The 113,810-nt window shown below is 71.5% G+C and carries 107 protein-coding genes and 5 pseudogenes (1 of these 112 running past the window's edge); 78 read left to right on the forward strand and 34 right to left on the reverse strand.

Annotated features, from left to right (window positions below):
- Positions 1-168 precede the first annotated feature (168 nt).
- The 4 genes from AB0R04_RS05430 to AB0R04_RS05445 all read right to left on the reverse strand — a co-directional run bounded on the left by AB0R04_RS05430 (position 169) and on the right by AB0R04_RS05445 (position 5,797).
- Positions 169-2,622 (reverse strand): DUF3488 and transglutaminase-like domain-containing protein, encoded by a 2,454-nt coding sequence (locus AB0R04_RS05430; protein ID WP_363368393.1) that lies wholly within the window; start codon positions 2,620-2,622, stop codon positions 169-171.
- Positions 2,619-3,935, reverse strand: coding sequence for a DUF58 domain-containing protein (locus tag AB0R04_RS05435; protein ID WP_363368395.1), 1,317 nt, complete (start codon positions 3,933-3,935; stop codon positions 2,619-2,621). The genes AB0R04_RS05430 and AB0R04_RS05435 overlap by 4 nt, the downstream gene beginning before the upstream one ends.
- Position 3,936: 1 nt before the next feature.
- Positions 3,937-4,881, reverse strand: a complete 945-nt coding sequence (locus tag AB0R04_RS05440) for a MoxR family ATPase (protein WP_244293604.1) — start codon at positions 4,879-4,881, stop codon at positions 3,937-3,939.
- A gap of 373 nt (positions 4,882-5,254) precedes the next feature.
- A complete protein-coding gene (locus AB0R04_RS05445; RefSeq protein ID WP_063347243.1) occupies positions 5,255-5,797 on the reverse strand; it encodes a carbonic anhydrase in 543 nt (180 codons plus the stop codon).
- Positions 5,798-6,360: 563 nt separating this feature from the next.
- Between AB0R04_RS05445 and rsmH the strand changes: the two genes are divergently transcribed.
- The 16 genes from rsmH to AB0R04_RS05525 all read left to right on the forward strand — a co-directional run bounded on the left by rsmH (position 6,361) and on the right by AB0R04_RS05525 (position 24,846).
- The gene (rsmH, locus tag AB0R04_RS05450) at positions 6,361-7,335 is read left to right on the forward strand and encodes a 16S rRNA (cytosine(1402)-N(4))-methyltransferase RsmH (protein ID WP_063347242.1); all 975 of its coding nucleotides are present in this window, start codon (positions 6,361-6,363) and stop codon (positions 7,333-7,335) included.
- 133 nt (positions 7,336-7,468) lie between these two features.
- Positions 7,469-7,969: a hypothetical protein gene (locus tag AB0R04_RS05455; RefSeq protein WP_363368398.1), complete on the forward strand. Its 501-nt coding sequence runs from the start codon at positions 7,469-7,471 to the stop codon at positions 7,967-7,969.
- Positions 7,966-10,158 carry a penicillin-binding protein 2 gene (locus AB0R04_RS05460; RefSeq protein WP_363368400.1) on the forward strand — a complete coding sequence of 731 codons (2,193 nt, stop codon included), beginning with the start codon at positions 7,966-7,968 and terminating at the stop codon, positions 10,156-10,158. Before AB0R04_RS05455 ends, AB0R04_RS05460 begins: the two co-directional genes overlap by 4 nt.
- 93 nt (positions 10,159-10,251) lie before the next feature.
- A complete protein-coding gene (locus AB0R04_RS05465; protein ID WP_363368402.1) occupies positions 10,252-11,817 on the forward strand; it encodes a UDP-N-acetylmuramoyl-L-alanyl-D-glutamate--2,6-diaminopimelate ligase in 1,566 nt (521 codons plus the stop codon).
- A complete protein-coding gene (gene murF, locus AB0R04_RS05470; RefSeq protein WP_363368404.1) occupies positions 11,814-13,217 on the forward strand; it encodes a UDP-N-acetylmuramoyl-tripeptide--D-alanyl-D-alanine ligase in 1,404 nt (467 codons plus the stop codon). Before AB0R04_RS05465 ends, murF begins: the two co-directional genes overlap by 4 nt.
- Positions 13,217-14,278 carry a phospho-N-acetylmuramoyl-pentapeptide-transferase gene (gene mraY, locus AB0R04_RS05475; protein ID WP_063347238.1) on the forward strand — a complete coding sequence of 354 codons (1,062 nt, stop codon included), beginning with the start codon at positions 13,217-13,219 and terminating at the stop codon, positions 14,276-14,278. Before murF ends, mraY begins: the two co-directional genes overlap by 1 nt.
- Positions 14,275-15,729: a UDP-N-acetylmuramoyl-L-alanine--D-glutamate ligase gene (murD, locus tag AB0R04_RS05480; RefSeq protein ID WP_363368406.1), complete on the forward strand. Its 1,455-nt coding sequence runs from the start codon at positions 14,275-14,277 to the stop codon at positions 15,727-15,729. The genes mraY and murD overlap by 4 nt, the downstream gene beginning before the upstream one ends.
- Positions 15,730-15,902: 173 nt before the next feature.
- The gene (gene ftsW / locus AB0R04_RS05485; protein WP_244293603.1) at positions 15,903-17,168 is read left to right on the forward strand and encodes a putative lipid II flippase FtsW; all 1,266 of its coding nucleotides are present in this window, start codon (positions 15,903-15,905) and stop codon (positions 17,166-17,168) included.
- A 6-nt stretch (positions 17,169-17,174) separates the two neighbouring features.
- Positions 17,175-18,281 carry an undecaprenyldiphospho-muramoylpentapeptide beta-N-acetylglucosaminyltransferase gene (gene murG, locus AB0R04_RS05490; RefSeq protein ID WP_363368408.1) on the forward strand — a complete coding sequence of 369 codons (1,107 nt, stop codon included), beginning with the start codon at positions 17,175-17,177 and terminating at the stop codon, positions 18,279-18,281.
- Entirely contained in the window at positions 18,274-19,050 is a 777-nt protein-coding gene (locus tag AB0R04_RS05495; RefSeq protein WP_363368409.1) for an FtsQ-type POTRA domain-containing protein, read from the forward strand. Before murG ends, AB0R04_RS05495 begins: the two co-directional genes overlap by 8 nt.
- A 363-nt stretch (positions 19,051-19,413) precedes the next feature.
- Positions 19,414-20,622: a cell division protein FtsZ gene (gene ftsZ / locus AB0R04_RS05500; protein WP_363368411.1), complete on the forward strand. Its 1,209-nt coding sequence runs from the start codon at positions 19,414-19,416 to the stop codon at positions 20,620-20,622.
- Positions 20,619-21,350 (forward strand): peptidoglycan editing factor PgeF, encoded by a 732-nt coding sequence (pgeF, locus tag AB0R04_RS05505; RefSeq protein ID WP_363368413.1) that lies wholly within the window; start codon positions 20,619-20,621, stop codon positions 21,348-21,350. The genes ftsZ and pgeF overlap by 4 nt, the downstream gene beginning before the upstream one ends.
- A 71-nt stretch (positions 21,351-21,421) precedes the next feature.
- Entirely contained in the window at positions 21,422-22,156 is a 735-nt protein-coding gene (locus AB0R04_RS05510) for a YggS family pyridoxal phosphate-dependent enzyme (RefSeq protein ID WP_063351048.1), read from the forward strand.
- Between the two features lie 303 nt (positions 22,157-22,459).
- On the forward strand, positions 22,460-23,062 hold the full coding sequence (gene sepF, locus AB0R04_RS05515) for a cell division protein SepF (RefSeq protein WP_031071810.1): 603 nt from the start codon (positions 22,460-22,462) through the stop codon (positions 23,060-23,062).
- A 99-nt stretch (positions 23,063-23,161) separates the two neighbouring features.
- Positions 23,162-23,443 (forward strand): YggT family protein, encoded by a 282-nt coding sequence (locus AB0R04_RS05520; protein WP_063347232.1) that lies wholly within the window; start codon positions 23,162-23,164, stop codon positions 23,441-23,443.
- 59 nt (positions 23,444-23,502) lie between these two features.
- The gene (locus AB0R04_RS05525; protein WP_363368415.1) at positions 23,503-24,846 is read left to right on the forward strand and encodes a DivIVA domain-containing protein; all 1,344 of its coding nucleotides are present in this window, start codon (positions 23,503-23,505) and stop codon (positions 24,844-24,846) included.
- Positions 24,847-25,031: 185 nt separating this feature from the next.
- Here the strand turns inward: AB0R04_RS05525 and ileS are convergent, their stop codons facing one another.
- Entirely contained in the window at positions 25,032-28,160 is a 3,129-nt protein-coding gene (gene ileS / locus AB0R04_RS05530) for an isoleucine--tRNA ligase (RefSeq protein WP_363368417.1), read from the reverse strand.
- A 641-nt stretch (positions 28,161-28,801) separates the two neighbouring features.
- On the opposite strand from ileS, the gene AB0R04_RS05535 reads away from it, so the two are divergent.
- The 6 genes from AB0R04_RS05535 (at position 28,802) to AB0R04_RS05560 (ending at position 35,468) form a co-directional block, all read left to right on the forward strand.
- Positions 28,802-29,269 carry a TraR/DksA family transcriptional regulator gene (locus AB0R04_RS05535; protein WP_244293330.1) on the forward strand — a complete coding sequence of 156 codons (468 nt, stop codon included), beginning with the start codon at positions 28,802-28,804 and terminating at the stop codon, positions 29,267-29,269.
- A gap of 239 nt (positions 29,270-29,508) precedes the next feature.
- Positions 29,509-30,087, forward strand: coding sequence for a signal peptidase II (gene lspA, locus AB0R04_RS05540; RefSeq protein WP_363368420.1), 579 nt, complete (start codon positions 29,509-29,511; stop codon positions 30,085-30,087).
- Between the two features lie 60 nt (positions 30,088-30,147).
- Positions 30,148-31,086 carry an RluA family pseudouridine synthase gene (locus AB0R04_RS05545; protein ID WP_063347228.1) on the forward strand — a complete coding sequence of 313 codons (939 nt, stop codon included), beginning with the start codon at positions 30,148-30,150 and terminating at the stop codon, positions 31,084-31,086.
- A 1-nt stretch (position 31,087) separates the two neighbouring features.
- A complete protein-coding gene (locus AB0R04_RS05550; RefSeq protein ID WP_363368422.1) occupies positions 31,088-31,549 on the forward strand; it encodes a GNAT family N-acetyltransferase in 462 nt (153 codons plus the stop codon).
- Between the two features lie 164 nt (positions 31,550-31,713).
- Positions 31,714-34,554 carry an alpha/beta fold hydrolase gene (locus AB0R04_RS05555; protein ID WP_363368423.1) on the forward strand — a complete coding sequence of 947 codons (2,841 nt, stop codon included), beginning with the start codon at positions 31,714-31,716 and terminating at the stop codon, positions 34,552-34,554.
- Between the two features lie 56 nt (positions 34,555-34,610).
- Positions 34,611-35,468, forward strand: a complete 858-nt coding sequence (locus AB0R04_RS05560) for an ABC transporter permease subunit (protein WP_363368425.1) — start codon at positions 34,611-34,613, stop codon at positions 35,466-35,468.
- Positions 35,469-35,570: 102 nt separating this feature from the next.
- Here the strand turns inward: AB0R04_RS05560 and AB0R04_RS05565 are convergent, their stop codons facing one another.
- The gene (locus tag AB0R04_RS05565; RefSeq protein WP_363368761.1) at positions 35,571-37,301 is read right to left on the reverse strand and encodes an alkaline phosphatase D family protein; all 1,731 of its coding nucleotides are present in this window, start codon (positions 37,299-37,301) and stop codon (positions 35,571-35,573) included.
- A gap of 172 nt (positions 37,302-37,473) precedes the next feature.
- Here AB0R04_RS05565 and AB0R04_RS05570 point away from each other — a divergent pair, with 172 nt between their 5' ends.
- Positions 37,474-38,103: a dienelactone hydrolase family protein gene (locus AB0R04_RS05570; RefSeq protein ID WP_363368427.1), complete on the forward strand. Its 630-nt coding sequence runs from the start codon at positions 37,474-37,476 to the stop codon at positions 38,101-38,103.
- Positions 38,104-38,131: 28 nt separating this feature from the next.
- Here the strand turns inward: AB0R04_RS05570 and AB0R04_RS05575 are convergent, their stop codons facing one another.
- From AB0R04_RS05575 to AB0R04_RS05585, 3 genes are all read right to left on the reverse strand, one after another.
- A complete protein-coding gene (locus tag AB0R04_RS05575) occupies positions 38,132-38,848 on the reverse strand; it encodes a response regulator transcription factor (protein ID WP_363368429.1) in 717 nt (238 codons plus the stop codon).
- A complete protein-coding gene (locus AB0R04_RS05580) occupies positions 38,845-40,080 on the reverse strand; it encodes a histidine kinase (protein ID WP_363368430.1) in 1,236 nt (411 codons plus the stop codon). Before AB0R04_RS05580 ends, AB0R04_RS05575 begins: the two co-directional genes overlap by 4 nt.
- 128 nt (positions 40,081-40,208) lie before the next feature.
- Positions 40,209-40,736 carry a GNAT family N-acetyltransferase gene (locus tag AB0R04_RS05585; protein ID WP_363368433.1) on the reverse strand — a complete coding sequence of 176 codons (528 nt, stop codon included), beginning with the start codon at positions 40,734-40,736 and terminating at the stop codon, positions 40,209-40,211.
- Positions 40,737-40,800: 64 nt separating this feature from the next.
- Between AB0R04_RS05585 and AB0R04_RS05590 the strand changes: the two genes are divergently transcribed.
- The 6 genes from AB0R04_RS05590 to AB0R04_RS05615 all read left to right on the forward strand — a co-directional run bounded on the left by AB0R04_RS05590 (position 40,801) and on the right by AB0R04_RS05615 (position 46,023).
- Complete coding sequence (locus AB0R04_RS05590; protein WP_363368435.1) at positions 40,801-41,655, forward strand: HAD family hydrolase; 855 nt, start codon at positions 40,801-40,803, stop codon at positions 41,653-41,655.
- Between the two features lie 154 nt (positions 41,656-41,809).
- Positions 41,810-42,370 carry an RNA polymerase sigma factor gene (locus tag AB0R04_RS05595; protein WP_063347220.1) on the forward strand — a complete coding sequence of 187 codons (561 nt, stop codon included), beginning with the start codon at positions 41,810-41,812 and terminating at the stop codon, positions 42,368-42,370.
- Positions 42,367-43,194 (forward strand): zf-HC2 domain-containing protein, encoded by an 828-nt coding sequence (locus tag AB0R04_RS05600; protein WP_363368437.1) that lies wholly within the window; start codon positions 42,367-42,369, stop codon positions 43,192-43,194. The genes AB0R04_RS05595 and AB0R04_RS05600 overlap by 4 nt, the downstream gene beginning before the upstream one ends.
- 32 nt (positions 43,195-43,226) lie before the next feature.
- Positions 43,227-44,039: an ABC transporter ATP-binding protein gene (locus tag AB0R04_RS05605; RefSeq protein ID WP_208869062.1), complete on the forward strand. Its 813-nt coding sequence runs from the start codon at positions 43,227-43,229 to the stop codon at positions 44,037-44,039.
- The gene (locus tag AB0R04_RS05610; RefSeq protein ID WP_363368439.1) at positions 44,036-45,436 is read left to right on the forward strand and encodes a hypothetical protein; all 1,401 of its coding nucleotides are present in this window, start codon (positions 44,036-44,038) and stop codon (positions 45,434-45,436) included. The genes AB0R04_RS05605 and AB0R04_RS05610 overlap by 4 nt, the downstream gene beginning before the upstream one ends.
- Positions 45,433-46,023 (forward strand): hypothetical protein, encoded by a 591-nt coding sequence (locus AB0R04_RS05615; RefSeq protein WP_363368441.1) that lies wholly within the window; start codon positions 45,433-45,435, stop codon positions 46,021-46,023. The genes AB0R04_RS05610 and AB0R04_RS05615 overlap by 4 nt, the downstream gene beginning before the upstream one ends.
- Before the next feature lie 65 nt (positions 46,024-46,088).
- Here AB0R04_RS05615 and AB0R04_RS05620 read toward each other — a convergent pair whose 3' ends face one another.
- Positions 46,089-47,045: an SDR family NAD(P)-dependent oxidoreductase gene (locus tag AB0R04_RS05620; RefSeq protein ID WP_363368443.1), complete on the reverse strand. Its 957-nt coding sequence runs from the start codon at positions 47,043-47,045 to the stop codon at positions 46,089-46,091.
- A 138-nt stretch (positions 47,046-47,183) separates the two neighbouring features.
- Here AB0R04_RS05620 and AB0R04_RS05625 point away from each other — a divergent pair, with 138 nt between their 5' ends.
- Entirely contained in the window at positions 47,184-47,777 is a 594-nt protein-coding gene (locus tag AB0R04_RS05625) for a TetR family transcriptional regulator (protein ID WP_363368445.1), read from the forward strand.
- 109 nt (positions 47,778-47,886) lie between these two features.
- Here the strand turns inward: AB0R04_RS05625 and AB0R04_RS05630 are convergent, their stop codons facing one another.
- The gene (locus AB0R04_RS05630; RefSeq protein WP_363368447.1) at positions 47,887-49,896 is read right to left on the reverse strand and encodes a ricin-type beta-trefoil lectin domain protein; all 2,010 of its coding nucleotides are present in this window, start codon (positions 49,894-49,896) and stop codon (positions 47,887-47,889) included.
- Positions 49,897-50,238: 342 nt separating this feature from the next.
- Between AB0R04_RS05630 and AB0R04_RS05635 the strand changes: the two genes are divergently transcribed.
- Entirely contained in the window at positions 50,239-51,420 is a 1,182-nt protein-coding gene (locus AB0R04_RS05635) for a histidine kinase (protein WP_363368449.1), read from the forward strand.
- A gap of 141 nt (positions 51,421-51,561) precedes the next feature.
- Positions 51,562-51,810: a hypothetical protein gene (locus AB0R04_RS05640; protein ID WP_363368451.1), complete on the forward strand. Its 249-nt coding sequence runs from the start codon at positions 51,562-51,564 to the stop codon at positions 51,808-51,810.
- A gap of 1 nt (position 51,811) precedes the next feature.
- On the opposite strand, the gene AB0R04_RS05645 is transcribed toward AB0R04_RS05640, so the two are convergent.
- Positions 51,812-52,864 (reverse strand): HEAT repeat domain-containing protein, encoded by a 1,053-nt coding sequence (locus AB0R04_RS05645; protein ID WP_363368453.1) that lies wholly within the window; start codon positions 52,862-52,864, stop codon positions 51,812-51,814.
- Between the two features lie 70 nt (positions 52,865-52,934).
- Entirely contained in the window at positions 52,935-53,687 is a 753-nt protein-coding gene (locus tag AB0R04_RS05650; RefSeq protein ID WP_363368455.1) for a hypothetical protein, read from the reverse strand.
- A 1,122-nt stretch (positions 53,688-54,809) separates the two neighbouring features.
- Here AB0R04_RS05650 and AB0R04_RS05655 point away from each other — a divergent pair.
- Both AB0R04_RS05655 and AB0R04_RS05660 read left to right on the forward strand, forming a co-directional pair.
- Positions 54,810-55,541, forward strand: coding sequence for a hypothetical protein (locus AB0R04_RS05655; protein WP_363368457.1), 732 nt, complete (start codon positions 54,810-54,812; stop codon positions 55,539-55,541).
- A gap of 65 nt (positions 55,542-55,606) precedes the next feature.
- Positions 55,607-56,596 (forward strand): sterol desaturase family protein, encoded by a 990-nt coding sequence (locus tag AB0R04_RS05660; RefSeq protein WP_363368459.1) that lies wholly within the window; start codon positions 55,607-55,609, stop codon positions 56,594-56,596.
- Between the two features lie 147 nt (positions 56,597-56,743).
- Here the strand turns inward: AB0R04_RS05660 and AB0R04_RS05665 are convergent, their stop codons facing one another.
- Entirely contained in the window at positions 56,744-57,268 is a 525-nt protein-coding gene (locus AB0R04_RS05665) for an ATP-binding protein (RefSeq protein WP_363368461.1), read from the reverse strand.
- A 56-nt stretch (positions 57,269-57,324) separates the two neighbouring features.
- On the opposite strand from AB0R04_RS05665, the pseudogene AB0R04_RS05670 reads away from it, so the two are divergent.
- From AB0R04_RS05670 to AB0R04_RS05680, 3 genes and pseudogenes are all read left to right on the forward strand, one after another.
- Positions 57,325-57,414: pseudogene (locus AB0R04_RS05670) on the forward strand (dienelactone hydrolase); the annotation flags it as partial.
- A 185-nt stretch (positions 57,415-57,599) separates the two neighbouring features.
- Positions 57,600-58,157, forward strand: coding sequence for a DUF3291 domain-containing protein (locus AB0R04_RS05675; protein ID WP_363368462.1), 558 nt, complete (start codon positions 57,600-57,602; stop codon positions 58,155-58,157).
- A 216-nt stretch (positions 58,158-58,373) separates the two neighbouring features.
- A complete protein-coding gene (locus tag AB0R04_RS05680; protein WP_363368464.1) occupies positions 58,374-59,522 on the forward strand; it encodes a serine hydrolase domain-containing protein in 1,149 nt (382 codons plus the stop codon).
- A gap of 259 nt (positions 59,523-59,781) precedes the next feature.
- On the opposite strand, the gene AB0R04_RS05685 is transcribed toward AB0R04_RS05680, so the two are convergent.
- On the reverse strand, positions 59,782-60,531 hold the full coding sequence (locus AB0R04_RS05685; RefSeq protein WP_363368466.1) for an SDR family oxidoreductase: 750 nt from the start codon (positions 60,529-60,531) through the stop codon (positions 59,782-59,784).
- Positions 60,532-60,623: 92 nt separating this feature from the next.
- Here AB0R04_RS05685 and AB0R04_RS05690 point away from each other — a divergent pair, with 92 nt between their 5' ends.
- The gene (locus AB0R04_RS05690) at positions 60,624-61,031 is read left to right on the forward strand and encodes a helix-turn-helix domain-containing protein (protein ID WP_363368468.1); all 408 of its coding nucleotides are present in this window, start codon (positions 60,624-60,626) and stop codon (positions 61,029-61,031) included.
- A gap of 324 nt (positions 61,032-61,355) precedes the next feature.
- On the opposite strand, the gene AB0R04_RS05695 is transcribed toward AB0R04_RS05690, so the two are convergent.
- A complete protein-coding gene (locus tag AB0R04_RS05695; RefSeq protein WP_363368470.1) occupies positions 61,356-62,564 on the reverse strand; it encodes an alpha/beta hydrolase in 1,209 nt (402 codons plus the stop codon).
- Positions 62,565-62,832: 268 nt separating this feature from the next.
- Here AB0R04_RS05695 and AB0R04_RS05700 point away from each other — a divergent pair.
- A pseudogene (locus tag AB0R04_RS05700) lies at positions 62,833-63,344 on the forward strand (IS5 family transposase); the annotation flags it as partial.
- Positions 63,345-63,540: 196 nt separating this feature from the next.
- On the opposite strand, the gene AB0R04_RS05705 reads toward AB0R04_RS05700, so the two are convergent.
- On the reverse strand, positions 63,541-64,770 hold the full coding sequence (locus AB0R04_RS05705) for an RICIN domain-containing protein (RefSeq protein WP_363368472.1): 1,230 nt from the start codon (positions 64,768-64,770) through the stop codon (positions 63,541-63,543).
- Positions 64,771-65,445: 675 nt separating this feature from the next.
- Between AB0R04_RS05705 and AB0R04_RS05710 the strand changes: the two genes are divergently transcribed.
- A complete protein-coding gene (locus AB0R04_RS05710) occupies positions 65,446-65,877 on the forward strand; it encodes a VOC family protein (RefSeq protein ID WP_363368474.1) in 432 nt (143 codons plus the stop codon).
- Positions 65,878-65,946: 69 nt separating this feature from the next.
- On the opposite strand, the gene AB0R04_RS05715 is transcribed toward AB0R04_RS05710, so the two are convergent.
- The 4 genes and pseudogenes from AB0R04_RS05715 to AB0R04_RS05730 all read right to left on the reverse strand — a co-directional run.
- Positions 65,947-66,714, reverse strand: coding sequence for a transposase (locus AB0R04_RS05715; RefSeq protein WP_363368476.1), 768 nt, complete (start codon positions 66,712-66,714; stop codon positions 65,947-65,949).
- Positions 66,715-66,756: 42 nt separating this feature from the next.
- Positions 66,757-66,948, reverse strand: coding sequence for a DUF397 domain-containing protein (locus AB0R04_RS05720; protein WP_363368478.1), 192 nt, complete (start codon positions 66,946-66,948; stop codon positions 66,757-66,759).
- A gap of 222 nt (positions 66,949-67,170) precedes the next feature.
- Positions 67,171-67,533 carry a hypothetical protein gene (locus AB0R04_RS05725; RefSeq protein ID WP_363368479.1) on the reverse strand — a complete coding sequence of 121 codons (363 nt, stop codon included), beginning with the start codon at positions 67,531-67,533 and terminating at the stop codon, positions 67,171-67,173.
- Between the two features lie 145 nt (positions 67,534-67,678).
- A pseudogene (locus AB0R04_RS05730) lies at positions 67,679-67,936 on the reverse strand (transposase); the annotation flags it as partial.
- Between the two features lie 348 nt (positions 67,937-68,284).
- On the opposite strand from AB0R04_RS05730, the gene AB0R04_RS05735 reads away from it, so the two are divergent.
- Both AB0R04_RS05735 and AB0R04_RS05740 read left to right on the forward strand, forming a co-directional pair.
- On the forward strand, positions 68,285-68,854 hold the full coding sequence (locus AB0R04_RS05735) for a hypothetical protein (RefSeq protein WP_363368481.1): 570 nt from the start codon (positions 68,285-68,287) through the stop codon (positions 68,852-68,854).
- A gap of 139 nt (positions 68,855-68,993) precedes the next feature.
- Positions 68,994-69,566: an Imm1 family immunity protein gene (locus AB0R04_RS05740; RefSeq protein ID WP_363368483.1), complete on the forward strand. Its 573-nt coding sequence runs from the start codon at positions 68,994-68,996 to the stop codon at positions 69,564-69,566.
- Between the two features lie 258 nt (positions 69,567-69,824).
- Here the strand turns inward: AB0R04_RS05740 and AB0R04_RS05745 are convergent.
- The 5 genes and pseudogenes from AB0R04_RS05745 to AB0R04_RS05765 all read right to left on the reverse strand — a co-directional run bounded on the left by AB0R04_RS05745 (position 69,825) and on the right by AB0R04_RS05765 (position 72,785).
- Positions 69,825-70,634: pseudogene (locus AB0R04_RS05745) on the reverse strand (IS5 family transposase).
- A 67-nt stretch (positions 70,635-70,701) separates the two neighbouring features.
- A complete protein-coding gene (locus tag AB0R04_RS05750) occupies positions 70,702-71,271 on the reverse strand; it encodes a DUF4240 domain-containing protein (RefSeq protein ID WP_363368763.1) in 570 nt (189 codons plus the stop codon).
- A gap of 188 nt (positions 71,272-71,459) precedes the next feature.
- Positions 71,460-71,672 (reverse strand): DUF397 domain-containing protein, encoded by a 213-nt coding sequence (locus AB0R04_RS05755; RefSeq protein ID WP_363368484.1) that lies wholly within the window; start codon positions 71,670-71,672, stop codon positions 71,460-71,462.
- 65 nt (positions 71,673-71,737) lie between these two features.
- Positions 71,738-71,929, reverse strand: a complete 192-nt coding sequence (locus AB0R04_RS05760; RefSeq protein WP_363368486.1) for a DUF397 domain-containing protein — start codon at positions 71,927-71,929, stop codon at positions 71,738-71,740.
- The gene (locus tag AB0R04_RS05765) at positions 71,922-72,785 is read right to left on the reverse strand and encodes a helix-turn-helix transcriptional regulator (RefSeq protein WP_363368488.1); all 864 of its coding nucleotides are present in this window, start codon (positions 72,783-72,785) and stop codon (positions 71,922-71,924) included. The genes AB0R04_RS05760 and AB0R04_RS05765 overlap by 8 nt, the downstream gene beginning before the upstream one ends.
- Positions 72,786-72,993: 208 nt before the next feature.
- Between AB0R04_RS05765 and AB0R04_RS05770 the strand changes: the two genes are divergently transcribed.
- The 4 genes from AB0R04_RS05770 to dnaE all read left to right on the forward strand — a co-directional run bounded on the left by AB0R04_RS05770 (position 72,994) and on the right by dnaE (position 78,358).
- Positions 72,994-73,353 (forward strand): ATP-binding protein, encoded by a 360-nt coding sequence (locus tag AB0R04_RS05770; RefSeq protein WP_063347198.1) that lies wholly within the window; start codon positions 72,994-72,996, stop codon positions 73,351-73,353.
- A complete protein-coding gene (locus AB0R04_RS05775) occupies positions 73,353-73,619 on the forward strand; it encodes a hypothetical protein (protein WP_159398403.1) in 267 nt (88 codons plus the stop codon). The genes AB0R04_RS05770 and AB0R04_RS05775 overlap by 1 nt, the downstream gene beginning before the upstream one ends.
- Positions 73,620-73,785: 166 nt before the next feature.
- Positions 73,786-74,685: a hypothetical protein gene (locus AB0R04_RS05780; RefSeq protein ID WP_363368491.1), complete on the forward strand. Its 900-nt coding sequence runs from the start codon at positions 73,786-73,788 to the stop codon at positions 74,683-74,685.
- A 139-nt stretch (positions 74,686-74,824) separates the two neighbouring features.
- The gene (gene dnaE, locus AB0R04_RS05785; RefSeq protein WP_363368493.1) at positions 74,825-78,358 is read left to right on the forward strand and encodes a DNA polymerase III subunit alpha; all 3,534 of its coding nucleotides are present in this window, start codon (positions 74,825-74,827) and stop codon (positions 78,356-78,358) included.
- Positions 78,359-78,401: 43 nt separating this feature from the next.
- On the opposite strand, the gene AB0R04_RS05790 is transcribed toward dnaE, so the two are convergent.
- Positions 78,402-79,289 (reverse strand): LysR family transcriptional regulator, encoded by an 888-nt coding sequence (locus AB0R04_RS05790; protein WP_363368495.1) that lies wholly within the window; start codon positions 79,287-79,289, stop codon positions 78,402-78,404.
- 72 nt (positions 79,290-79,361) lie between these two features.
- Here AB0R04_RS05790 and AB0R04_RS05795 point away from each other — a divergent pair, with 72 nt between their 5' ends.
- From AB0R04_RS05795 to AB0R04_RS05820, 6 genes are all read left to right on the forward strand, one after another.
- Complete coding sequence (locus tag AB0R04_RS05795; protein WP_363368497.1) at positions 79,362-80,252, forward strand: dihydrodipicolinate synthase family protein; 891 nt, start codon at positions 79,362-79,364, stop codon at positions 80,250-80,252.
- A 101-nt stretch (positions 80,253-80,353) separates the two neighbouring features.
- Complete coding sequence (locus tag AB0R04_RS05800; protein WP_363368499.1) at positions 80,354-81,382, forward strand: aspartate-semialdehyde dehydrogenase; 1,029 nt, start codon at positions 80,354-80,356, stop codon at positions 81,380-81,382.
- A gap of 295 nt (positions 81,383-81,677) precedes the next feature.
- Positions 81,678-83,075, forward strand: coding sequence for an NYN domain-containing protein (locus AB0R04_RS05805; RefSeq protein WP_363368501.1), 1,398 nt, complete (start codon positions 81,678-81,680; stop codon positions 83,073-83,075).
- A gap of 102 nt (positions 83,076-83,177) precedes the next feature.
- Complete coding sequence (locus tag AB0R04_RS05810) at positions 83,178-84,176, forward strand: ABC transporter ATP-binding protein (RefSeq protein ID WP_363368503.1); 999 nt, start codon at positions 83,178-83,180, stop codon at positions 84,174-84,176.
- Complete coding sequence (locus tag AB0R04_RS05815; RefSeq protein WP_063347189.1) at positions 84,173-84,988, forward strand: ABC transporter permease; 816 nt, start codon at positions 84,173-84,175, stop codon at positions 84,986-84,988. Before AB0R04_RS05810 ends, AB0R04_RS05815 begins: the two co-directional genes overlap by 4 nt.
- Before the next feature lie 87 nt (positions 84,989-85,075).
- A complete protein-coding gene (locus AB0R04_RS05820) occupies positions 85,076-85,882 on the forward strand; it encodes a hypothetical protein (protein ID WP_363368505.1) in 807 nt (268 codons plus the stop codon).
- Positions 85,883-85,926: 44 nt separating this feature from the next.
- On the opposite strand, the gene ybaK is transcribed toward AB0R04_RS05820, so the two are convergent.
- The 3 genes from ybaK to AB0R04_RS05835 all read right to left on the reverse strand — a co-directional run bounded on the left by ybaK (position 85,927) and on the right by AB0R04_RS05835 (position 88,909).
- Positions 85,927-86,421 (reverse strand): Cys-tRNA(Pro) deacylase, encoded by a 495-nt coding sequence (gene ybaK / locus AB0R04_RS05825; protein ID WP_063347187.1) that lies wholly within the window; start codon positions 86,419-86,421, stop codon positions 85,927-85,929.
- A 98-nt stretch (positions 86,422-86,519) separates the two neighbouring features.
- On the reverse strand, positions 86,520-87,248 hold the full coding sequence (locus AB0R04_RS05830) for an LON peptidase substrate-binding domain-containing protein (RefSeq protein ID WP_363368507.1): 729 nt from the start codon (positions 87,246-87,248) through the stop codon (positions 86,520-86,522).
- A gap of 83 nt (positions 87,249-87,331) precedes the next feature.
- Positions 87,332-88,909 (reverse strand): oxidoreductase, encoded by a 1,578-nt coding sequence (locus AB0R04_RS05835; protein WP_363368509.1) that lies wholly within the window; start codon positions 88,907-88,909, stop codon positions 87,332-87,334.
- Between the two features lie 91 nt (positions 88,910-89,000).
- Between AB0R04_RS05835 and hisD the strand changes: the two genes are divergently transcribed.
- From hisD to hisF, 8 genes are all read left to right on the forward strand, one after another.
- A complete protein-coding gene (gene hisD, locus AB0R04_RS05840; RefSeq protein ID WP_363368511.1) occupies positions 89,001-90,308 on the forward strand; it encodes a histidinol dehydrogenase in 1,308 nt (435 codons plus the stop codon).
- 71 nt (positions 90,309-90,379) lie between these two features.
- A complete protein-coding gene (locus AB0R04_RS05845; protein WP_363368513.1) occupies positions 90,380-91,480 on the forward strand; it encodes a histidinol-phosphate transaminase in 1,101 nt (366 codons plus the stop codon).
- Positions 91,481-91,485: 5 nt separating this feature from the next.
- Complete coding sequence (gene hisB, locus AB0R04_RS05850) at positions 91,486-92,079, forward strand: imidazoleglycerol-phosphate dehydratase HisB (RefSeq protein WP_030239805.1); 594 nt, start codon at positions 91,486-91,488, stop codon at positions 92,077-92,079.
- Positions 92,076-92,228, forward strand: coding sequence for a hypothetical protein (locus AB0R04_RS05855; protein ID WP_167745856.1), 153 nt, complete (start codon positions 92,076-92,078; stop codon positions 92,226-92,228). The genes hisB and AB0R04_RS05855 overlap by 4 nt, the downstream gene beginning before the upstream one ends.
- Before the next feature lie 72 nt (positions 92,229-92,300).
- Positions 92,301-92,936, forward strand: coding sequence for an imidazole glycerol phosphate synthase subunit HisH (hisH, locus tag AB0R04_RS05860; RefSeq protein WP_063347181.1), 636 nt, complete (start codon positions 92,301-92,303; stop codon positions 92,934-92,936).
- 19 nt (positions 92,937-92,955) lie between these two features.
- On the forward strand, positions 92,956-93,681 hold the full coding sequence (gene priA / locus AB0R04_RS05865; RefSeq protein ID WP_363368516.1) for a bifunctional 1-(5-phosphoribosyl)-5-((5-phosphoribosylamino)methylideneamino)imidazole-4-carboxamide isomerase/phosphoribosylanthranilate isomerase PriA: 726 nt from the start codon (positions 92,956-92,958) through the stop codon (positions 93,679-93,681).
- The gene (locus tag AB0R04_RS05870) at positions 93,678-94,109 is read left to right on the forward strand and encodes a RidA family protein (RefSeq protein WP_363368518.1); all 432 of its coding nucleotides are present in this window, start codon (positions 93,678-93,680) and stop codon (positions 94,107-94,109) included. The genes priA and AB0R04_RS05870 overlap by 4 nt, the downstream gene beginning before the upstream one ends.
- Positions 94,106-94,876, forward strand: a complete 771-nt coding sequence (gene hisF, locus AB0R04_RS05875) for an imidazole glycerol phosphate synthase subunit HisF (RefSeq protein WP_063347178.1) — start codon at positions 94,106-94,108, stop codon at positions 94,874-94,876. Before AB0R04_RS05870 ends, hisF begins: the two co-directional genes overlap by 4 nt.
- Positions 94,877-94,933: 57 nt before the next feature.
- Here the strand turns inward: hisF and AB0R04_RS05880 are convergent, their stop codons facing one another.
- Positions 94,934-95,719 carry a VOC family protein gene (locus tag AB0R04_RS05880; RefSeq protein ID WP_363368520.1) on the reverse strand — a complete coding sequence of 262 codons (786 nt, stop codon included), beginning with the start codon at positions 95,717-95,719 and terminating at the stop codon, positions 94,934-94,936.
- A 131-nt stretch (positions 95,720-95,850) separates the two neighbouring features.
- Positions 95,851-96,660 carry an aminoglycoside phosphotransferase gene (locus tag AB0R04_RS05885; protein WP_363368522.1) on the reverse strand — a complete coding sequence of 270 codons (810 nt, stop codon included), beginning with the start codon at positions 96,658-96,660 and terminating at the stop codon, positions 95,851-95,853.
- A 728-nt stretch (positions 96,661-97,388) separates the two neighbouring features.
- Between AB0R04_RS05885 and AB0R04_RS05890 the strand changes: the two are divergent.
- From AB0R04_RS05890 to AB0R04_RS05905, 4 genes and pseudogenes are all read left to right on the forward strand, one after another.
- Positions 97,389-97,562 (forward strand): annotated as a pseudogene (locus tag AB0R04_RS05890) (transposase); the annotation flags it as partial.
- 12 nt (positions 97,563-97,574) lie between these two features.
- Positions 97,575-98,006, forward strand: a complete 432-nt coding sequence (locus AB0R04_RS05895; RefSeq protein ID WP_363368524.1) for a hypothetical protein — start codon at positions 97,575-97,577, stop codon at positions 98,004-98,006.
- A 396-nt stretch (positions 98,007-98,402) separates the two neighbouring features.
- Positions 98,403-98,816, forward strand: coding sequence for a hypothetical protein (locus tag AB0R04_RS05900; RefSeq protein ID WP_363368526.1), 414 nt, complete (start codon positions 98,403-98,405; stop codon positions 98,814-98,816).
- Between the two features lie 38 nt (positions 98,817-98,854).
- On the forward strand, positions 98,855-101,572 hold the full coding sequence (locus AB0R04_RS05905; protein WP_363368528.1) for an AAA family ATPase: 2,718 nt from the start codon (positions 98,855-98,857) through the stop codon (positions 101,570-101,572).
- 201 nt (positions 101,573-101,773) lie between these two features.
- Here the strand turns inward: AB0R04_RS05905 and AB0R04_RS05910 are convergent, their stop codons facing one another.
- Together AB0R04_RS05910 and AB0R04_RS05915 are read right to left on the reverse strand one after the other, a co-directional pair.
- A complete protein-coding gene (locus AB0R04_RS05910) occupies positions 101,774-102,412 on the reverse strand; it encodes a TIGR03085 family metal-binding protein (RefSeq protein WP_363368530.1) in 639 nt (212 codons plus the stop codon).
- 19 nt (positions 102,413-102,431) lie between these two features.
- A complete protein-coding gene (locus AB0R04_RS05915; RefSeq protein ID WP_363368532.1) occupies positions 102,432-103,007 on the reverse strand; it encodes a hypothetical protein in 576 nt (191 codons plus the stop codon).
- A 229-nt stretch (positions 103,008-103,236) separates the two neighbouring features.
- On the opposite strand from AB0R04_RS05915, the gene hisI reads away from it, so the two are divergent.
- The 14 genes from hisI to lgt form a co-directional block, all read left to right on the forward strand.
- The gene (hisI, locus tag AB0R04_RS05920; RefSeq protein WP_063347172.1) at positions 103,237-103,608 is read left to right on the forward strand and encodes a phosphoribosyl-AMP cyclohydrolase; all 372 of its coding nucleotides are present in this window, start codon (positions 103,237-103,239) and stop codon (positions 103,606-103,608) included.
- A gap of 48 nt (positions 103,609-103,656) precedes the next feature.
- A complete protein-coding gene (locus AB0R04_RS05925) occupies positions 103,657-105,180 on the forward strand; it encodes an anthranilate synthase component I (RefSeq protein WP_063351042.1) in 1,524 nt (507 codons plus the stop codon).
- A 50-nt stretch (positions 105,181-105,230) separates the two neighbouring features.
- A complete protein-coding gene (locus AB0R04_RS05930) occupies positions 105,231-105,719 on the forward strand; it encodes a Uma2 family endonuclease (protein ID WP_363368534.1) in 489 nt (162 codons plus the stop codon).
- The gene (locus AB0R04_RS05935; protein WP_363368536.1) at positions 105,716-106,318 is read left to right on the forward strand and encodes a TIGR02234 family membrane protein; all 603 of its coding nucleotides are present in this window, start codon (positions 105,716-105,718) and stop codon (positions 106,316-106,318) included. The genes AB0R04_RS05930 and AB0R04_RS05935 overlap by 4 nt, the downstream gene beginning before the upstream one ends.
- 221 nt (positions 106,319-106,539) lie before the next feature.
- A complete protein-coding gene (locus AB0R04_RS05940) occupies positions 106,540-106,794 on the forward strand; it encodes an HGxxPAAW family protein (RefSeq protein WP_363368538.1) in 255 nt (84 codons plus the stop codon).
- A 137-nt stretch (positions 106,795-106,931) separates the two neighbouring features.
- Positions 106,932-107,375, forward strand: coding sequence for a DUF2752 domain-containing protein (locus tag AB0R04_RS05945; RefSeq protein WP_063347168.1), 444 nt, complete (start codon positions 106,932-106,934; stop codon positions 107,373-107,375).
- 347 nt (positions 107,376-107,722) lie between these two features.
- Positions 107,723-108,529, forward strand: coding sequence for an indole-3-glycerol phosphate synthase TrpC (gene trpC, locus AB0R04_RS05950; RefSeq protein ID WP_063347167.1), 807 nt, complete (start codon positions 107,723-107,725; stop codon positions 108,527-108,529).
- Positions 108,530-108,538: 9 nt separating this feature from the next.
- The gene (locus tag AB0R04_RS05955; RefSeq protein WP_167745855.1) at positions 108,539-108,688 is read left to right on the forward strand and encodes a hypothetical protein; all 150 of its coding nucleotides are present in this window, start codon (positions 108,539-108,541) and stop codon (positions 108,686-108,688) included.
- A 47-nt stretch (positions 108,689-108,735) separates the two neighbouring features.
- A complete protein-coding gene (gene trpB / locus AB0R04_RS05960; RefSeq protein WP_363368541.1) occupies positions 108,736-110,007 on the forward strand; it encodes a tryptophan synthase subunit beta in 1,272 nt (423 codons plus the stop codon).
- Positions 110,008-110,009: 2 nt separating this feature from the next.
- Positions 110,010-110,819, forward strand: coding sequence for a tryptophan synthase subunit alpha (trpA, locus tag AB0R04_RS05965; RefSeq protein WP_063347165.1), 810 nt, complete (start codon positions 110,010-110,012; stop codon positions 110,817-110,819).
- Between the two features lie 212 nt (positions 110,820-111,031).
- Positions 111,032-111,280 (forward strand): hypothetical protein, encoded by a 249-nt coding sequence (locus tag AB0R04_RS05970; RefSeq protein WP_063347164.1) that lies wholly within the window; start codon positions 111,032-111,034, stop codon positions 111,278-111,280.
- Between the two features lie 188 nt (positions 111,281-111,468).
- Positions 111,469-111,987, forward strand: a complete 519-nt coding sequence (locus tag AB0R04_RS05975) for a MauE/DoxX family redox-associated membrane protein (protein WP_363368544.1) — start codon at positions 111,469-111,471, stop codon at positions 111,985-111,987.
- A gap of 67 nt (positions 111,988-112,054) precedes the next feature.
- A complete protein-coding gene (locus AB0R04_RS05980) occupies positions 112,055-112,918 on the forward strand; it encodes a thioredoxin domain-containing protein (RefSeq protein WP_363368546.1) in 864 nt (287 codons plus the stop codon).
- A gap of 143 nt (positions 112,919-113,061) precedes the next feature.
- Positions 113,062-113,810, forward strand: partial view of a prolipoprotein diacylglyceryl transferase gene (gene lgt / locus AB0R04_RS05985; RefSeq protein WP_363368548.1) — the 5' portion only. Its footprint extends 343 nt past the window's final position; the window shows 749 of its 1,092 coding nt (coding positions 1-749); it begins with the start codon at positions 113,062-113,064; its stop codon lies off the right edge, out of view.

Raw genomic sequence — 113,810 nt, forward strand, 5'->3', positions numbered from 1 at the left:
CGGCGGGGCCGGGGTCGGGGGCCCGCGCTCCGGGGCGGTTGCTGCGCGCCCGCCCCCCCCGGGCGCGGGGGCCCCCCCCCCGTGCCGCCCGGCGGGGGCGGGCAGTCGATCGACTGCCCGCCCCGGCGTTCTCGTATCCGCGCGACGGCCCGTTCGCTCGGGCCCCGCTCAGGACTCCCTGGGGTCCTGCTCGGACTCCGGCTTGCGCTTGCGCCGGGAGACCACCCGCCGCACCGGGCCGGTGACCGCGGTGGACACCCGGCCGACCCTGGTGCCGACCGCCTCCCGGGCCGCCCGCAGGGCGTCGGAGATCCGCCACCACAGCTGGGCCGAGGACGGCGGCAGCAGCACCGCCCTGGTCCGCCCGGCCCGGCTGGCGGTGGCCCGCAGGCCCTGCCGGGCGGTCCGGACGTCGGCCGACAGCGGGGCGGTGGTGACCTGGCCGGCCGGGGCGTAGAGCACCCGTTCGGTGGCCAGCGCCAGCCGACCGGCCGCCGCCGCCGAGTCCGCGTCCAGCTCAGCCTTCTCGGTGATCCGCCGGGCGGCCGAGCGCGGGGTGTGTGACTCGTCCGGGGGAATTCCGAGGTCCCAGGCGGAGTCGATCAGCTCGTCCCAGGCGGCCAGCACCTGGGCGTCGGTGAGTTCGGCCGGGCCGCCGCCGGGCCCGCGTCGGCCGCCGGAGCCGAGCCGGCGCCGGCGCAGCGCCGACCGCCAGAGCATCGGCACCAGCAGCAGCGCGATCACCAGCACCACCACGGCGGCGCTGCCCAGGACCTGCCCGGACAGCAGCCAGGAGTCCTCGGCGGCACTGCTGACGGCCTTGCTCCTGTCGCCGCACTCACCCAGCTGGCGCTGCTTCGCGTCGCAGCCCTTGCTGTCGGTCGGCGCCGGGACCGGCGCCGAGCTCTGCGCGGAGGCGGTCGGCTGCTGGGACGGCGCGGTGGTCGCGGTGGTGGACTGCTCGGTGTAGCGCGGCTGGTTGCCGCGGCTCGGGGTGGGCTCGAAGCGCAGCCAGCCGTAGCCCGAGAAGTACAGCTCGGGCCAGGCGTGGTACATCCGGCCGGTCACCGAGTAGACGTTGCCGCCCTTGGCGTCGCCGGGGGTGAAGCCGACGGCCACCCGGGACGGGATCTTCAGGGTGCGGGCCATCGCCGCCATGGTGGAGGCGAAGTGGACGCAGAAGCCCTTGCGGTCGCGCAGGAAGACCGCGATCGCGTTGCTGCCGGTGCCGCCGTTGACCGCGGTGTCGTACTGGAACTGCGGGCCGGTGAACCAGTTCACCAGCGCCATCGCCCGGTCGTAGTCGTTCGTCGCCTTGGCGGTGACCTCGTGGGCCTGCTGCGCGACGACCGGCGGGAGGTCCTGGGGGAGGCTGGTGTAGTGGTCCCGGATGTCCTGCGGCGCGGTCGACGCGGTGCGCAGCTCGTTCGCGGTGGGCCGCAGGTCCAGGGCGCTGACGTGGTAGCGCAGGCCGCGGATCGCCCGGTCGTTGGTCGGCAGGACGGTGCGGGTGAGCGGGTCGAGCTTCCAGTCGGAGCGGTTGGGGACCTGGACGGAGGCGGCCGGGTAGGGCATCGGCAGCCAGCTCTTCTCCAGCCGGTCGCTGATCTGGAAGTCGCCCTCGATCCGGGGGAGGTTGGCGTCCCGCAGGCCCTCGGGGGCGGGGAAGGAGGACGGGAGGTCGTTGACCGTGGTGCTGCCGAGCCGCCAGTTGGTGCCGTCGAACTGGTCCAGTGCCCCGGTGCGCAGGTAGACCTGGTCGGCGATTTCGCTGTCCAGGGTGTAGCTGAGCAGTTCGTTGTTGGTGGGCTTGGTGACCGCCGACTCCAGGCTGACCAGCGGGTCGAGGCTGGTGGCCGACCCGATGGAGCTCCTGCCCGAGGACCCGCCGGAGTCGGGGCTCAGCAGGCCGGAGTCCCAGTGCGGCAGGACGACCGGCAGCAGCAGCGCCGCGACCAGCGCGAGGACGCCGACCTGCTGGCCGCCCGGGCTGACCCGGCCGGAGCTCGTCCAGTCGCGCGAGCCGCCGTGGAAGACCCGGCCCCAGCGGGAGACCCGGTCCTGCCCCTCGGCGAACAGCAGCACCAGGTAGCCGGCCGACGCCAGGGCGAACCAGAGCCAGCTGCCGTGGTCCCCGGAGAGCCCGTTGCCGACCGAGTACAGCGCCAGCAGCGGCAGCCCGGCCAGCGCCGAGCGCCGGTACGTCACCGCGACGGTGTCCACCACGACGGCGACCAGGCCGACCGCGGCGACCAGGACCAGCCGCAGGCCCGGGTTGGGCGGCGCCGGGATGGCGTACACCTGGATGTCGTCCAGGCCGGAGCTGACGACGTGGTCGAGGGCGCGCAGCGAGGACGGCCCGGGCAGCACGCCGCCCAGCAGCGAGCCGGAGCCGGCGAAGCCGATCAGGATCAGCAGGAACAGCACCAGCAGCTGGCCGACCGGCACCGTCCAGCGGTACAGCGGGGCCCGCCGCAGGCCCGCGCCGACCGCCGCGATCACCGCGATCACCAGGAAGGCGTGGGTGACCCAGCTCCTGGTGGTGAGCAGCGGGGTCAGGCAGAGCGACGCGAGGGCGGTGGCCAGCGCCGAGTAGACGGTCAGTTTGGCCCGGGTGGTCACGCGCCGGTCTCTTCTCGGTAGGGGGAGGTCGTCTTGGCGCCGTCGGCGGCCTGCCAGAGGTCCGGGACGGAGTCCCCGGAGCTGGCCGGCAGGACGGTCCAGCCGGCCTCGCGCAGCTGCCGGACCCGGTTGCGGAACTCGTCGCCGCCGGTGTTGGGGGCGAGCATCCGCAGGCCCGCCCAGGTGCCGGTGTCGAGGAGGAACGCGACGGCCCCGCCGGTGCGGTTGCGCAGCCGGGCCAGCCGGGCGGTCTGCGCCTCGTCGAGTTCGCCGAGTACGGCGACCAGCAGCCCCTCGCCGCCGGCGCGAAGCGGCTCCTCGGCGCGGGAGAGGCCGCCGCCGTCGGACAGGTCGGCCACCGCGAGCGCGTCCAGGATCAGCCCGGAGGCGTCGGCCGCGGTGTTGCCGCCGCCGGGGCCGGGCACCCACTGGCCGGTGTCGGTGAGCAGTTGGGTCTGGTAGCCGCGTTCCAGCAGGTGCGCGGCGACCGAGGCGGCGCAGCTCACGGCCCACTCGAAGGAGGAGGCGGGGCCGCTGCCCCGGTGGCCGATCTCCCGGGTGTCCAGCAGGACGGTCGCCCGGGCCCGCTGCGGCTGCTCCTCGCGGCGCACCATCAGCTCGCCGTACCGGGCGGTGGACTTCCAGTGCACCCGGCGCAGGTCGTCGCCGGGCCGGTACTCGCGCAGGATCACGTCGTCGTCGCCGGCCAGCGCCAGGGTGCGGGCACGGCTCTCGCCCTGGCCGCCCCACTCGCCGCTCAGCCGCACGTGCGGCAGGGCCTGGACCTGGGGGACGACGGTGAGGACGTCGGAGGCGGAGAAGGAACGGTTCACCTCGCACATCCCGAACGGGTCGGACAGCCGCAGCTGGAGCGGCCCGAGCGGGTAGCGGCCGCGCAGGTCGGAGCGGACCCGGTAGGAGACCTCGCGGTGGCCGCGCGGCTCGACCCGGTCCAGCACGAAGCGCGGGCGCGGCCCGAGCACGTACGGGACCTTGTCCTCCAGGAGCAGCAGCCCGGTGGGCACCCGGGAGACGTTGTCGACCCGCAGGTGGACCCGGGCCTCCTGGCCGGCCACCGCGCGACGCGGGCTCAGCCGGCGGCCGCTGGCCACCCGGTAGCGGGTGTTGGCGACCATCAGCGCGGCGGCCAGCGGCAGTGCGGCGAGCAGCACACCGACGCGCAGCAGCGCGTCCTGGTCGAGCAGGTAGGCGCAGCCGACCGCGGTGACGCCGGCGGCGAGGAAGGAGCGCCCCCGGGTGGTGAGGCCGCGCAGCCCGGCCCGCAGTCCTGACGTCGGGTCGGACGGGGCCACCTCAGCCCCTCCGGACGGCCGGGCCGCCCTGCGGGCGCGGCAGCGGCAGCCGGGCGACCAGGTCGGTCACGATCTGCTCGGCGGTGCGGCGGCTGAGCTGGGTCTCGGCGGTCGGCATCAGACGGTGCGCGAGGACGGGCACGGCCAGGCGCTGGATGTCGTCCGGGGTGACGTAGTCGCGCCCGTCGAGCGCGGCGGCGGCGCGGGCGGCCCGGACCAGGTGCAGGGTGGCGCGCGGCGAGGCGCCCAGACGCAGTTCGTGGCTGGTGCGGGTGGCGCCGACCAGGTCGACGGCGTAGCGGCGGACCGGGTCGGCGATGTGCACGCTGCGCACCAGGTCGACCAGCTTGAGGATGTCGGAGGCGTGCGCCACCGGCTGGAGGTCCTCCAGCGGGCTGGCGCCGGAGTGCACGTCGAGCATCGCGAACTCGGCCTCGGGGCTGGGGTAGCCGATCGAGATCCGGGCCATGAAGCGGTCCCGCTGGGCCTCCGGCAGGGGGTAGGTGCCCTCCATCTCGACCGGGTTCTGGGTGGCCACGACCATGAACGGCGAGGGCAGCTCGTAGCTGGTGCCGTCGATGGTGACCTGGCGCTCCTCCATCGACTCCAGCAGTGCGGACTGGGTCTTGGGCGAGGCGCGGTTGATCTCGTCGCCGACCACGATCTGCGCGAAGATCGCGCCCGGGCGGAACTCGAAGTCGCGCTGGTGCTGGTCGTAGATGTTGGTGCCGGTGACGTCCGAGGGCAGCAGGTCGGGCGTGAACTGGATGCGGCGGACGGTGCAGTCGACCGAGCGGGCGAGTGCCTTGGCCAGCATGGTCTTGCCGACGCCGGGCACGTCCTCCAGCAGCAGGTGGCCCTCGGCGAGCAGGACGGTCAGGGCGATCCGGACGGCCTCCGGCTTGCCCTCGATCACGCTCTCGATGTTGGCGCGGATCCGGTCCACGACCGCGGCGAGCTCGGGAAGTCCGGCCCGGTGGTACCCGTCCGTCCCCTGGTCGCCCCCCGCAGAACTGCCGAGACCGGCCTGATCGCTGTAGCTCGTCACCCGTATACGCTCCCTGGCACCCTGTGCCCGCCTCACCCCGAGGCCGGACCCCACCCCATGCTTGACGCGGCCTTCCCGGGGGCGGTTCCGTCGGGGATCCGGCGCCGGGACAGCGGCCTGCGGCCTGGCCGCCCCAGGTGGTTCGGGGTCTGACCGGCAGGCGCATTCTCCCCTGACCGGTGACCAGAAGTCACCCTCGGGAGGGTCCCGGATGCCCGGACGCCGTTGGCCGGGCGGTGCACGGTGCGGGGGCGGTGGTGCGGTACGGGGTTCAGTGGATTTCGCGCAGGAGCCCGGTGTGGACGTCGAAGACGAAGCCGCGGACGTCGTCGGTGTGCAGCAGGAAGGGCGAGGTGCGGACCCGCTGCATGGACTGGCGGACGTCGCCGTCGAGGTCGACGAAGGCCTCCACCGCCCACTGCGGGCGCTGGCCGACCTCCAGTTCCAGCTCGCGGCGGAAGTCCTCGGTCAGCCCGAGCAGGCCGCAGCCGGTGTGGTGGATCAGCGCGACCGAGCGGGTGCCGAGGGCGCGCTGACTGATGGTGAGGGAGCGGATGGTGTCGTCGGTGACGACGCCGCCCGCGTTGCGGATGACGTGGGCGTCGCCCAGTTCGAGGCCGAGTGCCGCGAAGAGGTCGAGGCGGGCGTCCATGCACGCCACCACGGCGATCTTCTGGACCGGGCGGGCGTCCATCCCGCCGTCCCGGAAGGTCACGGCGTACTCGCGGTTGTCCGTGACGAAGCGGTCGATGATGGCGGGTCGCGGGGAGTCGGCAGCGTCGGTCGGCGTCGGCCGGTCGGGGGTCACTGTCATGGTGGCGACGTTAGTGCGATTCGGGCGTCCGCGGTGGGGAGGAGAGCTACAGATCGGGCCGCTGTGATCGAGCGCATAGCCACAACGGGCCGACCGTTCCACGCGTTCGGGAGGGTTTGTCCGGGCTGGTCCCGGAGCGCCCGCGGGGCGGGTGCGCGGGTGGGGCGCGCGGCCGCTCCCGCAGGCCCCCGGTCGGCACCTCCGCGGGGCCAGTCACACGGCTGCGACCTGCGGTGATCCGTACCGCCGCCCGGGTGGTGCGCCGGAGCGGACCATTGACTGGCGGGGTCCGCGCGATAGAGTTTGCGGCGCAGTGGAGCACACCCGTCGGATCCCGTCAACCGGGCTTTTCCGGCCTGGGTGGCCCGGTCGATGCGGCCCGTGGCCTCCACCCGCTCCGTGCCCACCTGGCGCACCTTCCCCGGCGCCGGGCGGTGACGATCTTCCCCTTGGAGCGGGCGGGGACCACGGGCCGCGTCGTCGCGTCGTGCAGTGGTGGGCGAGAATGGTCGAAGCTCCCGGTCGTCGGGCTGCTCCGCACCTGAGGAAGGGCGCCACCGCGCATGACCACCAACGATCCGGGCCCCAAGCACGTTCCGGTCATGCTGCAGCGGTGCATGGACGCCCTGGCTCCGGCGATCTCGCGCCCCGGGGCGGTGGTGGTGGACGCCACCCTCGGCCTCGGCGGGCACAGCGAGGCGCTGCTCACCCAGTTCCCCGAGGTGCGGCTGGTCGCGGTGGACCGCGACCCGCAGGCGCTGAAGCTCTCCGGCGAGCGGCTGGCGCCCTTCGGCGACCGGGCCACCCTGGTGCACGCCGTCTATGACGAGATCCCCGAGGTGCTGGAGCGCCTGGACATCGACCGGGTGGACGGCGTCCTGTTCGACCTCGGCGTCTCCTCGATGCAGCTGGACGAGGCCGATCGCGGTTTCGCGTACGCGCAGGACGCGCCGCTGGACATGCGGATGGACCAGACCCGGGGGATCAGCGCGGCGGAGGTGCTGAACACCTACAGCCACGGCGCCCTGGCCCGGATCCTCAAGGTCTACGGCGAGGAGCGGTTCGCCGGGAAGATCGCCTCGGTGATCCTCCGGGAGCGGGAGAAGGAACCGTTCACCAACAGCGCGCGTCTGGTCGAGTTGGTGCGGAACGCCATTCCGGCGGCGACCCGCCGGACCGGCGGGAACCCGGCCAAGCGGACGTTCCAGGCGCTGCGGATCGAGGTCAACGGCGAGCTGGAGGTCCTGGACCGGGCGATCCCCGGAGCGCTGGAGGCCCTGGCGATCGGCGGTCGGATGGTCGTGATGTCCTATCAGTCGCTGGAAGACCGGCTGGTGAAGCAGTACTTCGCCGCCGGGTCGACCAACACCGCGCCGCCGGGGCTGCCGTTCATCCCGGAGGAGCACCAGCCCTGGCTCAAGCTGATCACCCGTGGTGCCGAGCAGGCCACGGAGGAGGAGATCGAGGAGAACCGGCGCGCCGCGCCCGTACGGCTGCGGGTGGCGGAGAGGATCAGGGACCGTAGCAAGCGGGGCTGAAACGTTGGCCCCGGCGGGGTCCGAAGGGCGGAGGAGAGCAGTGGGGCCGGTGGCCGGTGAGGTCCGGGCGGGGCGGGGATCGTTCCCCGGACAGGGCAGGGCGCGGATCACGGTCCGGCCGGGGCGGCGTCCGGTGCGGGGCCGCACGCCGTTCGCGGTGCTCGTGGTGGTGCTGCTCGCGGCGGGGCTGCTCGGGCTGCTGGCGCTGAACACGGCGCTCAACGAGGGCTCCTTCGAGCTGTCCCGGCTGCAGAAGCAGACCACCGTGGCGACCGACGAGAAGCAGGGCCTCCAGCACCAGATCGACCAGAGCTCGGCGCCGGACGCGCTGGCCCGGCGGGCCGCCGAGCTGGGCATGGTCCCGGCCGGCGGGATGGCCTTCCTGGACGTCCCGAACGGCGGCAAGGTGATCGGCACGCCCGGACCGGCGCAGGACAGCCCGCCGGTCAAGCGTTCGACGGTCGACCCGTGGCCGATGAAGCAGCCGGCGCCGAGCGCCCCGACGGGTGCGCCCCCGGCGAGCGCGCCCCCGGGCGCACCGAGTCCGGCGGCGACGGCCGGCGACTCCGTGGTCCAGATCAACCCGGCCTCCCCGGCCGCGCCCGTGCCGTCGACCGGAGGTGCGGGCCGATGAGCACGCCACGTCAGTCGTCCGGAGGCTCCGGCAACGGCCGCCGCCAGCCGCCCAAGGGCGCCGCACCCCGCGCGGCCGCGCCGCGCGGCCAGTCCGCCGGCAAGGCCCAGCCCGCGAAGGGGCAGCCTGTGAAGGGACAGCCCGTCAGGGGTCAGTCCGCGAAGGGGCAGCCGGCCAAGGGCCAGCCCGCCAAGGCCGCCGCCGCCCGTACGCCCCGGGCACCGCAGCAGCGCCGCCCCGAGGGCCGCCCGCCCGCCCGGAGCCAGGCCGCCGTCCGGCCGCGCCGCCCGCAGCGCCCCAAGGCGCTCCGGCTGGCCGAGCCCAAGCGCCGCCTGCGGGTGATCACCGTGGTGATGTCGCTGGTGTTCTCGGTGTTCGCCGGCCGTCTGGTGCAGCTCCAGCTGCTGGACTCCGACGCGCTGGCCGCCGACGCCAACACCAACCGCTACCTGAACATCCCGATCACCGCCGAGCGCGGCTCGATAACGTCCTCCGACGGGGTGGCGCTGGCCGCCACCGTCGACGCGTACGACATCACCGCCGACCCGGCGATGTTCACCCCGGCGGCGACCGGCATCCCGGACGCCCCGGAGCAGGCGGCCGCCCTGCTGTCGCCGATCCTCGGCGTGCCCAAGGACAAGATCGCCGCCGACCTGCACACCCCCAAGACCCGCTACAAGCGGCTCGCCGCCCAGCAGACCCCGGCCACCAAGAGCCAGATCAGCGACCTCAAGGCGGGCCTGGAGAAGCAGGCCGGCTCGCGGACCTGCCAGGCCCAGAAGCGGCAGCTGACCAAGGCCGCCGACCAGGGCGGACGCACCCGGGTCGACAACGAGTGCGCCAACCCGCTGGCCGGGGTGTTCAACCGGGAGACCCAGAAGCGGATCTACCCCGCCGACGGCCTGGCCGCCAACCTGGTCGGCTTCGTCAACGGCGAGGGCGAGGGCGCCGGCGGCCTGGAGCTCCAGTACCAGAAGCAGCTGGCCGGCAAGGACGGGCACAGCAGCTACGCCCAGGCGGGCGGCCGGCTGGTGCCCACCGCCGGGGGCTCGATGGACCCGGCCGTGCCCGGCACCGACGTGAAACTGACCATCAACCGGGACATCCAGTGGGCCGCCCAGCGGGCGCTCACCGACCAGGTCGCCAACTCCGGGGCGGAGAAGGGCTACGTCGTCGTCCAGGACGTGAAGACCGGTCAGGTCCTCGCGATGGCCACCGCGCCCGGCTTCAACCCGAACGACCTCAGCACCGCCAAGCAGTCCCAGATGGGCAACGCCGCGCTGGTCGACGCGTACGAGCCGGGCAGCACCGCCAAGCTGATGACCCTGGGAGCCGTCCTGGACACCGGCAAGGCCACCTGGGACACCAAGGTCACGGTGCCCTACCCGCTGGTCCGGGCTGGCCAGCAGTTCAAGGACGACATCGAGCACAAAACCTGGTACCTGACCCTGGCCGGGGTGCTGGCCAAGTCCTCCAACATCGGCACCATCGAGGCCATGGAGACGCTCGGCGACGGCGACCAGCTGAAGGCCAACCAGGTCCTGGACAGCTACATGCGCAAGTTCGGCGTCGCCCAGCCGACCGGCCTGAACTTCCCCGGCGAGACCGCCGGGAAGCTCAAGAAGCCGGAGGACCTGGTCGCCTCGGAGAAGTACAACACCTCCTTCGGCCAGGGCCCAATGCAGATGAACGCACTGCAGGCCACCTCGGTCTACTCGACCATCGCCAACGGCGGCGTCCGGGTCGCGCCCAGCATCGTCCAGGGCACCACCAGCCCGGACGGCAAGTACACCGCGACCCCGCCGGGCGAGCAGACCAGGGTGGTCGGCGAAGAGACCGCCAAGACCCTCACCTCGATGCTGGAGTCGGTCGTCGACGACGAGCAGGGCACCGGCGGCAAGGCCGCCATCCCCGGCTACCGGGTCGCCGGCAAGACCGGCACCGCCAACCGGGGGGCCGCCAACGGCGTCGGCTACGACGGCTACACCGCCTCCTTCATCGGCTTCGCCCCCGCCGACGCCCCCCGGTACACCGTCTCCTGCACCCTCCAGGGGCCGGTCAACGGCCACTTCGGCGGCCAGCTGTGCGGACCGGTGTTCAAGCAGGTGATGGAGTTCACCCTGAAGACCATGCAGGTCCCGCCCAGCGGCAGCGAGGCGCCCAACCTGCCCGTCGAGTGGAAGCCGTGAGCGAGCATGAGCAACGAGCGGGTCGGGCTGGACGGCGGCGCGGCGAAGGGCCGGTTTGGCCCTGGACACCCTTCGGCGGATAGCCTTCCCGCCGTGCCGAAACCCGATCAAATCACCGTGAGTCCGCCCCGCCCGGCCGGGACCGCCGCCCTGCCGCTCGCCGAACTGGCCCGCCAGCTGGGCCTCGACCCCGTCGAGGGGGGCCTCGTCACCGGCGTCACCCACGACTCCCGGGCGGTGCGCCCCGGCGACGTGTACGTGGCCTTCCCCGGCGCCAACCACCACGGCGCGGCCTTCGCGGCCCAGGCCGCGGCGGCGGGCGCGGCGGCGCTGCTCACCGACCCGGCCGGCGCCGAGCTGGCGGCCGGCACCGGCCTGCCGCTGCTGGTCGTCGACCGGCCGCGGGCCCGGATGGGCGAGCTCGCGGCCGCCGTCTACGGCCGCCCCTCCGAGCGGCTGCTGATGATCGGGCTGACCGGAACCAACGGCAAGACCACCACCTCCTACCTGGTCGAGGGCGGCCTGCTCGGCGCCGGGCGCGCCCCCGGGGTGATCGGCACCGTCGAGATGCGGGTCGGCGACGAGCGGATCAAGAGCGAGCGCACCACCCCCGAGGCCACCGACCTGCACGCGATCCTCGGTGTGATGGCCGAGCGCGGCGCGGACGCGGTGACCATGGAGGTCTCCAGCCACGCGCTGGTCTACGGCCGCACCGACGGGGTGACGTACGACGTCTCCCTGTTCAACAACCTCACCCCCGAGCACCTCGACTTCCACCCGGACATGGAGGACTACTTCCAGGCGAAGGCCCGGCTCTTCCAGCCCGGCAAGTCCCGCCACGGCGTGGTCAACGTGGACGACGAGTACGGCCGCCGACTGGCCGCCGAGGCCAAGATCCCGGTGACCACCTTCTCCGCCACCGGCGCCGTCGAGGCCGACTGGCGGGCCGTGGACGTCCAGCTCGGCCCGGTCGGCTCCACCTTCCGGGTGCTCGGCCCGGACGGCGCCGAGGCCGACGCGGCCGTGCCGCTGCCCGGCCCGTTCAACGTGGCCAACGCGCTCGCCGCGATCACCCTGCTGGTCGCCGCCGGCCTGCCGCTGGAGCGGGCCGTGGCCGGCGTCGCCGCGGTGCCCGGCGTGCCGGGCCGGCTGGAGCGGGTGGACGCCGGACAGGCGTTCGTCGCCGTGGTCGACTACGCGCACAAGCCGGACGCCCTCCAGGCCGTCCTCGGCTCGCTGCGCGAGGTCACCAAGGGCCGGCTGCACGTCGTCGTCGGCTGCGGCGGAGACCGCGACCCGCACAAGCGCGGCCCGATGGGCGCCATCGCCGCCCGGCTCGCCGACACCGCCCTGCTGACCAGCGACAACCCGCGCAGCGAGGACCCGCTGGCGATCCTCGCCAGCATGCTGACCGGCGCCGCCGCGGTGCCCGAGGCCGAGCGCGGGACCGTCCTGGTCGTCCCCGACCGGGCCGAGGCGATCCGGATCGCCGTCGCCCGCGCCCACGCCGGGGACACCGTGCTGGTGGCCGGCAAGGGCCACGAACTTGGCCAGTACGTACGAGACGAGATCCGCCCCTTCGACGACCGGGAGGTGCTGCGCGAATCCATCACGCAGACCACGGCCGCCCGGGGCGACCGAGGAGTAGAGCAGCAGTGATCGCACTGACCCTCGCCGAGGTGGCCGCCGCAGTCGGGGGCACCCTGGACGGCGCCGACCCCGGCGCCCTGGTGACCGGCCCGGTCGAGGTCGACTCGCGGAAGGTGCGCCCCGGCGGCCTGTTCGCGGCCTTCGTCGGCGAGCACGTGGACGGCCACGACTACGCCGCCGTCGCGGTCGGGGCCGGCGCCGTCGCGGTGCTGGCCGACCACCCGGTCGGCGTGCCCGCCGTCCTGGTCGACAGTGTGGTGGACGCGCTCGGCAAGCTGGCCCGGACCGTGGTCGCCCGCGCCGAGGGCACCGCCGTCGTCGCGCTGACCGGCTCGGCCGGCAAGACCAGCACCAAGGACCTGATCGCGCAGCTGTTGCAGCGCATCGGCGACACGGTCTACCCGCCCGGCTCGCTCAACAACGAGATCGGCCACCCGATGACCGCGCTGCGGGTCGAGGCCGGCACCCGGCACCTGGTCATGGAGATGGGCGCCCGGCACAAGGGCGACATCGAATACCTCACCTCGATCACCCCGCCCCGGATCGGCCTGGTGCTGAACGTCGGCACCGCGCACGTCGGCGAGTTCGGCTCGCAGGAGGCGATCGCCGAGGCGAAGGGCGAACTCGTCGAGGCGCTGCCCGCCGACGGCGCCGCGATCCTCAACGCGGACGACCGGCTGGTGCGCGCGATGGCCAGCCGTACCAGGGCGAAGGTGGTCCTGTTCGGGGAATCCCCGGACGCCCACGTCCGGGCGACGAACGTTCAGCTGGACGCCGCCGGACGGCCGTCCTTCACGCTCACCACCCCGGCCGGTTCCGCGCCCGTGCAGCTGCGCCTGTACGGTGAGCACCACGTCTCGAACGCCCTCGCCGCCGCTGCGGTGGCGGTGGAGCTCGGGATGTCCGTCGATGACACCGCGACCGCCCTGGGCGAAGCGGGTGCGCTGTCCCGCTGGCGCATGGAGGTCGTCGACCGGGCCGATGGTGTCACCGTCGTCAACGACGCCTACAACGCGAACCCCGACTCGATGCGGGCCGCGCTGCGGGCGCTGGTCTCGATGGGGGGACGCGGCCCGGAGCGCCGCCGCACCTGGGCGGTGCTCGGCGAGATGCGGGAGCTCGGCGAGGAGAGCCTGGCCGAGCACGACGCCATCGGGCGGCTCGCCGTCCGACTGGACGTCACCAAGCTGGTGGCGGTCGGTGGACGCGAGGCGGCCTGCATGGAACTCGGCGCGAGGAACGAAGGTTCGTGGGGTGAGGAGTCGGTGCTGGTGTCCGACGCGGACGCGGCGGTCGAGCTGCTGCGCAGTCAACTTCGGCCGGGGGATGTGGTCCTGGTGAAGGCGTCCCGTTCGGTGGGGCTGGAGAAGGTGGCCGAGGCCCTCCTCTCGGACGGTGTGGCCGCGTAATGAAGCAGATCCTCTTCTCCGGCATGATCGGCCTGATCCTGTCGCTGGCCGGCACCCCCGCCCTGATCAAGCTGCTCGCCCGGCAGGGCTACGGCCAGTACATCCGCGACGACGGGCCGAAGGCGCACCACAGCAAGAAGGGCACGCCCACCATGGGCGGCATCGCCTTCATCCTGGCGACCCTGATCGCCTACTTCGGGACCAAGGCGATAACGGGCGAGAGCCCGACCGCCTCCGGCCTGCTGGTGCTCTTCCTGACGGCGGGTCTGGGCCTGGTCGGCTTCCTGGACGACTACATCAAGGTGGTCAAGCGCCGCTCGCTCGGTCTGCGGGCCAAGGCGAAGCTGGCCGGCCAGTCCATCGTCGGCCTGGCCTTCGCCGTGCTGGCGCTGCAGTTCCACGACGACCGCGGGCTCACCCCGGCGTCCCAGCACCTGTCCTTCGTGCGGGACTACGGCTGGTCGATCGGCCCCGTGCTGTTCGTCATCTTCGCCTACTTCATGATCGCCGCGACCTCCAACGGCGTGAACCTGACGGACGGTCTGGACGGCCTCGCCACCGGTGCCTCGGTGATGGCCTTCGGCGCCTACACCTTCATCGGCGTCTGGGAGTACGGGCAGAGCTGTGCCTACTCCGTCACCGCGACCGTCAGCTGCTACGACGTCCGCGACCCGCTGGACCTCGCGGTGGTCGCCGCCGCCCTGATGGGCTCCTGCTTCGGCTTCCTCTGGTGGAACACCTCGCCCGCCAAGATCTTCATGGGCGACACCGGCTCGCTCGCCCTCGGCGGCGCCCTGGCCGGCCTGGCGATCTGCTCGCGCACCGAGCTGCTGCTGATCCTGCTCGGCGGCCTCTTCATGATCATCACCCTGTCGGTGATCATCCAGGTCGGCTCGTTCCGGATGACCGGCAAGCGCGTCTTCAAGATGGCGCCACTGCAGCACCACTTCGAACTCAAGGGCTGGAGCGAAGTCCTGGTCGTGGTCCGGTTCTGGATCATCCAGGGACTCTGCGTGGCCGTCGGCCTCGGCCTCTTCTACGCGGGATACCGGACCGGATGACGAACCCCCAGTTGATCAATTCGCAGTTTGCGAAGCTGCCCGTCGTCGTCGCCGGGCTCGGCGTCTCCGGCATCAGCGCCGCGCGCGTCCTGCACGGCCTCGGCGCCCACGTCACCGTGGTGGACGGCGGCAGCGGCGCGGGCCTGACCGCCCGGGCCGCCGAGCTGGAGGCGCTCGGTGTCACCGTCCGCCTCGGCGACGGCGACAGCCTGCCCGAGGGCACCCGGCTGGTCGTCACCTCGCCCGGCTGGGCGCCCGACCGCCCGCTGTTCGCCGCCGCCGCGGCGGCCGGCATCGAGGTCTGGGGCGACGTCGAACTCGCCTGGCGCCTGCGCCGGCCACTGCCCGCCACCGGCGAGCCCGCCCCCTGGCTGGCCGTCACCGGCACCAACGGCAAGACCACCACCGTCCAGATGCTCGCCTCGATCCTCACCGCCGCCGGCAGGCGCACCGCCGCCGTCGGCAACGTCGGGGTGTCGGTGCTGGACGCGGTCCTCGCCGAGGAGCCCTACGACGTGCTCGCCGTCGAGCTCTCCAGCTACCAGCTGCACTGGGCGCCCTCGCTGCGCCCGCACTCGGCGGTCGTGCTCAACCTGGCCCCCGACCACCTCGACTGGCACGGCTCGATGGAGGCGTACGCAGCCGACAAGGGCCGGATCTACCAGGGCAACACCGTCGCCTGCGTGTACAACCTGGCCGACCCGGCCACCGAGGCGCTGGTCCGCGAGGCCGACGTCGAGGAGGGCTGCCGGGCGATCGGCTTCGGCCTCGGCGCGCCCGCCCTGTCGAACCTCGGCGTGGTCGACGGGCTGCTGGTGGACCGCGCGTTCGTGGCCGACCGGGCCAAGAACGCGGCCGAGCTGGGCGCCGTCGAGGACGTCAACCCGCCGGCCCCGCACAACATCGCCAACGCGCTCGCCGCGGCGGCGCTGGCCCGGGCGTACGGCGTCGAGCCGAAGGCCGTCCGGGAGGGCCTGCGGGCCTTCCGCCCGGACGCCCACCGGATCGCCGAGGTCGGCGTGGTCGGCGAGGTCACCTACATCGACGACTCCAAGGCCACCAACACCCACGCCGCCGCCGCCTCGCTGGCCTCCTACCGGCCGGTCGTCTGGATCGCCGGCGGCCTGGCCAAGGGCGCGACCTTCGACGACCTGGTCCAGGGCGCTGCCGGGCGGCTGCGCGCGGCCGTGCTGATCGGCGAGGACCGCGCGCTGATCCGGGAGGCGCTGGAGCGACACGCTCCGGATGTCCCGGTGATCGAGGCGGCCGAGGGCCAGACTGGCGCGGTGGCGATGGCGGAGGTCGTCCGGACGGCCGCCTCGCTCGCCCGGTCGGGTGACACGGTGCTGTTGGCACCGGCCTGCGCCTCGATGGACATGTTCACCAACTACGGCGAGCGCGGCGACCTCTTCGCCGCCGCGGTCCGGCAGCTGGCGGACCGCGGGGAGTGAGCCGAAGGGCCGTGCCGGGCCGGAGCGGCCCGGCGGCGGGTGAGCCGTGAAGAGAGAGTGAGCGGGGAGTGGCAGGGCAGGGCAGGGCGGGTTCCGGAGCACCGGAGCGGGAGGCCGCCGAGCCGTGGCGCGTGATCTCGGCCACCACGACCAAGTACAAGTCGGCCGGACCGCTGGCCCGGGTCCGGGCCTTCCGGTACCGGGTGCGGTACTGGCTGGACCGGCCGCTCACGCCCTACCTGCTCGTCATCGGCACGACACTGCTGCTGGTGGTGCTCGGCCTGATGATGGTCTTCTCGGCCTCGCAGATCCTCGCCCTGGGCCAGCACCACTCGGCGCAGTACTACTTCCTCAAGCAGCTGATCGCGGCCATCCTCGGCCTGGTCCTGCTGATCGGCTTCGCCTCCGTGCCGCTGGCGGTGCTGCGGGTGATCGTCTACCCGGTGATGTTCGGGGTGATCGGCGCGCTCGCGCTGGTCGCCGTGCCCGGCATCGGGGTGCGGATCAACGGCAACCAGAACTGGCTGGACTTCGGGTTCTTCCAGTTCCAGCCCTCGGAGTTCGCCAAGCTCGCGCTGGTGCTCTGGGGCGCCGACCTGCTCGCCCGCAAGCAGAAGGCCGGCACCCTCACCACCTGGAAGCACCTGCTCGTCCCGCTGGTGCCGGGCGCCCTGCTGCTGCTCGCGCTGATCATGCTCGGCGGCGACATGGGCACCTCGATGATCCTGGTGGCGATGCTGTTCGCGATGCTCTGGATGGTCGGCGCGCCGCTGCGGCTGTTCGTGGCCACCGTCGGGGTGGCCGTGGTCGTCTGCACCGCGCTGGTGATCAGCGTCCCGCACCGGGCGGAGCGCCTGGGCTGCATCGGCGTCACCAAGCCCGACCCCGACGGGGCCTGCTTCCAGGCGCTGCACGGCGTCTACTCGTTCGCGCTCGGCGGAGGCTTCGGCACCGGCCTCGGTGCCGGCGTGGAGAAATGGGGCCAGCTGCCCGAGGCGCACACCGACTTCATCTTCGCCGCGACCGGCGAGGAACTGGGCCTGGTGGGGACGCTGTCGGTGATCGGTCTCTTCGCGGCACTAGGCTACGCGGGTATCCGTGTGGCCATCGGTACGAAGGACCCCTTCGTCAGGTACGCCGCGGGAGCCGCCACCACCTGGATCATGGCGCAGGCCATGATCAACCTGGGGTCGGCGCTGGGACTGCTGCCCATCGCGGGCGTCCCGCTCCCGCTGTTCTCCTACGGCGGTTCCGCCATGCTGTCGGCCATGTCCGCGATCGGAGTGCTGCTGTGCCTGGCGCGCAGCACCTCGGGCGCGAAGGCGGCGCTGGCCGCCCGGAGCAAGAACTCCCGGATCAGGAGACGACTGGCCCGGGTGCTGCCACGACGACGAACCACAGCGCGCCCGGCCCCGGGGCCGGCACGCAGGGAGCGGTGAATTTCGGTGCATGTCGTACTCGCCGGCGGGGGGACCGCCGGTCACATCGAGCCGGCGCTGGCCCTCGCGGACGCCCTCCGCAGGCACGACCCGTCCATCGGGATCACCGCCCTGGGAACCGAGCGCGGACTGGAGACCCGGCTGGTGCCGGAACGCGGCTACCAACTGGAGCTGATTCCGGCCGTCCCGCTGCCCCGCAAGCCCACCCCCGAGCTGATCACCGTCCCCGGCCGGCTGCGCGGCACCGTCCGGGCCGCCCAGGAGATCATCGAGCGGGTCAACGCGGACGCCGTGGTCGGCTTCGGCGGCTACGTCGCGATGCCCGCCTACCTGGCCGCCAAGCGGGCCGGCGTGCCGATCGTGGTGCACGAGGCGAACGCCCGTCCGGGCCTGGCCAACAAGATCGGCGCCCGCTACACGGACTTCGTCGCGGTCTCCACGCCGGACAGCAAGCTGCGCGACTCCCGGTACATCGGCATCCCGCTGCGCCGGACCATCGCCACCCTGGACCGGGGCGCCGCCAGGCCGGAGGCCCGGCACTACTTCGGCCTCGACCAGCGGCTGCCCACCCTGCTGGTCTCCGGCGGCTCCCAGGGCGCGCGCCGGCTCAACGAGGTGGTCACCGCGATCGCCCCGCGGCTCCAGCAGTACGGCGTGCAGATCCTGCACGCCGTCGGCCCGAAGAACGAGCTGCCGCAGGTCGAGGACATCCCCGGGATGCCGCCGTACCGCGCGGTGCCGTACGTCGACCGGATGGACCTCGCCTACGCGGCGGCGGACCTGATGCTCTGCCGGGCCGGCGCCATGACCGTCGCCGAGCTGGCCGCCGTCGGGCTGCCCGCCGCGTTCGTCCCGCTGCCGATCGGCAACGGCGAGCAGCGGCTGAACGCCCAGCCGATGGTCAAGGCCGGCGGCGGCCTGCTGGTGGACGACGCCGAGCTGACCCCGGACTGGGTGCTGCAGAACGTGCTGCCGGTGCTCACCGACCCGCAGCGGCTGTGGGACATGAGCCGGGCCGCCGCCGAGTTCGGCCGCCGGGACGCCGACGACCTGCTGGTCGGCATGGTCTACGAGGCGATCCAGGCCTCCCGCGGCGGTCGCCGCCGTGGCTGACGGCCGGCTCGCCGACCCGTTGGAGGAAGAGCTGGAGGCCGAGGAGTCCGCTCCTCGGCTCCGGCTCTCCCGGCGGGGCATCGTGGTGCTGAGCGTGCTCGGCGCCGCGGTGCTGGGCGTGCTGGCCTGGGTGGTGTTCTTCTCCTCGGTGCTGGACGTGCGCGAGGTCGCGGTCCAGGGGCCGAAGGACGAGAAGCTGACGGCGGACCAGGTCCGCGAGGCGATCGGCAGGATCGGTGACGGCCCGCTGGCCAGAGTGGACCTGGACGCCGTCCAGCACCGGGTGGAGGCGATCCCCCGGGTGGCGAAGGCCGAGGTGTGGCGGGGCTGGCCGCACACCCTGCGGGTGAAGGTCGTCCAGCGCACGGCGGTGGCGGCCGTCAAGGGGGAGGACGGTCAGTTCACCCAGGTGGACGCCGTCGGCGTGAGCTTCGCCACCGAGGCGGCCCCGCCGGAGGGGGTGCCGGTGGTGGAACTGCGGCTCAGTCAGCAGGCGAAGGACGCGGACGGGGTGATCTCCCGTGCGCAGCTGGTGCAGGGCGCGGTGTCGGTGGCCGCCGGACTGCCGCCCGAGGTGGCGAAGCGGGCCGGAGCGGTGCTGGTGCACTCGTACGACGATATTCAGCTGCAGCTCAGCGGGGGTGCGACGGTGCGCTGGGGGAGTCCGGAGCAGACCGATCGCAAGGCCCGGACACTGGTCGCGTTGATGGCTCAGAAGGGCTCGAACTTCGACGTGAGTGCGCCGGAGGCGCCGGCGGTGTCGGGATGATCCGGTAGGTTCTGTGCCTGAGGGAGGGGTTGACGCTGTGAAGTGTCGGCCCGACCCTTGGTGGTCACCCCGGTTTCATATGCCGGCCGATGATCACATAGGCTCAAAAGAAAAGGGGAAGCTCGGCGTGTTCGTTGAAACACGTGCCTGGAGCCACCTAGTGTCCTGTGTCACCAGACTGTGCCCCCTGGTGATGTGACGGAGGCACAGGACTAACCCTAAAGGTCAAGTTTAGGGTTGGGGTCGGCGGTCGGCATTTCGGACATTCAGTCAGAAACCAGGCTCCCTACCCATCGACATCCGTCGGTACGATCCCCCGTCGGGTCGGACCGACCCGGAAATTCGAGGCGAGAGGCCTTCGACGTGGCAGCACCGCAGAACTACCTCGCAGTCATCAAGGTCGTCGGAATCGGCGGCGGTGGTGTCAACGCCATCAACCGGATGATCGAGGTCGGTCTCAAGGGCGTCGAGTTCATCGCGATCAACACCGATGCGCAGGCCCTCCTGATGAGCGACGCCGACGTCAAGCTCGATGTGGGCCGTGAACTCACCCGGGGCCTCGGCGCCGGCGCCAACCCCGAGGTCGGCCGCAAGGCCGCCGAGGACCACCGCGAGGAGATCGAGGAGGTCCTCAAGGGGGCCGACATGGTCTTCGTCACCGCGGGTGAGGGTGGTGGCACGGGCACGGGCGGCGCGCCCGTGGTCGCCAACATCGCCCGTTCGCTCGGCGCTCTGACCATCGGCGTGGTCACCCGCCCCTTCACCTTCGAGGGCCGCCGCCGCGCCAACCAGGCCGAGGACGGCATCGCGAGCCTGCGCGAAGAGGTCGACACCCTCATCGTGATCCCCAACGACCGGCTGCTGTCCATTTCGGACCGCCAGGTCAGCGTGCTCGACGCGTTCCGCTCGGCCGACCAGGTCCTGCTCTCCGGTGTCCAGGGCATCACCGACCTGATCACCACCCCCGGCCTGATCAACCTCGACTTCGCCGACGTCAAGTCCGTCATGTCGGAGGCCGGTTCGGCGCTCATGGGCATCGGCTCGGCCCGCGGCGAGGACCGCGCCAAGGCGGCCGCCGTGATGGCGATCTCCTCGCCGCTGCTGGAGGCCTCGATCGACGGCGCCCGCGGCGTGCTGCTCTCCATCTCGGGCGGCTCCGACCTCGGCCTGTTCGAGATCAACGAGTCGGCCCAGCTGGTCAGCGAGGCCGCGCACCCCGAGGCCAACATCATCTTCGGCGCGGTCATCGACGACGCGCTCGGCGACGAGGTCCGGGTCACCGTCATTGCGGCCGGCTTCGACGGCGGGCAGCCGCCGGCGATCGTCCGCGACCCGGTGGTCAAGGCCACCCCCGCGGCCACGCCGCCGGCCGCCCCGGAGCGCCCGGCCACCCGGCCGTCCTACGGGAGCATCGGCTCGGTGACGTCCCGTTCGGAGGGGGAGACCCACTCCTCGCCGCGCGCCACCGAGACCGTGACCACCGCCCCGGTGCCGCCGCAGGTGCAGCCGGTCCGGCAGCCGTACGTCGAGAGCCCGGCGGAGGAGCTCGACGTCCCGGATTTCCTTAAGTGATCGATCACGCCGTACGCGCGGGTGCTCACTTCGCCTTCACCGACAGGTGGGGCGGGGTGAGCACTTCGCCGTACGGGGAGCTCAACCTCGGCGGGGCGGTGGGGGACGACCCGGAGACCGTCCGGGAGAACCGGGCGATCGCCGCCGGGGAGCTCGGGCTCGACCCGGCCGACGTGGTCTGGATGAACCAGGTGCACGGTGCGCAGGTCGCCGTGGTGACGCAGCGCCAGTCGCCGGGGGACGCTCCCACGGTGGACGCGGTGGTCACCGACCGGCCGCTCGCGCTCGCCGTCCTGACCGCCGACTGCACCCCGGTGCTGCTGGCCGATCCGGTGGCGGGCGTGGTGGGCGCGGCCCACGCGGGCCGGCCCGGGCTGGCGGCCGGGGTGGTGCCCGCGGTCGTGCGGGCGATGGTCGAACTGGGGGCCGAACCCGGCCGGATCGCCGCGGCCACCGGCCCGGCGGTCTGCGGCCGGTGCTACGAGGTGCCGGCCGGCCTGCGGGCGGAGGTCGCCGCGGTGGTGCCCGCCGCGTTCGCCGAGACCTCCTGGGGAACGCCGGCGCTGGACGTGGCCGAGGGGGTCGCGGCCCAGCTGGCCGCCGCCGGGGTCACCGAGTTGGTGCGGTCACCGGTCTGCACCCTCGAATCCGCGGACCACTACTCCTATCGCCGCGAGCAGCGCACCGGCCGGCTCGCGAGCTACGTCTGGTTGGGCTCTGATCATTGATGACGAACGACATCTACGGACCGTTCCCGGGGAGTCGCGGCGGCCTTCCCGACCAGAGCTGGCTGGGGACCCTGACGGAGGGGCAGCGGGCCCGGTACGAGGAGCTGGGGACCAACCTCGACGTGGTCGAGCGGCGGATCGCCGACGCCTGTGCGGCTGCCGGACGGCCGCGCGACGAGGTCACCCTGGTCGTCGTCACCAAGACCTACCCCGCCGAGGACACCGCGCTGTTGGCCGGACTGGGTGTGACGGATGTCGCGGAGAACCGCGACCAGGACGCCGCGCCCAAGGCAGAGCAGTGCAGAAACCTTCCTCTTGACTGGCACTTCGTCGGACAGCTGCAGACCAACAAGGTCCGCTCGGTCGTCCGGTACGCGAACCACGTGCACTCGGTGGACCGGCTGCGGCTGGTCGGGTCGCTCTCCGCGGCGGTGCTCAAGTCCGAGCGCCCGGAGCTGGGTTGCCTGGTGCAGGTGGCCCTGGACAAGGAGCACGGCGAGGGGGCCCACCGGGCCGGGGTCGCCCCGGAGGATGTCGCGGAACTCACGGACGCGATCGCCGACACGCCCGGCCTGCGGCTGGACGGTGTGATGACCGTCGCTCCGCTGGCCGGTCCGCTCGCCGGGGACCCGCTCCGCGCCTTCGAGCGGCTGACGGAAATCGCAACCGCAGTACGCACGACCCATCCTGCTGCCACCATGGTCTCCGCAGGGATGAGCGGTGACCTTGAGCAGGCGATTGCCGCCGGGGCGACACATGTGCGCGTCGGAACGGCGGTACTCGGAGTGAGGTCACCCCTCAGGTAACGTCACCGGGTAGTAGATCAGACTGCAGGACAAAATAGGACAGAATCTAGCAGCTCCTCGGAGCGCTAGCGAACCGTGGATCGCAGCTCCGCGGCCCCCACCCCACGAACTCTGACCGGCCGTCGGCCTGACGGGCCGTCGTGGGTGGACCGCGGAATCCGCAGGCAGGGCCGCACGGCCTGGCCGCCGGGACGGAGCCGGTCCGCACGGAGCGAGCAGAGCGAGCGACCATCGGAAGGTGCGCGTTTCGCGAAGCCGCCACCGAGCGCCAGCGAGGTGGCTATGAGCGGAGGAGACAGGAGCATGGCCGGCGCAATGCGCAAGATGGCGGTCTACCTCGGCCTCGTGGAGGACGAGACGTACGACGGTCAGGGGTACGACCCTGACGACGACTACGACGCGGACCCCGAGCCGATTCGAACGGGACAGCGGACCGAGGACATCCCCCGGCCGGCCGCCGCGCCCGCCCCGGTCTCCTCGATCACCCCGCAGCCGGTTCCGGCCGCGGTGCCGATCCGGCAGGAGACCCCGAGGATGGCCCCCGTGTCGTCCATCACACCCGAACGCCGCCACAACCTGGAGAAGAGCGCCCCGGTGATCATGCCCAAGGTAGTGAACGAACGAGAGCCCTACCGCATCACCACGCTGCACCCGCGAACCTACAACGAGGCCCGTACCATCGGGGAACAGTTCCGTGGCGGGACCCCCGTGATCATGAATCTGACCGAGATGGACGACACCGACGCGAAGCGACTCGTAGACTTCGCCGCTGGACTCGTCTTCGGTCTGCACGGCAGTATCGAGCGCGTGACACAGAAGGTGTTCCTGCTGTCGCCTGCTAACGTCGATGTCACGGCGGAGGACAAGGCACGGATCGCCGAGGGTGGGTTCTTCAACCAGAGCTGACCCGGCCACGACTTTACGTGTGGATCTGATCAACAGTGGATTAGCGACAGGTGACGAGCGGCGGGCCCAAGGGTCCGGAACCGGGGAGAGGGAAACGCGATGGACATCGTGTGGGCGGTGCTCTACTACGCCCTGACCGTCTTCCTGGTGTTCCTGCTTGTGCGACTGGTCATGGACTGGGTCTTCCAGTTCGCGCGTTCGTGGCGGCCCGGCAAGGCCATGGTCCTGGTCCTGGAGGCCACGTACACTGTCACGGATCCGCCGCTCAAGCTTCTTCGGCGGTTCATTCCGCCGTTGCGTTTCGGGGGCGTGGCGCTCGACCTGTCCTTCTTCGTACTGATGATCATTGTGTATGTCCTGATCTCGCTTGTGCGGCCCTAGTCGTAGGTGAGCGATGCGACAGGATGCCGGTGTGCCGACGATCACGTTGAGGTGAAGAGATGCCATTGACCCCCGAGGACGTTCGGAACAAGCAGTTCACGACCGTCCGCCTGCGCGAAGGCTATGACGAGGACGAGGTCGATGCCTTCCTCGACGAGGTCGAAGGAGAGCTGACCCGCCTGCTTCGCGAGAACGAGGACCTGCGCGCCAAGCTGGCCGCCGCGACTCGCGCCGCCGCGCAGAACCAGGCGAACATGCGGAAGGAGCCGCCGCAGGACGCCCGTTCCGGCGCCCCCGTCCCGGCCGCCATATCCGGCCCGCCGGTTCCCGGCCAGCAGGGCCCCGGTCCGCAGCAGCAGCAGATGGGCCCCGGTGGTCCGCAGCAGCAGCAGATGGGCGGCCCGCCGCAGCAGCAGATGGGCAACCAGCCGCTCGGCCTGCCCTCCGGCGCCCCGCAGCTCCCCGCCGGCCCCCAGCAGATGGGCGGCCCGCAGCAGCAGATGAACCAGACCATGGGCGGCCAGCAGCAGCTGGTGCAGCCGATGGGCGGTCAGATGCTCCAGCCCATGGGCGGCCCCGGTGGTCCGCAGCAGATGGGCAACCCGATGGGCCAGGGCATGGGCCAGCAGCAGCAGATGCAGCCGATGGGTGGCCCCATGGGCGGCCCGCAGCAGCAGCAGCAGCAGATGGGCGGCCCGCTCGGCGCCCCCATGCAGCAGCAGAGCCCCGGTGGCGACAGTGCCGCCCGCGTCCTGGCGCTCGCTCAGCAGACCGCCGACCAGGCGATCTCGGAGGCCCGTTCCGAGGCCAACAAGATCGTCGGCGAGGCCCGCAGCCGCGCCGAGGGCCTGGAGCGCGACGCCCGTGCCAAGGCCGACGCCCTGGAGCGGGACGCGCAGGAGAAGCACCGCGTCGCGATGGGCTCGCTGGAGTCCGCGCGCGCCACGCTGGAGCGCAAGGTCGAGGACCTGCGGGCGTTCGAGCGCGAGTACCGGACGCGCCTCAAGTCGTACCTGGAGACCCAGCTGCGCCAGCTGGAGTCGCAGGCCGACGACTCGCTCGCCCCGCCGCGGATCCCCGCCACCGCGTCGCTGCCGCCGGCGGCCTCGTCGATGGCTCCGGCCGGTGCCGGTGCGATGAGCGGTGCCCCGGCCTTCGGTGGCAACCAGCCGGCCTTCGGTGGCAACGCGCCGTCGTTCGGTGGGCAGAGCTCCTTCGGCGGCAACCTGCCGGCGCCGAGCTTCGGCGGCCAGGCGTCCGGTGGCAACACCGGCGCGCCGCAGATGCAGCCGGCCGGGATGACGCAGCCGATGGCGGCCGTCCGCCCGCAGCCTCCGCAGCCGATGCAGCAGGCGCCGGCGCCGATGCGGGGCTTCCTGATCGACGAGGACGGCGACAACTGAGGTTGTAGCACGGCCTTTTGAGAGCGCCCCCTGTTCGACCCACGGGTCGAACAGGGGGCGCTCTGCTGTGCTGCGGACGGGGGCGGGGGATGGGCGCGCGCGGGGTGGTGACGCCACTTCAGGGGCGCGCGGGTACGGCGAAGCCGCCGTCGCCCCGGGCGGGGTGACGGCGGCTTCGGAGCGGGTCAGGCCTTGCGGAGCTGGAAGGCGAGGCCGAGGGCTTCGTCGGCGAAGGTCTCGGAGTCCCAGTCGGCCGTGCCGGCGGCGAAGTCGGTGGCCAGGACCTCCTCGGCGACGAGGGGGCCGTGCTCGGCGATGGCCTCGGCGGTCTCCTCGGTGGTGGCCCGCCAGCGCAGGACGATCCGGTCGGCGACGTCGAGGCCGGAGTTCTTGCGGGCCTCCTGGATCTGGCGGATGGCGTCGCGGGCGACGCCGAGCCGCTTGAGCTCCGGGGTGATGGCCAGGTCGAGGGCGACGGTGGCGCCGGACTCGTTGGCGACGGCCCAGCCCTCGCGCGGGGTCTCGGTGATGATCACCTCGTCCGGGGAGAGGGTGACCGGCTCGCCGTTCAGCTCGACCGAGGTCTCGCCGTCGGCGCGCAGTTCGGCGGCCAGGCGGGCGGCGTCGGTGGCGGCGACCGCCTTGGCGACGTCCTGCACGCCCTTGCCGAACCGCTTGCCCAGGGCGCGGAAGTTGGCCTTGGCGCTGGTGTCGACGAGCGAGCCGCCGACCTCGGCGAGCGACTCCAGGGTGGAGACGTTGAGCTCCTCGGCGATCTGCGCGCGCAGGTCGGCGGGCAGCTCGTCCCAGCCCTGGGCGGCGATCAGCGCGCGGGACAGCGGCTGACGGGTCTTCACGCCGGACTCGGCGCGGGTGGCTCGGCCGAGCTCCACCAGGCGGCGGACCAGCGCCATGTGCCGGGAGAGGTCGGTGTCGATGAGCGACTCGTCCGCCTGCGGCCAGGTGGCCAGGTGGACCGAGGCCGGGGCGTCCGCGGCGACCGGGACGACCAGGTCCTGCCAGACCTGCTCGGTGATGAACGGGGTCATCGGGGCCATCAGGCGGGTGACCGTCTCCAGCGCCTCGTGCAGGGTGGCGAGCGCGGCCGCGTCGCCCTGCCAGAAGCGGCGGCGGCCGCGGCGGACGTACCAGTTGGACAGGTCGTCGACGAAGCCGGACAGCAGCTTGCCGGCGCGCTGGGTGTCGTACGCCTCGAAGGCGGCGTCGACCTCGCGGACCAGGGTGTTCAGCTCGGAGAGCACCCAGCGGTCCAGCTGCGGGCGGTCGGCCGGGGCCGGATCGGCCGCCGAGGGGGACCAGCCGGCGGTGCGGGCGTACAGGGCCTGGAAGGCGACGGTGTTCCAGTAGGTGAGGAGGGTCTTGCGGACCACCTCCTGGATGGTGCCGTGGCCGACCCGGCGGGCCGACCAGGGCGAACCGCCGGCGGCCATGAACCAGCGGACGGCGTCGGCGCCGTGCTGGTCCATCAGCGGGATCGGCTGCAGGATGTTGCCCAGGTGCTTGGACATCTTGCGGCCGTCCTCGGCCAGGATGTGGCCCAGGCAGACGACGTTCTCGTAGCTGTTCTTGTCGAACACCAGGGTGCCGACCGCCATCAGCGTGTAGAACCAGCCACGGGTCTGGTCGATCGCCTCGGAGATGAACTGCGCCGGGTAGCGCTTCTCGAACAGCTCCTTGTTCTGGTACGGGTAGCCGTACTGGGCGAAGGGCATCGAGCCCGAGTCGTACCAGGCGTCGATGACCTCGGGGACCCGAGTCGAGGCGCCGCCGCACTCGCGGCAGGCGAAGGTCACGTCGTCGATGTACGGGCGGTGCGGGTCGAGCTCGCTCTGGTCGGTGCCGGTGAGCTCGGAGAGCTCGGCCAGCGAGCCGACGCAGGTGAGGTGGCCCTCCTCGCAGCGCCAGATCGGCAGCGGGGTGCCCCAGTAGCGGTTACGGCTGAGCGCCCAGTCGATGTTGTTGTTCAGCCAGTCGCCGAAGCGGCCGTGCTTGACGGTCTCCGGGTACCAGTTGGTGGCCTCGTTCTCCCGGATCAGGGCGTCCTTGACCGCGGTGGTGCGGATGTACCAGGACGGCTGCGCGTAGTAGAGCAGGGCGGTGTGGCAGCGCCAGCAGTGCGGGTAGCTGTGCTCGTACGGGAGGTGGCGGAAGAGTAGGCCGCGCTCCTTGAGGTCCGCGACCAGGGCCTCGTCGGCCTTCTTGAAGAACTGGCCGCCGACCAGCGGGACCTCGGGGGCGAAGGTGCCGTCGGCGAGGACCGGGTTGACCACCGGCAGGCCGTACTTGCGGCAGGTCGCGAGGTCGTCCGCGCCGAAGGCGGGCGACTGGTGGACGATGCCGGTGCCGTCCTCGGTGGTGACGTAGTCGGCGTTGAGGACGTAGTGCGCGTTCTCGATCTCGACCAGGTCGAACGGGCGGCGGTAGGCCCAGCGCTCCATCTCGGCGCCGGTGAAGGAATCGCCGGTGGCCTCCCAGCCCTCGCCGAGGGCCTTGGCGAGCAGCGGCTCGGCGACGACCAGCTTCTCCTCGCCGTCGGTGGCCACCACGTAGGTGACCTCCGGGTGGACGGCGGCGGCGGTGTTGGAGACCAGGGTCCACGGGGTGGTGGTCCAGACCAGCAGCGCGGCCTGGCCGGCCAGCGGGCCGCTGGTCAGCGGGAAGCGGACGAAGACCGAGGGGTCGACGACGGTCTCGTAGCCCTGGGCCAGCTCGTGGTCGGACAGGCCGGTGCCGCAGCGCGGGCACCAGGGGGCGACCCGGTGGTCCTGGACCAGCAGGCCCTTGTCGAAGATCTGCTTGAGCGACCACCAGACGGACTGGACGTACGACGGGTCCATCGTCCGGTAGGCCTCGTCGAGGTCGACCCAGTACCCCATGCGGGTGGTCAGCTCGGTGAAGGCGTCGGTGTGGCGGGTCACCGACTCGCGGCACTTGGCGTTGAACTCGGCGATGCCGTACGCCTCGATGTCCTGCTTGCCGGAGAAGCCCAGCTCCTTCTCGACGGCGAGCTCGACCGGGAGGCCGTGGCAGTCCCAGCCGGCCTTGCGGGCGACGTGGTAGCCCTTCATCGTCCGGAAGCGCGGGAAGACGTCCTTGAAGACGCGGGCCTCGATGTGGTGGGCGCCGGGCATGCCGTTGGCGGTCGGCGGGCCCTCGTAGAAGACCCACTCGGGGCGGCCCTCGGACTGCTCCAGGCTGCGCTGGAAGATCTTGTTGTCCTGCCAGAACGACAGGATCTGGTGTTCGAGGGCGGGCAGGTCCACCTGTGCGGGGACGGAGTTGTAGGTGCTCATCGCGGGCGTCATACCTCCGGCGGATGTGAACGGGATCCGACGGAGGGACGAGACGGCGAGCCGCCCCGCGGTACCACCCTCCTTGGCCGCGGTGCTGCTGCGGCCCTCTTGTTTGGGCTTGCTGCCGGGTCTAGTGGGCCGGCCCGCGCGGTGGCGGGCGGCCGTTCTTCCGGCGGCTCCGGGGTGATCTTCCCGCCGTGCACACCCCCGGGCTCGCACCGTCCCCGGGTCGCTGGTGGCTGCGTACGTCGGTACTCGTCCCATCTGCGCCTTGCAGGGCCAGTGTATCGGCCGGGTGAGTCGGTTTGTCCAAATCGTTTTTCCCCGCGGTGGACGGCCGGGGCGCTCCGGGGCCGGCGGCGGTGGTGGTTAGGCGGGGGTGATCTGGGCACAAGTCTGGTCAGCGCGCGGGGCGTGGCGGCTGGGGCGACTGCCTGGGTGGGATCATCATGGGGCGTCGGAATGTCATGTTGTGACCGGTTTTGATCGGGATTATCGTTCCGGCACTGGAGGCCGCCGGGAACCGGCGGCTCGATTCGTTCGTAGATGGGGTCGAAGCCATGGCTGAGAAGGCAACCGGCGCGGGTACCGCCACCAAGCGGGCACGCAAGGCCGTGGCGGCCGATCCAGGGGAGGGGACCGTGACCACTACCGCACGGCAGAAGAGCAGCACCGACACCGTCACCGTGCCGCGCGGCGCCGAGTCGGTGGACCCGGCCACGCTGCCGGTCCGGCCCGGCGAGGACCCGTGGACCACCGACGAGGTCCACGAGCTGCACACCGAGCTCATCAGCGAGCTGGAGCGGCTGCAGAACGAGATCGACGCCGCCGAGGCGGCCATCTCCGGCCTGATGCGTGACTCCAACGACGGAGCCGGTGACGACCAGGTGGACGCCGGTACGAAGAACATCTCGCGGGAGAGCGAACTCGCGCTCGCCAACAACGCCCGGGACAGCCTCGCCCAGACCGAGCGGGCCCTGACCAGGTTGGAGGGCGTCGGCTTCGGCACCTGCGAGTCCTGCGGGCAGGCCATCGGAAAGGCCCGGATGCAGGCCTTCCCCCGGGCCACGCTCTGCGTGCAGTGCAAGGCCAAGCAGGAACGCCGCTGACGCGGCCGACCGGGGCGGCGCAGGGGGTCGGGCTTGCCGTACGCTCGACCCCGTAACGTCGCCTGAATCCTGGGACACGTCCGGTTCGGAGGTGTCCGGTACGGCGACCATGGGCCCACCCTCCCCCACCTCCAACCGGGGGAGCTCCACCGGCAGCGGAGCGGATCATCAGTACGCAAGGTTCCCCCCAGACGCGGGACGACGCCGTCCCGACCCCCGCCGAAGCCGTGGAGGTGGCCGTGGCCGAGCCCACCGAGCCCGCGGAGCCTGCCGAGCCCGCCGAGGCGACCGTCCCGGCCGAGGCGGAGGCGCCGAAGGGCCGTCGGCGGATCGGTGTGCTGATGGTCGTCGCGCTGCTCGCCTTCCTGATCGACTTCGGCAGCAAGCTGCTGGTCGTGGCCCGGCTGGAGAACCACGCGGCGATCAAGGTGATCGGGGACGTCGTCACCTTCCAGGTCATCCGCAACTCCGGCGCCGCCTTCGGCATGGGGCAGGCGCTGACCGTCGTCTTCACGATGATCGCCTCGGCCGTCATCGTGGTGATCTGGCGGATCGCCCGCCGGCTGTACAGCCTGCCCTGGGCGATCGCGCTCGGGCTGCTGCTCGGCGGGGCCCTGGGCAACCTCACCGACCGGCTGTTCCGCTCGCCGGGCGTCTTCCGCGGGCACGTCGTCGACTTCATCTCCGTCCAGCACTTCGCGGTCTTCAACCTCGCCGACTCGGCGATCGTCTGCGGCGGAATCCTCGTCGTGCTGCTCTCCTTCCGGGGCAGCAACCCGGACGGCACCGTCCACCAGCAGGGCGGCAAGACCGAGTAGCAGGGGCCCCGGGCGGTCGGGCGGGCGGCGGAGGGCCGCGGTTCCGGCATACTCGTACGGGTGAGTACCGCAGCGCAGATCCGCAGCCTCCCCGTACCCGACGGCCTGGAGGGCGAGCGCCTCGACGCCGCCCTCGCCCGGATGTTCGGTTTCTCCCGGACGAAGGCCGCCGAGTTGGCCGCCGACGGCAAGGTGACGCTCGACGGCGCCGTGGCCGGAAAGTCGGACCGGGTGACCGCCGGTTCCTGGCTGGAGGTCGAGATCCCCGCCCCCGCCGCCCCCGTGCGGATCATCGCCGAGCCGGTCGAGGGCATGCGGATCGTCCACGACGACGAGGACATCGTGCTCGTCGACAAGCCGGTCGGCGTCGCCGCGCACCCCAGCCCCGGCTGGACCGGCACCACCGTCATCGGCGGGCTCGCCGCGGCCGGCTACCGGATCTCCACCTCCGGCGCCGCCGAGCGCCAGGGCGTCGTGCACCGGCTTGACGTCGGCACCTCCGGGCTGATGGTCGTCGCCAAGTCCGAGCGCGCGTACACCGACCTCAAGCGGCAGTTCCACGACCGGATCACCGAGAAGCGCTACCACGCCCTCGTGCAGGGGCACCCGGACCCGCTGAGTGGCACCGTGGACGCGCCGATCGGACGGCACCCCAGCTCGGACTGGAAGTGGGCCGTGACCAAGGACGGCAAGCCGTCCGTCACCCACTACGACCTGGTCGAGGCCTACCGCTCGGCCTCGCTGCTCGACATCAAGCTGGAGACCGGGCGCACCCACCAGATCCGGGTCCACATGTCCGCGCTGCGCCACCCCTGCGTGGGCGACCTGACCTACGGCGCCGACCCGACGCTGGCCAAGCGGCTCGGGCTGACCCGGCAGTGGCTGCACGCCGTGTCGCTCGGCTTCGAGCACCCGGCGGACGGGCAGTGGGTCGAGTTCTCCAGCGAGTACTCGCCCGACCTGCGCAAGGCGCTCGACATCATCTCGTCGGAGAGCTGAGATGACGGGGGCCATCCGGACCGCGGAGGGCGCCGCGGACCTGGCACTGGTGTGGGACGTGCGGCGCGAGGTGTTCATCGTCGAGCAGCACGTGCCGGAGGAGCTGGAGTACGACGAGTACGACGCGACCTCGGTGCACCTGCTGGCCGTGGCGGCGGACGGGACCGCGCTCGGGACCGCACGGCTGATCTTCGGGGAGCAGGCGCTGAAGCTCACCGGGGGTGTCGAGGGCCGGGTGCTGCTCGGACGCCTCGCGGTGGTGTCGGCGGCCCGGGGGACCGGGCTCGGGGCCCAGCTGGTGCGGGCGATCGAGGCGGCCGGGCTCGACCGCGGGGCCGTCGAGGTGGAACTGCACGCGCAGGTGGGGGCGCTGGGGTTCTACGAGCGGCTGGGGTACACGGCCGAGGGCCCGGTGTACGAGTCCGCGGGGATACCGCATCGGACGATGACGCGGGTGCTGTAGGGCTTCGGGCCCGGCCGTGCGGATCCCCGTGCCCCTGGTGGGGTGCGGGGATCTCCGTTTTCCCGTCCGGTACCCGGACGCAACGGGGTGAACGGGGCGGGAGCGGCGGCTTCGGCGGTGGCCTTATCGGACGCCTACCCGGGGGGCGGATACGATCAGCCCCCATGGAGTTCGGTGGGGCGTGGCGCCGGTGGCGCAGCCGGGGTACGACGGTGCGGCGCAGGGTGGTGGCCGGTGCGGTGGCCCTGGTGGTGGTGGCCGGGGCGGGTACGGCGACGGTGGCGTCCGGCGGTGAGCCGGCGGTCCATCAGGAGGACCGTTTCCTCGCCATGCCGGAGACCCCCGGCAGTGACCAGCAGGTCCAGGTGGACACCTCCTTCTTCACCACCGGCACCACCCCGCGCCCGGCGATCCTGCTCGCGCACGGCTTCGGCGGGTCCAAGGACGGCGAGCGCGAACGCGCCCAGCAACTGGCCCGGCAGGGCTACGCGGTGCTGACCTGGTCGGCGCGCGGCTTCGGGCACTCGGGCGGGAAGATCGGCCTCAACGCGCCCGACCGCGAGGTCGAGGACGTCAAGCACCTGGTGGACTGGCTGGCCCAGCGGCCCGAGGTGCAGCTCGACGGGCCCGGCGACCCCCGGGTCGGCATCACCGGTGCCTCGTACGGCGGCGCCGTCTCGCTGCTGGCCTCCGCGTACGACCACCGCATCGACGCGGTGGCCACCCAGATCACCTGGTGGAACCTGGCCGACGCGCTGTTCCCGCAGGGCGTGCAGGGCTCGGGCGCCGTCGACGGCGTGTTCAAGAAGCTCTGGGCCGGGATCTTCTTCACCACCGGCGCGGCCGGCGACCTCGGCCCCTCCGGCGGCGCGCCGCGCGGCGGCGGGGCCGGGCCGGGGCAGGGCGGTCCCGGGCAGGGCGGTTCCGGGCAGGGCGGTTCCGGGCAGGGCGGCGACGCCGCGGGCGGGCCGGTCGGCTGCGGGCGGTTCCTGGAGTCGCTCTGCCAGATGTACGACCGGGTCGCCACCGCCGGGCACGCCGACCCGGAGGCCGTCGCACTGCTGGACCGCTCCAGCCCGTCCTCGGTGGCCGCGCAGCTCAAGGCGCCCACCCTGGTCGTGCAGGGCCAGCAGGACTCGCTGTTCCCGCTCGACCAGGGCGACCGGATCGCCCGGGCCGTCGCGGCCAACGGCGCGCCCGTCTCGGTGGACTGGTTCGCCGGCGGGCACGACGGCGGCACCGACACCAGCGCCCGGGTCGACGACCGGGTGACCGCCTGGTTCGACCACTACCTGAAGGGGCAGGGCGACGACACCGGCCCCGCGTTCCGGGTCACCCGCACCGGGGGCGTCGACTCCACCGGCTTCCAGGCCGTGCTGCGCGGCGCCTCCGCCGACCGCTACCCGGGCCTGGGCGGAACCGGCTCCCACGGCGTCGAACTGGCCGGCGGTGAGCAGACCATCGCCAACCCGCCCGGCGGCGCCCCGCCCGGGATCTCGACGCTGCCCGGGATCGGGGCGCTCAGCCAGGCCGCCTCGCTCGGCGCCGGGCTGTCGCTCGACTTCCCCGGCCAGCACGCCGCCTTCGACTCCGCGCCGCTGGGCCAGCCGCTGCACCTGACCGGGCAGCCCACCGTGCCCGTCCAGGTGCACGCCGACCGGCCGGACGCGGTGCTCTTCGCCAAGCTGTACGACGTGGGCCCGGACGGCAAGTCCGTGCTCCCGCAGCAGCTCGCCGCCCCGCTGCGGGTCACCGGCGCCGACGCGGGCCGCACCGTCACGGTCGAGCTGCCCGCCGTCGACCACACCTTCGCCGCCGGGCACCGGCTGCGGCTCGCCCTGGCCGCCACCGACCTCGCGTACGCCTCGCCCGTCGAGCCCGCCACCTACCGGGTCGCGCCGGCCGGGGCGCTCACCGTGCCGACCGACGACGAACTCGTCACCGAGGCCACGCCGCTGCCCGCGCGCACCTGGCTGCTGCCGCTGGCGGCCGTCGTGGTGGCGCTGGGCCTGGTGCTGTCGCCCCGGCTGCTGCGCCGCCGTCGGCGGGGGGCGGGCGACGGGCCGGCGTACGACCCGGCGCTGGCCGGGGTGCCATTGCAGATCACCGGCCTGAGCAAGCGCTACAAGGGCGCCCAGGACCGTTACGCCGTACGGGAGTTGGGCTTCCGGGTGGAGCAGGGGCAGGTGCTCGGCCTGCTCGGGCCCAACGGCGCAGGCAAGACCACCACGCTGCGGATGCTGATGGGCCTGATCCGGCCCGACGCGGGCGAGATCCGGATCTTCGGCCACCTGGTGCGCCCCGGCGCACCGGTGCTCTCCCGGGTCGGCGCCTTCGTCGAGGGCGCGGGCTTCCTGCCGCACCTCACCGGCCGGGCCAACCTGCGGCTGTACTGGCAGGCCACCGGCCGGCCGGAGGAGGACGCCCGCTTCGACGAGGCGCTGGCCATCGCCGGTCTCGGCGAGGCGCTCGACCGCGCCGTGCGGACCTACTCGCAGGGCATGCGGCAGCGGCTCGCCATCGCCCAGGCCATGCTCGGGATGCCGGACCTGCTGATCCTCGACGAGCCGACCAACGGGCTCGACCCGCCGCAGATCCGCGAGATGCGCGAGGTGATGATCCGGTACGCCGCCGCCGGCCGTACCGTCATCGTCTCCAGCCACCTGCTCGCCGAGGTCGAGCAGAGCTGCACGGACCTGGTGGTGATGGACCGCGGGCGGCTGATCACCACCGGCGCCGTCGGCGAGATCGTCGGCGCGGGCGAGCTGCTGTTCCTCGGCGTGCCCGCCGGGTACGAGCCCGGGTCGGTCGTCGAGAAGGTCGGCGCGCTGGCCGGGGTCGGCTCGGCGGAGGCCGTCGAGGGCGGGCTGCTGGTGCGCCTGGACGGGCTGGCGGCGCACGAACTGCTGGCCGAACTGGTGCGCCTCGGTGTGCCGGTGGAGAGCGCCGGGCCGCAGCGGCGGCTGGAGGACGCGTTCCTGTCGTTGATCGGAGGTGCGGCGTGAGTAGGGGTGCGAACGGTGGCGTGAGCAGTGAGGTGAGCAGCGAGGTGGGTGATGGCGTGAGCGGCGTCGTGTCGGCGGACCACGCCGAGGGGTACCGGGCGGGCCGGACACTGCCGCTGCGGGTGGAGGCGATGCGCCAACTGCGGCGGCGCCGCACCCTGGTGATCGGCGCGGTGCTGGCCGCCCTGCCGTTCGTGATGCTGGCCGCGTTCCAGATCGGCGGCACCCCGAGCCGCCCCGACCGGACCACCTTCATCGACCTGGCCACCGCGTCCGGGCCCAACTTCGCCGCCACCATGCTGTTCGTGGGCACCGGCTTCCTGCTGGTCATCCCGGTGGCGCTGTTCTGCGGCGACACGGTCGCCTCCGAGGCGAGCTGGTCCTCGCTGCGCTACCTGCTGGCCGCGCCGGTGCCCCGGGCCCGGCTGCTGGCCCGCAAGTTCGCGGTCGGGCTGGCGTTCTCGGCGGTGGCGGTGGCGATGCTGCCGCTGATCGGGCTGGTCGTCGGCACCGCCGCGTACGGCTGGGGGGACCTCAAACTGCCCACCGGGGCCAGCCTTTCGGCCGGGGAGGCGCTGCCCCGGCTGGCCGTCGCGGCGGCGTACGTGTTCCTCGCCGAGATCGTGATCGCCGCGCTGGCGTTCTGGCTCTCCACGGCGACGGACGCGCCGCTGGGCGCCGTCGGCGGGGCGGTGTTCGCGTCGATCATCACCGGGGTGCTGGACGCCGTCACGGCGCTGGGGGGCCTGCGGGAGTGGCTGCCCGCGCACTGGCAGTACGCCTGGGCGGACGCCCTGCAGCCGCAGTTGGAGTGGGGCGGCATGGTGCAGGGCGTCTCGCTGTCGCTGTCGTACGCGGCGGTGCTGCTCGCGCTGGCGTTCCGGGGGTTCGCGCGCAAGGACGTGGTGTCGTAGGGCCGTTGTGCTGCGGGCCCGCCGCGGGGGTGCGGCGGGACCGGGGCGGGTGACGGGGGTGGGTGACCGGGGTGGGGCGCAGGGCGGGGGTCAGGGCTGGGGTCAGGCGATCGGGGCGTTCGCGCGCTCGATCCGCTGGGTGCCGGTGCGGGTGCGGTAGGAGCGGGTCCAGCTGCTGGTCGCGTCCTTGCGGGTGCGGTCGGAGAGGACGTAGTAGTCCATCTGGGTCTGCTCGGGGGTGATGTCCAGGACCCCGTAGCCGTGCGAGTCCAGGTCGACCCACTTGACGTGCGAGTTGGCCGCCTTGATCGCGGTGCCGGCCGCCAGTGAGACGGTCTGCGGGGCGACCTTCAGCAGGTCGTCGACGTTGTCGGAGGTCACCGAGGTGACCACGAACTCGGTGGCGACACTGCCGGACAGCGGGTAGGTGGCGGCCTCGTTCGGGACGTCGGCGGCCCAGGCGGAGTGGATGTCGCCGGTCAGGAAGACGGTGTTGGTGATGCCATTCGTCTTGAGGTGGCCGAGCAGCTCGCGGCGGTCGTGGGTGTAGCCGTCCCACTGGTCGGGGTTGACCGCCACGCCCTCGCCGGGCAGGCCGAGCAGCTTGGCCAGCGGGCGCAGCAGGTAGTCGGGCAGCGAGAGGAAGGCGACCGGGGAGATCATCACCTCGTTGCCGATCAGTCGCCAGGTGGTGTCGGAGGAGGACAACCCGGCCTTGAGCCAGTCCAGTTGGGCGCGGCCGGTGAGGGTGCGGTCGGCCGAGTCGACGGCGCCGCTGCCCGTCTTCGCCTGCTGGGAGCGGAACGAGCGCTGGTCCATCAGGTGCAGGTCGGCGAGCTTGCCGTAGCGCAGGCGGCGGTAGGTGGTGCCGGCGATCGAGGGCCGGACCGGCATCCACTCGAAGTAGGCCTGCTTGGCGGCGGCCATCCGGTCGGCCCAGGCGCCCTCGGTGCCCGGGGTGTGGTTCTCGGCGCCGCCGGACCAGGCGTCGTTGGCGAACTCGTGGTCGTCCCAGATCGCGATGGTCGGGAGCTTGGCGTGCAGGGCCTGGAGGTCGTCGTCGGTCTTGTACTGGCCGTGCCGGGTGCGGTAGTCGGCGAGGGTGAGGATCTCGTGGGTGGGGGCGTGCGGGCGCACGACCGTGCCGCGGGCGCAGAACTCGCCGGTCTTGTACTCGTAGATGTAGTCGCCGAGGAAGAGGAAGGCGTCCAGGTCGCCGCGGGCGGCGAGGTGGCGGTAGGCGGAGAAGTAGCCGCCCTCCCAGTTGGCGCAGGAGGCGACGCCGAACCGCAGCCGGGAGAGGGCGGCGTCGGTGGCGGGGGTGGTGCGGGTGCGGCCGGTGGGGGAGACGGCGCTGCCGGTACCGGTGGCGGTGGTGGTGATGGTGGCGGTGAAGCGGTACCAGTAGGGGGTGTCCGGGGTCAGGCCGCGGACGTCGGCCTTGACGGTGTGGTCGGTGGCGGCGGTGGCGGTCACCGTGCCGCTCGCGACGACGCGGGTGAAGGCCTGGTCGGCGGCCAGCTCCCAGCGGACCTCGGTGTCGGGGCCGAGGCCCGAGCCGGGGAGGGACTCGGGGCGGGGCGTCACCCTGGTCCAGAGCAGGACGCCGTCGGGGAGGGGGTCGCCGGAGGCTATGCCGTGCAGGAAGCGGGGGGCGGCTTCGGGGGCCTGCGCGGTTTGGGCGGCTCCGGCGGCCTGGGCGGTCTGGGTGGCCTGGGCCGGCTCGGCGGCTTCGGCGGGGGTGGGGAGGGCGATCGGGAGGGCGGCGGTCGCGCCGGCGGCCAGCGCGCCGGCCTTCAGGACCTGGCGGCGGCGCGGGTGGGCAGGGGTCATGTCATGGACAAGATCGTTCACGTCCGGAAGGTTACCCGCTAGTAAAGCGTAGGTAAATCAGGTGACCTGACGACCCGTCGTGGAGCGGGCGGGCGTGGTTGCCCGGGGCGGGCGAGCGGGGGAGGCCGGGGAGGCCGGGGCGGGCGGGCCGGGGAAGTCGGGTCGCCGGATCATGCGGGATCATGGGGGAGTACCCGCCCTCAGCTGCCGAAGGACCCCGACCGTGGCCCAGATCGTCCTCTTCCACTCCGCCCTCGGGCTGCGCCCCGCCGTCCACGCCGCCGCCGACCGGCTGCGCGCCGCCGGGCACGCCGTGCACACCCCGGACCTGTACGACGGGCGGACCTTCGACGACATCGAGGCCGGACTGGCGTACCAGGAGGAGGTCGGCGGCAGCGAGGAACTGCTGCGCCGGGCCGTCACCGCCGCCGCTCCGCTGTCCGACGGCGGCCTGGTCTACGCGGGCTTCTCGCTCGGCGGCTCGCTCGCGCAGAACCTCGCCCTCGCCGACGACAAGGCCCGCGGCCTGCTGCTCCTGCACGGCACCTCCGACCTGCGCGAGGACGCGGCCACCGAGATCCCGGTGCAGCTGCACGTCGCCGAGCCGGACCCGTTCGAGACCGAGGACTGGCTGAACGCCTGGTACCTGGGGATGCGGCGGGCCGGGGCCGACGTCGAGGTGCACCGCTACCGGGGCGCCGGGCACCTGTTCACCGACACCGAGCTGGCCGACTACGACACCGAGGCGGCGGAGCGGGCCTGGGCCATCGCGCTGGACTTCCTCGGCGAGCTGGATTCCTGACCGAGGACGGGTGCTGGGGCGGGCCGGGTCAGCCGGCGAGCCCCGGCACCACCAGGCCGGACTCGTACGCGATCACCACGGCGTGGGTCCGGTTCTGCGCGCCGAGCTTGGTCAGCACGTTCCCGACGTGCGTCTTCACCGTCTCCAGACTCACCCTGAGCGACTCCGCGATCTCCGGGTTGGACTGGCCCGTGGCCATCGACCGCAGCACCTCCTCCTCCCGCACCGTCAACGCCGCCCGGGGCAACGCCTCGGCGGAGTCCAGCGGGCGGGCGGAGACCATCCGGCGCAGCGCCGCCGGGAAGAGGATCGCCTCCCCGGCCGCCGCCACCCGCACCGCCTCCGCGATCTGCCGCACCGGAAGCCGCTTCAGCACGAACCCGCTCGCCCCCGCGCTGAGCGCGGCGGTGACGTAGCCGTCGTTCTCGAAGGTGGTGATCACCACGACCTTCGGCGGCGCGGCCGACTCGGCCAGCAGCTGCCGGGTGGCCTCGATCCCGTTGCGGCGCGGCATCCGTACGTCCATCAGGACCACGTCCGGCCGCAGCCGCTGCGCCTGCTCGACCGCGTCGACGCCGTCGGCCGCCTCCCCGACCACCGTGATCCCCGGCTGCGCCGCGAGCAGGGTGCGCAGGCCGCTGCGGGTCACCTCGTCGTCGTCCGCGATCAGGAGGGTGACGGGGGCGTTGCTCGGGGCGTTGCTCAGGGAGTCGGGCGCGGCGTCGGTGGGATCTGGGCCGGTCATGCCGACAACCGTACGGGCAGCCGGACGGCCAGCCGCCAGGCCTGGGGCCCGTCCGGCCCGGCCTCGATCTCGCCGTGCAGTAGCCGGACCCGCTCGGCCAGGCCCGGGAGGCCGTGGCCGGACGTCGGGAAGGCGCCCTGGCGCGGTCCCGTCCCGGTCCGGTTGGCCACGCTGAGCTCCAGGGTGTCCGGCCCGGCTGCCACCCGGACCTCGATCGGGCCGCCCGCTCCGTGCCGCAGCGCGTTCGTCAGCCCCTCCTGGAGGATCCGGTACGCCGCCCGGGAGAGCGTCCCCTGCACCTGCGCCAGCTCGCCGGACAGCTCCGGCTCCACCACCGCCCCGGCGTGCCGCAACCGGTCCAGCAGCTCGGGCAGGTCGGCCAAGGTCCGGGTCGGGGCCGCCCCCGACTCCTCCTCGCGCAGCGCGCCCAGCACGTAGTCCAGGTCCTCCAGGGCGGCCCGGGTCGACTCCTCGATGCTGCGCATGGCGGCCCGCGCCGCCACCGGGTCGGCGGAGAGCACCTCACCCGCCACCGCCGCCTGGATCGTGGCCGCCGTCAGGGTGTGCCCGATCGAGTCGTGCAACTCGTGGGCCAGCCGGTTGCGTTCGGCCAGCCGGCGCTCCCGCTCCGCCGCCAGCGCCAGCCGCTCGGCCGCCGACGGACCCAGCAGCTTCGGGGCCAGCCCGCGCAGCGCGCCCGCCACCGCCGCGCACACCACCGGCACCAGCAGCAGGCAGGCCGCCGCCACCACCCAGCTCCAGACGCCCGTCAGCTGCACCGACCGGCCGGGCCAGCTCAGCCGGGCGTCACCGGAGACCCAGCCGCCCGGCAGGGCCACGGCCGCGCCGAGCAGCACGAGGCTCACCAAGCCGCCCGCCCAGCCCAGCGCCACGTGCAGCAGCAGCCACAGCGGGGTGCGCCAACGGTCGGTGCCGGGGGTGTCCGCCGCCTGGGCGGCGGACACCGGATCCGGCAGCGGCACCCTCAGCAGTCGGCGGACGCCGCTGATCAGCACCCGCCGGGTGGTGCGGGCCAGCCCGACCACGGCGAGCAGCGCCGCCCAGGCCAGCAGGGTGAGCACCGCCCGTGCGAGGTAGGGGCCGGACGGCCAGGCCATCATCGGCAGCATCGCGAACGGCAGTAGCGGCAGGCTCGCCAGCGCGCCGAGGAAGGCGAACAGCACACCCGAGTACGTGGAGCCGCGCAGCAGCGGCCGGATTCCCCTGATCATGATCACCAGTATTGCGGCGCAGCTCATGGGGGGCCTCCCCCGATCGGGGGAGCGTTCGTTCCTGCGTTCCCGCTCCGGCGTTCCCGTTCCTGCGTACCTGCTCCGGCCTTCCTGCTCCGGCGGGACGGCTACGGCGAGGCGGCCCCGGCGGCATCGGCGCGGCCCCGGGTGAGCAGGCGGGTCATGCTGCCGTCGTCCTCCGTGATGTCGCGGACGTGCCGGAAGCCGATCCTGCCCAGCAACGCCAGCGAAGCGAGGTTGGCGTCGGCGACCGTCGCGTGCACCTCGGTCAGCCCCAGGGCGGTGAAGCCGTAGTCGACGATCGCGGCCGCCAGTTCGGTGCCCAGGCCGCGGCCCCACGCCTCCGGGGCCAGCGCGTAGACGATCTCGAAGCCCTCGGACACGGTGGTGGGCTTGATCTCGGCGTGCCCGACGAGGCGGCCGCCCTGCCGGACGGCCCAGACGTCGAACCGGTTCGAGGCGTACACCTGGGTGAAGATGCGGCCGAACAGGGCCCGGTCCTCGGCCTCGGGCTGCGGGCCGTCGCCCATCCACCGGGACACCTCCCGGTCCTGGAACAGCGTCACGAAGTCCTCTTCGTCCGCGAGGACGTACGGGTCGAGCAGCAGGCGCTCGGTACGCAGGGTCGGGGTCACGCCGGGCGACGGTACGGGGGCCGTCGTCCGCCCGGCAAGCGGTTTTCGGGAGGCTGGAGCGCCGGTGGCGATCGTCGTCGAACGGGTGTCGGGGGCGGCGTCGCGGGGATCACATCACGGTCTCCAAACGGGCGGATATCATCCGGGAATGGTCAACCTTCGCACCCGCACGGTGGTTTTCGATCTCGACGGCACGCTCTGCTTCGACGGGCGGACGATCGACGGCCGGATCCTGGCGGCGATCGGTGAGTGCGAGCGGGCCGGGTACCAGGTGGTCTTCGCGTCGGCCAGGCCGGTTCGGGACATGCTGCCGGTGCTCGACGGCGCCTTCCCGGCCGCGATGCTGATCGGCGGGAACGGGAGCCTGGTGTCGGTCGACGGGCAGGTGCGGGCCCGGGCCGTGTTCGAACCGGCGGTGCTGGGCGGGCTGATGGCGGCGGTCGCGCGCCACGAAGCGGGCTATCTCGCTGACGGGCCCTGGGACTACGCGTACACCGGGCCGGTGGATCACCCGATCCGGGGCCGCGTCGACCAGGGCGGCCTGGCGAGCCGGGTGGAGCTGGCCGAGCTGCCCGAGGTGGTGAAGTTCCTGGTCGTCGAGGCGTCGGACATGGCGGAGCTCGCCGAGGCCGGCCGGGGGCTCGGGCTGATGGTGAACCACCACCTCGACGAGGCGATCATCGACTTCGCGCCCGGTTCCACGACGAAGTGGGAGGCCCTGACGTCGATGGGCATCGGCGCGTACGCGGCGTTCGGCAACGACATCAACGACTTCGACCTGCTGCGCAACGCCGAGCGGGCGGTGCGCGTCGGTACGCATCCCGGGCTGGACGGCGTCGCCCACATCACCGTCGCGGCCGAGCCGGAGGCGGTGGCGGCCGAGATCGCGCTGCTGGCGCGGACGGCCGAGGACCGGTAGGGCGGCGGGGTGCTCGCCACCGCAGGTGCCTGATCCGGGCGTCGAGGTCGCCGCAGCGCAGGAAGTCGGGTAGGCCGACTTCCTGCGCTGCTTTCATGTGACGCAGGTCACGTCGAATGCAGAACCTGCGCGCGGTCGCCGGCGTCTGGCTGGTGTGAGATCACGCAGGAGAGCACTGGACGAGCTGGACGAGGAACGCCTCGTCCGGCTGATCGCCAGAAGTGACCGCGCGGCGTTCGACGAGCTGTACCGGCGCACGTCGCCGTGGCTGGCGGTGCGGTTGCGCCGTCGCTGCGCGGACGAGCAGATCGTCGCCGAGGTCATGCAGGAGACCTATCTGGCGGTGTGGCGCGCGGCCGGCGCGTTCGCCGGGAGCGCCGTCGGCGGGACGGCCGTCGGGTGGCTGTGGACGATCGCGGCGCGCCGCCTCGTCGACGCCTTCCGGCGCCGTGCCCACCACGCCGAACCGCCGGTCGCCGCCGCCGAGCGGGCCGTGGTGCCCGCGGCGGAGGAGGAGGCGCTCGCCGGGACCGTCGGCGGCGACGTGGGTGACGCGCTGCGGCGGCTGGCGCCGGAACTCCGAGACGTACTGCAGGCGACGGTGCTCGACGGGCTCTCCGTCCGGGAGACCGCCGTCCTGCTCAGACTGCCCGAAGGCACGGTCAAGACCCGTGCCCGCCGGGCCCGGATCGCGATGCGGGAGGCGCTGGCATGAACGCGGAACACGCGTCGAGGCGGCTGATCGACGACTACGCGCGTGGTGACACGGCGATGGCCGCGGACACGGTGTGGGCACTGGAGGCCCACCTGGAGACGTGCGCGCCGTGCCGGAGCCTGCTGGCGGCCTCCGTGGCCACCGAGGCGCCCGGCGTCGCCGCGCTCGTCGACACCGTCCGGGCCGGTCTGGACGCGCAGTTGGACGCGGCCGTCGGGGCGCCCCGGCGGCGGCACCGCCCGACCTGGGTGTCGGCCTGGCTGACACCGGCCATGACCCCGTGGCTGGCGATGACCGCCGTCGTCACCCTGATGGCGATGCTGCTGGACGTGGCCGCGCCGGCGAAGGTCTTCGGCGGCTCCTCGATGGTGGCGCTGATCGCGCCCGTGCTGCCGCTGTGCGGTGTCGCCGCATCGTGGTCGCGCGGCCTGGACCCGGCGCACGAACTGACGGCCTCGACCGCCCGGGCCGGCCTGGCCCTGCTGCTCAGGCGCACCACCGCGGTCCTCGTGGTGGTCGTGCCCGGGCTCCTGCTGGGGGGATGGCTGACCGGGAACACGACGGCCGCGCAGTGGCTGCTGCCCTCCCTGGCCTTCACCTCCACCGCCCTGGCGCTGGGCACCGTGATCGGCGTGACCCGCGCCGCCGTGGGGCTGGTGACCGCGTGGGGCGCTGCCGTCGTGGTGCCCACGTTCGTCACCGGCCGCATCCCCGCAGTCCTCGAACTCGCCCTGCACCGCGACCAGTTGCCCGTGTGGGGGCTGCTCCTCGCGCTCGGCGTCTGCGCCGTGATCGCCCGCAGGGACGCGTACTCAACGCTGTGAAACCCATGTCCACCCTGGAAAGGCACCATCGCATGACGTATACGGCGAGCGCGGCCGACACCGCGCCGAAGACCTACGCCTGGGAGATCCGGGCCAGCGGCCTGAGGGTGCGCGTCGGACGGAGCAAGATGGCCGTCGACGGGCTCGACCTCTCCCTGGGCATCGGCGCCCACGGGCTCCTCGGGCCCAACGGAGCGGGCAAGACCACCCTGATCCGGACGCTGGCCACCGTGCTGCGCCCCACCGAGGGCGAACTGGAGATGCTCGGCACCTCCCTGGGGGGCCGGGTGGTCGACCACCGGGCCCTGCGCCGCCAGATCGGCTACCTGCCGCAGGACTTCGGCTACTACAAGCGCTTCACGGTGCGCGAGTTCGTCGAGTACATGGCCTGGCTGAAGGAGGTGCCGAAGGCGGACATCCCCGGGGCCGTCCAGCGGGCCGTGGAACGGGTGGGTCTGGCGGACCGCGCCGACCACCGGATGAAGACCCTGTCCGGCGGCATGGTGCGGCGGGCCGGCATCGCCCAGGCCATCGTCAACTCCCCCGCGGTGCTGCTGCTGGACGAGCCGACGGCCGGCCTGGACCCGGCGCAGCGGCTGCGCTTCCGCGAGTTGCTGCAGGACCTGGGCCGCGACACCTGTGTGGTCGTCTCCACCCACCTGGTCGAGGACGTCGCGGCCGCCTGCTCCGACGTGGTGCTCTTCGCCGACGGCCGCCTCGTCTTCCAGGGCACGCCGGACGAACTGGGTGCGGCGGGCAGCACCGACCACCCGGGCGACAGCCCCCTGGAGCGCGGCTACTCGGCGCTGCTCAGCAACTCCGGCCAGCAGGGGAGCGCCTGGTGAACGGACGTGTGCTGCGGACGGAGCTGAGGCGCTCCGCCGCCCCGTGGGCCGGCATCGTCGTGCTGGCCGGCAGCCTGGCGGTCTTCTTCCCGTTCGACGCGCTCTGGTGGCACGGCACCGCGGGGTGGACGGCCCAGTGGACCACCATGGCCATGTGGACCCGGTCCCTGCTGGCCTTCTGGTGGCCGTTCGTGATCGGCATCGGGGCGGTGTACGGGCTGCGCGAATCCCGCTCGCGGATGACCGAGCTGCTGACGACCACGCCACTGCCGGCCTGGCGCCGTGCGGCGCTGCCGGCCGGTGCGATCGGGCTCGCGCTGGCGGTGGGCTTCGGTCTGCTGGTTCTGGTGGGCGGAGTCCAGGTGGCGGCCGGTCCGACCACCTACGCATCCCTCGGCTGGCTGCCGATCTCGCTGGTGGCGGCACTGGCCCTGGTCGCGGGCGCCGTGTTCGGCATGGGCGTCGCGCGGGCGCTGCCTTCCGTCCTCACCCCGCCGGCCCTGGTGGTGATCGTCTTCGTGGGGACGGGCCTGTTCCTGCGCGTGAACAACGAAGGGCTGGTGCCGACGGGCAGGGTGGAGAACCGGTTCGCCCAGCTGTCCCCGGCGACCGTGGAGCCGCGGCAGATGCTGCTGACCCTGTCCGGTTCCGCCCACCTCGGCCAGGCGCTCTGGCTGCTCGGCCTGCTCGCCACCGGCTTCGCGCTGCTGGCGGCCGCGACCCGCCGGGCCCGGTTGCTCGCGGTGACTCCCGTCCTGGCCGGCCTGGGCCTGGCGCTGCTGGTCCTCCCGGCCGCCGCGCGCGACACCTACGTCGTCGACAAGGCCGCCGCGGCGCTGGTGTGCGACGGGCCGGTGTGCGTGACGCAGGCGAGCCGTTCACACCTGGCCGAGCTCACGCAGCGCAGCAAGGACGCGATGCGCGTGCTGCACGACGTCCTGGGCGACAAGGCGCCGACCTCGGTGCGGGAGGACACCGCGCTGCACGAGCTCGCCGCGCCACGCGAACTCTCCGCAGACGTGCTGCTGGTCGACTTCAACGACCGGATGCTCGCCGACGCGAAGGGTGACAAGCTGACCCGCGCGCTGATCGCCAGGGGCCTGGCGCCGAGCTGCTACCCGGACAACGACAAGGAGGGCGGGGGGAGCCACGACATCCCCGCCCAGAGCATCGCCGTGAGCTGGGCCCTCCACGACTCCCAGCTCCAACCGCTCCAGGAGAAGGGCACCAGCCGGTACGCGCTGGAGACCTGGGCGGAGGCCGACGTCGCGTGGCAGAAGCTGATGGCGCTGCCGCCGGCCGAGCAGCGCTCGCGGATCGTCGAACTGCACGCCGCCGCGCTCTCCTGCGAGGGGTACAAGCAGGTTCCGAAGCTGGCCGGGGGAACGTCGCGATGAGGTGGCTGATGCTGTACGCGCGCTCACGGCAGGTGTCCACGTCGGCCGCCGCGGTCGCGCTCACCGCGCTGGTGGTGTGGGCCTTCAACCGGGGCGGCGGCACGGGGGCGATGGACGCGGACGCGATCAACCCGATCGTGTACTTCGTGCTCGCCGCGGGCGTGGCGGCCGGCTCCGTCGGACTCGGCGGGCAGGACGCCGCACTGGACAGGACGGCCGCGATCCGGTGGGCGCCCCGCCGGGCGGCGCACGCGCTGCTGATCGGCGTGGTCGCGGGTGCGGCGCTGCTGGCGGTCCAGGCGGTGGGGCCGAGGTTCGCCCCCACCGAGGTCGTCGTCCGGGACACCGCGGGCCTGGCCGGCCTGGCCGCGTTCGGGGCGGTGGTGTGCGGGGCGCACCTCGCCTGGACCCTGCCGACCGCTTGGCTCGCGTTCGCCGTCATCTCCCCGCCGCTGCCGCCCAACACCGTGGGGAAGGCGTTCGGTTGGATGTCCTACCCCGCTGGCACGGAGGCGTCCACCTGGACCGCGGTGGCCCTGCTGGTGACCGGCGCCGGGGTCTACGCCCTGGCAGGGCCGCGCAGGTAACGGGCCCGCCCCGCGCTCCGCGCCCCCAGGTTCGCTGGGGGAGCGGGGCGTTCTGCTGGGGGCTGTCAGTCGCGGCTGCCCAGGGTGTCGCGCGAGACCTGCCAGAGCAGGGCGGCCGCCTCGGGGTCGAGGGCGTACTCGGCGACGCCGGTGCGTGCGCTGAGCTCGCCGCGGACGGCTTCGTTGCAGTCCTCGAAGTAGCGGCCGCTGACGCCCGCCAGCAGCGGTGAGGCCGCGAGCAGGACGGACGTCGCCGCGCCCTGCTCGGTGCTCTTCCACAGCAGCTCGGTGCCGTTGGCGGCCTGGGCGCGCAGCCGGTCGAGCTCCTCCTCGGAGACGTAGCGCTGGAGGGCGGTGCGGATGCCGCCGGGCATCAGGGCGTTGACGGTGATGCCGTCCGCCGCCCAGCGCTTGGCGGCCTCGACCGCGAACAGGACGTTGGCGGTCTTGGACTGGCCGTAGGCGGACCAGGGCTCGTAGGCGCGCTCGCGGAAGTGGATGTCCTCGAAGACGACCGGGGAGCGGTGGTGGGCGCTGGAGCTGACGGCCACGACGCGGGCGCCGCCGTCCCGGGCCAGGGCCGCGTGCAGGCCGGTGGCCAGCGCGAAGTGCCCGAGGTGGTTGGTGGCGAACTGGAGCTCCCAGCCCTCTGGCGTGCGGACCTCGGGCGAGGCCATCACGCCGGCGTTGTTGACCAGGATGTGCAGGGGCCCGTCCCAGGCGGCGACGAACGCGGCGACGGAGGCCTGGTCGGCCAGGTCCAGCGGCGCGACCCGGAGGTCCTTGTTGCCGGTGGTCGCGGTGATGTCCTCGGCGGTGCGGGCGCCGGCGTCGAGGTTGCGGACCGCGAGGGTGACCTGCGCGCCCGCCGAGGCGAGGGCGCGTGCGGTCTCGACGCCGATGCCGGAGGCGCCGCCGGTGACGACGGCGCGGCGGCCGGTCAGGTCGACGCCGGAGATGACCTCGGCGGCGGTGGACTCGGCGCCGAAGGGGGTGGTGAGGCGCGGGGTGCTGGCGTTCATGATCGTTCCCGTCTGGCTGGGTGACCGGAGCTGGGGTGCGCGGGAGGGGGCGGCCGGTAGAGTGGAAACCGGAGGGCCCTCCGCATGTCTCCAGGTTAAGCGGAGGATCCTCCGCTTGCAACCCGAGGAGGACCAGCCGTGACCACCGCCGACCCCCGGCCGCTGCGCGCCGACGCGCGCCGCAACCGCGACCGACTGATCGAAGTGGCCGCACGGGCCTTCGCCCAGGACGGGCCGGAGGCGACGCTCGGGGCGATCGCCAAGGAGGCCGGCGTGGGCATCGGCACCCTCTACCGGCACTTCGCCACCCGTGAGGAACTCGTCGAGGCGGTCTACCGCAGCGAACTCGCCAAGCTGTGCGACTCCGCCGCGGAACTCCTGGACGACAGGGGGCCCGACGCCGCGCTGCGCGCCTGGATGGACGGCTTCGTCCGCTACATGACCACCAAGCGCGGGATGTCCGACGCGCTGCGCGCGCTCATAGCCTCCGGCGGCGACCCCTTCTCGCACAGCCGCGCGATGCTGACCGGCGCGATCACCCGACTCCTGCGGGCCGGGGCCGAGTCGGGCGTGCTGCGCGCCGACGTCGAGCCGGAGGACGTGCTGTTCAGCCTCAGCGGCCTGTCCATGGCCGCGACCACCCCCGAGCACCACGTCCGGATGGAACGCCTCCTCGACCTCCTGATGGACGGCCTGCGCTACCACGCCGCCTCCGGGCGGGACGTCGGCTGAGAAGAACGACCGAAGGGCGCCAACCGTACGGCTGGCGCCCTTCGTTGTGACTGCGGCCTGGCAGGGCCTGGCGCGGCCTTGTGCGGCCTTGTGCGGCCGGCCCGGCCGGTCAGAGGAGCTGGAAGGTCCACTCCTGCTTCCAGCCGCCCTCGCAGCTCCACACCCCGAGCTGCTTGAAGTCGGAGTCGTGGGTGAGGCAGTTGTCGTCGTCGATCTGGACCCGGTACTTGCCGTTGCCGAGGCCGACGAACTGCCACTTCTGGTTGGAGGTGCCGCCCCACGCCTGCTGCTCGGCGACGTAGGTGTCAGGGTTCTCGGTGAGGTTGTACCCGAGGTCGTTGACGATCCGGTAGCGGTCCCCGCCCAGCGGCTTGATCGTCCAGGTGGACCCCTTGTACCCCAGGATCCCGCCCACGATCGGCGCACCCCAGGTCGAGGTCTCGGTGGGGGCCGACGCGCCCAGGCCGTTGGAGAGCTTCAGGAACAGCGGCCGCTCGGTCGGGACGGTCGGCTTGGTGTCCGGCTTCGGGTCCGGCTTCGGCTTGGGGTCCGGCTTGGGCTTCGGGTCCGGCTTCGTCGGGGTGGTCGGGTCGGTCGGGGTGATCACGCCGCCGGAGGTGGACTCCAGCACCCACGCCTGCTGCCAGCCCGACTTGCACGTCCACACGCCGAGCTGCTTGAAGTCGGCGTCGTGGGCGAGGCAGTCGTCGTCGGAGATCCGGATCTGGTACTTGCCGTTGCCGACTCCGACGAGCTCCCACTTCTGCTGGGAGGAGTTGCTCCACGGCTGGAGTTCGGCCATGTAGTTGCTGTTCTCGGTGAGTTCCAGCCCGTACGAGCTGGTGATCCGGTAGCGACCGCCGCCGACCGAGGTGAGCTTCCACTTGGACTCGTTGCCACCCCGGAGGCCGGGGACGACCGACGCGCCGGCGGAGCCGCTGACCGGGACGGCGCCCAGGCCGTTGTCGAGCTTCAGGTACACGTCGGCGCCGTTGTTGCCGCCGCCTCCGCCGGGCGTGGGCGGGTTGGTGGTCGGCGGGGTGCCGCCCCAGGCCCAGTTCTGGTTGGGCGCGTCACGCCGGTCCTCGGAGCCGCAGGCCCAGGCCGCCACGGTGCTGCCGTTGGCGGTCTGGCCGTTGAAGTCGTCGATGCAGACGTCCTTGGACCGGTCTTCCATGTCCGTCATGTGCCGGAAGCCGCCGCTGGCCGACATGTTCCAGCGCTGGCCGGGGATCTCCAGGCAGTCCCAGACCTGGAGCTTGGTCCCGTTCGCGGTCTTGTTGGCCTCCAGGTCGAGGCACTTGCCGTTGGCCGCCTGGAGCTTGTACCCGTTGTAGGTCCACTTCTGGGCGTCGCTGCCGTTGCACTCCCACATCTGCACGGGGGTGCCGTTCGCGTTGCCGTTGCCGTTGACGTCCAGGCAGGCGTGGTAGCCGGGGCTGGAGTCGGGGGTCAGGCTGCCGGTCCTGGTGCCGTAGCCGGACCGCGCGGGGAAGTGGATGCTGCGCACGTCGCCGTCGCACTTGTAGGGCCGCGCGGTGCCCGCCCGGCAGGTCCACGGCTCCTTCTTGACGGTGTCGCCGTCATTGCCGATGAACGCCCAGTTCATGTACCCGCCGTCGCCGCGGTTGCGGAGGGTCGAGTCCCCCTGGAAAACCCAGATCCGGAATATGTCGTAGCCGGAGGGCTCCTTCTTCTCCTTGTCCATGAAATGGTTGAGCTTGTAGGTGGTGTCGATCAACACCCCCTTCATGTCGGACTTGTACTCGTTCTTGAACCACTCGGTGTCGTACAGGTCGGTGCCCACGGTCTTGAACACCATGACGTTGAACCCGGGAAACTTCGCGCTCAACTTCGACGCGGTGCTCTGGGTGAACTCCGCGTTGTCCAGCTTGTTGAGGTTGGCGGCGTTGCGCATGAGCCTGATCGTGTCGAAGGCGGAGCTGATCAGCGCGGTCATGCAGTTGCCGCCGCCCGGCGAGGCCGGGGTTCCACAGGTCTTGTCCGCGTGGAGGGGCGGCTCCGGCGCGGCCTGGGCCTGTGCGGTCAGGCCGGAGACCATGGCGACTGCGGCGATCCCGCAGGCCAGGGCGCGTTTGAGGCGGGAGAGGGGTTTCATATCGGATTCATCTTTCTAGTCGGCAAAGCTGGATCGTAGGTTCTGGAATCCTCCGTCTCGCGACTCCATACGGAATCCATATGACGATCCGGGAGGTCTTGACGCCTTTTTACGCGCCGCCCCGGAACGGTGGACCCTGCGGGCCGAACAATGTCGGTGGCTGACCGTGGAAAGGTCAAGGACCCGCCCTGGGCCGGTCAAGTCGGTGCCCCGTGCGGCTCTTCGGGGAGTCGATCGACCAGTGCTGCTCTGCCGAACGGCAGATGCTTGACGATCTGTCATGTGCTGGGGGGCGCACCGTTCCTCCGTCGTGCGTAGGCTCGGCCCGTGCAGACCGAACTGATGCCTGACACGCGTCGCCGCCGCGCGGTGTGCGCGGCGGCGACGGCAGTGGTCGCGGCCCCGGCGGCGATCGCCCCGCCGAGTGCGTGGATCGGGGCCGTCGTCGCCGTCGCGGCGATGGCGACCGCGATCCTGCGCCGGCCGCTGGGCCCGGTCACCCCCGTCCTGGCGGCCGGCCTGGTCGCGGGGCTCTCGCTCGTCGCGGACGCCGTCCATCCCGGACCGCAGGGGTTGGTGCTGTCGTGGCTCCCGGTCGAGTTCGCGGCCATGCTGGTGCTGGCCGGGAGGGTGATCCGGCGGGCGCCGGTCCGCCAAGCCACCCTGGTCGGTTCGGCGTTGGCGCTCGCGCTGATGGCGCTCCCGCTGCGTTTCACGCTCCGGCGGCCGCAGGCGGTCCTCGAACCGTCGGTGGTCGCCGTCGCCATGGCGATGTTCCCGGTGGCCTGCGCCGTCGGCGTCGGGCTCTACCTGCGGGGCCAGGACAACCAACGGGCCCGCGCCGTCCAGCGGGCCCGCCGGGAGCAGCGGCTCGACGTGGGCAGGGACCTCCACGACTTCGTCGCCCACGAGTTGACGGGGATCCTGCTGGAGGTCCAGGCCGCCCAGGTCAGCGCCTACGACGAAGAGGAGAACAGGGAGCTCCTGTCCCGCCTGGAGGCGGCCGGCCTGCGGGCGCTGGACTCGATGGACCACACCCTGCAGACGCTGCGCGACCCGGAGGCGCCCGCGCTCGCCGAACCGCCGCCGACCAAGGTCCACGGCCTCGCCGACCTCCCGGAGATGGTCGACCGCTTCCTGGCGTCCGGCACGGCCAGCGGCTCCCTCGAGCTGGAGCCGGGCCTGACGGGGACCGCCCCGCACGCGATCCAGGACGCGGCCTACCGCGTCGTCCTGGAGGCGCTGACCAACGTCCGTCGGCACGCCCCGAGTGCGGGCCGGCTGGAGGTGGAGGTGGTTCGCGTCCCGGGCCCCGCCCTGCGGGTCACCGTCACCGACAGCGGGCGGCAGGGCGGCCCCGGCGGTCTGCCGGCCCGCCGCCCCGGCGGTGGGGGCACCGGCCTGGCCGGCTTGTCCGAGCGGATCGGCGCCCTCGGCGGGGACCTGTCCGCCGGCCCGCACGCCCACGGCTGGCGCGTCCGCGGGGTGCTGCCGCTGCGACCCGACCGGAGGGGGCGGGGCTGACGGGGCGGGGCTGACGGGTTCCGGCGGTCCGGAGACTGCCCGCCGCCTGTCGGTGGGTGGGGTCTAGGGTGTGAGCTGCGGCCACGCCGGTGGGCACCGGTGGGCACCGGTGGCCGCACCGGCGTTTCCCTCGCCAGTGCCATGGCGATGGACGTGGACACAGAAGGTGGGAGGGCCTGCGAAGTGTCAACAACGTCAGAGTTCCGTGGCTTCGACCTGGTGCGGCGTGGCTACGAGCGTCAGCAAGTCGATCGCTACCTCAGCGCCCTGTCCGAAGCCGGTTCACCGCCGCCCCCGCCGGCGTTCGAGATCGTGCGGCGGGGCTACGACCGCGAGCAGGTCGACGCGCGCATCGCGGACCTCCTGCGCGGCAGGGGCACCAAGGGCTAGATCAGGCGGGCTGGATTCTCGGCAGGTCGGTCGAGACCAGTTCGGCAGCGCGTATGGGGTCGCCGTCCGCGCGGGTGAGCAGCGCCTCGATGTCGTAGCCCGTTGACTCCGAGGTGGCGTGGATGTCGAGGAAACGGCCCCAGCCGCAGCGTTCCATCGAGACGGCGGCGTCCAGGTCGGGGCGGAGCCGGTGGAGCGTGCAGACCAGTTCCCAGGCGAAGGCGTCCAGGCGGGCCCGCCGCACCGGGTTGCAGGCGTTCACGGCGTCGGTGGTCCAGTCGTCGCCGGGCTCGTACTCCGGGAGGGGCGGCAGGAGTTCGGGGTCGCCCGTGATCGGCTCCGCGCTGAAGGTGAGGGCGTGTGCGCCCTCGGGGTTGCCGATCAGTTCGGCGAGGAGTGGTACGACACGGGGGTCGTGCCGACTGGCCAGCCCGTGGATCGCTTCCATGCGGGTCTCGTCGTGCTCGTCGGCCGTCCGCTCCCAGAGCGCGGCCCGGATCGCGGGGCTGTCCGCCCCGGACTGGACGCCGAGGGTGAACGTCGCCCAGTCGCGGACGTGCGGGTTCTGATCCTGGGTCAGCCCGATGAGGGTGTGGATGTCCGGCCCGTCCGGCAGGCCGGTGAGGACCTCCGCGAACGAGCGGGCCACCCCCTCTCGGACCTCGGCGTCAGGGTGCCCGGCGAGGGTGACGAGGACGGGGACGGCGCGCGGGTCGTGCGTCTTCTCGATCGCGCGTGCCAGGGCGCGCAGCACGTGCTCGTCGGTCTCCCGCTGGGCGAGGGCGACGAGCGCGGTGGCCGTTTCGGTGCGGACTGCCTCGTGGTGGTAGTTGGTGTCACGCAGCAGGTCGCAGCCGGTCGCGCGCTCGATCGGATCGGCGGAGCCGATGAGCTCCAGACCGAGCGGCAGCGCCGCCTCGTCGGCGGACGCCCGCCACAGCAGCGGTGCGTACTCGTCCCAGCCGTCGTGGTCGTCCGGGTCGTCCGAAGCGGTGATGGCGCGCATTGCCGACAGTGCCCGCGTGACCAGCTCCGCCACGGTGTCCGTTTCCATGCGGGCATTGTGGTGCACGAAGCCGCGAGTGCGCGCGGGAATTGTCGGCCCGACCGCGCTTCCGGGCCACTCACCACTGGATGAGCACGGCCCCGGCTTTGCCGGCGGCTCCGCCGAGACCGTTGTCGCCGTTCATGCCGGGGCTGCCGCTCTGCGGCTTGCCGCCGTTGACACTGAACGTGCCGCCCGTGCCGCCGGTACCGCCCCTGTTGCCGTACCCGCCCGCGCCTCCCGCGCCGCCGGCGCCGAACGCGTAGCCGCCGAAAGCGGTGGCCACGCCGCCCGCCCCGCCCGGTCCGGAGGCGCCGCCGCTTCCCCCTCTGCCACCAGGGCGGCCGAATTGGTTGTTGGTGAGGGCGCCATCGCCGTTGGCGCCGGTGTCGCCGGACGCCGGTGTGCCGCCGTTGGTGCCCGCCGCCCCGAAGACCTCCTGTGCCCCTTCATTGTCGCAATAGGGCACGTTGTCGATGCCGGGAGCAGCCGGTGTCCCGGAGCCCGCGCGGCCGGCGCTGCCGCCGGGGCCACCGTCACCGATGGATTCGAGGAAGCCGCCCGCGCCGTCGCCGCCGGTGCCCCCGCCACCGCGTCCGCCTACGTGCCCGTCGCCGCCCTGGGGCGCGTTCGCGAGTTCTTCAATCGGGTCGAGCGCTTGCCTCACCAGGATCTTGGTGCTGTACCCGTGCTCGAACTGCGAGACTTCCTGGCCGTTCGCGCCGTTGCTGCCGTTCGTGCCGTCGTCGTTGTTTCCGGCACCGCCCGTGCCGCCCGTGCCGCCCGACCCGCCGGCGGCCTGCCCACCCGGCTCGCCGACGATGATCTCCAAGGAGGTGATGGGTCTTTGATGAGGCCTTTCAACGGCCACCGTGCAGGTGACGAACATGCCGGCCTGGCCGCCCTGGCCCCCGCCGCCACCCCCGCCGCCGCCGCCTCCACCGCCGCCGGCACCTCCTGTGCTGCTACTGCCGGTTGCCCCACCGCCGCCGCCGCCAGCGCCGCCCCCACCACCGCCCCCACCGCCGGAGCCGCCCGGCCCCCAGGCCGAGATCGTCAAAGTCGTCACTCCTGCCGGGACCTCGAAGTAGTCGCCCTCGGGGTCGGTGAAGAGCTGGGAGCCGCCCGCCGCCTTCACCACGGGCCCGGCCACGGGCTTGGGCGCGGCGGGAACCGCCGGCGAGGCCGATGCCGGCAGCGGGCCGCAGAGCGCGCTCCAGCTCAGGGCCAGCACGCTCGCGGTACCGATCAGATGCCTCCCGGACCGCCGGGGTGATCCGGCACCGGCGGTCGGCACAAGCCCATGTTCTTTCCCACGCACGGTGAACGCCTTCCCTCAGGGTTGTTCGGAGCGGTCGGCCGCAGGTGACGATCCGACCTCGCGCTCAGTCTCGCCGCGGCCCGTGGCCCCCGCCCCGGCGACTACTCCAACTGGCCAGTCACCGGCTCCCCGACCACGCCACCGTGGTTGACCGGGTCAAGGCTTGGTCGAATGGGGAGCTGTCGTTCGGCGCAGGAAGTCAGGCCGGCCGACTTCCCGCGCAGCGGGGCGTTGGGTGCTCCAGCGCGACTTCGTCATCTTGAGCTGAGGCTCGGGGTCGGAACCCGGCATTCTCCGCGCTGTTCGCGAGCAGGAGTGGCCCTGGAAAGGATCTTGACGTGGTCATGAACAGGAGTGATCATAGCGGAGCGCCGCGCAACACTGATGTACGCAAAGGTCGTTGAAGGCGTTCGGCCTTGCCGCCACAGGCTCCGCACGGTCGGCAGGTAGCGCTCTTCGAGCGGGTGCATCCCCTTCAAAGGGTGGCCGGAATTGCGGAAGCCGGCCGGGTGCGGAGTCGGCCTTGACGAAGGGGAGTTGGTGGACGTTACGAGTCTGTGGGTCCGTTGGTGCCGATCCGTTTACTCGGTGAGGTGGTTCGGTAATGGCCGGGCTGCGGACGCTGACTCCTCGGTGGCGCCGATGCTGCTCGCCGCGGCCCGGAACAACTCGTCCTGGTGCGAGGCGATGTGTCGGGCGCACGGGTTCTCCGGAGAACTCTCCGACGTCGCGTGGGTGAATCTGAAGAAGAGTCTCACGTACTACCCGAATCTGGTGATCCTGAGCCCGTCGATGTCCGGCTCGGAGGTTCTCGACGTACTGCGGGAGGCGTCGCTGGAACCGCTTTTCGTCAAGGACAGTTTCGCCAACGCCGACCTCCTCCCGGGGAACTATCGAATTCTCATCGAGGCGCAGTGGATCCACCGGCCGGCCGCAGTCGCGGCCTCGGCGCCGGTGGCGTCACGGGACGGTGCAGACCAGCGGTGGCGGCGTGTCACCGGTGCCGATGAGTTGCGTGCGTGGGAGCGGGCATGGGCGGGCGGCGACACATCGGTGAACACGTTCCCCGAAACCCTTCTGCTCGATGACGACGTGATCTTCCTCGGGGGATTCTCGGACGACAGCCTGGTGGCGGGAGCCGTGCTTCACCTGAGCCATGGTGTGGCGGGGGTGACGAACGTCTTCGGCCCCCCGGGGGAGTCCGTCCGGACATGGGCCGGTCTCATCTCCTGTGCTCACGAAGAGGCGCCGGGAGTCGACCTGGTCGGATATGAGCGAGACGTGGAGCTGGCGGCTGCCGAGGCAAACGGATTCTCGCCGCTGGGGCCGGTTCGGATATGGCAGCAGATGGCCGGAAGCCAATAAATACCTGCCCGTCCCGCGCGGAGGGGTGCAGAAGAAGTCCGAAGAAGTCCACGGGGAGATCAGGAATGAAATTAGCAACCGCAACAGAACTCGGCGCCGCGCGCAGAACCCTGCGTTTCACCATCCGCTATCTCAGCTATCCGATCCTCATGGTGCTGACACTCGGGGCGTCCATCACCCTGGTCGACACGTCGTTCCCGCAGTGGGCCATCGTGCCGATGGTCACCCTCTTCGCCTCGGTGTACGTGGCCGTCCTGGAGCGGGTCCAGCCGTTCTACGAGGGCTGGAACCGCCCGCGCAAGGACGTCGTGTCGGACGCCACCTCCAGTCTGGTGGCCCTGCTGGTGGTCGCCCGGCTGATCGAGCCGCTGTTCCTCTCGGTCCTGTTCGCCGGATCCGTCCTGCTTTCCGACGAGCTGGACAGCACGTTGTGGCCGACGAGTTGGCCTCCCGTCGCCCAGGCCGCACTGGCGCTCCTGGTGGGAGAGTTCTTCTACTACTGGATGCATCGCTGGATTCACGGTTCGCGGGTCTTCTGGCGCTTCCACGCGGTGCACCACAGCTCGGAGCGGCTCTACTGGCTCAACTCCGCCCGGTTCCACCCCATTGACTTCTTCCTCGACGACGTGGCGATCGTCTTCCCGCTGGCCCTGACCGGGTGGACGCTGCACAGCATCTCCGGCCTGATCATCCTTCTCACCTTCTACAACTGCCACGGCGTCACCATGCACTCCAACATGGACGTCCGGCTGGGCCCGCTGAACTACCTGGTGCCCGGACCGGAAGGGCACCGCTGGCACCACTCCAGGGACCTGCGCGAAGCCAACAAGAACTTCGGTGGCAAGGTCGTCCTGTGGGATCTGCTGTTCGGGACCTTCTACCTGCCCGGTGACCGGATGCCGCCCGAGGACATCGGCCTGGCCGACCAGGTCCGCCTGCCGGACTCTTACCTCGGCCTGCTGCTGGCTCCGTTCCGCTGGTCCAAGCTCCCGCTGCGCAAGCCCGAACCGGCATCCGGCGCCGTCCTGGTCGAGCAAAAGGCGGGCAGCGCCTGATCCTGCGCCGGGGCTGCGCAGGAAGTCGGGCCGGCCGACTTCCTGCGCGGTCGGGCGTTGGGCGGGCTGAGCCGGTCCCTGGTGGAGGCTGTTCGCGCTACTCGATCGACAACGGAGCTCGTTTTTGTCGCGTGTGGCGGGCGGACCTCAACTCCTGAGGGCCTCTGCGATTTGCAGGGCGGCCTGGGCGGGCGTGAGGTGCGTGGTGTCGACGACCTCGGCCTCGGAGTGCAACCAGGTACGGGCCGCTTCGGCGTAGGGCTCAAGGTGGTTGAGGCGGAAACGGGAGTTGGGACCGACCACAGTGTCCCCCGCGATGCGGCCACGGAGGGTCTCCTGGTCGGCGTGGAGGACGAAGTGCCGCACCGGAATGGCGTGTTGGGCGAGGCCCGTGCTGATCTCGCGCCAGTACTGCTCGACCAGGACGGTCATCGGCATCACCAGAGCCCCGCCGGTGTAGTCGAGCACGTGGCGGGCGGTCTCGACTACGAGTGGCCGCCACGGCGGCCAGTGCTGGAAGTTGTCCGTCCCGGGCAGGCCCGGCGTGATGTCCATGAGTGTCTCGCCGACCTTCTCGGCGTCGAACACCCGGGAGTCGGGGATCAGTTGCTGCACGAGTGCGCTGGTCGTCGTCTTGCCCGCGCCGTGGGTGCCGTTGAGCCATACGATCACGGGCTCGACGCTAGCGGTGCGCGGGCCGTAGGAACGGGCACAGCGGAAACCCGGGCGAGTTCGGCACGGACTGGCCCGGCGGCGCGCCCGTACAGGTGCACGCGAAGGAGGCCGGCCCGTTCTTCGCCGAGGACCTCGACGCCGCCCGCGCCCGCAACGGCCGGCGCAAGAGGCCATTTGGGCGGGGAAAACGCAACTTCGACAGGGGCCGCGGAGGCGGCTACCTTCACCCCTGGTCCTCGGCGATCGCCCACGGTCGCACAGGAGTTCCTTCAGGCTGAGCCGCCCGCGGCCGGGCCCACGCCAGGCACCTCCAACCAGGGAGAGACGCATGCCTCATCTTGCGCTGTACACGTTCGGCGTCCTGAAGTCACCTCTTGCCGATCCCGCGCCTCTCACGCGCGAACTCCACGACACCGGCGAGGCCGTCTACCGGAAGATCAGCGAGCACCCCGGGTACCTCGCCCATGCCGAAGCGGCAGACGGCGGCCGGGGCACGCACTTCGACTTGGACTGGGGCGCATGGGGGGAGTTCGCCGTACCGGCCTGGTACGGCAAGGGCCGTACGGCGGAAACGACCGCCCTGGCCGCGACTCTCTCCCTCTGGACCGGCCTGCACTCCGCCTTCGACGCCATCTACACCGGCCTGCACCGTGAGGCGCTGAACAGGCGTTACGACTGGTTCGAGAGGACGGGACGCCCGGCTTACGTGTTCTGGTGGGTCTCCGACGGCGTGATACCCGTCTGGCAGGACGGGGTTTCGAGGCTGGAACACCTGCATGACCACGGCTCCGCGCCGCACGCCTTCACCTTCCACCACGCGTTCGCCCCGGACGGAACTCCGGCCAGGGTCGAAGGCATCGGGCCGAAGAGCGACCAGGTCCGCTGACAGGGAAGCCTCAACGACCAGTTGGTGGAAGTGGAAGTGGAGGCGAGGCGGAGGCGGTGGCCGTGCTGCCGTGAACCCGCACTCCTGCGGACATAGGGGGATAACCCCACCCAAGACCGGGTGGGTAGCAGCATCGTCGCAGGTGGTTTGCTCCGGAGAGGGTGGGGGTAACGGTGCGATCCGCCGTTTCCCTCGACAAATAACCGGAGTTGAAACATGCGCAAGCAGGTGCGGCAGACCGTCCGTCCGTCCCGGCACAGGAAGGTCCTGGTGGCCGCCATGGCCGTCGGTGCTCTGGCGACGGGGGTACTGGCCCCGACCGCGGCGTTCGCGGCGCCGAAGCCGGACATCGTCCAGCAGGGCCTCGACGCGCTGGTGCGGGACGACGGCATTCCCGGCGCGCTGGCGACCGTCGAGAAGGGGCACAGCCGCGCCCGCAACTACACCGCCGGGGTGGGTGACCTGGCCACCAAGGCGAAGGTCCCGGTCGACGGTCAGGTGCGGATGGGCAGCAACACCAAGACGTTCACGGCGACGGTCGTGCTGCAACTGGTCGGAGAGGGGAAGATCGACCTCGACGGGCCCGTCGAGACCTACCTGCCGGGCCTCCTCCGCGGGGACGGCATCGACGGGCGAAAGATCACCGTCCGTCAGCTCCTCCAGCACACCAGCGGGCTCCCGGACTACCTCAAGGGCGATGTCCCGCCCCGCTACTACGAGCCGCGCGACCTCCTCGACACCGCACTGAAGTTCAAGGCCGACTTCGCCCCGGGCGACCGGTCCAAGTACAGCAACACGAACTACATCGTGGCCGGCCTGATCGTCCAACGGGTCACCGGCCGCCCGCTCTCGGCGGAGATCGACCGCCGCATCGTCAAGCGCATCGGCCTGCGCCACACCTACTTCCCCGCCCCCGGCGACCTGACCATCCGCGAGCCGCACCCCAAGGGCTACTACCGGGACACCCCGGACGCGCCGCTGGGCGACGTCACGGAGACGGACCCGTCCTTCGGCTGGGCAGCCGGTCAGATGATCTCCACCAACTCCGACCTCAACCGGTTCTTCTCCGAACTGCTCCACGGCGACCTGCTCCGGCCGGCCCAGCTCGCCGAGATGAAGAAGACCGTCCCCGTCGACTACCTCGGCCCCGGCGCCGCTTACGGGCTCGGCCTCGTGAGCAAGCCCCTGCCCTGCGGCGGCGGGCTCTACTGGGGGCACGGTGGCAGTTTCCCGGGCTACGAGACCCGGGGCGGCGTCACGGAGGACGGCAGCGCTGCGGCGAACATCGCGGTGACGAACCGGCCGGCCGACCCGGCGGCCATGAAGCACGTCGAGGGCCTGGTGGAAGCCGCCCTCTGCCGCTGAGGCCGCGGACGCCCCGGCGCCGAGGCCGCCCGGCGCACTTCGGTGCCGGGCGGCCTCGGTTTGTTGGCTGTCTTCCGGCCTCGAATGGGCCAGGGGCGCTGTAGCTGGACTTCTTCCAGTTGGTGTCGGCCGGCTGGGGTCCCGTTGGTTTGGCGCAGGAAGTCGGGCTGGCCGACTTCCTGCGCTGTGGTGTGTCCAGGGCGTGTTTCGTAGCCGACGGAGCCCGGAGCCCGGAGCCCGTAGCCGAACGGACGGGACGTCAGCGCATGCCGCCGGAAGCGAGGATGACATCCCCGGTGATCCAGCGCGCGCCGTCGGAAGCCAGGAAAGCCACCAGTGGGCCGTAGTCGTCCGGGGTACCCGTTCGGCCCAGCGGGGTGCCGGCGATCGCCTGTGCTTCCTGGGCCGAGCCGGGGAATCCCATGGCCCTGGTGCCCTCGGTGTCCGACGGTCCGGGCATGATCGCGTTGACCCGGATGCCGCGCGGTCCCAGCTCCTTGGCCGCAACGATGGTGAACGCGTTGACAGCGCTCTTGGACGCGACATAGAGCGAGGCGTACGGCGGGTGGGTAAGTGTGCCGGCCGTCGAGACGTTGATGATCGAAGCGGCGCCGATGTCGTCCTGCGCGGCCAGGGCCTGCGTAGTGAGGATCGTGCCCAGGACGTTCGTGGTCATCTCGCGCTGGAACTCCTCTTCGGTGATGCCCGACAGCGGCGCGAAGGCGGCGACGGCCGCGTTGTTCACGAGCACGTCGACCGGTCCGTACTCCTCGCGCGCCCGATCGAACAGATGGCGCACTTCGTCGCTGCGGGCCACGTCGGCCCGGACCGCGATCGCCCGGCCGCCCTCGGCGGTGATGCCCGCGACGACCCGCTCGGCGCCCTTCGCATCCTCCCGGTAGTTCACCACGACGGCTGCGCCGGTCCCGGCCAGCGCCTTGGCGATCCCCGCGCCCAGGCCCTTCGATGCGCCCGTGACGATCGCCGTACGCGCGTTGCTGCTGCTCACAGTGGCTCCTCGAACGTTGGTGCTTACGAGGTCACCGTAGGAAAGCCCCTTACTGCTGGGAAGTACCTACTTTTTTGTAAGCTCCTGCTGTGATGGAAACTCAGCAGGTCGCGACAGCCGCCCGGCTCCTGGCCCACGACACCTTCGACAACAAGTGCGTGCTCAGGCCGATCATGGACCAGACGACAAGTCGCTGGGCCACACTGATCATCTCGGCCCTCATCGCCGGCCCGCACCGCTTCGCGCAGCTGCACCAACGAGTCGGTGGCATCAGCCAGAAGATGCTGTCGCAGAACCTCAAGGCACTGGCCCGGGCCGGGCTCGTCGGCCGCCATGTCGCGCCCACCAACCCGCCCCAGGTCACCTACAGCCTGACGGAACTCGGTGTCAGCCTGGCCGGGCCGCTGACCGAACTGATCCAGTGGTTCGGCCGGCACGGAGACGAGCTGCTCGCCGCCCAGGAGTACTACGACAGCCAGCAGGCGTCACCGCGCGAGTAACGGGCCAGTCCCATGGGTCGGTTCGGCGGAGTCTCGCGGCAGCACCAGCCGCCCCAGCCGGAGAGCACAGGTCCCGTCCCCGCTTCAACATCCACCACACGCCCGAACACGCCGGCCGGCTCGACCAAGTCGACCTGTTCTTCTCCACCCTGACCCGACGTCTACGACGCCGCGGCCAGCTCGCCTCCCGCGATGAACTGGCCGCGGCCATCGACACCTTCGTCCTGGCCTGCGACGAACACGATGCCAAGCCCTACCGCTGGACCTACGACGGCAGCCCACTCAAAGCCGCATGAACCCCCGAAAGATCAACGCGGCGCTGCACTAGCCCTGGAAGACTACTTCCGGATTGTTCGGCGAGGGGCCGTCCAGCAGCGGACTGTCGATCCCCTTCAGCGTCTGGTCGAAGAACGCTGTCACGTACTCGCGGGTGATCACCACCCCGCGTTCCGGGGAGAGGGGCGGCGTCGGGAACCCGGCCTGCTCCAGAAGCAGGTCCAGGTCGGCGAAGCTGAAGTGGTCGGCGCCGGCGACCGTCAGCCACTTCTTGTAGCCGCCGAGGGCGGCCCAGGTCTGCCCCCACGAGGTGTCGTGGCCGCCGACCGAGTGGTAGTCGGCCGTACCCAGCATGAGGAGCGGCCGGTTGATCTGGCCGGGCATCGGGGCCGGGTGGAAGCTGCCGTCCATGTTCACTCCGGCCCGTACTCGCGGGTCGGCGATCATCGTGGCGGCGGCCGCCGCTCCGCCGAGGGAGTGTCCGGCCATGCCGATCTCGTGCTTGTCGATGAGGTGTGCCAGGGGCCACGCGGTATTGCCGTGCGTCAACTGGTCGATCACGAAAGACACGTCCAGCGCGCGGCTGGCGGCGACGGAGTCGAAGTCGAGCGTCTTCGGGTCATCGCAGATCGCGCACGGCGGCGTCTGGCCGTTCGCCAGCGTCTCGCCGCTGTCCTCGTAGGTGTGGCCGACGAGCGCGACGACGTAGCCGTGACTGGCCAGGTCGGTCGCGAGCGAGGTGAGCGTCATGCGCGGGTCCTCGTACGCGGGTGAGAGGACCACCAGCGGATGCTTGCCGCGCTGCGGCCGCGCGCCGTCGAAGGCGTGAGTGGTGACGCTGGAAAGGTTCTGTGGGGTGACGCCGTAGCTCGCCGGCAACTTCCGCTGCTGGATGACTCCGGCTGCCTCGGCGAGGCTCATGTAAGGGGCCGGAGTCCCGGTCCCGGGGACGGCCGGGTAGACCATCGTGACGGTCAGTTGGCGGGGGCCGGATGACGGCACCCACGGGTCGGGACGGCTCTCGTCGGTGAGGTGGATGACGTCCTCGCCGGCGGCGTAGGGGCCGGTCGGCGCGGGGAGCGTGCCTTGGAAGGACCGCGTGGACGCGGTGGCCGTGGCCGGTGCGGTGTCTAACGCGTGCGTGGCCACCGGTGTGGCCGACGGTGTGGTCGTGGCGGCGAACCCGGCGCCGGTTCCGGTGACGAGGGCGGCGAGCGCCAACACCGCGACAGCGCTTATACGGCGATTGCGTTTCATGTGATCGACGCTAGGTTCCGCAGCTCCGTATCGAATCAGCCCATGGATGTAGACATTCTGGTGTCGTTCGTAGCCCCCGTGAGGTACCGGAGTCATCCGCCGGGATTATGTCGTGCGGCGCGGGGTTCCCTTCGCCGGCATCGTCGAGCGCCACCTTCGTCTTGGCCTACGACGAACACGACGCCAAGCCCTACCGCTGGACCTACGACGGCAGCCCACTCAAAGCCGCATGAACCCCCGAAGGATCAACGCGGCGCTGCACTAGGGCGTCCGCCTGAAGGCCGCCCTCCTCGGACGCTCCAGAGGAGGGCAGACCAGCAAGATCCACATCGCCGCCGACCGCAGGTGCCGCCCACTGGCGCTCATCCTGACCGCGGGTCAGGCCGCGGACAGCCAGCAGTTCATCCCCGTCCTGAAGAAGGTGCGCGTGCGCGGGCCCGTCGGCCGCCCCGCACCCAGCCGGATGCGGTCGCCGAAGACAAGGCCTACTTCTCCCGCGGTAGTTGCGCCCACCTGCGAAAACGCCGCATCAAAGCAGTCATCCCGGAGAAGAAGGACCAGAGCGCGAACCGATAGAAGAAGGGCTCCCAAGGCGGCCGGCCCGTCAGTCACGACGCCGACCTCTGCAAGGAACGCAATACTTTCGAGCGCCTGATCAACAAACTCAAGGCATGGCGTGGCATCGCCGCCCGATACGACAAAACCCCGGACAGCTATCTCGCCGGACTCCACCTGCGCGCGTCGATGATCTGGATCAAAGACCTCACCCGGCCCACCCAGCGATCACGACCCGATACATGCCCTGGCCGCAGTATCGGGTTCATAGAACCGTCACCACCTGCCCTCTGACAGCGCCATGGCGCGACTCCCGCGACGAAGCTTCAGCATGGAGAGCTGGAAGCTCGACAGGAGCCGCGCCTGCTTGGCAGGTCACATCAGCCGTGCCAGGAGTCCTGACTTGCAGCAGCAGAACGGACTACACCGACGGGCGCGTCGCCGGGTACGGATAGCCGTTGGGAACCGTCTTGTAGCAGGCTTCGGCCCACGTGGCCGCAGACGGGTTGGTCGTGCACTGGTAGAGCACGCTGGCGTTGCTCGGAGAGTCGGTGCCGTCAACCGCCGGAATGGTAGCCGTTCCCGTCCCCTGCCAGCTGTCCCCCTTGTCGTTGGTGATGCTCCAGGTACCGGTCATCGCCTTCAGCAGCTGAGCTCGGGCCACCCAGCCCACCTGACCGGGCGGGATGTCGAATTGAACTTGACCAGACTGCGTCGAAGTGGTGTTCCACTGGCTTCCCCAGTACCCCTGAATGGCCACAGAGATCGATGCCGCCACGGGCGACGCACTCATGGGCCCGGTTCCGACCGTTCCGGTGACCGTGACCGATCCGCCGTTGCTGAAGGTGTACCCCGTGCTCTGCGACCAGCCGTACTGGTATACCGAGCCACTGGCGCCCGCGAAGGCCGGGGGGCCCACCACCTGGGCCGGGCCGGCCTTCGCCGGTGCCGGAGTCCCCACCTGGAATGTAGCCGTCGGGATGACCGAGGACTTGTTGTTGAACTGGGTCAACGCATACATCGTGGCCCACGATTTCAGCTGCTGGACGAGTTCCGGCGCATGCTCCTGGCCGAGACCGTATTTGCCGATCGCGAAGCGGTCGTTCCAGGCACTCGAACCCTGGCAGTTCCAGAGACCCACGGTGGTGCCCGCCGACGTGCTGGCGCCCCAAGCATTCAGGCACTTGTTGTCACTGGCATGCCGAAAGCGGAATTGTTCGTATCCGGCATTCGTTGTCTGCAGTGGCTGGGCGTACCAATCCTGGGAACTCTGACCACTACAGGTCTGCACAGAAGTGGCGCTATCGGAATTATTGGTGGCGTCGAGGCACAGCCCACTCGATGCGACCCGAATCGTGAAGACTCCGTTCCCACTGGGACTGGGAACGAACATCCAGTGGTTCTGGCGACCATAATCAGTGCTCAGGCGCACGGCACTGCCGGCTCCGCCGGTCGCAGCGACATCGGGCATACCGCCGTCGGTATAGCCGGCGATGATGTTTCCGCAGAGGACACCATCAACGCCGCAGGACGGCGCCGCATACGCCGAACCGGTGGCCAGGGGCGAGACAGCCACACCAAGGGCCATGACGCCGATTCCCATGGCGGCCGACCCCAGGCGTCGGGCCTTCGAGGAGGTTTCCTTGAACATTGCGACTCACGACCTTCTTCGTCGGTTGGCTAGCTTCATGTGGAATGCGCAGGATGCGCGGCAACAGCGAGAGATCTTGCTTCGATCGGTGATATTCGACCAGAAGGATCCAATGGTGCGGGTATGTCAAATGTGGCGTGGCAATCGCGCCCTTCCCCTCCTCGGCCTCTCACGCGCCCCGCGTCGCCACACGGGCGCCGTCAAGGCGTTGCCCCACCCCCCTCTCGCACCCTGATCCTCTAGGGGGCCGCCAGGCAGCGAGAGCACTAGGGCGATTTGAGAGTAAGTTCGAGATAAGGCCGTGTATAGGCGTAGAACCAGCCGTCCGAGTAGCCGCATTCAAGCCGAACAGGCGCCAGCCCCGGCTCTCCCTACCGCTCTTGACGCCCACTCGGAACTCGCCACCACTACCGACCTGCCGTTTCCCCCATCTCGGCGATGGCGACCGCGATCCGCAGCGGCCAAGATCGCAACCACATGCGGGCCCTAAGGGTTGTCCCGTAACTGATCTTTGGCAGCATGAGAGTGGCTGGCCAGGATCGCATCCCAGGTTCCCTTTGGGAGGCGCTGACCTCGGTTCACCCCTGCGACCGCACGACATGGCAGCGGGTAGCAGGCGCCTCCACGGACCTCCCGACCTGGGGAGATGAGCAGGGCCCCTGTTATTGTGCGCCGATGTCAACGATCAAACAGTTCCAAGTGACCTTCGACTGCGCGGAGCCTGTCCGCCTCGCCGCCTTCTGGTGCGAGGTGCTGGGGTACGTCGTACCGACGGTCCCGGAGGGCTTTGCCACCTGGGAGGAGTACCAGCGATCGCTGCCGCCCGAGGATGAGGTCTACTTCGCGTGCACTGATCCCTCGGGTGTGGCCCCGCGTTTGCTCTTCCAGCGAGTTCCAGAGGGCAAGGTCGTCAAGAACCGGGTGCATCTCGATGTTCGGGCCGGCGCCGGGCTCGTGGGTGAGGAGCGTCTGGCCACACTTGAGGCCGAATGCGCACGGCTGATGGCGCTCGGCGCGAAACACGTGCTGACGCAGCGCGCCGATGGCGTCAACGAGTCGTGCATCACGATGCAGGACATCGAGGGCAACGAGTTCTGCCTCGCCTGATTCTCCTCCGAGACTGCGAGGTGGGGAGCCGTCTCCCGGGGACCTCTCAGGTCCCGCATGCGGCGGGAGTCATCCCGCGAGAGCGAGGTTGTGTAGGCGGGCAACGCCGTGCATCGCGTGGCGCACACCGTCGCCTCTCAGACGGCAGTCACGCAGGATCTTCCAGGTCTTCATCCGGGCGAAGGCGTGCTCGACGCGGGCGCGAACCCGTTTGTGGTCGTGGTTGTGTTCGGCCTGCCAGTCGGTCAGTTCGCCGCCTCGGGGCCGGCGGTGCGGGATGACGAGGCCGGTTCCGGGGTAGCCGCCGTCGGCGATCGTGGTTGTCCGGCCGAGGGCGGCCTTGGCCCCGGATTCCTCCCATGCCCTGCAGTCGTTGCGGTTGCCGGGCAGGGGCCGGCCGACCACCACAACCAGGCGGGTGTCGGCGTCGATGACCACCTGGTGGTTCGTCGAGTAGCGATAGTTCTTCGACTGCTCGGCGACCTGGTGGTCGCGGGTGGGTACCAGCGTCCCGTCCACGATCAGCACCGCGTCCTTGGCGAATCGCCTACGCGGGGCAAGTGTGAGCCGGGGGCCGAGATGGTCGATCACGCGATCGGCGGTGGACTTCGACACTCCGAAGAGCGGCGCGAGTTGGCGCAGAGTCAAGTTGGTGTGCCAGTACGCGGCCACCAGTAGCACCCGGTCCTCCAGGGACAGCTTCCACGGCCGACCACGGCCCGGCGCGTCGCCGCCCTCGCGGCGCAGCTGCCTCATCAACTTGCCGAAGGCACGCGGGCTCAGTCCGGCGAACGGGGCTATCCAGGACGGCTCAGACGCCGTGATCACACCAGCCACGGCCAAGATCATCCCACGGCAAGATCACTTGCGGGACAACCCTTAGGCGTGGTGGTCGAACTCGCCGGCTTTGGCGGCTTGGAGGAAGGCGGCGAAGTTGGTGGGGGTGGTGGGGAGGGTGAGGTGGCCCTGGTCGGACTCGCGGAGTTCGACCGGGCCGTCGGCGGTGCGGATCTCCACGCACTCGTTGTTCGCGGTGCTGTAGCTGGACTTCTGCCAGTTGGTGTTGGCCATCTGGCCCCGTTGGTTGTTTGGCGCAGGAAGTCGGGCTGGCCGACTTCCTGCGCTGTGGGGTGTCTGGTACTCCAGCCGTAGATCGCGATGTGGGGGCAGTTCCTCATGGGGTGAGGAACTGCCTTGGCCAAGGGACTTCGGCGGTGTCTTGTCTCGTGATGCGCGGTCTGGCGTCGCCGACGGATCCTTTACGGCCGGCCGTCCAGATGCGCGCTGCCGTATTCACCGACGCGCCTCCGCAACAAGGGCGAACGCCGTCCTGTCGCCGACCAAGGCGAAATGCGCAGGCTCCCCCGTCGCCTCCGGCTGCCACCCACCTGCGATGCCGGCGCGAACGAGGGCGGCTGTCAGGCCGGGCGTGACAGGTTCAAGGTTGAACAGCTCATCTGCCCCCTCACCCGCGGCCGCGATCTCTCGGAAGTGCAGCCAGAAATCGTCGAACTCCACGGAAACGACGAGTTGGCGCCGCCGGCCCGGCCCATCGTGCCAGACGCGTACAGCGACGTGGCCGGGATCGAGGGCCTGGATTACCCAGCGGTACTCAAGCCCGTCGACGCGGATCTTGCGCGGTGGTCTCGGTGTCACATGGCGACGATAAGGCCAGTGCCGGCAACGGCGGGCGCGGGCTTGCGGCTCCGGGTGCCCGGACGCGATCTTGCTGGTGGGGGCGCGGCTGCGGCCATCGCATGATCGTTTGTCTTCACACACCGATGATCAACGGCGTCCGCACCCGGTGGAGCTTGGCCCACACCCTGGCCCTGCTCCACTCGCTGAAACGCCGGTGGGCGGTCGGCCCGTACGGGCCGAAACAGGGCGGCAGCTGGGCCCACGTGCACCCGGACGTCGCGACGAACACGATCGCCGCCAGTACCTCCCGGTCCCCGTAGCGCCGCCGGCCACCGCCCTGCGGCCGAGTCGGCGCCTCCGGCACCACCAGCTGGAACAGCTCCCACAACTCGTCCGGGACGAGGCGCTCCACGGTCGTCACGCCTGCAGCCTACTCAGCCATCCAAAGGAGATGTCTTCTAAACGCCCTCGACCGCCAGCGCCGAGAACCCTGAAAACACCACCGCCACAAGAACGTTCACATTTCGCGCGCCACGCCAACGGCACCAGTCATCACCGGTTACCGCCGATTACGAGACAGAGCCCTTGATCGGACAGGCCCAGCGGCGCTGTTCAACGCGTTCACGTTTCGATCACCAGCAGGTCCTTGCCGCTTCCAGTGCTTCGCGTGCCTGATGGAAGCAAGCCCCTCGGCTCTGGTCCGGATCGGACCTTCGATAACTATTGGGCTTGCCGAGCCGGTACGGGGAGAAACGAAAGGGGAACTGTCGTGACGGACATCGAGCAGCCGCTACTGGGCATGTTTACCATGGACTCTTTCTTCCGTTACGTAAAACCTAAGTGCAGCCCTCACCTTCACTGGCTCGAGGGGCGAACCAGTCAATTCTATGAAAAGATTCGGCACCTGTTCCCGACCGAATCCAGTTTCCGCAATTTCACTCGGCAGGAGCACGGACTGTACCTTGCCTTCCATTATCCGGATGGAATTCCGGACAGGCTGGCGGACATCGGGGACTGGATCATTACCTGGTTCGCACTGGATGACCTGTGCACTAATGGATCCGCCATTGGCGATGAATCCATCTATCCCGCGATGCGTCAAGCCGCGGTGGGGCATGCTACGGGCACGTCGTTCGATATCGTCACACCCATAGCAAAGACCATCAAATCGAAGATGCCGCCCGCGCAGTGGGACCGCTTCGTCAACTTGATGAACTACATGATCAGCGGCTTTGCTGCCGAGGACGAAATCAGGACTGGGCGTGCGCGCCGGGACATACCGACCTACGTGAAGGCTCGGTCCGGGAGCAGTGGAATGCACTGGTCCTATTTGTTGTGATCAACAAGACGTACTCCTGCGCCTCCTCGGCGGCAGCGATCCTGCGCACGGACCAGACGATGGTGATCCGGTGGTGGGATGCCGAGAAGCACATACTGGACGCGACTCCTCCGATTCAAGGGAAGAGAACCACACAATAATGATTCTCACAATTTCGTATGGCTCTGATCTTCGATATCCGGTCAGCCGGCAGGAGAGCGATGACCTGATCACCGAGGCCATCCGTTTCATCAGCCCGCGCACGACAGCGGACGGACGGTCGGTCGCACGGCATGAGGCCTGGTTCTCGTTTACCGAACCGCAGGCCGAATATCCGAGTGCCAACCTGCGCGTTGCAGCCAACGAGACGACCGGCTTTGGCGCCGTCATCTGGTTCACCGATGGCCGCCCTCCTCGACGGGGTGGAATTTACGACGATGCCTGGATCTCCGACAACCCAACGCCGTCTCGCGTTGACTCCAGCCTGGTGTCCGACCCTGGATACCCACGCTTTCACGACCCGGCCAGCGCAATTCCACTCGGCCAGGTCAGAGCCGCTATCGAGGAATTCTGCCGTTCGGGCACGGGTGCGCGCCCCGAGTGCATCGCCTGGGTGACCGGCGACATCAACGGCCAGCGACACGACAGGCCACAGTTCGAAGAAATCGACGTAGAAGAGGATCGGGCACCTGTCCCGGTCAAGTACGACGACGGGTCCCCCTGGGCCGTCTAGCTGCAGCCTGCTTCTCGGCTTGGGAAATCCGGCAGGCCGTGAGATAGCAGTGCGGGTCAGGCCGGCGCCAACCACGGCTCCGGCCTGACCTGTGTCTGCGACGGAGTCCAGTGGCCCCACCGGAACGGTGAGGGTCGGCGCCACCAGACGTTCGAAGGCGGGCCGCTTGCCGGGCTGGCCTACGGACATGGCCAGCAGGAACGGGCCCGTAGCGGACGAGGCACCCGGCGCAGCGACCGGAGCGACTTACTGATCGTTTCAGAATGACTTTCGAAGGCGCCGGAGGCAGATGATGCTGCAGGCGAGGTCGAGTAGTCCCTGGTGGAGATCGGCGCGTCGCTCGTAGCGGGTGCGGAGGCGCTTGAACTGGTGGAGCCAGGCGAAGGTGCGCTCTACGACCCAGCGCACTTTGCCGAGTCCGGAACCGTGGGCGACGCCGCGTCGGGCGATCATCGGCTTGATGCCGCGCTTCCACAGCAGGCGGCGGTACTTGTCGAAGTCGTAGCCCCGGTCGGCGAACAGCCGCCGGGGCCTGCGCCGCGGGCGTCCTCGCAGTCCTCGAATCGGCGGTATCGCGTCCAGCAGGGGCAGCAGCTGGGTGACGTCGTGGCGATTGCCTCCGGTGAGCGTCACGGCGAGCGGGGTGCCACAACGGTCCACGATCACATGGTGCTTGGAGCCGGGGCGAGCGCGGTCGACGGGTGAGGGGCCGACATGATCCCCCCTTTGAGGGCCCGGACGTGCGAGCCGTCCACGGCGCAGTCGTCCAGGTCCAGCAGGTCCGCGCGGCGCAGTTCGGTCAGCAGCGCGGTGTGCAGGCGGGGCCAGACGCCAGCCTCGGTCCAGTCTCGCAGCCGGCGCCAGGCGGTGACTCCGGAGCAGCCCACGGCCTGCGCGGGGACGTCGCGCCATGCGACACCGGTCCGCAGCACGTAGATGATGCCGGCCAGGGCCGCCCGGTCCGGGACTCGTAGTCGCCCGGGGTGGCGGTGGCGTCGTTCGGGAGCGGGGCGGCAGCAGCGGAGCCACCCGCTCCCACAGGTCGTCCGGAACAAGATCAACATGCACCCGGATAGCCTGCCAACCAAGATCGTCGAGCACAAGAGCGCAGCTCGGATCATTCTGAAACGATCAGTTAGTCCAGAAAGATTCCGGCGAGGCGTGGCAGGCGGCGGCGCATCTCATCGTCGTCGGTGACGTCCCACCGAGCTCCGGTCGGCTCGATCATGGCGCTGAGCGGGCCAGCTTCTGGGGAAGCCCCCAGCGCCTCGTCGAGCCCGTCCGGCTCACCGGTGAGACGTTGGTAGGCCCGGTGGGCCACCCGGCTGAAGTCTTCGTTCCCGATGAGCACGTCCCCGCCATCCCGCACCGCCGGATGGTCAGCGAGAGAGTCCGGATCCGCGAGCGCGCGCTCGTACCAGTGTCGGCCAAGCGAGATGAGGCCGTCGCGGAAGTCCATAAACGCGTCGTCGGACCACCAGCCTTCGATGAGGAACGCCGCCGCCCACAGGTCGTACCGGTAGGCATGGTCGCGCAACTGCCACAAGCGCAGGGAAAACTGGATGATCTCGGCAGGCATGCGGCTCACAAGCCGTTCCTGGCACGCGTGCTCGATCGCGTCGCGCCGATCGTCGAAGTCCAGTTCCAGCGCGTCAACCTCGGCGCACGCCTCGCCTATCAGGGCCCAGAACTCCTCGACATCCATCACGGCCTGAGTATGCCAGGCGCCTTGAGACCCCGCGGCCTGCGGCGCAACCGGCGCCAGCCCAGCACACCGCCGGACAACGACCATGCAGCCATGGTGGCGCCACGGGCACTACCCAAGGGCTGCGCTCAGGGCGAGCTGATCCGCCGTTACATCATTGAGCGGAGATTCCCGCAGCGCCAGCGTGATCACGAACTGCGGCTGGAGTGCTGGGCGTGGTGGTCGAATTCGCCGGTTTTGGCGGCTTGGAGGAAGGTGGCGAAGTTGGTGGGGGTGGTGGGGAGGGTGAGGTGGCCCTGGTCGGACTCGCGGAGTTCGACCAGGCCGTCGGCGGTGCGGATCTCCACGCAGTCGCCACCGGATCCGCTGAAGGACGACTTCTGCCACTTGGTGTTAGCCATCTGGGGTCCCGTCGGTTGTTTGGCGCAGGAAGTCGGGCTGGCCGACTTCCTGCGCTGTGGGGTGTCTAGGCGTGGTGGTCGAACTCGCCGGCCTTGGCGGCCTGGAGGAAGGCGGCGAAGTTGGTGGGGGTGGTGGGGATGGTGAGGTGGCCCTCGTCGGACTCGCGGAGTTCGACCGTCCCGTTGGCTGTGCGGACCTCCACGCACTCGTTAGAAGCCCCGCTGAAGCTGGACTTCTGCCACTCGGAGTCACGCATACTTGCCTCGCATTTCATCCTCAACGGATTGGATGAACTCCCGTGACTCGGCCTCGGCGAGCGCGACGGTGTCCAGGTGCTCGAATACTGCTCGATGGCGGGCCAGGCCTGCCGGGGAGTCGAAGAACATCACTCCCACCGCAGTATCCATCTGGAGCGTGGCGAGCTCAGGCACGGGGCCTTCGACGAACATGATGTTCTCGCCTCCGCCGGGGAAGGTGTCGAGGTCGAAAGGCACGACGCGGACCGAGAGCCTGCCAGACAGTGAGTCCTTGTTGAGGCTGGCGAGCTGATCGGCGAGAACCCGAGGTCCCCCGAACTGCATTCGCAGGGCTGCCTCGTGGATGAAGGAGACGTAGGGCGCCCCGCGCAGTCGGACCTCCTGTTGCCGCTGCATGCGGAATGCGGTCCTGGCGTCGAGGTCATGGTTGGGGATGGACGGAGCAAACCGGGAGAACACCGCAGCCGCGTAGGCCTCGGTCTGTTGCAGTCCGGGGATGTAGGTCGTGGCCCATGTCGAGATCCTGTGTGCGCTTGCCTCAAGCTCTGCGATCTCCAGGAAGTCGATGGACAGGGCGCCGCGATACTTCTCCCACCAGCCTTTTCCTCGTTCGACAGCTATCTCGGCGAGGGCATCGATGAGCGGCGTGTTGGAGCAGCCGCAGGCTTCGGCGACCGTGCGCAGCCGTTCGGCGCTGACGCCGATCTTGCCGTTCTCCATCTGTGTCACCTGAGTTGGCGCCAAGCCGAGCTCACGAGCGAGTTGACTGCCGCCGAGTCCTGCCCGCTCTCGCATCTTTCGCATTTCTGCCCCCAGCCGACGTTGGCGCAGGGTCGGTTCGCGGCGAAGCGGCATGGTGTCCTCTCGATGGGGCGCTTGGGACCAGTCTGCCGCGCTTCGCACGGAAGAGGGAACCTGGATCAGATCGCCTTCAATTGAAGTCAGGCTGCGCTATGGTCGATGTCATGGCGATCCGACGGATCGTCAATAAAGCCCTATTGCCGGGCTTTCGGCGGCATGCCCGCCGGTTCCTCCCTCACCATCACGCCTCGGGAGAACTCCCATGCGTCACCTCAACACGCCCTCCCTCGCCATCGCCCGCCAGTCCCTCCGGGACGCGATGGGTCGTTGCGGGTACCTGCCCTCGGTCACCGACGACGCCGAACTCGCGCTCGTGGAACTGCTCGTGAACGCCTGGCGGCACGGCGGCACCCCCGCGCCGCTCGTCCTCATCCTCGCCGTCGGCCCCACCCTCCGGGTGTCCGTCAGTGACGAGAGCCCGGACCTCCCCAAGAAGCAAGCGCCGGCGCCCCTCGCCCAGTCCGGCCGGGGCCTCCAGCTCATCGAAGGCCTCACCCACCGCTGGGGCGTGGACCCCCAGGAACGCGGCAAAATGGTCTGGTTCGAGCTGGACGCCGCCTGATGTCCTTCCCGCTCCCGCGTCGTCGCCCCATGCTGCCGACCGACCCCCGGATCCGGCACTACACCGACGACCACATCCACACGCTCCTCGCCGAAGTCCAGGAGCGTGGCCGGAGGTTCGGCCTGATCTGGCCCTCGGCCACCACCGACAAGACCATCGACGGCCGCATCCTCGTCCGCTTCAACGCCGCCCCCGCCTCCACCCTCCTCAACCTCCTCTCCCTCCTCCTCGCCGCCGAGCGAGGCGACGACTCGTGCGTTTCCTGATCGCCACCGCCTTCGCCGTCCTCCTCGCGCTCGCGATCGCCACCGTCGCCCTGGGCGTCATCACCGCCCTCCGCGCGACCCCGCCCGACGAGGACACCTGACCCCCAGCCCCCCACCTCCCAGCCCCCGCCGCCCAGCCGTCGGGGGCTAAGGGACGATTGGGCCCGTGGCACAGCGGAGATACGAGTACGCCCCGGCAGGCACCCTGCCCGGGCTGTTGCAGCGCGGCCGGGGCCTGGGCGCGCAGATGGCGGCGGAGGACCCGGCGGCAGCCGCCGACCTGGTCTACGGGTGCATCCGCTGGGACTGGCGCTGGGATCGGCAGGCGGACGACCGGCACCTCTACCTGGCGCGGCTCGTCCGGGACCTGGAACTGCCGGTCGGACCGATCGTCGACCTGCTGACCGGGGACGAGGACACCTGCCTGCGGGCCACCGGAGTCCTGGAGCTGCTGGCGCTCGGCGGCTCCGCCGAGGCCCGGGAAGCACTCCGTACCCACGTCCGCGAGGAGGACCCGGCGGCCGGGCAGGACGTGCGCCAGCGGCGTGGCCCCTGCGGCTCGACGGACCCGGCCCCCGAGCGGGACAGCGCGAGCCCGCGCGCACTGCTGTCCCGGCGCGGCGAGGAGAAGGACGTCGCAGCACTGCTCGCCGTACTGGAGCAGGACTGGGCGGCCCGTGCCTGGTGTGGCCCGATGCACACCGCCCGGGGCCTGGCCCGGTTCGGCCCCGAAGCCGCCGGGGCCGCGTCGCTGCTGCGCCGCTTCTGGCTGTGGACGCCGCACTCCTCCGAGCGCCCCGCCTACCTGGAGGCACTGGCCGCCGTCGCCCCCGCCGGGCTGGCCGAGGTGTACACCGAGTGCCTCTGGGACTGCGAGGCCGACGCACGCCTGCCGGCCGTCGCGCACGCCCCCGACCGCCCCCACGTCCGGGAACGCCTCGCCCACCTGCGGGACGATCCGATGGAGCAGGCGGAGGTCCGCGAGGCCGCCGGGGCGCGACTCGCCGGGCTGAGCTCGGGAGGCTCCGAGCCGGAGGGAGCCGGCTCCGAAGGGGAGCTAGAGTAGACGCGTGAACGTGTGAGTGATGGTCCGGACCCCACGAGGTGGTCCGGGCCACATCCGTTTCCAGGCACCTTCCGTGACCTGCGCGTACCTGCGCGTTCGCCGGCCCACCAGACCCGCACTCGCCTCCGGAGGCCCCGCCTTGAGCGATCAGCCGTTCGCGCATCTGCACGTCCACACCGAGTACTCGATGCTGGACGGTGCCGCCCGGCTGAAGCAGATGTTCAAGGAGGTCGAGCGGCTGGGCCAGACCCACGTCGCGATGACCGACCACGGGAACATGTACGGCGCCGCCGAGTTCCACAAGCAGGCGACCGCCGCCGGGATCACCCCGGTGATCGGCATCGAGGCGTACGTCGCGCCGGAGTCCCGCTCCAACACCAAGCGCATCCTGTGGGGCCAGCCGCACCAGAAGCGGGACGACGTCTCCGCCTCCGGCGCCTACACCCACAAGACCATCTGGGCCCGTAACAAGGAGGGCCTGCACAACCTCTTCAAGCTGACCTCGCGCTCGTACGCCGAGGGCTGGCTGGTGAAGTGGCCCCGGATGGACAAGGAGCTGATCTCCGACCTGTCCGGCGGCCTGATGGCCACCACCGGCTGCCCGTCCGGCGAGGTGCAGACCCGGCTTCGCCTGGGCCAGTTCGACGAGGCGGTGAAGTCGGCCGCCGACTACCAGGACATCTTCGGCAAGGAGAACTACTTCCTGGAGCTGATGGACCACGGTCTCGACATCGAGAAGCGGGTCCGCGACGGGCTACTGGAGATCAGCAAGAAGCTGAACATCCCCCCGGTCGTCACCAACGACTCGCACTACACCACCGAGGCCGACGCCGGGGCGCACGACCTGCTGCTCTGCGTGCAGACCGGCAAGAACCTCTCGGACCCGGACCGCTTCCGCTTCGACGGCACCGGTTACTACATCAAGTCGGCCGCCGAGATGTACGCCCTGGACTCCTCGGACGCCTGGCAGGAGGGCTGCCGCAACAGCCAGCTGCTCGTCGCCTCCCGGGTCGACACCGAGGGCATGTTCAAGTTCCGCAACCTCATGCCGCGCTTCCCGATCCCGGAGGGCTTCGAGTCCGAGGCGGACTTCTTCAAGTCCCAGGTGTGGAAGGGCATGGACTGGCGCTTCCCGGGCGGGTACGACGAGGAGCACAAGAAGCTCGCCGAGTACGAGATGGACACCATCATCCAGATGGGGTTCCCGGCGTACTTCCTCGTGGTCGCCGACTTCATCATGTGGGCCAAGGAGCAGGGCATCGCGGTGGGCCCCGGCCGTGGTTCGGCGGCCGGCTCGCTGGTCGCGTACGCGATGGGCATCACCGACCTCGACCCCATCCCGCACGGGCTGATCTTCGAGCGCTTCCTCAACCCCGAGCGCATCTCCATGCCCGATGTCGACATCGACTTCGACGAGCGCCGGCGCGGTGACGTGATCCGGTACGTGACCGAGAAGTGGGGATCCGACAAGGTCGCCATGATCGTCACGTACGGCACCATCAAGGCGAAGGCCGCCATCAAGGACTCCTCGCGCGTCCTCGGCTACCCGTACGCGATGGGCGACCGGATCACCAAGGCGATGCCGCCGGACGTGATGGGCAAGGGCATCCCGCTGTCCGGCATCACGGACAGCAGCCACCCGCGCTACAGCGAGGCCGGTGAGATCCGGGGGCTGTACGAGAGCGACCCGGACGTGAAGAAGGTCATCGACACCGCGCGCGGCATCGAGGGCCTGATCCGCCAGCCCGGCGTGCACGCGGCCGGCGTCATCATGTCCGCCGAGCCGCTGACCGACCACATCCCGGTCTGGACCCGGCACACCGACGGCGTCACCATCACGCAGTTCGACTACCCCACCTGCGAGGGCCTCGGCCTTCTCAAGATGGACTTCCTCGGCCTGCGCAACCTGACGATCATGGACGACGCCGTCAAGGCGATCGAGAAGAACAAGGGCATCAAGATCAACCTGCTTGATCTGCCCCTGGACGACAAGCCGACCTACGAACTGCTGGCACGCGGCGACACGCTCGGCGTCTTCCAGCTCGACGGCGGCCCCATGCGCTCGCTGCTGCGCCTGATGAAGCCCGACAACTTCGAAGACATCTCCGCCGTCCTCGCGCTGTACCGACCGGGCCCGATGGGCGTCAACTCGCACACCAACTACGCGCTGCGCAAGAACGGCCAGCAGGACATCACCCCGATCCACCCGGAGCTGGAAAAGCCCCTGGAGGAGATCCTCAAGCCGACGTACGGCCTGATCGTCTACCAGGAGCAGGTGCAGAAGGCCGCCCAGATCCTCGCCGGCTACTCGCTCGGCCAGGCCGACCTGCTGCGCCGGGCCATGGGCAAGAAGAAGAAGGAGATCCTGGAGGCCGAGTTCGTGCCCTTCCAGAAGGGCTGCCGGGACCACGGCTACTCGGACGCGGCGATCCAGGCGGTGTGGGACGTCCTGGTCCCCTTCTCCGGCTACGCGTTCAACAAGGCGCACACCGCCGGGTACGGGCTGGTCTCGTACTGGACGGCCTACCTCAAGGCGAACTTCCCGGCCGAGTACATGTCCGGCCTGCTGACGTCCGTCAAGGACGACAAGGACAAGTCGGCGATCTACCTCAACGAGTGCCGCAAGATGGGCATCCAGGTGCTGCCGCCGGACGTCAACGAGTCGGACTCGGACTTCACCCCGCACGGTGACACGCTCGTCCGGTTCGGCCTCACCGCGATCCGCAACGTCGGCGGCCCGGTCGTCGACTCGATGATCCGCACCCGCAAGTCGAAGGGGAAGTTCAGCTCCTTCCCGGACTTCCTCGACAAGGTGGAGTCGGTGGTCTGCAACAAGCGGACCGTCGAATCGCTGATCAAGGCGGGCTCCTTCGACTCGCTCGGGCACACCCGCAAGGGCCTCAGCGCGCAGTTCGAGCCGATGATCGACAACGTCGTCGGGGTCAAGCGCAAGGAGGCCGAGGGCCAGTTCGACCTGTTCGGCGGGGACGCCGTCTCCGACGAGCCCAGCTTCGGCCTCGACGTCGTCTTCTCCGAGGAGGAGTGGGAGAAGTCCTTCCTGCTCACCCAGGAGCGCGAGATGCTCGGCCTGTACGTCTCCTCGCACCCGCTGCACGGCATCGAGCACGTGCTCGCCGACAAGGCCGACTGCGCGGTGGCCGACCTCGCCGAACGGCCCGACGGCACCATCGTCACCATCGGCGGCATCATCTCGGGCCTCCAGCGCAAGATGACCAAGCAGGGCAACGCCTGGGCGATCGCGACCGTCGAGGACCTCGCGGGCTCGATCGACTGCATGTTCTTCCCCGCCAGCTACCAGCTGGTCTCGGCCCAACTCGTCGAGGACGCCGTGGTGTTCGTGCGCGGCAAGCTGGACAAGCGGGAGGACGTGCCGCGACTGATGGGGATGGAGCTGACCGTCCCGGACCTGTCGAACGCGCACGCCGAGGCGCCGATCATCATCAACATCCCGAGCGTGAAGATCACCCCGCCGCTGATCGCCCGGCTCGGCGAGGTGCTGGGCAGCCACCGGGGCACCACGGAGGTCCGGGTGCGGCTGGAGAGCCGGAACAAGACGACCGTGCTGCGGCTGGACCGGCACCGGGTGAAGTCGGACCCGGCGCTGTTCGGGGACCTCAAGCAGCTGCTCGGGCCGAGCTGCCTGGCGGGCTGATCCGGATTCGGCGCTGATCCCCCTGGGGCGGGCCCCGGGGGGATCAGCTGTGCCCGCCCAGGCCCGGGGGGACGGCCGTGTGCAGGGCGGAGACGAAGGCCGAGATGGCCGGGTGGGAGCCGGCGCCCGCGCGGAAGGCGGCCCGGGTGCGGCGGTACATCGGCAGCCGGGTGAGGACCACGCCGGGCGGGGGCTGCGCGGCGCCCAGCTGAGGGACCAGGGCCACGCCCTGGCCGGCCGCGACCAGGGCCAGGACGGTCGCGAAGTCGTCGATCTGGTGCCGGATCCGGGGCGCGAAGCCGGCGGCCTCGCAGGCCCGGACGGCCATGCTGTGGCAGAGCGTGCCCGGCGGTGCCATGATCCACGGCGCGCCGCGCTGCTCGGCGACCGTGCCCGGGGCTCGGGCCGCCAGGTACATCGGCTCGGTGAACACCGGACGGGTCACCGCCAGGCCCGGCTCCGGATCGGCCGGGACCAGGTCGTACTCGTGGACCAGCGCGACGTCCAGCTCGCCCGCGCGCAGCGCCGCCGCGACGCCCGCCGGATCCACCTCGGTGACCATCGGCTCCAGGCCCGGGTGCCAGGCGGCCAGCTCGCCCAGCACCGCCGGGATGATCGCGCGGGCCGCCGACGGATAGGTGCCGATCCGCAGCGGGCCGGCCAACCCCCGCCGGGCGTGGGCGAGTTCGGCGCCCGCCTGCTCCAGCAGGGCGAGCACCGCCTCGGCGTGCCGGACGAGGTTGCGCCCGGCCGGAGTGAGCGCGACCCGCCGCCCGGTCCGCTCCAGCAGCGGGACGCCCGCCTCCTTCTCCAGGACGGACAGCTGCTGGGACACCGCCGAAGGGCTGAAGGAGAGCGCCTCGGCGACGGCGGCGATGGTGCCGAGGTGGGCGAGTTCGCGCAGCAGGCGCAGGCGTCGGACGTCGAGCATCGGCTCAGCTTACGAGAAGCATCACGAATGTGAACTGGACCTGGGTGATCGGCGGGCCGCAGGATCGTGGCCATGGAACTCACCGGCATCCACGTCCCCCTGATCACGCCCTTCGCCGCGGACGGCACGGTCGCGCTGGACGCCCTCGCCGTGCTCGCCGCCGAGCTGCTGGAGGCCGGTGCGGCCGGGCTGGTCGCCCTCGGGACCACCGGCGAGCCCGCCGCGCTGAGCGAGGACGAGCGCTGGGCCGTGGTCGAGACCGCCGCGGCCGCCTGCGCCGCCCGCGGGGCCCTCCTGACCGTCGGCGCGCACGGCGGCGACACCCGCTCCACCGCCGAGTCGCTGGCCGCGCTCGGCGAGCGGGTGCCGCAGGCCGCGGCCGCGCTGGTCACCGTCCCGGCGTTCCTGCGGCCGGGCGAGGCCGGGACGGTCGCGCACTTCCGGGCGCTCGCCGCGAGCAGCCCGCTGCCGCTGGTCGTCTACCACATCCCGTACCGCACCGGGCAGCAGCTGTCCGCCGCCGCGCTGCTCGAACTCGCCGCGCTGGACGGCGTGGTGGGCGTCAAGTACGCGACCGGGGGAGTGGACCAGACGGCGGTGGAACTGCTCGCCGCCGCCCCCGCCGACTTCGCGGTGCTGACCGGGGAGGACGCCTTCCTGTCGCCGCTGCTGGCGCTCGGCGCGGCCGGCGGCATCCTCGCCTCCGCCCATCTGGCCACCGCCCGGTTCGTCGAGCTGACGCAGGCCTGGCAGGCCGGGGACGCCGCCCGGGCCCGGGCGCTCGGGCACCGGCTCACCGGGCTGGCGCTGGCCGCCTTCGCCGCGCCGAACCCGACGGTGATCAAGGGCGTGCTGCACGCCCAGGGCCGGATCCCCACCCCGGACGTCCGGCTGCCGCTGCTGCCGGCCGGCGGGGCGGAGGTCGAGGCGGCGCTGAAGCTGGTGAGTGGTCTGGACCACTAGCCCTCTCTCATAGCGTGGAACACCAGGCCGCCGCACCCGCGTGACAAGGCATGATGGGCAGAGTGCGGCTGTAGACAGCACCATCCAGAGGAGTAGTCGGAATGAAGATCGGCATTGTCGGGGCCACCGGCCAGGTCGGCGCAGTGGTCCGCGAGATCCTGGCGGAGCGCAGCTTCCCGGTCGAGCAGCTGCGGCTGTTCGCCTCGGCCCGCTCGGCCGGACGCACCCTGCCGTGGCAGGGCACCGAGGTCACCGTCGAGGACGCGTCCACGGCCGACTACACGGGCCTGGACATCGTGATCTTCTCGGCCGGCGGCTCCACCTCCAAGGCCCTCGCCCCCAAGGCCGCCGCGGCCGGCGCCGTCGTCATCGACAACTCCTCCGCCTGGCGCCGCGACCCCGACGTCCCGCTGGTCGTCTCCGAGGTCAACCCCGGCGCCATCGCCGACCGGCCCAAGGGCATCATCGCCAACCCGAACTGCACCACCATGGCCGCCATGCCCGTGCTGCGCCCGCTGCACGAGGAGGCCGGCCTCGCCGCGCTCGTCGTCTCCACCTACCAGGCCGTCTCCGGCAGCGGTGTGGCCGGCGTGGCCGAACTCCAGGACCAGGCCGCCAAGGTCGTCGACGGCGCCGCCGCGCTCGCCCACGACGGCTCCGCCGTCGAGTTCCCCGAGCCCAAGGTCTACCAGCGCCCGATCGCCTTCAACGTGGTGCCGCTGGCCGGCTCCATCGTCGAGGACGGCTCCAACGAGACCGACGAGGAGCAGAAGCTCCGCCACGAGAGCCGCAAGATCCTCGGCATCCCGGACCTCAAGGTCGCCGGCACCTGCGTGCGCGTCCCGGTCTTCTCCGGCCACTCGCTCCAGATCAACGCCCGCTTCGAGCGCCCGATCAGCCCCGAGCGCGCCGCCGAACTGCTCGCCGCCGCCCCCGGCGTCGAGCTGTCCGACATCCCCACCCCGCTCCAGGCCGCCGGCCGGGACCCGAGCTACGTCGGCCGCATCCGGGCCGACGAGACCGTCGAGCACGGCCTGTCGCTGTTCGTGTCCAACGACAACCTGCGCAAGGGCGCCGCGCTCAACGCCGTCCAGCTGGCCGAGCTGGTCGCCGCCGAGCTCAAGGGCTGACACCCGGCCCCGCCGGGCCGCGGGCGCTCGCACCGTCGGCCCGCGCCCGCTCGCACTCCCCGGCGTGACCAAGGGCGGGCCCCGTCGTTGAACGGGGCCCGCCTTTGCGTTCCGTTGGGCTTGCCGTTGCGGTACCGCGACATCCGTCGAGGTTCGGCGCGCGAACCAGGGGGAAAAGGTGACCCAACGCTCGGGCGGCCACGGGGGCCCCTCACCCCACCACGTCCGGACGACGGGCGGATCCGCGCCCACCCGGCCCGACCCCCACACGAGGGCGAGTGGAAAGAGGTGCGCGATGGACCGCTGTGTCGTCCTGGTGGATGCCGGATACCTGCTGGGCGCCGCCGCCAGCCTGCTCGCCGGTGACCCATCCCGTTCCAGAGTCACCGTCGACCACACCGCGCTGATCACCGCGCTGCGCGAACGCGCCGAAGCCGAGACCGGACTTCCGCTGCTGCGCATCTACTGGTTCGACGCCGCCCCGGACCGGCGCCCGATGCCCGAACACCGCCGGCTGCGCGTCCTGCCCCGCGTCACCGTGCGGCTCGGCGCCCTCACCCGCGCCGAAGGGCGCTGGGTGCAGAAGGGCGTGGACGCCGCCATGCACGCCGAACTCTCCGAACTCGCCCGCAACCGGGCCTGCGCCGACGTCGTCCTGATCACCGGCGACGGCGACCTGCTGCCCGGCATGATGACCGCCAAGGAACACGGCGTGGCCGTCCACCTGTGGGCGCTCCAGGCCGCGGACGGCGACTTCAACCAGTCCGAGGACCTGGTCGGCGAGGCCGACGAGCGAAGAGTGCTCGACCGCGAGTGGATCGAGGGCTCCTTCAGCCTCCGGGACAACGCCAACGTCTTCCCGGCGCCCGGCGCCCGCCAGGAGATCGCCAAGATCCTCGCCGCCCCGCCCGTCGCCCCGCCCGTGGTGGCACCCGCCGCGGCGCCGGTCGTGGCGCCCCCGGTCGTCCAGCCGGCCGCCGTCGCCCCGGCCGCCGTGCCCGCTGCCGCCGTGCCCGCTGCCCTCGGGGCCTCCGCCGTCGGGGCCGTTCCAGGGGCGGGGCGGCCCCAGCCGGCCGCCGCGCTCAAGGTCGTCCCCACCCCCAAGGACCTCGCCGGGCGCACCCCCGTCGTCGCCCCGGCCGTCAACGGGCACGGCGGCACCGGACTCGCGAACGGGCACGGCGGCAACGGGCTCGTCAACGGGCACGGCGCCAACGGGTTCGTGAACGGGCAGGCGAACGGGCACGGCACCAACGGGCAGGCCGTCGGCCCCGTCCTGCGCTGGTCCTCCGACCGCGGCTGGGTCGACCGCCCCGCCCCCGAACCCGCCGTCACCGCCGGCGACAGCCTCCCCACCCTCGCCCACCTCACCACCGCCGAACAGCGCTGGGCCGACCGCGAGGAGGACATCACCTCCATCGGCGGCGACGCCCACGAAGTCGGCCAGGTCTTCGCCCGCCGCTGGAGCGACCGGCTGGGCGACGTCGAACGGCTCACCGTGCTCTGGCCCGACTACCCCCGTATCCCGCACCGGGTCGACGGCGAACTCCTCCGCTACGCCGCCCGCTTCGGACTGCTCGCGCACAAGGACGACCAGATCGACGAACACGACCGCTACGCCATCCGGGCCGGATTCTGGAAGGAACTGGCGGTGCGGGTGCCCGGTGGATCGATGGTCGTCGTGGACGACTGACGGGCGCACGGCCCGGGTTGGACCCGGCGGGCCGCGTGCCGGTTTTCGGTGATCAGGCCCCCTTGTCCGGTTCGCCCGTGCGAACGCGTAAAGTCTTCGGTCGTGACCGAGTCGGCAGGGCGAGTACCCCAGAACACCCCGCCGTGCGTCGCCGTGCGCGACCTCGTCAGGACCTACCGCACCGGGCGCGGAGGCGGCGCCACCGAGATCCGGGCCAACGACGGAATCAGCCTCACCGTCCGCCAGGGCGAGATCTTCGGGCTGCTCGGACCCAACGGGGCCGGCAAGTCCACCCTCGTCCGCCAGCTCACCGGCCTGCTGCGGCCGGACTCCGGATCCGTCGAACTCCTCGGCCACGACATCGTCCGCCACCCCGAACGGGCCGCCCGGCTGCTCGGCTACCTCGGCCAGGAATCCAGCGCCCTCGACGAACTGACCGTCGCGCTCGCCGCCGAGACCACCGGACGGCTGCGCGGCCTCACCCGGGCCCAGGCCCGCGCCGAAGCCGCCGACGTCCTCACCGAACTCGGGCTCGAACCCCTCGCCCAGCGGCCGCTCGCCAAGCTCTCCGGCGGCCAGCGCCGGCTCGCCTGCGTCGCCGCCGCCCTCGTCGGGGAACGGCCGCTGCTCGTCCTCGACGAACCCACCACCGGCATGGACCCCGTCGCCCGGCGGGCCGTCTGGACCGCCGTCGACCGGCGCCGCACCGAACGCGGCGCCACCGTCCTGCTCGTCACCCACAACGTCATCGAGGCCGAGACCGTGCTCGACCGGGTCGCCGTCATCGACGACGGGCGGGTCATCGCCTGCGACACCCCCGGCGGGCTCAAGGCCCTCGTCGACGGTGACGTCCGGCTCGACCTGGTCTGGCGGGACGAGGCGCCGCTCACCGTCCCCGCCGTCGCCGCACTCGCCGAACGGGCCGAACGCACCGGCCGCCGCTGGACCGTCCGCACCACCCCCGAACAGGCCCGCGAACTGGTCGCCGCCGTCACCACCGGCCCGGCCTTCGCCGCCCTCGACGACTTCACCCTCGCCACCCCGAGCCTTGAGGACGCCTACCTCAAGCTCGGGGGCCGCCACGGAGGACTGGCCAAGTGACGCTGCTCTCGGTGCCGCCGCAGGCCACCGCCCCCGCGACCGGCGGCACCCCCGCCCCGCTCGCCCCCGCGGCCCGGCTGCTGCCCGCCCTCGCCGCCGTCTACCGGGCCCAGCTCGCCCGGGCCCGGGTGGCGCGGATCCCGCTGCTGTTCGTCGCCACCTTCCAGTCCGTCGGCATCCTCGTGATGATGCGCGGAGTGGTGGACGCCGGGCAGACCTCGGCCGCGCGGTCCGTGGTCGCCGGGTCCAGCGTGCTGGTGGTGGCGTTCGTCGCCCTCAACCTGCTCGCCCAGTACTTCGGGAAGCTGCGGGCCACCGGCGGACTCGACCACTACGCGACGCTGCCCGTACCCGCCGCCTCCGTGGTGCTCGGCGCGGCCGCCGCCTACGCCTCGTTCACGCTGCCCGGGACGGTCCTCACCGCGGCCTTCGGCGCCGTGATGTTCGGGCTGCCGCTCGGGCAGCTGTGGGTGCTGCTGGCCGTCGTCCCGCTCGCCGGAGCCGCCCTGTCCGGGCTCGGGGCCGCCTGCGGGCTGCTCGCGCCCCGCCAGGAGATCGCCACCATGCTCGGGCAGCTCGGCATGTCGGCGGCGCTGCTGCTCGGCGTGCTGCCCGTCGACCACCTCCCGCAGCCCGTCCTGTGGCTGCGCGACCTGCTGCCCTCCACGTACGGTGTCGAGGCTTTCGCCCGGACCTTCGAACCCGACCCGGACTGGGCGCTGATCGCGGGCGACCTCGCCGTCTGCGCGGGCGTCGGCGTGGTGTCGCTGGCGATCGCCACCTGGGCCTACCGGCGGGCCGTCTCCCGGTAGGGGGCGTCCCGGGGGTCGCCCGGGGTCCGGCTCCGGGAGGCACGGGCGGCGGCTCGTCCCGGCCGCGATCGTGAAACGATGGGGCCTGTGACCGTACCGAACACGCCTCCGGACCCCACCCGCGCCGCCGCGGACGCGGTGCCGGACATCACCCCCGATCCGTACGCGCCGCCGCCCGCCCTCGACGCCGGGACCCCGCCGCCGGCCGGCCTCGCGGTCGCGCAGTCGCCGGGCCCCACGCTCAAGGAGCGGCTGCTGCCCGAGCTGCGGCTCGGCGCGGGCACGGTACTGGCCTGCATCGCGGTCGGACTGGTGATGGCAGGGCTGTGGGTCTGGCTCGCGCCCAAGGTGCCGCTGGTCGTCGACGGCGACCGCATCCTCTACGCCGACCCCGAAGGCGAACAGCGGGCGGGGGCCGACGCGGTCTTCGCCCTGATCGCGCTCGGCGCCGGCCTCCTGACCGCGCTCGGGGCCTTCCTGGCCACCCGGCAGCGCGGCGGCGGCATCGCGGTCGCGCTCGGACTGATGGCCGGCGGACTGCTCGGCTCGGTCGGCGCCTGGCGGCTCGGCCGGTGGCTCGGCCCCAGCAACGACCTGATCGCCGAAGCCCGGCGGGTCGGCAACGGCGGGCACTTCGACGCGAGCATCGACCTCGGCGCGCTGGGGGCGCTGCTGGTGTGGCCGATGGCGGCGATGGTGGTGCTGCTGGCGCTGTCGGCGGCGTTCGGCAAGCGCGAGGAGGACCCGCCGCCGTACTGGGCCGGGCCGTACGGGGCGGCTGCGCCGCAGGCCCCCGCGGACGGCGCTGTGTGGGCGGACGGCGCGGCGCGGCCTCCGCAGGACGCCGTGCGGGCGGACGACGCTGCTCGGCCGGGGGAGCGCGGGCAGGGCTGACCGCGTAGGCCCGGGCCCACCCGCGGGTGGGCCCGCGCCCGGGGTCAGCGGGCGATCGGTGCGGTGCGGGCGCCGGTCAGGGTGACCAGGTCGGCCGGGGCGAGTTCGACCTCCAGGCCGCGGCGCCCGCCGGAGACGTAGACGGTGGGGTGGGTGAGCGCGCTGGCGTCGACCACGGTCCGCAGCGGGCGGCGCTGGCCGAGCGGGGAGATGCCGCCGAGGACGTAACCGCTGCTGCGCTCGGCGGCCGCCGGGTCGGCCATGGCGGCGCGCTTGCCGCCGACGGCGGCGGCGAGCGCCTTGAGGTCGAGCTGCCCGGCGACCGGGACCACGCCGACGGTGAGCACGCCGTCCACGTCGGCGACCAGGGTCTTGAAGACCCGCTCGGCGGCGACGCCCAGGACCTCGGCGGCCTCGCCGCCGTAGGAGGCGGCGGCCGGGTCGTGCTCGTAGGCGTGCACGGTGAACGGGACGGCGGCGGTCTCCAGGGCGACGGTGGCGGGGGTGCCCTGCCCGCCCTTCTTCGGCTTCTTCGCCATGTGGGGCTCCTTCTTCGCCGTGCGGGTTTTCCGGATCAGCATGCGGGCTTCCCGGGTCAGCGTGCGGGTTCTCCGGGTCAGCGTGCGGGCTTCCCGGATCAGTTGGGGCTGAACGACTGGCGGGTGAGGTCGACGGCGGGCAGCGACGGCAGCCAGCTGAGCACGGAGCTCTCGCGGCGCAGCAGGTCGAGTTCGGTGCGCAGCCGCTGGGCGGTGTCGGGGCAGGCCAGCAGCTGCTGCTTGACCGGGGTCTCGAACACCGAGGCGGCGGCGACCAGGTAGGAGAGCACCTGCGGGTCGTCCGGGAGCTCCTGGCGCCCGACCGTGCTGGCCTCGCGGGCTCCGGCGAGGCGCTTCTGGTAGACCCGGAAGGCCCGCTCGACCTCGGCGGCGAGGGCGCCGGAGCCTTCGCCGGGCTGTTCCTCGACGAGTTCGGCCTCGCCGGTCAGGTACGGGCCGGAGACGTCCGCCGAGCGGAGCCGGAACCGGGTGGTGCCGGTGACCAGCAGCTCGTAGCGGCCGTCCGGCTGCTCCTGGACGGAGGCGACGTCGGCGACGCAGCCGATGTGGAACATCGCCTCCAGCGGGTCCCCGGTGGCGGTGCCGAGGCCGTCGAGCGGCCCGGCCGGGCCTTCGCCAGGGCGGACCGGGGAGACCTCGCGGCCGTCCTTGATGGCGAGCACGCCGAAGCGGCGCGGCGTGTCGGCCGGTAGTTGGAGCAGGTCGGCGACGAGACGGCGGTAACGCTCCTCGAAGACGTTCAGGGGCAGCACGAGGCCCGGGTAGAGCACGTTGTTCAGCGGGAAGAGCGGGAGCCGTTCTGTCACGGCGGACAGCGTAGTTCCCCGCGCGGTCGCGGCGCGTCGGGGTTGTGCCCGAGGGCGGGCCCGAGGGCGGCCTGCCGGGGCGGTCAGCCCCGTTGCAGCATGCGGGTGGCGCCGGCCACGACGGTGGTGGCGAGCAGCCAGCCGACGATCACCAGCCCGGCGGTGACGTACTGGCTGAGGCCCCCGGGGTTCCAGCCCTGCTGGCCGAGCTCGACGACCGGGACCAGCTGGCTGAGCGTGTACAGCACCGGGTTCCAGTGCGGGTGCTCGTCGGCCTTCAGCGGCTCCAGCGGGTGGGTGGCGAACCAGACGCTGCCCAGCGCCCAGGCGAGCAGCAGCCACAGGCCGGCCCGGCCGGGGCGGTAGCCGTAGCCGACGGTGGCGTCCTGGACCCGGCCCCAGATCCGGGCGGGCAGCGGGAGGGTCCGGTGGCGGCGGCGCTGCTTGGCGTACAGCACCTCGCGGGCGTCGTCGTCGGCGCCGTCGCGGCGCAGGGCGGCGGCGAGCTGCTCGTAGGACTCGGGCTGGAAGTCCACCGAGGAGCCCTCCAGCCAGGCGATCCGCTGCTGGACGCTGAAGGGCCCGACCGGGCGCAGCACCTCGTAGACGAAGCCGGTCAGGCCCAGGTGGCGCCCGCGCGGCCAGGCGTCCGGGGTGTCGACGAGGTTGCCGACCCGGGCGCGGGAGAGCGAGACGGTGCCGGTGGGGCGGACCCGGCAGGTGAACCGCAGCTCGGGGGTGTGGATGCGGCGCAGCGAGAGCTCGTCGTCACCCTCCAGGTGGAACTCGCCGGAGATCAGGCAGGCGCTCTCGAAGCGGGCGTCGGAGAGCCGGACCCGGCCGAAGGCGCGGAACGGGGTGCTGGGGGCGCCCGGCGGCGGGTTCTGGCCGTAGCCGGAGCCGTAGTAGCTGCGGGAGCCGAACCAGCCGCCGTCGGCGGAGCTGGTCAGGTAGAGGGTGTGGCCGACGGTGAGCCGGACGGCGTTGAGGCAGGTGCGGTTCTGCGGGACGGCGTGCAGCTGGGCGCCGCGCAGCGACAGCCGGCCGCCTATCCGGGCCGTGCGCAGGCTCAACTCGCCCTGCACGTCCACGCGTTCGGCCTCGAAGTCCTGGTGGACGGCCAGGCCGTCGGCGGACAGCGCGCGGCCGTAGCGGTCGCCGCCCAGGACGGTCTGGTTGAGCAGCAGGTCGGTGCCGACCTTGGCGTCGGTGAGCCGTACGCCCTCGGGTATCCGGCAGCGGGCCAGGTGGAGGTCGCCGGTGGTGGTGAGCCGGGAGGCCTCCAGGCGGGGGATCAGGCAGGTGACGAAGCGCAGCGTCGAGGCCGAGGCCTCCGAGATGAGGATCTTGCGCTCGAAGCGGCACTCGCGGAGTTCGACGTAGTGGCCGATGGCGCCGCCGGCCAGGTTGAGCGCGCCGGTGACCAGCACGCCGTTGAGCCGCAGCGAGGCGACCCGCCCGGTGGCGGCGGCCGGGCCGGCCAGCAGCAGATGGGCGAGCACCCTGGCCCGGACGGTGCGCCCGGGGCCCCAGACGGCGTCCCCGAACGGGTCGTCGGTGGCGGCGTCGCCACTCCGCCGGTCGAAGACGTTGCCGCGACGGAAGGCCTCCCAGAGCTCACGCTCCGTATCGGTCCAGCCCTCCGGAGCGTGCTCCAGCATGGTTTTCCCCGTCCCCCCGGTCGTCTCGCCTTTCGTATCACGGACTGAAATGCGGGACCAGGGGTTCCGGCCACTCCTTACACTGGGTGGCGTGATCTCTCGAATCGACCTCCGCGGCTCGCTGGACGACCCGCGTGACCTGCTGCCCCGTGCCGAGTTCGACGTGGCGGCCGCCCTGGAGAAGGTGCGGCCGATCGCCGAGGACGTACGCCATCGCGGGGTCGCGGCCGTGATCGAGATCACCGAGCGCTTCGACGGCGTCCGGCTGGAGTCGACCCGTGTCCCGGCCGAGCAGCTGACCGAGGCCCTGGAGACGCTGGACCCGAAGGTGCGGGCCGCGCTGGAGGAGTCGATCCGCCGGGCCCGCGCCGTGCACACCGACCAGCGCCGCACCGAGCACACCACCCGGGTGGTGCCGGGCGGCACCGTCACCCAGCGCTGGGTGCCCGTGGAGCGCGTCGGCCTGTACGTGCCGGGCGGGCTGGCCGTCTACCCGTCCTCCGTGGTGATGAACGTGGTGCCGGCCCAGGAGGCGGGCGTCCAGGGCATCGCCGTCACCTCGCCGCCGCAGAAGGAGTTCGACGGCCGCGTCCACCCGACCATCCTGGCGGCCTGCGCGCTGCTCGGCGTGGACGAGGTGTACTCCGTCGGCGGCGCCCAGGCCGTGGCGATGTTCGCGCTGGGCACCGAGGAGTGCGCGCCGGTCAACATGGTCACCGGCCCCGGCAACATCTACGTGGCCGCCGCCAAGCGCTTCTTCGCCGGCCGGATCGGCATCGACTCGGAGGCCGGCCCCACCGAGATCGCCGTCCTCGCCGACGACAGCGCGCTGCCCTCCGACGTGGCCGCCGACCTGATCAGCCAGGCCGAGCACGGCCCGACCTCCGGCTCGGTGCTCGTCACCGACTCGCCGGCGCTGGCCGACGCGGTCGAGGCGGAACTCGCCGTCCAGGTCGCCAGGACCAAGCACAGCGAGCGGGTCGCCGAGGCGCTGGGCGGCCGGCAGTCCGGGATCATCCTGGTCGACGACCTGGAGCAGGGCCTCGCCGTGGTCAACGCCTACGCGGCCGAGCACCTGGAGATCCAGACCCGGGACCCGCACGCGGCGGCCGCCAAGGTCGTCAACGCGGGCGCCGTCTTCATCGGCCGCTGGACCCCGGTCTCGCTGGGCGACTACGCGGCCGGCTCCAACCACGTGCTGCCCACCGGCGGCTGCGCCTGCCACTCCTCCGGCCTGTCCGTGCAGACCTTCCTGCGCGGCGTCCAGGTCGTCGAGTACGACCGGGACGCGCTCGCCGACGTCGCCGCGCACGTGGTCAACCTCGCCAACGCCGAGGACCTGCCCGGGCACGGCGACGCGATCAAGGCGCGCTTCGACTGGACGGTGCCGGGATCGTGACTGCTGTGACTCCTTCTGTGACTCCTGTGACTTCTGAGGCTGGTGCGACTCCGGTGGCTGGTGCGACTCGGGTGACTCGGATCGACGACCTCCCCATCCGCGACGAGCTGCGCGGCCAGTCCCCGTACGGCGCGCCGCAGCTGGACGTGCCCGTCCAGCTGAACACCAACGAGAACCCGTACCCGCTCCCCGAGGAGCTGGTCGCCCGGATCGCCGAACGCGTCGCCGAGGCCGCCCGCAACCTCAACCGCTACCCCGACCGGGACGCCGTCGAACTGCGCGAAGGCCTCGCCGCGTACCTCGGCCGGACCACCGGCTTCGCCGTCACCCGGCAGCAGGTCTGGGCCGCCAACGGCTCCAACGAGGTGCTCCAGCAGCTGCTGCAGACCTTCGGCGGCCCCGGCCGCAGCGCGCTCGGCTTCGAGCCCTCCTACTCGATGCACGCGCTGATCTCCCGGGGCACCGGCACCGAGTGGATCTCCGGCCCGCGCAACGACGACTTCACCATCGACCTGGACGTCGCCCTCGGCGCGATCGCCGAGCACCGGCCGAACGTGGTCTTCATCTGCTCGCCGAACAACCCGACCGGCACCGCCGTCGCCGCCGACACCGTGCTGCGGCTGTACGAGGCTGCGCAGGCCGCCGGGCCCAGCCTGGTCGTCGTCGACGAGGCGTACGTCGAGTTCTCGCACCGGGCCTCGCTGCTGCCGCTCATCGAGGGCCGCCCCAACCTGGTGGTCTCCCGCACCATGTCCAAGGCCTTCGGCGCGGCCGGGCTGCGCCTGGGCTACCTGGCCGCCGACCCGGCCGTGGTGGACGCGGTGCAGCTGGTCCGCCTGCCGTACCACCTGTCGTCCGTCACCCAGGCCACCGCGCTGGCCTGCCTGGAGCACACCGACACCCTGCTCGGGTACGTCGGCCGGCTCAAGGCGGAGCGCGACCGGCTGGTCGACGCGCTGCGCGGGCTCGGCCTGGAGGTCACCGACTCGGACGCCAACTTCGTCCAGTTCGGCCGCTTCGCCGACACCCACGCCGTCTGGCAGGCCATCCTCGACCAGGGCGTCCTGGTCCGTGACAACGGCGTCCCCGGGTGGCTGCGCGTCACCGCCGGCACGCCCGCAGAGAACGACGCCTTCCTGGACGCCGTTCGAACAGTGATCAAGGAGCTGTAACCCGTATGTCCCGCATCGGACGCGTCGAACGCACCACCAAGGAGACCGCGGTCCTGGTCGAGATCGACCTCGACGGCACCGGGAAGACCGACATCTCCACGGGCGTCGGGTTCTACGACCACATGCTCGACCAGCTCGGCCGCCACGGTCTCTTCGACCTCACCGTCAAGACCGACGGCGACCTGCACATCGACACCCACCACACCATCGAGGACACCGCCCTCGCGCTCGGCGCCGCCTTCAAGCAGGCGCTCGGCGACAAGGTCGGCATCTACCGCTTCGGCAACTGCACGGTGCCGCTGGACGAGTCGCTCGCCCAGGTCACCGTGGACCTCTCCGGCCGGCCGTACCTGGTGCACACCGAGCCCGAGCACATGGCGCCGATGATCGGCTCGTACGACACCACGATGACCCGGCACATCCTGGAATCCTTCGTGGCCCAGGCACAGATCGCCCTGCACGTCCACGTGCCGTACGGGCGCAACGCCCACCACATCGTGGAATGCCAGTTCAAGGCGCTCGCCCGAGCCCTGCGCTACGCCGCCGAGCGCGACCCGCGCGCGGCCGGAATCCTCCCCTCGACCAAGGGTGCACTGTGAGCAAGGCGACCCTCGCCCTCATCTTCGTCGGCCTCTTCCTGGCCGGCGGCGTGATCTCGTTCTGGAAGCAGAAGCTGCCCAAGGGCGTCATCCTGGTGCTCGCGTTCGGCTCGGTCATGTGCCTGGCCTCCGGCATCATGCGCCTCTAGCCGCATGGGCGCTGGATACATGGGCTCTGGACACGTGAGCTCCGGACACGTAGAGAGACTGGACACCTGAACATGGGCAAGAACGTCGTCGTCCTCGACTACGGGTCGGGCAACCTCCGCTCCGCGCAGCGCGCGCTCGAACGGACCGGGGCGGACGTCACCGTCACCTCCGACTACGACACCGCGATGAACGCGGACGGCCTGCTCGTCCCCGGCGTCGGCGCCTTCGAGGCCTGCATGCGCGGCCTGAAGTCCGTCCGGGGCGACTGGATCATCGGCCGCCGGCTCGCCGGAGGCCGCCCCGTCATGGGCATCTGCGTCGGCATGCAGATCCTCTTCGAGAAGGGGGTCGAGCACGGCGTGGAGACGGCCGGCTGCGACGAGTGGCCCGGCGTCGTCGAGCCGCTGGACGCCCCCGTCATCCCGCACATGGGCTGGAACACCGTCGACGTGCCCGAGGGCAGCCGGATGTTCGCCGGCCTCGACCCGCAGAGCCGCTTCTACTTCGTGCACTCCTACGGTGTGCGGCACTGGGAGCTGGAGACCCACAGCGCACGGATCCACGCCCCGCTCGTCACCTGGGCCACCCACGGGCAGCCCTTCGTCGCCGCCATCGAGAACGGCCCGCTCTGGGCCACCCAGTTCCACCCCGAGAAGTCCGGCGACGCCGGCGCCGCCCTCCTGACCAACTGGGTCAACACCCTCTGAGCTTGGAAGAGTTGTGACTATGAGCCGCCTCGAACTGCTTCCCGCCGTCGACGTCCGGGACGGCCAGGCCGTCCGCCTGGTCAAGGGCGCGTCCGGCACCGAGACCTCCTTCGGCGAACCCCTCGCCGCCGCCCTCGCCTGGCAGAACGCCGGCGCCGAGTGGCTGCACCTGGTCGACCTCGACGCCGCCTTCGGCACCGGCACCAACTACGAGCTGCTGCGCGAGGTCACCGGCCGCCTCGACATCAAGGTCGAGCTGTCCGGCGGCATCCGAGACGACGAGTCGCTCGCCAACGCGCTCGCCACCGGCTGCACCCGGGTCAACCTCGGCACCGCCGCCCTGGAAGCCCCCGAGTGGGTCGCCAAGGCCATCGCCGAGCACGGCGACAAGATCGCCGTCGGCCTGGACGTCGTCGGCACCACCCTGCGCGGCCGCGGCTGGACCCGCGACGGCGGTCAGCTCTTCGAGGTGCTGGAGCGGCTCAACCAGGAGGGCTGCGCCCGCTACGTCGTCACCGACGTCAACCGGGACGGCACCCTGACCGGCCCCAACCTGCAGCTGCTGCGCGACGTCTGCGCCGCCACCGACCGCCCCGTCGTCGCCTCCGGCGGCGTCTCCTCGCTCGACGACCTGCGCGCCATCGCCGGCCTGGTCGGTGAGGGTGTCGAGGGCGCCATCGTGGGCAAGGCACTCTACGAGCAGAAGTTCACCCTCGAAGAGGCCCTGGAGGCGGTTTCAGGATGACGGAACGTCGGATCGTGCGTGGCAGGGTCGGCGGATTCTCCCCCTGGGAGGACCAGTTCGGCTACTCGCGGGCGGTCGCCGCGGGAGACCACGTGCACGTGGCCGGCTCCACCGCCTGGGTGGACGGCCGGATCGAGCACGAGGGAGACCCCTACCGGCAGACCCTCGCCGCGTTCGGCGTCGGGCTCAACGCCCTCGCCGCGTACGGTCTGACGGCGGACGACGTGGTCCGCACCCGGATGTACATCACCCACGTCCGCGACGCCGACGAGGTGGGCCGCGCCCACCACCAACTCTTCGACGCCGCCCGCCCGGTGGCCACCATGGTGGTGGTCGACGGGCTGATCGACTCCCGGATGATGGTCGAGATCGAGCTCGACGCCTATCGTGCCGGGCTGGCAAAGACCCTGGAAGGCAATCAGCCGTGACCCTCGCCGTACGTGTCATCCCCTGCCTGGACGTCGACGCCGGGCGGGTGGTCAAGGGCGTCAACTTCCAGAACCTGCGCGACGCCGGCGACCCGGTCGAGATGGCCAAGCTCTACGACGCCGAGGGCGCCGACGAGTTGACCTTCCTCGACATCACCGCCTCCTCCGGCGACCGGGAAACCACCTACGACGTGGTCCGCCGCACCGCCGAACAGGTCTTCATCCCGCTCACCGTCGGCGGCGGCATCCGCGCCGTCGAGGACGTCGACAAGCTGCTGCGGGCCGGCGCCGACAAGGTCGGCGTCAACACCGCCGCCATCGCCCGGCCGGAACTGGTCCGCGAGATCGCCCAGCGCTTCGGGCGGCAGGTCCTGGTGCTGTCCGTCGACGCCCGGCGCTGCCCCCCCGGCACCGAGACCGCGTCCGGCTACGAGGTCACCACCCACGGCGGGCGCAAGGGCACCGGCCTCGACGCCGTCGAATGGGCCGGGCGCGCGGCCGAACTCGGCGCCGGCGAGATCCTGCTCAACTCGATGGACGCCGACGGCACCAAGGACGGGTACGACCTGGAGATGATCCGGGCCGTCCGCAAGACCGTCTCCGTGCCCGTCATCGCCTCCGGCGGCGCCGGCAAGCTCGCCGACTTCGCGCCGGCCGTCGAGGCGGGTGCGGACGCGGTGCTCGCCGCGAGCGTCTTCCACTTCGGGGACCTGCGGATCGGGCAGGTCAAGGACGCGCTGCGGGAGGCCGGGCACCCGGTGCGGTGACCGGCCGTACGGCTTGAGGGCCCGCCGCGCACCGGCGCAGCGGGCCCTCTCGCGTGCTCAGGACTGTTCGCGGGGCTCGCCCTTGATCAGCGCGAACGGCGTGCCGTGCGGGTCCGCCAGCCAGGCCAGCCGGCCGACGTTCGGCACGCTCTCGGCGGGCATCAGCACCGAGCCGCCGGCCGCCGTCGCCTTCGCGATCACCGCGTCCACGTCGTCGGCGGCGAAGTACGGCGTCCAGGCGGAGGGCTGACCCGGCTGCATCGTCGGGGCGATGCCGCCGAAGGCCGTGGCCTGCTGGTCGCCCTCCGAAGTCGAGATCACCCGGTAGTCCATGCCCGGAGCCGGCTCGAACTTCTCCACCCGCCAGCCGAACAGCGCCTGGTAGAAGCCGAACCCGGCGCCCTGGTCCGAAGTGTGCAGCTCGGACCAGACCAGCGCGCCGTCCTCCGACACCACGTCCAGACCGGTGGTCGCGCCCGGCTGCCAGACCGCGAACCTGGCCCCCTGCGGGTCGGCGAACTGGGCGAACCACCCCTCGCCCATGACGTCCATCGGCGGGACCAGGACCGAACCGCCGGCCTGCTCGGCGGCCTGCGCGGTGGCGTTCACGTCGGCCGTACGGAAGTACGTCGTCCAGGTCGGCTGGTCACCTTCGTCGAGCGGGCCGACGGCGCCGACCGTCCTGTCGCCCAGTTGGAAGAAGCCGTAGCCGCCCGCCTCCGGGCCGCCGGACCGGAACGTCCAGCCGAAGACCTTGCCGTAGAACTCGGCCGTGGCGGGGATGTCCGGGCTGCCGAGGTCGATCCAGCAGGGCGCGCCGGCCGGAAAGTCGGTGGTGAGCATGACGTGGTGCCCCTTCGACGGAAGACGTGACCAGGCCGGGACCCAATCGGGCGCGCGCACGCACCCTCCCCGGCCCTCTGCGAGTCTGCACCCGCCCACTGACATCCGCAGCCGGGGAGCGGCCGGAGACCTCAGCTGCGCCCGCGGAAACGGGCCCACTGCTGAGCCGCCCGGTTCAGCCCGGCAGTCCACGGGTCCGGATCGTCTCCGGCGATCTCGGCCCACATCCGGGCCTGAGCCTGCGCGAAGGCGTCCACCACGGTCGGACCGCCGGTCTGCCAGGCCGGGACCCTGGCGGCCCACGCTTCCGCCGCAGCCGGGCCGTGGCCGCCCGCAGCGATCAACCAGACCACCCACAGGGCCGGGTCGATCCAGGACGCTCCCCGGGTGGCCCACGCCCAGTCGACGAGAAGTGCATGGTCTTCGCGGATCAGGACGTTCTCGTTGTTCAGGTCTGTGTGCAGCAGGTGGTTGCCGCCGAACTGGCGTAGTACCCCGGGGTCGTCCACGTAGGCGGCCCATCGCTGCTCGGCACGGCGCAGCTCGATCGGGGGACACGGGGTGCGGCCGAGCCGGCTGAGGGCGTCGACCGTCAGCTCCAAGTCCCCGGTGTCCCGGTAGTCGGCGTGGCGGGCTTCGACGTGCTCGAACGCGACGAGGCTCCAGCCGTCGACGTCGAGGTGCCAGAGGACGGTGGGGGCGAGGCCTTCCACGTAGCGGTTGATCTCCGCCTCACGCCGCTGCGTCCACACGCGTGGGTGACTCAGTCGCATCCCCTTGACGAAGACGGCGCCCCCGGCGGTGGTGAGTCTGGCGGCGATCTCGGAGTTGAAACCGGCCGAGACGGTCTGCGCGGCAAGGACCGGCGTCCCGAGGCGGGCAGTGACGGCCCGGTGCACGGAGCCGGGCAGGTCTGCCCAGTGAAGGCGGGTGGTGGTCACGGCTCACAGGCTCCCAGCTCCAGCCCGGAGTCCGACGGCACCGCAGCGAGGGCATCCGCCGTTTGAGCGTTCGCTCTGGCCGGTGAGGATGCGGCCCTGACCGAGAGCGCATGGGGCTGGGCGCGAAGCACAGCGAGGCCGACCGGGATTTGACACGCTCAAGACGACACATAGCCCGGAAGATCACAATCCGTAGCTAGTAGGTAGGTGACCTTGATCTGCGCCCAGCGACCCGGACGGTCAGCAGCAACGCGTAGCGGGCTGCTGCGAGCCGCCGACGGTGCCTGCTGAAGGTGCACCAGATTGCCGTTACTTGCCGTGACTGGAGCCGGTCCAGAATCCTGGGGACCACTTGGGGAGTTCTTTGGGACCGCCCGCGATGAGCGCCCATGGGCGAAAACGGGAGCCCATGCACGAACTTGACGTTGATGGAGCGCCACTCGGGATTGACCGCTCGTGGGAAGAGCTGCCTACCGCGCATCACAACATGATGGAGTCCCGCCGAGTGGTGTTGCAGGGATCTTGGTGTAACCCCTGGTCATGAAGGATCCATCGCGCAACTCTCCGAGTAGGCACGCTCGTTGATTGAGAGGTGCGCGATGGCCCTGTCCCGGTCTGACCTACTCCGCCTCATGGAGTCACTGCGTACGGCGGACGGAATCGAGTTGATCAGGGCCCTGGCCCAGCGGCTCCTGTAGGAGCTGATCGAGGCCGAGGCGACCGCCCGGATCGGGGCCGAACCCGGTAAGCGCACCGACACCCGTACCACCTGGCGCAACGGCCACCGCGACAAGACCCTGATTACGCAGGCCGGCGACCTGGAACTGGCCATCCCCAAAGTCCGCACCGGCAGCTTCTTCCCCAGCCTGCTGGAACGCCGGAGCCGCATCGACCAGGCCCTTTACACGGTCATCATGGAGGCCTACGTCCTGGGCGTGCCCGCCCGCTCGGTCGACGACCTCGATCCGGAAGGACTCCCGGCAGCTGCGGCCGCGGCACTTCTGGAGGAGCCGGAACTGCCTTCCGGTGACTCCGCGTTCACGGCGGTCGGCTCGCATGAGGAGATCACGAGGAGTCTGAAGACTCTGTGGCGGGAGTGGCAGGACGAGGCGGCGGGCGGCTGGGGCCCGCCGAGCGAGCGCACCTACATCTCCTACCACTTCACGCACGGGATGCGTCCCAACTGCAAGGGCTACGCCCAGGCTCGGTCCGCCGCGGACGAGTTGGTCGCCTCCTGGGAGGACCGGGTACTGGCTGTGGCGAAGGGGGCAGATCCCGCGCCGAAGCGCCTGGTGACCGTGCACCTGACGGAGGTCGTTGAGGACCCGTCGCACCGGTACGAGTGAGGGTTCCTCCGTGACCTCGACGACTGGACCATGGGCGTGTTCGTCACCTGCCTCACCGCCGCCAACTGGGGCCGATGTACCCTCACCCTGAAGGTCCCCGCTCTCGTTGCCCACCGGCTCCTCGCCTCGCGCTCCTCCGACCTCGCATGCGAACCCGACGCCGCCACCACGGAGACGCCGACTGGTGGTGAGGTCGACGCGCCGGCGGCGAGTGCAGCGGCGACCCGTTTCCCGCCATGCATAGCAGCCAGGCTGGCTATGCACAGCGGATCTGGTCGATCAGCTGGGTATCCTGCTCATCGGCTGCAGCTCCACAGTCGATGAGCAGGTGAGTCTCTTTCAGATGTTTGATCACATCGGTGTCTGGCCAACAGCTCCGGTGCGATGATGTGTGGCATGGTGCTTCACGTCGGGGTGGCGGCGCTCCGTAGACGGCGGATGCAGTTGCGGGACAGCGCGAGCAAGGTAGCGGACGATGGGGATACGGTCACCTCCTGCCTCCTTCTCTTCTATGCGGCGGAGTGCGCGCTCAAGGAGAGGGTGCTGGCGCGTCGGGGCCTTCGGGACACTTCGTATCTCGAGCCGACACACGATCTCTGGAAGTTGGCGAAGGATCTAGGTCTGCCGCAGCGTCTGGGTGCTGCTCTAAAGGGGATGAAGAACTGTCGCGCTGTTGGACAGCCCGGAGTGAACGTGGCCCTAGCCGATCTGCACCAGGCCTGGCGTTATGGTGTGAAACTGCATGTCGAGGACGAGAAGAAGGCCCGTGACCTGCTGGACGAGCTCATCTCATGGTGCGAACAGGACTAGGGGGCGGATTCGTGACAGAACCTGGAAAGCTGGAAATCATGGACAGCGGAATCATGCCTCCTGGCCACCTCTTCAGCTGGGTCGATGTGGATGAGCATTTGACCAGGCTGGCTTTGGCAGGGGAGTGGCCAGACTGGCTCGTCGCCGCAGACGGCTGGTGGGACTGTCTGGAACTGGTCACCAGGACCAGCGTCGATCCAGAAACAGTGAAACGCTGGCTGGACGAAGCGTTCGGTACCGGATCGGCGGGGTGGGCTGACGGCGACCTATTGCTCGGCCTTGACGATCCTCGGACCACCAAGTTCACCGGACTGCGGGTCGAGCTCAGCGTCGACGTTGAACAACTTGGTGCGGCGAGGAAGCGCGTCCCGTTGCTTCGGGAGAAGCACATTACCCGCCAGTTGGCAGAACCTCTTCAGCGGCCTGATTTGCCAACATTTGCTGACGATGTGCAGATCATGGCATTCCACTCCTTCAAGGGAGGGGTCGGGCGTACGGTACACGCCGTGGCAGTCGCCGACAGGCTGGCACGAAGCGGCGGGAAGGTCCTGTTGATCGACGCCGACCTGGAAGCTCCTGGCATCACCTGGATGCATAAGGAACAGGGCGGGCAGTGCGACTTCACCTACGAGGACTTCATCACTCTTCTCCAGGGTGGGGAGAACAACGACTCTAAGGCGGCGGTCGACATCGCAGCCGCTTACCTGCCCAATCAGCAGGCTGGCCACTACGCGAGTGGCGGGAGTGTCACTGTTATGCCGTCGAGCCGTCGCGTGACGTTGGCCCCGCCCCGGATCGAGCCAGCGGACCTTCTTTCCCCTGGGCGGTCGGCATACTTCGTCACGGAGGCTCTGGCGGCCCTGGGAGCACGGCTCGGAGCAGACACGGTCGTCGTCGACCTCAGAGCCGGCGCCTCCGAACTCTCTGCACCGGTGCTCCTTGACCCTAGGGTGCAGCGCGTCTTCGTAACTACGCTGAGTCATCAATCTCTCGCAGGAACAGAGTTGATGGTGCGACAGCTTGGCGGAAAGGCGCCTACTGTGCAGGGTACTGACCCTGCAACGTCGGTCATTGTCACCCAATACCGGATGGACACTCACACGGTTCAGGCCGATGCTGCGCGCAGCATGCTTTCGGCGGCTCTCGGAAGTGCGCTCCGTGGACCAGCGGGGACTGGCGGAGACGGCACGGAATCCGTTGATGCGGCGCTGCTTGCCCAGCCGGTACTAAGCCCCTTCAAGGAGGAGCTCCTCGCCCTTCCTTCTTCCTGGGACGCGGTACTGGACGTGATTTCGTCGTGTGGAGTCGCCGACGGACTCGAGTCTCTCCTTCCGACGCCCGGACCCCGCACTGCTGGTGGACCTATGCCCGGGGTGGCGGTGGAATACGGTCAACTGCGGCGCAACCTCGCCCGGACCGCCGAGAACCTCGTCTACGCGGAGCAGAGCGGACTCTCTTCGGCTGGTGGCTTTCTCGTAACGGAACCTCTCCGTCGCCTGCTCGCTGACCATCGGACCGAGCTGCCACAGGCTCTAGTGGTGGGGGCGAAGGGAGCTGGTAAGACATTCATGTACGCGAAGGCATGTGCGGCGCGGACATGGCAGACGTTTGCGGCGCAGTCCGGGATCGGTGGTGTCACGGTTGAAGCGCCCATTGTTCCTGTTCTGGAGTCAGCGAACCTGGAGCACAGGGATCTCGAGCCACAGGACTTGCGTGATGCTTTCGCGTCGGTGCACGGGGACGTGCCACGGCGGGATGTCATCGCATCGAGTATCTCGGACAAAGTGAAGGCTGGTCTGGGCAGGCTCGGTGGTCAGGACGAACTCGGTTGGCGAAGTCTGTGGTTGGAATGCATGGCAATGGCCTGCGGACTGGAGGCCTCCGAACGGCGGACTCCGGAAGAGGCATTGATCGATCTCGGCCGACGGGCTAAGGCGGTCTTCGTGATCGACGGCCTCGAGGACCTTCTGCAGAACCTGGACAGCGATGCGAAGCGCACTGCACTGAGGGTTCTGCTGATCGATGTTCTGGGATGGCTTCGATCGCTACGCGGCCGGCCCTTCGGGCTCGTGGTCTTCGTCCGGCGTGACCTTGTTACCGGAGCGGTTCGGCAGAACAGTGCACAACTCCTCGGCAGGTACGATCACTACGCCTTGCATTGGAGTAAAGAAGAGGCGCTGCGTCTTGCGCTCTGGGTGGCTGCACATGCCGAAGCACTACCTGAACCCGTTCCACTCCCCGGGATCACTGATCTCTCGGAGGGCGAGCTGATTGACAGTCTCATCCAGGTGTGGGGTTGGAAGATGGGCAGTGCGAGATCTCGCGAGGCGCGCTCTCACCTATGGGTCCCTGCAGCACTCGGGGACTTCAATGGCCAGGTGCAGGCGCGAGACGTGGTCATGTTTCTTGCAACTGCCGCCAAGAACTCGGAGCAGTACAACGACACGGTGGACGATCGCGTGCTCGTCCCCACTGCAATGCGTAAGGCCTTGCTCGAATGCAGCAAGAACAAGATTGCTTCAGTGGGGGAGGAGGACAAGGAAATTGGTCGATTGTTGGTGCACATGCAGGGGCTCGGCCACTCTGTCCTTGTTCCGTTCGAACTCGAGCAGGTCGAGCTGACTGTTGCGGAGGCGGACCTGCTTCTCGATTCCGGGGTCTTCAGCAAGGGTTCAGACGGACGCTACTGGGTACCGGAGATCTATCGGCATGGTCTTGGGTTCAACAGTGAGCGCCGTGCGCGTGTGCTCTGGTAGCAGGCGAGGTTGGTTGACGGCTTTGGCCAGGTGGTCGATGTTGGCGACGGCGAGGTTGCCGATGCCGCGTTTGACCAGTGGCCAGGTGCCTTTCTTCGGGTTTCGCCCCTCGGCATGCCGAGGGGCGAAACCCGAATTGATATTTCCCTGGCTTCGTTCATGATGTGTTGCCCCTTCTCGTCTGTGGAGGGGCAACGCGGCTTACGGCAGGGGGAGGACGTGGCGGAGGGCTTCGAGGGCGTCGGGGGAGCCGTCTGCGGTGAGGGTGGTGTGGGTGCCGCGGCCGTAGGTGAAGAGGACCAGGTCGCCTGGTTCGCCGGTGAGTTGGACGGTGGGGGAGCCGGCGGGGCCGACGGTGAGGGACTGGCCGTCGGGGCGGCGCAGGGTCAGGCGGACGGGGGAGCGGCGGCCGGCTTCCATGCGGGCCAGCAGTGGCAGTCGGCGCCACAGGGCTTCGGCGCGGCCGGCGGGCACCGGGGAGGGCGTCCAGTCGTCGGCGGCCCGCAGGACGTCCTCGGCGTGCACGTAGTACTCGACGGTGTTCGCGGCCTCGTCGGCGCCGGGCAGGGCGAACAGGGAGAACACCGGCGGGCCGGAGCGGAAGAGCTTCAGCAGTTCCTCGTACGGGCGCTCGGCGTACGCGGACTGCACCCGGTGGGTCCAGTCGGCGAGGGCGCCGACCCGGATGCCGGCCGCCGCGTCGGCGCGGCGTTCCCGGATCACCAGGTGGGCGGCGAGGTCGCGGGTGGTCCACCCGGCGCAGAGGGTGGGGGCGTCCGGCCCGGCGGCGGCCAGGAGTGCGGCGAGGCGGTGGCGTTCGGCGAGGGCGTGGTTCGACATGGCGCCACGATAGAGGCTGTCAGTGCAGGTTGCCGGTGAGCTTGGGGCCGCCCTGCTTGTTGGAGGCCGTCAGGGTGCAGGTGTAGTCCCGCCAGCCCTGCTGGTAGTTGGCCTGGGCGGGGCCGAACTGGCGGCCGTAGTACGTCTTCCCGTCGTTCTGGCGGGCCTTGGCGGCGGCCTCGGCCTCCTTGCAGCCCTCGCGCATGGCGAGCGAGATCGGGATCTCGCCGGTCAGGCCGTCGGCCAGTTTCAGGTCGGCGATCACCTGGCCGTCGTGCTCGCCGGTGCAGGGGCGCTCCTCGGCCTTGGTGATCACCGGGCTGAGCTGCGGGTGGTCGAAGCAGGCGCCGACCGGGAAGAAGGCGTAGGGCGGGGACTTGGTCGGGGTGGGTGTCGGTGTGGGGGTGGGTGTCGGGGTCGGGGTGGCCGTGGGGGTGGGCGGGGGTGGCGCGGCGGCGGGCTTGCGCTCCTCCGGCCAGAGCAGGACGGTGGCCACCACCGCGAGCAGCACGGCCAGGACGGCCACGACGGCGAGGACCAGGCCCCGGGACGGGCGGGGGTCGGCGGCTGCGGGCGGCTGCTGCTCGGAGGTCATGGCCATGAGGATGGCCCACGCGGGGCCCGCCCGGCAGGCGGTTGGCCGAAATCGCCCCTTTACGGCGAGGTTCGGGGTGGGGCGGGATAGGCTCCCCGGCCGCACGGATCCGGCCCGGCGGTTGTGCGCGCACCGCGTAGGGCCCACGGGGTAGGGCCCACCGCACAAGGCGCACGGCGCAGGGCGCAGGCCGCGCCGGGGCTGCGGGCCGGACTGCAACAATGGCCCCATGTCCACCACACCCGCCACCCCTGGCACCACCGCCCTGGCCCCCGAGATCGCCGCGCGCCTCAAGCGCACCGAGGACGGCCTGCTCCCGGCGATCGCGCAGCAGTACGACACCGGCGAGGTGCTGATGCTGGGCTGGATGGACGACGAGGCGCTGCACCGCACGCTCACCACCGGCCGCTGCACCTACTGGAGCCGCAGCCGCCGCGAGTACTGGGTGAAGGGCGACACCTCCGGCCACGCCCAGGCGGTCAAGTCGGTGGCGCTGGACTGCGACGGCGACACCCTGCTGGTGAAGGTCGACCAGACCGGTGCCGCCTGTCACACCGGCGACCGCACCTGCTTCGACGCCGACGTGCTCCCGCTTGCCTGACCCCTCCTCCTGCTCCTCCTACCGGATCTCCAGAAGGTGCCGCTCGCCATGGATCTCGAAGCCTTCCGCAAGCTCGCCGTCGACACCCGGGTCATCCCGGTCACCCGCAGGCTCCTCGCGGACGGTCTCACCCCGATCGGCCTGTACCGCAGCCTCGCCGAGGAGCGGCCCGGCACCTTCCTGCTGGAGTCCGCCGAGCAGGGCCGCAGCTGGTCGCGCTACTCCTTCGTCGGCGTCCGCAGCGCCGCCGTCCTCACCGTCGGGGAGGACGGCGAGGCCCGCTGGCTGGGCACCCCGCCGGTCGGCATCCCGACCGGCGGCGACCCCTTGCAGGTGCTGCGCGCCGCGCTGGAGGCGCTGCACACCCCGCGCCGCGACGACGACGGCCTGCCGCCGCTCACCGGTGGCCTGGTCGGCTACCTGGGCTACGACGTCGTCCGCCGGCTGGAGAAGCTGCCCGACCTCAACCCGGACGACCTGCGGCTGCCCGAGCTGACCATGATGCTCGCCACCGACCTCGCCGTGCTCGACCACGTCGACGGCACGGTGCTGCTGATCGCCAACGCCGTCAACCACAACGACCTGGCCAGCGGCGTGGACGAGGCCTACGCGGACGCGGTGGCCCGGCTGGACGCCATGGAGGCCGACCTGCTCAAGCCGGTCGACCCGGGCCTGGCCACCTTCACCCCGGCCGGGCCGGGCGAGGCCCGCTCCCCGTTCGGCGGCGCGCCGTACCGGGCGGCGGTGGAGGTGGTGAAGGAGCGGATCCGGGCCGGCGAGGCCTTCCAGGTCGTCCCCTCGCAGCGCTTCGAGGCGCCCTGCCCGGCCTCGGCGCTGGACGTCTACCGCGTGCTGCGCACCACCAACCCCAGCCCGTACATGTACCTGTTCCGCTTCCCGGGGCCGGACGGCACCGCCGAGGGCGGCTTCGACGTGGTCGGTTCCAGCCCGGAGGCGCTGGTCAAGGTGACCGGCGGCGAGGCGATGGTGCACCCGATCGCCGGGACGAGACACCGCGGCGCCACCCCGCACGAGGACGCGGCGCTGGCCGCCGAACTGCTCGCCGACCCCAAGGAGCGGGCCGAGCACCTGATGCTGGTCGACCTGGGCCGCAACGACCTCGGCCGGGTCTGCGAGCCGGGCAGCGTGGAGGTGGTCGACTTCATGCACATCGAGCGTTACAGCCACGTGATGCACATCGTCTCCACCGTCACCGGCCGGGTGGCGCCCGGGCGGACCGCCTTCGACGTGCTGACCGCCTGCTTCCCGGCCGGCACCCTGTCCGGCGCGCCCAAGCCCCGCGCGATGCGGATCATCGAGGAGCTGGAGCCCACCCGCCGCGGCCTGTACGGCGGCTGCGTCGGCTACCTGGACTTCGCCGGGGACTCCGACACCGCGATCGCGATCCGCACCGCCGTGCTGCGCGACGGCACCGCCTTCGTGCAGGCCGGCGCGGGCGTGGTCGCGGACTCCGACCCGCACGGGGAGGACACCGAGTGCCGCAACAAGGCGGCCGCCGTGCTGCGGGCCGTCGCCACCGCCAATACGCTGCGGACGCCGGAACTGTCGTGAGTCGACAGTCGTGAGCTGTAAGCCGTGAGTCGTCGAGGGAGGCGGCCGGGATGTCCGAGGTGTCGCCCGACGAACTGCGGCGGGTGGTCGTGCTCGATGCGGCCGCCCAGATCGAGGACCAGCTGGGCGGGCACGGCCGGGTGCTGTCCGGCGCCGTGACCGACGCCCCCGCCCCGATCCCCGACCTGACGGTGACCGCCCCGGGGGCGGAGCCCGACGGCCGGGGCCGGTACGCCGGGGGCGACGTCGAGGCCGTCCTGGAGGTGGCCCGGCCGCACCTCGCCGAGGCGGCGCTGGCGTACGCGCGCAGCGGGATCCCGCTGTACGTGGTGGTCGATCCGGCGGCGGCGGCCTGCACCGTGCACACCGCGCCGTCCGCCGACGGCGGGTACCGGGAGGCGGAGCGGGTGCCGTTCGGCAACGACCTGTTCCTGCCGCTCGCCGGGCGGACGCTGGTGCTGCGGACGGACGAGTTCCCGGCCGGGCCGCCCACCCCGGGTGCGGGGCCGGACGCCGGGCGGGGGATAGTGGACGGGTGAGCGCACCTGACCAGACCCCCGTACCCGCCCCGCCGGCCCCCGCGTCGGGCCGCCGGACGCTCGGCGTGATGCTCCTGCTGACCGTGCTGAGCGCCGTGCTGGTGCTGACCGCCGTCGGCCGGGTCTGGGCCGAGGGCCGGGCCGGCACCCTGGCGGTGTCCGTCTCCGGCGGCGCGATCTCCGAACTCCCGGGCGGGCTGGCCCTGGTGGGGCTCGCGGCGGCCGTCGCGGTGTTCGCGGTGCGCGGCGCGGGCCGGCTCGCGGTCGGCGCGCTGACCCTGCTGGCGGGCCTCGGCGCGGCCGCCGCCTCGGCCGCGGGCGCCGGGGACACCGCCGCGCTGGACGCCGAGGCGGCCCGCAAGCTGGCGCTGTCCGGGTCGGCGGCCACCGAGGTCGGCCACACCGGCTGGCCCTGGGTGGCGCTGGCCGGCGGGCTGCTGCTGGCCGTCGCCGGGCTGCTCACCCTCCGCTACGGCCGGAGCTGGCCGGCCATGGGCAGCCGCTACGAGGCGCCCACCCGCAAGGCCCCGGCGAAGAGCGAGACCCCGGCCGACCTGTGGAAGGCGCTGGACCGGGGCGAGGACCCGACCGCGGTCTGAGCGCCGGTATTGAGTGCCGGGCCCGAGCGGGCCCGGGCTTCGGCCTCAGCGGGCCCCAGTAGGCCTCAGCAGCCCTCAACGGGCCCCGGCGGCGGTGTGACGCGATAGACCCGCCACCCGCTTTGGGCCGCCGGTGTGTGGCCCGGCACAATGGAACCCGTCAACCCGCCGGCGGCCCCGCAGGCCCGGCCGGGCCCCGAGAGGCTAGGAGCACCACTCAGATGGCAGCAGCAGCACACGGTCACACCACCGCCGCCTGGACCGGCGTGACCATCACGTTCATCGGTTTCGGGATCGCGGGGGTCGCGATGATCCTCCCGTCGGTGATGCTGGTCTGGGCCGGCATCGCGGTCATCCTGGCCGGCGGCGTGGTCGGCAAGGCCATGTCGATGGCGGGCATGGGCCAGCAGCCGAGCACCAACGTGTACACCTCGCACGAGGAGCAGCACGCGGCCCGGGCCGCCGTCGCCGCCTGACGACGGACTCCTCGCAGCGGTACCGACTGGTAGCGGTACCGACTGGTAGCTGTACCGACTTGTAGCAGTACCGAACGGCGGGCGCGCCACGCCCGCCGTTTCGTTCTGTCCGGGCCCGGCACGGGCAGAATCGGGGCGTGACCTCCGCCTCCACCACCTCCGCCCTGCCGCCCGTCCTGCGCCGGCTCGGCCCGCCGCTGGCCGCGCTGGCGGCGGTGGCCGTCCCCGCCGTCTACGTCGCCGCGGTGGACCCGAACACCCCCGGGCACTACCCCGACTGCCCCTTCCTGGCCGCCACCGGCTGGTGGTGCCCCGGTTGCGGGGGGCTGCGCTGCGTCCACGCGCTGGCCCACGGGGACTTCACCGGCGCGCTGCACGACAACGCCGCGGCCGTCCTGCTGTTCGGCGTCCTGGCGCTGCTGTGGCTGCGCTGGGCCTGGGCCGCGTTGACCGGCGCCGGGCCGCGGCCCAGGCCCCCGGTCGGGGCCCGGCGCTGGGTGCTGATCCTCCTGCTGCTGCTGGTGTTCACGGTGGTGCGCAACCTGCCCGTCGGGGCGGGGCTGGCGCCCCTGCTGGTTTGATCGCCCACGCCGACGGGTAGCGAGCCGCGCAGGCTCGCGCACCGGTCCACACCGGGGCCCGTACATCGGTCCACTTGGTCCGCACCGCGCGTTCGGGCACCGCCGGGGAACCGGTGAAACCGCAGTTGGGAGCCGCCCAGGGGGGCGTCCGGCACGCGAGACGCACACCGGGCGGATGCGCCCCGCGCCCCCGGGTGCCGATACCATCGAAGTGCCGCCGGGCCACCGCCCGGACGGCTCGTCGCCGGCGAACGAACAGAAATGTTGGGGGCACTTCGCGTGAGCGAGCGAACCATTGACAGGTGCGTGTTGCGCGCAGCGCCTGCTGAGCGAAGCGAGGTGTGCGCATGAGTGTGCTCGACACGATCATCGAGGGGGTCCGCGAGGACCTCGCCGAACGGCAGGCCCGGGTCTCCCTGGACCAGCTCAAGGAACTCGCCGCCAAGGCCCCGGAGGCCAAGGACGGCGTCGCCGCGCTCAAGGGCGACGGGGTCCGGGTGATCTGCGAGGTGAAGCGCTCCAGCCCGTCCAAGGGCGCCCTGGCCGCGATCGCCGACCCGGCCGCCCTGGCGAGCGACTACGCGGCCGGTGGCGCCGCCGCGATCAGCGTGCTCACCGAGCAGCGCCGCTTCGGCGGCTCGCTGGCCGACCTGGACGCCGTCCGCGCGGCGGTGGACACCCCGCTGCTGCGCAAGGACTTCATCGTCACCGCCTACCAGCTGTGGGAGGCCCGCGCGCACGGCGCCGACCTCGCGCTGCTGATCGTCGCCGCCCTCGACCAGTCGGCCCTGGTGTCGCTGATCGAGCGGGCCGAGTCGATCGGCCTCACCCCGCTGGTCGAGGTGCACGACGAGGAGGAGATCAAGCGCGCGGTGGACGCCGGGGCGCGGATCATCGGCGTCAACGCCCGCAACCTCAAGACCCTTGAGGTGGACCGCAACACCTTCGGCAACGTCGTCCACGCCATCCCGGACAGCGTCGTCAAGATCGCCGAGTCCGGCGTGCGCGGCCCGCTGGACGTGATCTCCTACGCCAACCTGGGCGCCGACGCCGTCCTGGTCGGCGAGTCCCTGGTGACCGGCAAGGACCCGCGTGCCGCGGTCGCCGACCTGGTCGCGGCCGGCGCCCACCCCGCCGTCCGGCACAAGGACTGACCCGCCGACATGAAGATCGCCACCCGCCTCGCCCCCGGTTGCCGCCCGCGCGGCTGCCGCGCGCCCGCACGCCGGGTGCTGGGGCGGCGGGTGCGCTACGTGATCGGCTGCGAGCCCGGGCAGGTGCCGGGCCGCCGATGGCGACGGACATCCGGCTGAGCCCAGCCACGAGACGTCCCTGTCGTCATCTCCCAAAGGACTCCACCATGTCCGACAAGTCCGCGAAGGACTACCTGCCCGGCGCCCAGGTGCCGGACGCCCGAGGCTACTTCGGTGCCTACGGCGGCCGCTTCATCCCCGAGGCGCTGGTCGCCGCGGTCGAGCAGGTCGCCGAGGAGTACGAGAAGGCCAAGACCGATCCGGCCTTCGCCGCCGAACTCGACGGCCTGCTCAAGGACTACACCGGCCGCCCGAGCCCGCTGACCGACGTGCACCGCTTCTCCGCCGAGGCGGGCGGCGCGCGCGTCCTGCTCAAGCGCGAGGACCTCAACCACACCGGCTCGCACAAGATCAACAACGTGCTGGGCCAGGCCCTGCTCACCCGGCGGATGGGCAAGACCCGGATCATCGCCGAGACCGGCGCCGGCCAGCACGGCGTGGCCACCGCCACCGCCTGCGCCCTGTTCGGCTTCGACTGCACCATCTACATGGGCGAGGTCGACACCCAGCGCCAGGCGCTGAACGTCGCCCGGATGCGGATGCTCGGCGCCGAGGTGGTGTCCGTCACCTCCGGCAGCCGCACCCTCAAGGACGCCATCAACGAGGCGTTCCGCGACTGGGTCGCCAACGTGGACTCCACCCACTACCTGTTCGGCACCGTGGCCGGCCCGCACCCCTTCCCGATGATGGTCCGCGACTTCCACCGGGTCATCGGCATCGAGGCCCGCCAGCAGGTGCTCGACCGCACCGGGCGGCTGCCCGACGCCGTCGTCGCCTGCGTCGGCGGCGGCTCCAACGCGATGGGCATCTTCCACGAGTTCATCCCCGACGCCGGCGTGCGCCTGATCGGCTGCGAGGCCGCCGGCGAGGGCGCCGACACCCCCAGGCACGCCGCCACCCTCACCAAGGGCGACCCCGGCGTGCTGCACGGCTCGCGCACCTACGTCCTCCAGGACGAGGACGGCCAGACCATCGAGTCGCACTCCATCTCCGCCGGCCTCGACTACCCGGGCGTCGGTCCGGAGCACGCCTGGCTGAAGGACACCGGACGGGCCGAGTACCGCCCCGTCACCGACGACGCCGCCATGCAGGCGCTGCGGCTGCTGTCCCGCACCGAGGGCATCATCCCGGCCATCGAGAGCGCCCACGCGCTGGCCGGCGCCCTGGAGCTGGGCCGCGAGCTCGGGCCCGAGGCCACCATCCTGGTCTCGCTCTCCGGGCGCGGCGACAAGGACATGCACACCGCGGCCGAGTACTTCGGCCTGTACGACGAGCCGGCCGGCGGTTCGGCCCACGACGCGGCCCACGGGGGTAAGTGACCATGGCATCGAAGCTCAGTGGCATCCTGGCGGCCGCCAAGGCCGAGGACCGCGCCGCGCTGATCGGCTACCTGCCGGGCGGCTTCCCGACCGTCGACGGCGGCATCCGGGCGATCAACGCCCTGATCGAGGGCGGCTGCGACATCGTCGAGGTCGGCCTGCCGCACTCCGACCCGGTCCTGGACGGCGCCGTCATCCAGACCGCCGACGACATCGCGCTGCGCGGCGGCGTGCGGATCAAGGACGTGCTGCGCACCGTCCAGGAGGTCGCCACCGCGCATCCCGAGGCGGCGGTGCTGGTGATGACGTACTGGAACCCGGTCGACCGTTACGGCACCGCGCGCTTCGCCGCCGACCTCGCCGCCGCGGGCGGCGCCGGCTGCATCCTGCCGGACCTGCCGGTGGAGGAGTCCGAGGAGTGGCGCAAGGCGGCGGACGAGCACGGGCTCGACACCGTGTTCGTGGTCGCCCCCAGCAGCAAGGACCCGCGCCTGGCCGAGGTCACCGCGGCCGGCAGCGGCTTCGTCTACGCGGCCGCCGTGATGGGCGTGACCGGCACCCGCGCCCAGGTCGGCTCGCTCGCCGAGGACCTGGTCGCCCGCACCCGGGCCACCACCGACCTGCCGGTCTGCGTCGGCCTCGGCGTCTCCACCCCCGCGCAGGCCGCGGAGGTGGCGGGCTTCGCCGACGGTGTGATCGTGGGCTCCGCGTTCGTGAAGCGGATCCTGGAGGCCGGTGACGACGAGGCGGCCGCGCTGGACGCGGTGCGCGCCCTGGCCGGCGAGCTGGCGGCGGGCGTCCGCCGGCGCTGACCCCGTACCACCTGACGGCCCGTCGCCCTTCGTGGGCGGCGGGCCGTCGCGTTTGCGTGCGCCCGGCTCGCCGGGTGGCGGCGCCCGCGCGGCCCCGAACGGGTGAACAGCGACGGGCACACGCATCAGCCGGGGTTGACCGGCGTTGAGTGGAGGGACGAGTGCACGAACGAGGTGCACGGGGGTTGCCGAGCGAGCGAAGGAGTGAGCCGGTGCCGGGTCTCCATCGGGCCGTTCTGCTGCGGGCGGCCGCCGCCGCGCTGGCGCTCGGCGCCGCCGTCGGCGCGCACACCGAGGTGGGGCAGGCGCTGGCCAGGCGCGGTGCCGAGCGGGCCGTGCGGGACGCGTACGCCTGCGCCGAGGCGGCCCGCTGGGACGCCGCCGAGCGGGCCGCCCACCCGCACCACGAGGGCCGCGCCGACCTGTTCGACCCGGGGCGCCCGCCCGGCTGCCGCTCCTGAGAGCCGCGCGGACCTGATCGACCACGGCCTTCCGCCCGGCCGCCCGCCCTTGAACGGACGTTCGCCGAATTCGGACACACCATCACCAGATGTCACCCATCCGGCTTAATTCCTGAATATGGAGGAACCGCCCTTCATCCCTTACGGTTCATCAGGAAGTGAACGAGTTTCCCGAGGGGGGTTCCCTGATGGCCGGCCCGGCAGCGCAGCCCGGTGACCCGGCGCCCGCGCCGCCCGCCCGGCGGCCGGTGTCGGCCTGGAGTCCGTGGCTGGGCACCGTCGTCCGGCTCGGCCTCGCGGTGGTCTGGGGCTGGGCCGGCCTGGCCAAGATCGCCGACCCGGCGGAGGCCGCCCAGGCCGTCCGCGCCTACGAGATCCTGCCCGAGGGCCTGGTCAAGCCGGTCGGCTACGCCCTGCCCTTCCTGGAGCTGGCGCTCGCCCTGCTGCTGGTGATCGGCCTCGGCGTCCGGATCGTCGCCGGCGTCTCCGCGCTGCTGCTGCTCACCTTCATCGCCGGGATCGCCGCCGCCTGGGCGCGCGGCATCTCGATCGACTGCGGCTGCTTCGGCGGCGGCGGGCACGTCGACGCCTCGCAGACCGAGTACCTCCAGGAGATCCTGCGCGACACCGGGTTCCTCCTGCTGGCCGGGTGGCTGCTGTGGCGGCCCCGCACCAGGTTCTCGGCGGACGGCTGGCTGGCGAGCTGACCGGCCGGCCCCCGCCGCACCCCCACCCCACCCCACGAAGGCCCTCCCGATTGTGGATGTCAAGGCAATGAGCGAGAAGAACCGAGAAGGCAAGCGCACCGCCCGCGAGCGGATGCTGGAGCAACGGGTGGCCGACGAGGCCACGTCCAAGCGCAGGAAGAAGCTGTTGGTGGGCGGCGCGGTGCTCGTGGTGATCGCCGCCGCCGTGGTCACCGGCGTCGTGGTGCAGAACCAGCGCTCCAAGCCGGAGACCCCGGTCGCCGCCCCCGCCGGGACGATCGGCGACAAGAACCTGGTCATCCCGGCCGGCTCGGCCAACGCCCCGGCCGTCCTCACCGTCTACGAGGACCCGCGCTGCCCGGCCTGCGGGATCTTCGAGCGCGAGTTCTCCTCGACCGTCGACCAGCTGGAAGACGCCGGCAAGATCTACACCAACTACCACATCGTGTCGTTCATCGACCGGGCCGTCCCGGGCAAGGGCTCCAAGGCCGGCGCCAACGCGCTGGCCTGCGCCCAGGACGCCGGGCACTTCCGGGACTTCCACGACGTGCTGTACCGCAACCAGCCGGACGAGACCAGCGACGCCTTCGGCGACAAGGCCGTCCTGATCAACCTCGCCAAGCAGGTCGACGGCCTCGACACGCCCGCCTTCCAGGCCTGCGTCAACGACAACAAGTACGGCGGATGGGTGTCGTCCGTGCAGCAGGACTTCGACAAGTCCAGCTACAAGTCCACCCCGACCGTGCTGCTCAACGGCCAGCCGGTCTACCCCAAGAACGGTGCCGAGGAGATCACCCCGGCGAACCTGGTGAAGTGGGTCGACGCCGCCAACCAGGGCAAGCAGCTGGGCACCGCGGGCTCCAACGGGCAGACCCCGGCGCCCACCAGCACCGCCTCGGAGGCCAACAACCCGTCGCCGACCGCGGGCTGAGCCCCGCACACCGCCGGGTGACCGCCGCCGCCTCCTCCCCGTCCGGAGGGGGCGGCGGCGCCGTTCCCGGTGCCCGTTGTTCGGTATCTGTGACCCCGGGGGTGCCCAGCAGGGGCCGCAGACCCTGTAGCGTCGGAACCGCCATGGATATCGCCTACATTCCCAGCCCGTCGCGGGGCGTCCTGTACCTCGGACCGATCCCGCTGCGCGCCTACGCCTTCTGCATCATCCTCGGTGTCGTCGTGGCCGTCTGGCTCGGCAGCAAGCGCTGGGTCGCCCGGGGCGGTGCCAAGCACACGGTCGGCGACATCGCCGTCTGGGCTGTGCCCTTCGGCCTGGTCGGCGGCCGGCTGTACCACGTGATCACCGACCACCAGCTGTACTTCGGGGCCGGCAAGAACCCCTGGAACGCCTTCAAGATCTGGGAGGGCGGCCTCGGCATCTGGGGCGCCGTCGCGCTCGGCGCGGTCGGGGCCTGGATCGGCTGCCGCCGGCGGGGCGTGCCGCTGCCCGCGTACGCGGACGCCATCGCGCCGGGCATCGCGCTCGCGCAGGCGATGGGCCGCTGGGGCAACTACTTCAACCAGGAGCTGTACGGCCGGCCGACCACGCTGCCGTGGGGCCTGGAGATCGACAAGACGCTGCCGGGCGGCGAGGTCGTCAAGGGCGTCTACCACCCGACCTTCCTGTACGAGTCGATCTGGTGCGTCGGGGTCGCGCTGCTGGTGATCTGGGCCGACCGCCGCTTCAAGCTGGGGCACGGCCGGGCCTTCGCGCTGTACGTGGCCGCGTACACGGTGGGCCGGTTCTGGACCGAGTGGCTGCGGATCGACGAGGCGCACGTCTACTTCGGCCTGCGGCTGAACGACTGGACGTCGATCGTGGTGTTCAT

Source organism: Kitasatospora sp. NPDC056731 (assembly GCF_040687675.1).
Taxonomy (GTDB): domain Bacteria; phylum Actinomycetota; class Actinomycetes; order Streptomycetales; family Streptomycetaceae; genus Kitasatospora.

Coding starts and splice junctions, on each gene's coding strand:
- AB0R04_RS05955 (WP_167745855.1), top strand. CDS start 108,539: ATGAAGATCGCCACCCGCCTCGCCCCCGGTTGCCGCCCGCGCGGCTGC.
- AB0R04_RS05870 (WP_363368518.1), top strand. CDS start 93,678: ATGACGGAACGTCGGATCGTGCGTGGCAGGGTCGGCGGATTCTCCCCC.
- AB0R04_RS05680 (WP_363368464.1), top strand. CDS start 58,374: ATGCGCAAGCAGGTGCGGCAGACCGTCCGTCCGTCCCGGCACAGGAAG.
- AB0R04_RS05760 (WP_363368486.1), bottom strand. CDS start 71,929: ATGCGTGACTCCGAGTGGCAGAAGTCCAGCTTCAGCGGGGCTTCTAAC.
- AB0R04_RS05980 (WP_363368546.1), top strand. CDS start 112,055: ATGAGCGAGAAGAACCGAGAAGGCAAGCGCACCGCCCGCGAGCGGATG.
- AB0R04_RS05835 (WP_363368509.1), bottom strand. CDS start 88,909: ATGCTGGAGCACGCTCCGGAGGGCTGGACCGATACGGAGCGTGAGCTC.
- AB0R04_RS05900 (WP_363368526.1), top strand. CDS start 98,403: ATGGTGCTTCACGTCGGGGTGGCGGCGCTCCGTAGACGGCGGATGCAG.
- AB0R04_RS05615 (WP_363368441.1), top strand. CDS start 45,433: ATGAGGTGGCTGATGCTGTACGCGCGCTCACGGCAGGTGTCCACGTCG.
- AB0R04_RS05580 (WP_363368430.1), bottom strand. CDS start 40,080: ATGATCAGGGGAATCCGGCCGCTGCTGCGCGGCTCCACGTACTCGGGT.
- AB0R04_RS05675 (WP_363368462.1), top strand. CDS start 57,600: ATGCCTCATCTTGCGCTGTACACGTTCGGCGTCCTGAAGTCACCTCTT.
- AB0R04_RS05640 (WP_363368451.1), top strand. CDS start 51,562: ATGGCGATGGACGTGGACACAGAAGGTGGGAGGGCCTGCGAAGTGTCA.
- hisI (WP_063347172.1), top strand. CDS start 103,237: ATGTCCACCACACCCGCCACCCCTGGCACCACCGCCCTGGCCCCCGAG.
- AB0R04_RS05895 (WP_363368524.1), top strand. CDS start 97,575: ATGGAGGCCTACGTCCTGGGCGTGCCCGCCCGCTCGGTCGACGACCTC.
- ybaK (WP_063347187.1), bottom strand. CDS start 86,421: ATGGCGAAGAAGCCGAAGAAGGGCGGGCAGGGCACCCCCGCCACCGTC.
- AB0R04_RS05645 (WP_363368453.1), bottom strand. CDS start 52,864: ATGGAAACGGACACCGTGGCGGAGCTGGTCACGCGGGCACTGTCGGCA.
- hisB (WP_030239805.1), top strand. CDS start 91,486: ATGTCCCGCATCGGACGCGTCGAACGCACCACCAAGGAGACCGCGGTC.
- AB0R04_RS05750 (WP_363368763.1), bottom strand. CDS start 71,271: ATGGATGTCGAGGAGTTCTGGGCCCTGATAGGCGAGGCGTGCGCCGAG.
- AB0R04_RS05565 (WP_363368761.1), bottom strand. CDS start 37,301: ATGACCCCTGCCCACCCGCGCCGCCGCCAGGTCCTGAAGGCCGGCGCG.
- AB0R04_RS05690 (WP_363368468.1), top strand. CDS start 60,624: ATGGAAACTCAGCAGGTCGCGACAGCCGCCCGGCTCCTGGCCCACGAC.
- AB0R04_RS05445 (WP_063347243.1), bottom strand. CDS start 5,797: ATGACAGTGACCCCCGACCGGCCGACGCCGACCGACGCTGCCGACTCC.
- AB0R04_RS05880 (WP_363368520.1), bottom strand. CDS start 95,719: ATGCTCACCACCGACTTTCCGGCCGGCGCGCCCTGCTGGATCGACCTC.
- AB0R04_RS05765 (WP_363368488.1), bottom strand. CDS start 72,785: ATGCCGCTTCGCCGCGAACCGACCCTGCGCCAACGTCGGCTGGGGGCA.
- AB0R04_RS05705 (WP_363368472.1), bottom strand. CDS start 64,770: ATGTTCAAGGAAACCTCCTCGAAGGCCCGACGCCTGGGGTCGGCCGCC.
- AB0R04_RS05800 (WP_363368499.1), top strand. CDS start 80,354: ATGAAGATCGGCATTGTCGGGGCCACCGGCCAGGTCGGCGCAGTGGTC.
- AB0R04_RS05770 (WP_063347198.1), top strand. CDS start 72,994: ATGCGTCACCTCAACACGCCCTCCCTCGCCATCGCCCGCCAGTCCCTC.
- AB0R04_RS05795 (WP_363368497.1), top strand. CDS start 79,362: ATGGAACTCACCGGCATCCACGTCCCCCTGATCACGCCCTTCGCCGCG.
- rsmH (WP_063347242.1), top strand. CDS start 6,361: ATGACCACCAACGATCCGGGCCCCAAGCACGTTCCGGTCATGCTGCAG.
- AB0R04_RS05635 (WP_363368449.1), top strand. CDS start 50,239: ATGCCTGACACGCGTCGCCGCCGCGCGGTGTGCGCGGCGGCGACGGCA.
- AB0R04_RS05915 (WP_363368532.1), bottom strand. CDS start 103,007: ATGACCTCCGAGCAGCAGCCGCCCGCAGCCGCCGACCCCCGCCCGTCC.
- AB0R04_RS05460 (WP_363368400.1), top strand. CDS start 7,966: ATGAGCACGCCACGTCAGTCGTCCGGAGGCTCCGGCAACGGCCGCCGC.
- AB0R04_RS05905 (WP_363368528.1), top strand. CDS start 98,855: ATGGACAGCGGAATCATGCCTCCTGGCCACCTCTTCAGCTGGGTCGAT.
- trpC (WP_063347167.1), top strand. CDS start 107,723: ATGAGTGTGCTCGACACGATCATCGAGGGGGTCCGCGAGGACCTCGCC.
- AB0R04_RS05550 (WP_363368422.1), top strand. CDS start 31,088: ATGACGGGGGCCATCCGGACCGCGGAGGGCGCCGCGGACCTGGCACTG.
- hisH (WP_063347181.1), top strand. CDS start 92,301: ATGGGCAAGAACGTCGTCGTCCTCGACTACGGGTCGGGCAACCTCCGC.
- AB0R04_RS05570 (WP_363368427.1), top strand. CDS start 37,474: ATGCGGGATCATGGGGGAGTACCCGCCCTCAGCTGCCGAAGGACCCCG.
- priA (WP_363368516.1), top strand. CDS start 92,956: ATGAGCCGCCTCGAACTGCTTCCCGCCGTCGACGTCCGGGACGGCCAG.
- AB0R04_RS05930 (WP_363368534.1), top strand. CDS start 105,231: ATGTCCGAGGTGTCGCCCGACGAACTGCGGCGGGTGGTCGTGCTCGAT.
- AB0R04_RS05660 (WP_363368459.1), top strand. CDS start 55,607: ATGAAATTAGCAACCGCAACAGAACTCGGCGCCGCGCGCAGAACCCTG.
- sepF (WP_031071810.1), top strand. CDS start 22,460: ATGGCCGGCGCAATGCGCAAGATGGCGGTCTACCTCGGCCTCGTGGAG.
- AB0R04_RS05720 (WP_363368478.1), bottom strand. CDS start 66,948: ATGGCCAACACCAACTGGCAGAAGTCCAGCTACAGCACCGCGAACAAC.
- AB0R04_RS05755 (WP_363368484.1), bottom strand. CDS start 71,672: ATGGCTAACACCAAGTGGCAGAAGTCGTCCTTCAGCGGATCCGGTGGC.
- AB0R04_RS05910 (WP_363368530.1), bottom strand. CDS start 102,412: ATGTCGAACCACGCCCTCGCCGAACGCCACCGCCTCGCCGCACTCCTG.
- AB0R04_RS05975 (WP_363368544.1), top strand. CDS start 111,469: ATGGCCGGCCCGGCAGCGCAGCCCGGTGACCCGGCGCCCGCGCCGCCC.
- murD (WP_363368406.1), top strand. CDS start 14,275: ATGACGAACCCCCAGTTGATCAATTCGCAGTTTGCGAAGCTGCCCGTC.
- trpB (WP_363368541.1), top strand. CDS start 108,736: ATGTCCGACAAGTCCGCGAAGGACTACCTGCCCGGCGCCCAGGTGCCG.
- AB0R04_RS05775 (WP_159398403.1), top strand. CDS start 73,353: ATGTCCTTCCCGCTCCCGCGTCGTCGCCCCATGCTGCCGACCGACCCC.
- ileS (WP_363368417.1), bottom strand. CDS start 28,160: ATGAGCACCTACAACTCCGTCCCCGCACAGGTGGACCTGCCCGCCCTC.
- AB0R04_RS05605 (WP_208869062.1), top strand. CDS start 43,227: ATGACGTATACGGCGAGCGCGGCCGACACCGCGCCGAAGACCTACGCC.
- AB0R04_RS05630 (WP_363368447.1), bottom strand. CDS start 49,896: ATGAAACCCCTCTCCCGCCTCAAACGCGCCCTGGCCTGCGGGATCGCC.
- AB0R04_RS05620 (WP_363368443.1), bottom strand. CDS start 47,045: ATGAACGCCAGCACCCCGCGCCTCACCACCCCCTTCGGCGCCGAGTCC.
- AB0R04_RS05940 (WP_363368538.1), top strand. CDS start 106,540: ATGGCAGCAGCAGCACACGGTCACACCACCGCCGCCTGGACCGGCGTG.
- AB0R04_RS05525 (WP_363368415.1), top strand. CDS start 23,503: ATGCCATTGACCCCCGAGGACGTTCGGAACAAGCAGTTCACGACCGTC.
- AB0R04_RS05790 (WP_363368495.1), bottom strand. CDS start 79,289: ATGCTCGACGTCCGACGCCTGCGCCTGCTGCGCGAACTCGCCCACCTC.
- AB0R04_RS05925 (WP_063351042.1), top strand. CDS start 103,657: ATGGATCTCGAAGCCTTCCGCAAGCTCGCCGTCGACACCCGGGTCATC.
- AB0R04_RS05740 (WP_363368483.1), top strand. CDS start 68,994: ATGATTCTCACAATTTCGTATGGCTCTGATCTTCGATATCCGGTCAGC.
- AB0R04_RS05575 (WP_363368429.1), bottom strand. CDS start 38,848: ATGACCGGCCCAGATCCCACCGACGCCGCGCCCGACTCCCTGAGCAAC.
- AB0R04_RS05695 (WP_363368470.1), bottom strand. CDS start 62,564: ATGAAACGCAATCGCCGTATAAGCGCTGTCGCGGTGTTGGCGCTCGCC.
- AB0R04_RS05600 (WP_363368437.1), top strand. CDS start 42,367: ATGAACGCGGAACACGCGTCGAGGCGGCTGATCGACGACTACGCGCGT.
- AB0R04_RS05710 (WP_363368474.1), top strand. CDS start 65,446: ATGTCAACGATCAAACAGTTCCAAGTGACCTTCGACTGCGCGGAGCCT.
- AB0R04_RS05520 (WP_063347232.1), top strand. CDS start 23,162: ATGGACATCGTGTGGGCGGTGCTCTACTACGCCCTGACCGTCTTCCTG.
- trpA (WP_063347165.1), top strand. CDS start 110,010: ATGGCATCGAAGCTCAGTGGCATCCTGGCGGCCGCCAAGGCCGAGGAC.
- mraY (WP_063347238.1), top strand. CDS start 13,217: ATGAAGCAGATCCTCTTCTCCGGCATGATCGGCCTGATCCTGTCGCTG.
- AB0R04_RS05555 (WP_363368423.1), top strand. CDS start 31,714: ATGGAGTTCGGTGGGGCGTGGCGCCGGTGGCGCAGCCGGGGTACGACG.
- AB0R04_RS05805 (WP_363368501.1), top strand. CDS start 81,678: ATGGACCGCTGTGTCGTCCTGGTGGATGCCGGATACCTGCTGGGCGCC.